The 113,000-nt window shown below is 65.3% G+C and carries 108 protein-coding genes, 2 tRNA genes, 1 pseudogene and 1 riboswitch (2 of these 112 only partly in view); of the genes and pseudogenes, 46 read left to right on the top strand and 65 right to left on the bottom strand.

Translation table 11 applies throughout. The annotated features are described in order from the left end of the window. Positions 1-1,347 carry the 3' portion of a GMC family oxidoreductase gene (locus GN330_RS05805; protein WP_156711666.1) on the top strand. Its footprint begins 264 nt before the window's first position, so 1,347 of the gene's 1,611 nt are visible here — the last part of the coding sequence; its start codon lies beyond the left edge, outside the window; its stop codon occupies positions 1,345-1,347. A 15-nt stretch (positions 1,348-1,362) separates the two neighbouring features. Here GN330_RS05805 and GN330_RS05800 read toward each other — a convergent pair whose 3' ends face one another. After that, complete coding sequence (locus tag GN330_RS05800) at positions 1,363-2,067, bottom strand: sulfate transporter family protein (protein ID WP_156711665.1); 705 nt, start codon at positions 2,065-2,067, stop codon at positions 1,363-1,365. A 148-nt stretch (positions 2,068-2,215) separates the two neighbouring features. Between GN330_RS05800 and GN330_RS05795 the strand changes: the two genes are divergently transcribed. Continuing rightward, a complete protein-coding gene (locus tag GN330_RS05795; RefSeq protein ID WP_343040303.1) occupies positions 2,216-3,217 on the top strand; it encodes an adenosine kinase in 1,002 nt (333 codons plus the stop codon). Positions 3,218-3,233: 16 nt separating this feature from the next. Here the strand turns inward: GN330_RS05795 and GN330_RS05790 are convergent, their stop codons facing one another. From GN330_RS05790 to hrcA, 3 genes are all read right to left on the bottom strand, one after another. Next, positions 3,234-3,869, bottom strand: a complete 636-nt coding sequence (locus GN330_RS05790) for a trimeric intracellular cation channel family protein (protein WP_156711663.1) — start codon at positions 3,867-3,869, stop codon at positions 3,234-3,236. 178 nt (positions 3,870-4,047) lie between these two features. Further along, the gene (gene grpE / locus GN330_RS05785; protein ID WP_197435047.1) at positions 4,048-4,743 is read right to left on the bottom strand and encodes a nucleotide exchange factor GrpE; all 696 of its coding nucleotides are present in this window, start codon (positions 4,741-4,743) and stop codon (positions 4,048-4,050) included. Between the two features lie 128 nt (positions 4,744-4,871). Next, positions 4,872-5,942: a heat-inducible transcriptional repressor HrcA gene (gene hrcA / locus GN330_RS05780; RefSeq protein ID WP_156711662.1), complete on the bottom strand. Its 1,071-nt coding sequence runs from the start codon at positions 5,940-5,942 to the stop codon at positions 4,872-4,874. 183 nt (positions 5,943-6,125) lie between these two features. Here hrcA and rph point away from each other — a divergent pair, with 183 nt between their 5' ends. The 7 genes from rph to GN330_RS05745 all read left to right on the top strand — a co-directional run bounded on the left by rph (position 6,126) and on the right by GN330_RS05745 (position 11,375). Beyond that, positions 6,126-6,842 carry a ribonuclease PH gene (rph, locus tag GN330_RS05775; RefSeq protein WP_156711661.1) on the top strand — a complete coding sequence of 239 codons (717 nt, stop codon included), beginning with the start codon at positions 6,126-6,128 and terminating at the stop codon, positions 6,840-6,842. A 12-nt stretch (positions 6,843-6,854) separates the two neighbouring features. Next, positions 6,855-7,265 carry a VOC family protein gene (locus tag GN330_RS05770; RefSeq protein ID WP_343040302.1) on the top strand — a complete coding sequence of 137 codons (411 nt, stop codon included), beginning with the start codon at positions 6,855-6,857 and terminating at the stop codon, positions 7,263-7,265. Beyond that, positions 7,266-7,919 (top strand): non-canonical purine NTP pyrophosphatase, encoded by a 654-nt coding sequence (locus GN330_RS05765; RefSeq protein ID WP_156711660.1) that lies wholly within the window; start codon positions 7,266-7,268, stop codon positions 7,917-7,919. It abuts the gene before it with no gap. Beyond that, complete coding sequence (gene hemW, locus GN330_RS05760; protein ID WP_156711659.1) at positions 7,916-9,076, top strand: radical SAM family heme chaperone HemW; 1,161 nt, start codon at positions 7,916-7,918, stop codon at positions 9,074-9,076. The genes GN330_RS05765 and hemW overlap by 4 nt, the downstream gene beginning before the upstream one ends. A gap of 79 nt (positions 9,077-9,155) precedes the next feature. Beyond that, positions 9,156-10,067 (top strand): 16S rRNA (cytidine(1402)-2'-O)-methyltransferase, encoded by a 912-nt coding sequence (rsmI, locus tag GN330_RS05755; RefSeq protein WP_156711658.1) that lies wholly within the window; start codon positions 9,156-9,158, stop codon positions 10,065-10,067. Then, positions 10,057-10,434: a YraN family protein gene (locus tag GN330_RS05750; protein ID WP_156711657.1), complete on the top strand. Its 378-nt coding sequence runs from the start codon at positions 10,057-10,059 to the stop codon at positions 10,432-10,434. The genes rsmI and GN330_RS05750 overlap by 11 nt, the downstream gene beginning before the upstream one ends. 113 nt (positions 10,435-10,547) lie before the next feature. Then, entirely contained in the window at positions 10,548-11,375 is an 828-nt protein-coding gene (locus GN330_RS05745) for a cyclase family protein (RefSeq protein ID WP_156711656.1), read from the top strand. 55 nt (positions 11,376-11,430) lie between these two features. Here GN330_RS05745 and GN330_RS05740 read toward each other — a convergent pair whose 3' ends face one another. The 10 genes from GN330_RS05740 to GN330_RS05695 all read right to left on the bottom strand — a co-directional run bounded on the left by GN330_RS05740 (position 11,431) and on the right by GN330_RS05695 (position 23,292). Next, a complete protein-coding gene (locus GN330_RS05740; RefSeq protein WP_156711966.1) occupies positions 11,431-12,804 on the bottom strand; it encodes a cytochrome P450 in 1,374 nt (457 codons plus the stop codon). Positions 12,805-12,906: 102 nt separating this feature from the next. Next, positions 12,907-14,412 carry an FGGY-family carbohydrate kinase gene (locus tag GN330_RS05735; protein WP_197435046.1) on the bottom strand — a complete coding sequence of 502 codons (1,506 nt, stop codon included), beginning with the start codon at positions 14,410-14,412 and terminating at the stop codon, positions 12,907-12,909. Further along, entirely contained in the window at positions 14,405-15,880 is a 1,476-nt protein-coding gene (locus GN330_RS24090) for an FGGY family carbohydrate kinase (RefSeq protein WP_156711654.1), read from the bottom strand. Before GN330_RS24090 ends, GN330_RS05735 begins: the two co-directional genes overlap by 8 nt. Further along, a complete protein-coding gene (locus GN330_RS05725; protein WP_156711653.1) occupies positions 15,873-16,802 on the bottom strand; it encodes an ABC transporter permease in 930 nt (309 codons plus the stop codon). The genes GN330_RS24090 and GN330_RS05725 overlap by 8 nt, the downstream gene beginning before the upstream one ends. Further along, positions 16,799-17,779, bottom strand: a complete 981-nt coding sequence (locus tag GN330_RS05720; RefSeq protein ID WP_156711652.1) for an ABC transporter permease — start codon at positions 17,777-17,779, stop codon at positions 16,799-16,801. Before GN330_RS05720 ends, GN330_RS05725 begins: the two co-directional genes overlap by 4 nt. Continuing rightward, a complete protein-coding gene (locus tag GN330_RS05715; protein ID WP_246188504.1) occupies positions 17,776-19,305 on the bottom strand; it encodes a sugar ABC transporter ATP-binding protein in 1,530 nt (509 codons plus the stop codon). Before GN330_RS05715 ends, GN330_RS05720 begins: the two co-directional genes overlap by 4 nt. 138 nt (positions 19,306-19,443) lie before the next feature. After that, a complete protein-coding gene (locus GN330_RS05710; RefSeq protein ID WP_156711651.1) occupies positions 19,444-20,520 on the bottom strand; it encodes an ABC transporter substrate-binding protein in 1,077 nt (358 codons plus the stop codon). Positions 20,521-20,698: 178 nt separating this feature from the next. Beyond that, positions 20,699-21,565, bottom strand: a complete 867-nt coding sequence (locus GN330_RS05705) for a MurR/RpiR family transcriptional regulator (RefSeq protein WP_156711650.1) — start codon at positions 21,563-21,565, stop codon at positions 20,699-20,701. 48 nt (positions 21,566-21,613) lie between these two features. Further along, complete coding sequence (locus tag GN330_RS05700; protein ID WP_156711649.1) at positions 21,614-22,342, bottom strand: creatininase family protein; 729 nt, start codon at positions 22,340-22,342, stop codon at positions 21,614-21,616. Between the two features lie 35 nt (positions 22,343-22,377). Next, positions 22,378-23,292: a phosphotriesterase family protein gene (locus GN330_RS05695; protein ID WP_156711648.1), complete on the bottom strand. Its 915-nt coding sequence runs from the start codon at positions 23,290-23,292 to the stop codon at positions 22,378-22,380. 160 nt (positions 23,293-23,452) lie between these two features. Here GN330_RS05695 and GN330_RS05690 point away from each other — a divergent pair, with 160 nt between their 5' ends. After that, positions 23,453-24,427 (top strand): phosphotriesterase family protein, encoded by a 975-nt coding sequence (locus tag GN330_RS05690; RefSeq protein WP_156711647.1) that lies wholly within the window; start codon positions 23,453-23,455, stop codon positions 24,425-24,427. Between the two features lie 16 nt (positions 24,428-24,443). Here GN330_RS05690 and GN330_RS05685 read toward each other — a convergent pair whose 3' ends face one another. From GN330_RS05685 to GN330_RS05675, 3 genes are all read right to left on the bottom strand, one after another. Further along, positions 24,444-25,088 (bottom strand): 2-dehydro-3-deoxy-6-phosphogalactonate aldolase, encoded by a 645-nt coding sequence (locus GN330_RS05685; RefSeq protein WP_156711646.1) that lies wholly within the window; start codon positions 25,086-25,088, stop codon positions 24,444-24,446. A gap of 138 nt (positions 25,089-25,226) precedes the next feature. Then, positions 25,227-25,302: transfer RNA gene (locus GN330_RS05680), tRNA-Ala, on the bottom strand. Positions 25,303-25,447: 145 nt separating this feature from the next. Beyond that, positions 25,448-25,852, bottom strand: coding sequence for a TIGR02300 family protein (locus GN330_RS05675; protein ID WP_343040298.1), 405 nt, complete (start codon positions 25,850-25,852; stop codon positions 25,448-25,450). A 259-nt stretch (positions 25,853-26,111) separates the two neighbouring features. Here GN330_RS05675 and aroA point away from each other — a divergent pair, with 259 nt between their 5' ends. The 5 genes from aroA (at position 26,112) to GN330_RS24085 (ending at position 32,781) form a co-directional block, all read left to right on the top strand. After that, positions 26,112-27,452 carry a 3-phosphoshikimate 1-carboxyvinyltransferase gene (aroA, locus tag GN330_RS05670; RefSeq protein ID WP_156711645.1) on the top strand — a complete coding sequence of 447 codons (1,341 nt, stop codon included), beginning with the start codon at positions 26,112-26,114 and terminating at the stop codon, positions 27,450-27,452. Between the two features lie 17 nt (positions 27,453-27,469). Then, complete coding sequence (locus tag GN330_RS05665; RefSeq protein ID WP_156711644.1) at positions 27,470-28,174, top strand: SDR family oxidoreductase; 705 nt, start codon at positions 27,470-27,472, stop codon at positions 28,172-28,174. Beyond that, entirely contained in the window at positions 28,171-28,830 is a 660-nt protein-coding gene (cmk, locus tag GN330_RS05660; RefSeq protein WP_156711643.1) for a (d)CMP kinase, read from the top strand. Before GN330_RS05665 ends, cmk begins: the two co-directional genes overlap by 4 nt. A 210-nt stretch (positions 28,831-29,040) precedes the next feature. After that, a complete protein-coding gene (rpsA, locus tag GN330_RS05655) occupies positions 29,041-30,741 on the top strand; it encodes a 30S ribosomal protein S1 (RefSeq protein ID WP_156711642.1) in 1,701 nt (566 codons plus the stop codon). Between the two features lie 345 nt (positions 30,742-31,086). Next, positions 31,087-32,781 carry an alpha/beta hydrolase gene (locus GN330_RS24085; protein WP_156711641.1) on the top strand — a complete coding sequence of 565 codons (1,695 nt, stop codon included), beginning with the start codon at positions 31,087-31,089 and terminating at the stop codon, positions 32,779-32,781. 82 nt (positions 32,782-32,863) lie between these two features. On the opposite strand, the gene GN330_RS05645 is transcribed toward GN330_RS24085, so the two are convergent. The 3 genes from GN330_RS05645 to GN330_RS05635 form a co-directional block, all read right to left on the bottom strand. Continuing rightward, a complete protein-coding gene (locus tag GN330_RS05645; protein ID WP_156711640.1) occupies positions 32,864-34,078 on the bottom strand; it encodes a beta-ketoacyl-[acyl-carrier-protein] synthase family protein in 1,215 nt (404 codons plus the stop codon). A gap of 1 nt (position 34,079) precedes the next feature. Next, positions 34,080-34,334, bottom strand: coding sequence for an acyl carrier protein (locus GN330_RS05640; protein ID WP_156711639.1), 255 nt, complete (start codon positions 34,332-34,334; stop codon positions 34,080-34,082). Between the two features lie 242 nt (positions 34,335-34,576). Then, complete coding sequence (locus tag GN330_RS05635; protein ID WP_156711638.1) at positions 34,577-35,065, bottom strand: hypothetical protein; 489 nt, start codon at positions 35,063-35,065, stop codon at positions 34,577-34,579. Between the two features lie 297 nt (positions 35,066-35,362). Here GN330_RS05635 and GN330_RS05630 point away from each other — a divergent pair, with 297 nt between their 5' ends. The 5 genes and pseudogenes from GN330_RS05630 to GN330_RS05610 all read left to right on the top strand — a co-directional run bounded on the left by GN330_RS05630 (position 35,363) and on the right by GN330_RS05610 (position 38,567). After that, on the top strand, positions 35,363-35,908 hold the full coding sequence (locus GN330_RS05630) for a peroxiredoxin (protein WP_156711637.1): 546 nt from the start codon (positions 35,363-35,365) through the stop codon (positions 35,906-35,908). Positions 35,909-36,058: 150 nt separating this feature from the next. Then, a pseudogene (locus GN330_RS05625) lies at positions 36,059-36,649 on the top strand (hypothetical protein). Positions 36,650-36,702: 53 nt separating this feature from the next. Continuing rightward, on the top strand, positions 36,703-37,305 hold the full coding sequence (locus tag GN330_RS05620; protein WP_156711636.1) for a glutathione S-transferase family protein: 603 nt from the start codon (positions 36,703-36,705) through the stop codon (positions 37,303-37,305). A gap of 169 nt (positions 37,306-37,474) precedes the next feature. Continuing rightward, positions 37,475-37,756 carry a YrhK family protein gene (locus GN330_RS23950; protein WP_343040294.1) on the top strand — a complete coding sequence of 94 codons (282 nt, stop codon included), beginning with the start codon at positions 37,475-37,477 and terminating at the stop codon, positions 37,754-37,756. A gap of 34 nt (positions 37,757-37,790) precedes the next feature. Next, positions 37,791-38,567, top strand: coding sequence for a class II aldolase and adducin N-terminal domain-containing protein (locus GN330_RS05610; protein WP_156711634.1), 777 nt, complete (start codon positions 37,791-37,793; stop codon positions 38,565-38,567). A gap of 91 nt (positions 38,568-38,658) precedes the next feature. Here GN330_RS05610 and GN330_RS05605 read toward each other — a convergent pair whose 3' ends face one another. The 3 genes from GN330_RS05605 to maiA form a co-directional block, all read right to left on the bottom strand. Further along, positions 38,659-39,279: an alpha-ketoglutarate-dependent dioxygenase AlkB family protein gene (locus GN330_RS05605; RefSeq protein WP_156711633.1), complete on the bottom strand. Its 621-nt coding sequence runs from the start codon at positions 39,277-39,279 to the stop codon at positions 38,659-38,661. A 90-nt stretch (positions 39,280-39,369) separates the two neighbouring features. Further along, positions 39,370-39,885 (bottom strand): peptidoglycan-binding protein LysM, encoded by a 516-nt coding sequence (gene lysM / locus GN330_RS05600; protein ID WP_156711632.1) that lies wholly within the window; start codon positions 39,883-39,885, stop codon positions 39,370-39,372. A gap of 331 nt (positions 39,886-40,216) precedes the next feature. Continuing rightward, complete coding sequence (gene maiA / locus GN330_RS05595; RefSeq protein WP_343040293.1) at positions 40,217-40,861, bottom strand: maleylacetoacetate isomerase; 645 nt, start codon at positions 40,859-40,861, stop codon at positions 40,217-40,219. 175 nt (positions 40,862-41,036) lie between these two features. Between maiA and GN330_RS05590 the strand changes: the two genes are divergently transcribed. Next, a complete protein-coding gene (locus GN330_RS05590) occupies positions 41,037-41,561 on the top strand; it encodes a winged helix-turn-helix transcriptional regulator (protein ID WP_156711631.1) in 525 nt (174 codons plus the stop codon). A gap of 81 nt (positions 41,562-41,642) precedes the next feature. Here the strand turns inward: GN330_RS05590 and GN330_RS05585 are convergent, their stop codons facing one another. The 6 genes from GN330_RS05585 to GN330_RS05560 all read right to left on the bottom strand — a co-directional run bounded on the left by GN330_RS05585 (position 41,643) and on the right by GN330_RS05560 (position 47,391). Continuing rightward, positions 41,643-41,984 (bottom strand): winged helix-turn-helix domain-containing protein, encoded by a 342-nt coding sequence (locus GN330_RS05585; RefSeq protein WP_156711630.1) that lies wholly within the window; start codon positions 41,982-41,984, stop codon positions 41,643-41,645. 32 nt (positions 41,985-42,016) lie between these two features. Beyond that, a complete protein-coding gene (gene modC, locus GN330_RS05580) occupies positions 42,017-43,180 on the bottom strand; it encodes a molybdenum ABC transporter ATP-binding protein (RefSeq protein WP_156711629.1) in 1,164 nt (387 codons plus the stop codon). Beyond that, the gene (gene modB / locus GN330_RS05575; protein WP_156711964.1) at positions 43,177-43,878 is read right to left on the bottom strand and encodes a molybdate ABC transporter permease subunit; all 702 of its coding nucleotides are present in this window, start codon (positions 43,876-43,878) and stop codon (positions 43,177-43,179) included. The genes modC and modB overlap by 4 nt, the downstream gene beginning before the upstream one ends. Before the next feature lie 17 nt (positions 43,879-43,895). Then, positions 43,896-44,705 carry a molybdate ABC transporter substrate-binding protein gene (modA, locus tag GN330_RS05570; RefSeq protein WP_156711628.1) on the bottom strand — a complete coding sequence of 270 codons (810 nt, stop codon included), beginning with the start codon at positions 44,703-44,705 and terminating at the stop codon, positions 43,896-43,898. A 157-nt stretch (positions 44,706-44,862) separates the two neighbouring features. After that, on the bottom strand, positions 44,863-46,917 hold the full coding sequence (locus GN330_RS05565) for a bifunctional aldolase/short-chain dehydrogenase (RefSeq protein WP_156711627.1): 2,055 nt from the start codon (positions 46,915-46,917) through the stop codon (positions 44,863-44,865). 93 nt (positions 46,918-47,010) lie between these two features. Next, positions 47,011-47,391, bottom strand: coding sequence for a cupin domain-containing protein (locus GN330_RS05560; RefSeq protein ID WP_156711626.1), 381 nt, complete (start codon positions 47,389-47,391; stop codon positions 47,011-47,013). Between the two features lie 250 nt (positions 47,392-47,641). Here GN330_RS05560 and GN330_RS05555 point away from each other — a divergent pair, with 250 nt between their 5' ends. Next, positions 47,642-48,970: an amidohydrolase family protein gene (locus GN330_RS05555; protein ID WP_156711625.1), complete on the top strand. Its 1,329-nt coding sequence runs from the start codon at positions 47,642-47,644 to the stop codon at positions 48,968-48,970. A gap of 155 nt (positions 48,971-49,125) precedes the next feature. Here the strand turns inward: GN330_RS05555 and groL are convergent, their stop codons facing one another. Continuing rightward, positions 49,126-50,751: a chaperonin GroEL gene (groL, locus tag GN330_RS05550; RefSeq protein ID WP_156711624.1), complete on the bottom strand. Its 1,626-nt coding sequence runs from the start codon at positions 50,749-50,751 to the stop codon at positions 49,126-49,128. A 41-nt stretch (positions 50,752-50,792) separates the two neighbouring features. Then, positions 50,793-51,107, bottom strand: coding sequence for a co-chaperone GroES (locus GN330_RS05545; RefSeq protein ID WP_156711623.1), 315 nt, complete (start codon positions 51,105-51,107; stop codon positions 50,793-50,795). 293 nt (positions 51,108-51,400) lie between these two features. Here GN330_RS05545 and htpG point away from each other — a divergent pair, with 293 nt between their 5' ends. Then, positions 51,401-53,311, top strand: coding sequence for a molecular chaperone HtpG (gene htpG, locus GN330_RS05540; protein ID WP_156711622.1), 1,911 nt, complete (start codon positions 51,401-51,403; stop codon positions 53,309-53,311). Positions 53,312-53,342: 31 nt separating this feature from the next. Here the strand turns inward: htpG and GN330_RS05535 are convergent, their stop codons facing one another. Both GN330_RS05535 and GN330_RS05530 read right to left on the bottom strand, forming a co-directional pair. Further along, on the bottom strand, positions 53,343-54,374 hold the full coding sequence (locus GN330_RS05535; RefSeq protein WP_156711621.1) for a histone deacetylase family protein: 1,032 nt from the start codon (positions 54,372-54,374) through the stop codon (positions 53,343-53,345). A 94-nt stretch (positions 54,375-54,468) separates the two neighbouring features. After that, positions 54,469-55,368 carry a mechanosensitive ion channel family protein gene (locus tag GN330_RS05530; protein ID WP_156711620.1) on the bottom strand — a complete coding sequence of 300 codons (900 nt, stop codon included), beginning with the start codon at positions 55,366-55,368 and terminating at the stop codon, positions 54,469-54,471. Between the two features lie 399 nt (positions 55,369-55,767). Here GN330_RS05530 and GN330_RS23580 point away from each other — a divergent pair, with 399 nt between their 5' ends. From GN330_RS23580 to GN330_RS05525, 3 genes are all read left to right on the top strand, one after another. Next, positions 55,768-55,920 (top strand): hypothetical protein, encoded by a 153-nt coding sequence (locus GN330_RS23580; protein WP_210252315.1) that lies wholly within the window; start codon positions 55,768-55,770, stop codon positions 55,918-55,920. 205 nt (positions 55,921-56,125) lie between these two features. Next, on the top strand, positions 56,126-56,260 hold the full coding sequence (locus GN330_RS23945) for a hypothetical protein (protein ID WP_281349363.1): 135 nt from the start codon (positions 56,126-56,128) through the stop codon (positions 56,258-56,260). Between the two features lie 918 nt (positions 56,261-57,178). Then, positions 57,179-61,015 carry an Eco57I restriction-modification methylase domain-containing protein gene (locus GN330_RS05525; protein WP_156711619.1) on the top strand — a complete coding sequence of 1,279 codons (3,837 nt, stop codon included), beginning with the start codon at positions 57,179-57,181 and terminating at the stop codon, positions 61,013-61,015. A gap of 192 nt (positions 61,016-61,207) precedes the next feature. On the opposite strand, the gene GN330_RS05520 is transcribed toward GN330_RS05525, so the two are convergent. From GN330_RS05520 to GN330_RS05490, 7 genes are all read right to left on the bottom strand, one after another. After that, positions 61,208-62,317: a tyrosine-type recombinase/integrase gene (locus GN330_RS05520; RefSeq protein WP_156711618.1), complete on the bottom strand. Its 1,110-nt coding sequence runs from the start codon at positions 62,315-62,317 to the stop codon at positions 61,208-61,210. A gap of 40 nt (positions 62,318-62,357) precedes the next feature. After that, positions 62,358-62,798 (bottom strand): excisionase family DNA-binding protein, encoded by a 441-nt coding sequence (locus GN330_RS05515; protein ID WP_197435045.1) that lies wholly within the window; start codon positions 62,796-62,798, stop codon positions 62,358-62,360. A 2-nt stretch (positions 62,799-62,800) separates the two neighbouring features. Beyond that, a complete protein-coding gene (locus GN330_RS05510; RefSeq protein WP_156711616.1) occupies positions 62,801-63,007 on the bottom strand; it encodes a helix-turn-helix transcriptional regulator in 207 nt (68 codons plus the stop codon). A 92-nt stretch (positions 63,008-63,099) separates the two neighbouring features. Beyond that, a complete protein-coding gene (locus GN330_RS05505; RefSeq protein WP_156711615.1) occupies positions 63,100-64,008 on the bottom strand; it encodes a hypothetical protein in 909 nt (302 codons plus the stop codon). Between the two features lie 93 nt (positions 64,009-64,101). Next, positions 64,102-65,295: a tyrosine-type recombinase/integrase gene (locus GN330_RS05500; RefSeq protein ID WP_156711614.1), complete on the bottom strand. Its 1,194-nt coding sequence runs from the start codon at positions 65,293-65,295 to the stop codon at positions 64,102-64,104. A 186-nt stretch (positions 65,296-65,481) separates the two neighbouring features. Continuing rightward, positions 65,482-65,566, bottom strand: a tRNA-Leu gene (locus GN330_RS05495). Between the two features lie 208 nt (positions 65,567-65,774). Continuing rightward, positions 65,775-66,245: a phasin family protein gene (locus GN330_RS05490; RefSeq protein WP_197435044.1), complete on the bottom strand. Its 471-nt coding sequence runs from the start codon at positions 66,243-66,245 to the stop codon at positions 65,775-65,777. Between the two features lie 212 nt (positions 66,246-66,457). Here GN330_RS05490 and GN330_RS05485 point away from each other — a divergent pair, with 212 nt between their 5' ends. The 10 genes from GN330_RS05485 to GN330_RS05440 all read left to right on the top strand — a co-directional run bounded on the left by GN330_RS05485 (position 66,458) and on the right by GN330_RS05440 (position 76,262). Beyond that, a complete protein-coding gene (locus GN330_RS05485; RefSeq protein ID WP_156711612.1) occupies positions 66,458-67,756 on the top strand; it encodes a DUF445 domain-containing protein in 1,299 nt (432 codons plus the stop codon). 72 nt (positions 67,757-67,828) lie between these two features. Then, positions 67,829-68,260: a phasin family protein gene (locus tag GN330_RS05480; RefSeq protein ID WP_156711611.1), complete on the top strand. Its 432-nt coding sequence runs from the start codon at positions 67,829-67,831 to the stop codon at positions 68,258-68,260. A 28-nt stretch (positions 68,261-68,288) separates the two neighbouring features. After that, entirely contained in the window at positions 68,289-69,602 is a 1,314-nt protein-coding gene (locus tag GN330_RS05475) for an alpha-hydroxy-acid oxidizing protein (protein WP_156711610.1), read from the top strand. A 13-nt stretch (positions 69,603-69,615) separates the two neighbouring features. Continuing rightward, positions 69,616-70,095, top strand: a complete 480-nt coding sequence (locus GN330_RS05470) for a MaoC family dehydratase (RefSeq protein ID WP_156711609.1) — start codon at positions 69,616-69,618, stop codon at positions 70,093-70,095. A 321-nt stretch (positions 70,096-70,416) separates the two neighbouring features. Next, positions 70,417-71,694: an imelysin family protein gene (locus GN330_RS05465; RefSeq protein WP_425487153.1), complete on the top strand. Its 1,278-nt coding sequence runs from the start codon at positions 70,417-70,419 to the stop codon at positions 71,692-71,694. Positions 71,695-71,763: 69 nt separating this feature from the next. Beyond that, positions 71,764-72,075 carry a (2Fe-2S)-binding protein gene (locus tag GN330_RS05460; protein WP_156711607.1) on the top strand — a complete coding sequence of 104 codons (312 nt, stop codon included), beginning with the start codon at positions 71,764-71,766 and terminating at the stop codon, positions 72,073-72,075. Continuing rightward, positions 72,041-72,526 (top strand): bacterioferritin, encoded by a 486-nt coding sequence (gene bfr / locus GN330_RS05455; RefSeq protein ID WP_156711606.1) that lies wholly within the window; start codon positions 72,041-72,043, stop codon positions 72,524-72,526. The genes GN330_RS05460 and bfr overlap by 35 nt, the downstream gene beginning before the upstream one ends. A gap of 12 nt (positions 72,527-72,538) precedes the next feature. Then, positions 72,539-74,095, top strand: a complete 1,557-nt coding sequence (locus tag GN330_RS05450; RefSeq protein WP_156711605.1) for a di-heme oxidoreductase family protein — start codon at positions 72,539-72,541, stop codon at positions 74,093-74,095. Then, positions 74,095-75,168 (top strand): imelysin family protein, encoded by a 1,074-nt coding sequence (locus GN330_RS05445; protein ID WP_156711604.1) that lies wholly within the window; start codon positions 74,095-74,097, stop codon positions 75,166-75,168. The genes GN330_RS05450 and GN330_RS05445 overlap by 1 nt, the downstream gene beginning before the upstream one ends. Continuing rightward, on the top strand, positions 75,168-76,262 hold the full coding sequence (locus GN330_RS05440) for a DUF1513 domain-containing protein (RefSeq protein WP_246188503.1): 1,095 nt from the start codon (positions 75,168-75,170) through the stop codon (positions 76,260-76,262). The genes GN330_RS05445 and GN330_RS05440 overlap by 1 nt, the downstream gene beginning before the upstream one ends. Positions 76,263-76,303: 41 nt before the next feature. Here GN330_RS05440 and phnN read toward each other — a convergent pair whose 3' ends face one another. The 7 genes from phnN to phnC form a co-directional block, all read right to left on the bottom strand. Then, positions 76,304-76,936: a phosphonate metabolism protein/1,5-bisphosphokinase (PRPP-forming) PhnN gene (phnN, locus tag GN330_RS05435; protein WP_156711602.1), complete on the bottom strand. Its 633-nt coding sequence runs from the start codon at positions 76,934-76,936 to the stop codon at positions 76,304-76,306. Next, positions 76,933-78,072: an alpha-D-ribose 1-methylphosphonate 5-triphosphate diphosphatase gene (locus GN330_RS05430; protein WP_156711601.1), complete on the bottom strand. Its 1,140-nt coding sequence runs from the start codon at positions 78,070-78,072 to the stop codon at positions 76,933-76,935. Before GN330_RS05430 ends, phnN begins: the two co-directional genes overlap by 4 nt. A 1-nt stretch (position 78,073) precedes the next feature. Next, positions 78,074-78,781, bottom strand: coding sequence for a DUF1045 domain-containing protein (locus GN330_RS05425; protein ID WP_156711600.1), 708 nt, complete (start codon positions 78,779-78,781; stop codon positions 78,074-78,076). 219 nt (positions 78,782-79,000) lie between these two features. Then, entirely contained in the window at positions 79,001-80,338 is a 1,338-nt protein-coding gene (gene phnE, locus GN330_RS05420) for a phosphonate ABC transporter, permease protein PhnE (RefSeq protein WP_156711599.1), read from the bottom strand. Beyond that, entirely contained in the window at positions 80,338-81,195 is an 858-nt protein-coding gene (phnE, locus tag GN330_RS05415; protein WP_156711598.1) for a phosphonate ABC transporter, permease protein PhnE, read from the bottom strand. Before phnE (GN330_RS05415) ends, phnE (GN330_RS05420) begins: the two co-directional genes overlap by 1 nt. A gap of 63 nt (positions 81,196-81,258) precedes the next feature. After that, positions 81,259-82,164, bottom strand: coding sequence for a phosphonate ABC transporter substrate-binding protein (gene phnD / locus GN330_RS05410; protein ID WP_156711597.1), 906 nt, complete (start codon positions 82,162-82,164; stop codon positions 81,259-81,261). Between the two features lie 58 nt (positions 82,165-82,222). Further along, positions 82,223-83,044 (bottom strand): phosphonate ABC transporter ATP-binding protein, encoded by an 822-nt coding sequence (gene phnC / locus GN330_RS05405; protein ID WP_156711596.1) that lies wholly within the window; start codon positions 83,042-83,044, stop codon positions 82,223-82,225. A 321-nt stretch (positions 83,045-83,365) separates the two neighbouring features. Here phnC and GN330_RS05400 point away from each other — a divergent pair, with 321 nt between their 5' ends. After that, positions 83,366-84,424, top strand: coding sequence for a transporter substrate-binding domain-containing protein (locus GN330_RS05400; RefSeq protein ID WP_156711595.1), 1,059 nt, complete (start codon positions 83,366-83,368; stop codon positions 84,422-84,424). 51 nt (positions 84,425-84,475) lie between these two features. On the opposite strand, the gene GN330_RS05395 is transcribed toward GN330_RS05400, so the two are convergent. The 8 genes from GN330_RS05395 to phnG all read right to left on the bottom strand — a co-directional run bounded on the left by GN330_RS05395 (position 84,476) and on the right by phnG (position 91,122). Then, complete coding sequence (locus GN330_RS05395; protein ID WP_156711594.1) at positions 84,476-85,618, bottom strand: GyrI-like domain-containing protein; 1,143 nt, start codon at positions 85,616-85,618, stop codon at positions 84,476-84,478. Between the two features lie 59 nt (positions 85,619-85,677). Further along, entirely contained in the window at positions 85,678-86,292 is a 615-nt protein-coding gene (locus GN330_RS05390) for a DapH/DapD/GlmU-related protein (RefSeq protein ID WP_197435043.1), read from the bottom strand. Next, positions 86,292-86,996 carry a phosphonate C-P lyase system protein PhnL gene (phnL, locus tag GN330_RS05385; RefSeq protein ID WP_156711593.1) on the bottom strand — a complete coding sequence of 235 codons (705 nt, stop codon included), beginning with the start codon at positions 86,994-86,996 and terminating at the stop codon, positions 86,292-86,294. The genes GN330_RS05390 and phnL overlap by 1 nt, the downstream gene beginning before the upstream one ends. Before the next feature lie 64 nt (positions 86,997-87,060). Next, positions 87,061-87,837: a phosphonate C-P lyase system protein PhnK gene (phnK, locus tag GN330_RS05380; RefSeq protein WP_156711962.1), complete on the bottom strand. Its 777-nt coding sequence runs from the start codon at positions 87,835-87,837 to the stop codon at positions 87,061-87,063. Positions 87,838-87,884: 47 nt separating this feature from the next. Next, positions 87,885-88,778 carry an alpha-D-ribose 1-methylphosphonate 5-phosphate C-P-lyase PhnJ gene (locus GN330_RS05375; RefSeq protein ID WP_156711592.1) on the bottom strand — a complete coding sequence of 298 codons (894 nt, stop codon included), beginning with the start codon at positions 88,776-88,778 and terminating at the stop codon, positions 87,885-87,887. A gap of 147 nt (positions 88,779-88,925) precedes the next feature. Then, on the bottom strand, positions 88,926-90,035 hold the full coding sequence (locus GN330_RS05370) for a carbon-phosphorus lyase complex subunit (protein WP_156711591.1): 1,110 nt from the start codon (positions 90,033-90,035) through the stop codon (positions 88,926-88,928). 5 nt (positions 90,036-90,040) lie between these two features. Further along, positions 90,041-90,652: a phosphonate C-P lyase system protein PhnH gene (gene phnH, locus GN330_RS05365; RefSeq protein WP_156711590.1), complete on the bottom strand. Its 612-nt coding sequence runs from the start codon at positions 90,650-90,652 to the stop codon at positions 90,041-90,043. Next, positions 90,652-91,122, bottom strand: coding sequence for a phosphonate C-P lyase system protein PhnG (phnG, locus tag GN330_RS05360; protein ID WP_156711589.1), 471 nt, complete (start codon positions 91,120-91,122; stop codon positions 90,652-90,654). Before phnG ends, phnH begins: the two co-directional genes overlap by 1 nt. A 109-nt stretch (positions 91,123-91,231) precedes the next feature. On the opposite strand from phnG, the gene phnF reads away from it, so the two are divergent. Further along, positions 91,232-91,972 (top strand): phosphonate metabolism transcriptional regulator PhnF, encoded by a 741-nt coding sequence (gene phnF / locus GN330_RS05355; protein ID WP_156711588.1) that lies wholly within the window; start codon positions 91,232-91,234, stop codon positions 91,970-91,972. Between the two features lie 52 nt (positions 91,973-92,024). On the opposite strand, the gene GN330_RS05350 is transcribed toward phnF, so the two are convergent. Both GN330_RS05350 and GN330_RS05345 read right to left on the bottom strand, forming a co-directional pair. After that, positions 92,025-92,249, bottom strand: a complete 225-nt coding sequence (locus tag GN330_RS05350) for a DUF3329 domain-containing protein (protein WP_156711587.1) — start codon at positions 92,247-92,249, stop codon at positions 92,025-92,027. Between the two features lie 131 nt (positions 92,250-92,380). After that, entirely contained in the window at positions 92,381-93,271 is an 891-nt protein-coding gene (locus tag GN330_RS05345; protein WP_197435042.1) for a DMT family transporter, read from the bottom strand. Positions 93,272-93,373: 102 nt separating this feature from the next. After that, positions 93,374-93,526: riboswitch (FMN riboswitch) on the bottom strand. A gap of 176 nt (positions 93,527-93,702) precedes the next feature. Here GN330_RS05345 and hrpB point away from each other — a divergent pair. From hrpB to GN330_RS05320, 5 genes are all read left to right on the top strand, one after another. Beyond that, entirely contained in the window at positions 93,703-96,168 is a 2,466-nt protein-coding gene (hrpB, locus tag GN330_RS05340; RefSeq protein WP_156711586.1) for an ATP-dependent helicase HrpB, read from the top strand. 100 nt (positions 96,169-96,268) lie between these two features. After that, a complete protein-coding gene (locus tag GN330_RS05335; protein WP_156711585.1) occupies positions 96,269-97,591 on the top strand; it encodes an ActS/PrrB/RegB family redox-sensitive histidine kinase in 1,323 nt (440 codons plus the stop codon). A gap of 68 nt (positions 97,592-97,659) precedes the next feature. Then, positions 97,660-98,214 (top strand): ActR/PrrA/RegA family redox response regulator transcription factor, encoded by a 555-nt coding sequence (locus GN330_RS05330; RefSeq protein ID WP_156711584.1) that lies wholly within the window; start codon positions 97,660-97,662, stop codon positions 98,212-98,214. Positions 98,215-98,521: 307 nt separating this feature from the next. Further along, complete coding sequence (locus tag GN330_RS05325; protein ID WP_156711583.1) at positions 98,522-99,607, top strand: PRC-barrel domain-containing protein; 1,086 nt, start codon at positions 98,522-98,524, stop codon at positions 99,605-99,607. Positions 99,608-99,973: 366 nt separating this feature from the next. Next, a complete protein-coding gene (locus GN330_RS05320) occupies positions 99,974-102,421 on the top strand; it encodes a DNA gyrase subunit B (RefSeq protein ID WP_156711582.1) in 2,448 nt (815 codons plus the stop codon). A gap of 72 nt (positions 102,422-102,493) precedes the next feature. On the opposite strand, the gene GN330_RS05315 is transcribed toward GN330_RS05320, so the two are convergent. Beyond that, positions 102,494-104,920 (bottom strand): caspase family protein, encoded by a 2,427-nt coding sequence (locus GN330_RS05315; RefSeq protein ID WP_343040365.1) that lies wholly within the window; start codon positions 104,918-104,920, stop codon positions 102,494-102,496. Positions 104,921-105,093: 173 nt separating this feature from the next. Here GN330_RS05315 and GN330_RS23940 point away from each other — a divergent pair, with 173 nt between their 5' ends. The 3 genes from GN330_RS23940 to GN330_RS05305 are packed head-to-tail and all read left to right on the top strand — an operon-like array spanning position 105,094 to position 107,060. Beyond that, the gene (locus GN330_RS23940) at positions 105,094-105,228 is read left to right on the top strand and encodes a hypothetical protein (RefSeq protein ID WP_281349383.1); all 135 of its coding nucleotides are present in this window, start codon (positions 105,094-105,096) and stop codon (positions 105,226-105,228) included. 45 nt (positions 105,229-105,273) lie between these two features. Then, positions 105,274-105,681: a very short patch repair endonuclease gene (locus GN330_RS05310; RefSeq protein WP_156711580.1), complete on the top strand. Its 408-nt coding sequence runs from the start codon at positions 105,274-105,276 to the stop codon at positions 105,679-105,681. Further along, positions 105,678-107,060: a DNA cytosine methyltransferase gene (locus tag GN330_RS05305; RefSeq protein WP_246188500.1), complete on the top strand. Its 1,383-nt coding sequence runs from the start codon at positions 105,678-105,680 to the stop codon at positions 107,058-107,060. Before GN330_RS05310 ends, GN330_RS05305 begins: the two co-directional genes overlap by 4 nt. On the opposite strand, the gene GN330_RS05300 is transcribed toward GN330_RS05305, so the two are convergent. From GN330_RS05300 to hisH, 7 genes are all read right to left on the bottom strand, one after another. Continuing rightward, on the bottom strand, positions 107,010-107,861 hold the full coding sequence (locus tag GN330_RS05300) for a hypothetical protein (protein ID WP_197435040.1): 852 nt from the start codon (positions 107,859-107,861) through the stop codon (positions 107,010-107,012). The two genes, GN330_RS05305 and GN330_RS05300, sit on opposite strands and share 51 nt — an antisense overlap. A 403-nt stretch (positions 107,862-108,264) precedes the next feature. Further along, positions 108,265-109,323 (bottom strand): MBL fold metallo-hydrolase, encoded by a 1,059-nt coding sequence (locus tag GN330_RS05295; protein ID WP_156711579.1) that lies wholly within the window; start codon positions 109,321-109,323, stop codon positions 108,265-108,267. A gap of 169 nt (positions 109,324-109,492) precedes the next feature. Then, positions 109,493-110,452: a type I pantothenate kinase gene (coaA, locus tag GN330_RS05290; protein WP_156711578.1), complete on the bottom strand. Its 960-nt coding sequence runs from the start codon at positions 110,450-110,452 to the stop codon at positions 109,493-109,495. 22 nt (positions 110,453-110,474) lie between these two features. Next, entirely contained in the window at positions 110,475-110,795 is a 321-nt protein-coding gene (locus GN330_RS05285) for a phosphoribosyl-ATP diphosphatase (protein ID WP_156711577.1), read from the bottom strand. Further along, positions 110,792-111,595, bottom strand: a complete 804-nt coding sequence (gene hisF / locus GN330_RS05280; RefSeq protein WP_156711576.1) for an imidazole glycerol phosphate synthase subunit HisF — start codon at positions 111,593-111,595, stop codon at positions 110,792-110,794. The genes GN330_RS05285 and hisF overlap by 4 nt, the downstream gene beginning before the upstream one ends. Beyond that, on the bottom strand, positions 111,592-112,353 hold the full coding sequence (gene hisA, locus GN330_RS05275; protein ID WP_156711575.1) for a 1-(5-phosphoribosyl)-5-[(5-phosphoribosylamino)methylideneamino]imidazole-4-carboxamide isomerase: 762 nt from the start codon (positions 112,351-112,353) through the stop codon (positions 111,592-111,594). The genes hisF and hisA overlap by 4 nt, the downstream gene beginning before the upstream one ends. A 52-nt stretch (positions 112,354-112,405) precedes the next feature. Next, positions 112,406-113,000, bottom strand: partial view of an imidazole glycerol phosphate synthase subunit HisH gene (hisH, locus tag GN330_RS05270; RefSeq protein ID WP_156711574.1) — the 3' portion only. It continues 56 nt past the right edge of the window; only the last 595 of its 651 coding nucleotides appear in the window; its start codon lies beyond the right edge, outside the window — the gene reads right to left on this strand; the stop codon is at positions 112,406-112,408.

The following is a 113,000-nucleotide window of genomic DNA, read 5'->3' as shown; positions in this document are numbered from 1 at the left end:
AGCGCGATCAACGCCATGCTTTACGTGCGCGGCCACCCCGGCGACTATGACGACTGGGCCGAGGCGGGCTGCGCGGGCTGGTCGTGGGACGAGGTGCTGCCCTATTTCCGGCGGGCGGAGGGCAATCAGCGCGGCGGCGACGCCCTGCATGGCGGCGACGGCCCGCTGAAGGTCGGCGAACAGCGGGAACCGCGTGCGATCAGCCACGCTTTCGTCGAGGCCTGCGCCCAGACCCAGATCCGCCGCAACGACGATTTCAACGGCCCCGAGCAGGAAGGCGCCGGGCTCTACCAGGTCACCCAGTTCTGGGACGGGCCGCGCACGGGCGAGCGCTGCTCGGCGGCGGCGGCCTATCTGCACCCGGCGATGGAGCGGGCGAACCTGACCGTGATCACCAAGGCGCACGCGACGGGGATCGTCTTCGACGGCAAGCGGGCGACCGGCCTGCGCTACCGTCGAAAGGGCCGCGACGAGCTGGTCGAGGCCAGGCGCGAGGTCGTGCTGTGCGGCGGGGCGTTCGGGTCGCCGCATTTGCTGCTTCTGTCGGGAATAGGACCGAGGGACGAACTTTCCCGGCACGGCGTTGCGACGCTGCACGAATTGCCCGGCGTCGGGAAAAACCTGCAGGACCATCTCGACTTCATCCAATCCTGGAAATCGGACGACACCGACCTGTTCGGCATCGGTCTGCGCGGAACGGCGCAGCTGGTGCGCCACATCCTGCGCTGGCGGCGCGACGGGTCGGGCATGATCGCGACCCCGTTCGCCGAAGCCGGCGCCTTCATCAAATCCGACCCGGCGCTCGCCAGGCCCGACCTACAGCTTCATTTCGTCATCTCGGTCGTCGACGACCATGCCCGTAAACTGCATCTGGGATACGGATTTTCCTGCCATGTCTGCGTGCTGCGGCCGCATTCGCGCGGCACCGTCAGCCTGGCGAGCGCCGATCCGCTGGCGCCGCCGGCGATCGACCCGGCCTATCTCGCCGACGACCGCGACGCGGCCTTGCTCTTGAAAGGCGCCAAGATGATGCGCGCCATCCTGGACGCGCCGGCGCTGGCGCGCTATCGGCGCAAGCAGCTTTATCTCACCGGCGGCGAAACCGACGCCGAACTGATGCAGCATATCCGCGCCCGCGCCGACACCATCTATCACCCGGTCGGCACCTGCCGCATGGGCGCCGACGCGATGGCGGTGGTGGATCCGCAATTGCGCGTCCACGGCGTCGACGGTCTCAGAGTGGTCGACGCCTCGGTGATGCCGACCCTGATCGGCGGCAACACCAATGCGCCGACGATCATGATCGCGGAACGGGCGGCCGAGATGATGCAGGCCGCGCGCGGCTGACTGCGGGCCCGCGCCTCATGGCGCGGATTGTGCCGACAGGGCCTTGTGCAGGTGGACCATCATCGCCGCCGCAAACAGCGGCGTCAGAAGATTGAGGAGCGGCACCGCGAGGAATGCCGCAATCACCAAACCGGCCATGAACACCGTACCGGCATGGCGCCGGCGCAGGGCGCGCGCGTCCTCTTCGGAGCGGAAGCGCAAGGCGGCGAATTCGAAGAATTCGCGGCCGAGCAGATAGCCGTTGACCAGGAAGAACGCGGCGATGTTGACGCCGGGAACAAGCAGCAGCAAGAGCGCGACCAGATTGGCCAGGATCACGACGGCGAAGAATTTCAGCGACAGCCACAGCGCGCGCATCGCCGGCAGCGGCTGACCGGGCGGATCGCCCGGATAGTCTTCGGCCTCGACGATCTCTGCGACGTCGTCGAGGAAAAGCGCGGCGATAAGCGCGGTGACCGGGGCGACCAGAAGCGCAAGCCCGATCGCCAGCCCGAGGCCGAACAGCAGCGCGGTCACGAAGCCGAGCCAGCCGGCCCATGCCGGGAATCCGGGCAGCAGCTCGTCGATCCACGGCATGGCGAACGTGTCGAAAAGGCCGCTCAGGCCGAACCACAACGCCACCAGTGCCAGAAGCGTCAGGCCGAGCGACTTCAGGAAAACCTGCCGGAATTCGGCGGTGAACAGTTGCGCCGCCGCCGCGCGCGCCGCGTCAAGGATCATGGTCTGCTCCGTCGTGCCCGGCGCAGATAAGAACCCCCGCGCCGATTGGCAAGCACTGGCGATGCAACCCGGCGGGGGGCTTGTCACGCCCGGCAGATGCTTTAAACCGGCAACGAATCCTCCCCGAAACAATCCAGCGGAACCTAAGGTGACCTCAGCCAAGCCATTCGACGTGTTGTGTATCGGCAATGCCATTGTGGACGTGTTCGCACGCTGCGATGACGATTTCCTTGTCGACAACGGCATCGTCAAGGGAGCCATGAACCTGATCGATGCCGAACGCGCCGAGCTGCTCTACAGCCGCATGGGACCGGCGATCGAGGCATCGGGCGGAAGCGCCGGCAACACGGCCGCCGGCATTGCGAGCTTCGGCGCGGCCGCGGCGTTTTTCGGAAAGGTGGCCGACGACCATCTCGGCAAGGTCTACGCCCACGACATCCGCGCCCAGGGCGTGGCCTTCGACACGCAGCCGCTCAATGGCCAGACGCCGACCGCCCGGTCGATGATCTTCGTCACACCGGACGGCGAGCGCTCGATGAACACCTATCTGGGCGCCTGCGTCGAGCTTGGCCCCGACGATGTCGAGCGCGACAAGGCCGAACGGAGCAAGCTCGTCTATTTCGAGGGCTATCTGTGGGATCCCCCGCTGGCCAAGGACGCAATCCGCCTGACCGCACAGCATGCCCACGCGGCGGGCGGCGAGGTGTCGATGACCCTGTCGGATCCGTTCTGCGTCGACCGCTATCGTGACGAGTTCCTGGAACTGATGCGCTCGGGTACGGTCGACATCGTGTTCGCCAATGAGAGCGAGTTGAAATCGCTCTACCAGACCGCCTCGTTCGAGACGGCGCTTGAGGCGATCGGCAAGGATTGCAAGCTCGCGGCCGTGACCCGTTCCGAGCACGGCTCGGTGATCGTGCGCGGGGCGGAAACCATTGCGATCGACGCGGTTGAGATTAACGAGCTGGTCGACACGACCGGCGCCGGCGACCTTTATGCGGCGGGCTTCCTTTACGGCTACGTGACCGGGCGCGATCTGGTCGATTGCGGCCGTCTGGGATCGCTCGCCGCCGGCATCGTCATCCAGCAGATCGGCCCGCGCCCGCAGAAGAACCTGCGCGAGGCCGCCCAGCAGTCCGGTCTGCTCTAGCGCGATCGGTCGTACGCTACGGAATGTCCTCCGGGCGGCGCCCCGGGCGGCTGCGGTAGCGCGGAAACGCCCAGCCGAAGCGCAGCGCCCCGCCGCGCACGGCGAAGGCCACGGCAAAGGCGGCGAACGCCGCCGAAGCCGGGTCGAGCCCGGCAAGGTCGAGGGCTACATAAGCAGCCGCGCCACCCAGCGCGGCGGTGACGTAGATTTCGGGACGCAGCAGAACCGACGGCTCGCCGGCAAGCAGGTCGCGCAGAATGCCGCCGAAGGTCGCCGTCATGATGCCGGTGACGATGGCGACCAGCGGCGAAGCGGCGACCGCCAGGCCCTTGGCCGCACCCATGACGCAATAGGCCGAAAGGCCGAGCGCATCGAACCATAGAAGCAGCCTGTAGCGCGATTCGACCAGCGGCGCGGTGAAGAAGCCGATCACGGCGACGACACCGCAGACCAGAAGATAGGCCGGGTTTACCACCCAGAAGACCGGCAGCTCGCCCAGCACGAGGTCGCGCAGCGTGCCGCCGCCGACGCCGGTCACGCCGGCGAGAAACAGGAAACCGATAATGTCGAGCTCCTTGCGCGACGCCGCCAGGGCGCCGGTGGCGGCAAACACCGCCACGCCGGCATAATCGAGCAATAGAAGCGGGTTCATCGCAGCGTCCCAGCAATCCGGCCATGATCCCGAAGACCGGAGGTCGGTCTTCTGCAAAGGTCATGCCCCGACGGGACGATAGACCATGAAGGCGGCGCGGCGAACCGTCTTCACGACCCAGGCCGGGCCGGCGTCATATCCGGGCCGCCTCCGGGAGCGCGGGATGCCGCCCGGCGGCTCAGGCGTCCTTTTCGGCCTGCTCGTTGACCGGACCCGGTTCGGCGGCCTCGTCCCTGGCGGCAGTTTTGGGGCCGCCTTTGGCCACCCCCACCATAGCCGGGCGCAGGACGCGCTCGCCGATCACGTAACCGCTCTGCACCACCTGCACGACAGTGCTGGCGGGAACCTCCGGGTTCGGCACCTCGAACATGGCCTGATGAAAATTCGGATCGAATTTCTCGCCGTCGGGGTCGATCTTCTTCACGCCATGGCGCTCGAGCGCGGCATGCATGGAGCGCTCCGTCATCTCGACGCCGTCGATCAGCGCGACGAGACCCGCCTCGCCCCGCTCGCGCGCCTCGGCAGGCACGGCATCGATCGCCCGACGCAGATCGTCACAAACCGTCAGCATGTCGCGGGCGAAATTGGCGATCGCATAAGCGCGGGCGTCCTGGACGTCGCGCGCCGTGCGCCGGCGCAGATTTTCCATCTCGGCGGCGAGACGCAGGGCGCGGTCTTTCAGCTCATCGTTCTCCTTCGCGAGCCGCAGAAACGCCTCGCGCTCGGCCTCGAACCCGCCGTCCTGACCGTCCTGACCGGTTTCGGCGGCATCCGCCTCACCGCCCATTTCGGCATAGTGGCCTTTCGCCGTTTCCATGTCGGGCATGGCGACCTTGTCGTCGTTGCCGCGTTCGTTCTTCGGATGGTCGTTCATCGACTGATCCCGTGTGTCACAAAGTTTCCGGAGTTGCGTCCGATATCGATGCTCGGGACCGGAAAATCAAGAGGCACGATTGTCGGGAGCGTGCAGGCGCGGTTCGGGGCGTGGCGCCGACGGACCGGTCACTGCATCAGGCGCGACAATACCTGGGCGGTGTAATCGACCATCGGCACGATGCGGGCATAGTTGAGCCGGGTGGGTCCGATCACGCCGAGCGCGCCCACCACGCGCGCATCCTTATCGCGATAGGGGGCAACGACCAGCGAGGAACCGGACAGGGAAAACAACTTGTTTTCGGAACCGATGAAGATGCGCACGCCGGAGCCTTCCTCGGCCAGGTTGAGGAGCTGGACCAGCCCTTCCTTGGTCTCAAGGTCGTCGAACAGATGCTTGAGCATCTCGATATCGTCAGGCGCCGACAGGTTTTCCAGCAGATTGGCGCGCCCGCGCACGATCAGCCGCGCCGGCAGGCCGGCATCGGCGCCGGCCCATACGGCCAGACCCTTTTCAACCAGGTCCTGAGACAAGGTGTCGAGCGCGGCGCGAGTCTCCTCGAGCAGGCGGGCGATGTCGGAGCGCGCCTCGGCCAGGGTCTTGCCGCGAATATGGGCGTTGAGGAAGTTGGACGCCTCGTGCAACTGCGCAGCCGTCACGCCCGCCGGCAGGTCGACGATGCGGTTTTCGACGTCGCCGGATTGCGATACCAGCACCGCCAGCGCCTTGGTCGGCTCGAGCTGGATGAATTCGATATGTTTGAGCGCGGTTTCGTGCTTGGCGGCCAGCACCAGCCCGGCGCCGCGCGACATGCCCGAAAGCATCTGGCTTGCCTCGGTGAGCATGTGTTCGAGCGAGGCGTCGCTGCCCGAGGCCTTGACCTGGGCCTCGATCACGCGCCGCTCCTCCTCCGAGAGGTCGCCGATTTCCATGAACGCGTCGACGAAGAAGCGCAGCCCTTTCTGGGTGGGGAGCCGCCCGGCCGAAACATGCGGCGCATAGACCAGGCCGAGATGTTCCAGGTCGCTCATGACGTTGCGTACGGTCGCCGGCGACAGCGAGGACGGCAGCATGCGCGACAGATTGCGCGAGCCGACCGGCTCGCCGTCGCGCAGATAGGTGTCGACGATCAGCCGGAAAATGTCGCGCGAGCGCGCGTCGAGATTTTGCAAGGTCCGGTCGATCAAGGGTTTGGTCATCTCCGCAGCACGTTCCGCCATGCCCATGAGGCCTGTCAACATATATAGTCGCGCCCGCCGCCAGGACAAAGTGTGGGCGGCGTGTCGCCGACAAAACCCGGCCGAAGCCGGATTTTCTTTGCGTCGCGGGTTTGGGCTCGCTACAAGCCCACTTCTTGCATGAAAAAAGCGGAAAACAGAGTGATGCGTCCTTCCAAGCGGAAGCCCGACGAAATGCGTGCCGTCAGCTTCGAGCGCGGCATTTCGAAACATGCCGAAGGCTCCTGCCTGGTCAAGTTCGGCGACACCCATGTGCTGTGCACGGCGAGCCTGGAGGAAAGGGTTCCGCCATGGCTGCGCAATGCGGGCCGGGGCTGGGTCACCGCCGAATACGGCATGCTGCCGCGGTCAACCGGCGAGCGCATGCGCCGCGAATCGACGGCCGGCAAGCAGGGCGGGCGCACGCTGGAGATCCAGCGTCTGATCGGGCGATCGCTGCGCGCGGTTGTCGATCTGGAAGCGCTCGGCGAAGTCCAGATCACCGTCGATTGCGACGTGCTGCAAGCCGACGGCGGTACTCGCACGGCGTCCATCACCGGCGGATTCATCGCACTGCACGACTGCCTTTCCTGGATGGAGGCGCGCAGCATGGTGTCGGTGGCCAAGGTGCTGAAGGATCAGGTCGCGGCGATTTCCTGCGGCATTCACGACGGGCAACCGGTGCTCGATCTCGACTATATCGAGGATTCGGCCGCCGGCACCGACGCCAATTTCGTCATGACCGGCAAGGGCGGCATCGTCGAGATCCAGGGCACGGCCGAGGGGGAACCGTTCTCCGACGACCAGTTCCAGGAACTGATGCGGCTTGCCCGCAAGGGAATCGGCCGGCTTGTCGAGTTGCAGAAGATGGCGATCGGATAGATAGGACGGACAGTGCGACCGGCGGCGATTCTTGAATCCGCGCTCTATGTCGACGACCTCGATGCCGCCGAGGCGTTTTACGGCGGCATACTGGGCCTCGAGCGCATCGCCAAGGATGAGGGCCGGCACGTCTTTTTCCGCTGCGGCAGTGGCGTCGTGCTGCTTTTCGACGCCAGGGTCACCGAAGTGCCGCGCGCGCCGGGCGCCGGGCTGCCGGTGCCGCCGCACGGCGCGCATGGTCCGGGCCATCTCTGCTTTTCGGCGTCGGCGGCCGAGATCGAGCGTTGGAAGACGCATCTTGAGGCCGCCGGCGTGACGATCGAGGCCGATTTCGAATGGCCGCAGGGCGGCCGGTCGATCTATTTCCGCGATCCGGGCGGCAATTCGCTGGAATTCGCGGAACCGAGAATCTGGGGGCTGTGAATGAGACGACTGGACGGCAGAAAACTCGTCGTGGCGACCCACAACAAAGGCAAGCTGGCCGAAATTTCGGAGCTAATCGCGCCTTATGGGCTGGAAGCGCGTTCGGCCGGTGACTATGGCCTGCCGGAACCGCCGGAAACCGGAACCAGTTTCGAGGAAAACGCCCTGACCAAGGCGTTCGCCGCCGCCTCCGCGACGGGCCTGCCGGCGCTGTCGGACGATTCGGGGCTGGTGGTCGACGCGCTCGACGGCCAACCCGGCGTTTACACCGCCGACTGGGCGGAAAGACCCGACGGCTCGGGCCGCGACTTCCTGATGGCGATGCAAAAGGTCGAAACGCTGCTGCAGGACAGGGGTGCGACCACGCCGGACCGGCGCACCGGCCGCTTCGTCGCCGTTCTGTGCCTGGCCTGGCCGGACGGCCATGCGGAATATTTCCGCGGCGAGGTCGAGGGCACGCTTGTGTGGCCACCGCGCGGCGACAGGGGGTTCGGCTACGATCCCGTGTTCAAGCCCGACGGGTACGAGCAGACCTTCGGCGAGATGACGGCGGGCGAGAAACATGCCTGGGAGGCCGGGCGCGGCGATCTCGGCCTGTCGCACCGGGCACGCGCTTTCGCGCGCTTCGCCACCGCGATGCTGGAGACCGCATGAGCGATATCGACCGCTCGCCAGGTTTCGGGGTCTATGTCCATTGGCCGTTCTGCGCGGCCAAATGCCCGTATTGCGACTTCAACAGCCATGTCCGCCACCAGCCCGTCGACCAGCAGCGCTTCGTGCGCGCCTTCGCAGCCGAGATGGCGCTTATGCGCGCCCGCACCGGTCCGCGCGCCGTCACCAGCATCTTTTTCGGCGGCGGTACGCCGTCACTGATGGAGCCGGCAACCGTCGGTGCGATACTCGAATCGATCAATCGAAATTGGAGCGTCGACGACAGAGCCGAGATCACGCTCGAGGCCAATCCTTCGTCGGTCGAGGCGGAGCGCTTTCGCGGCTATCGCGACGCGGGCGTCAACCGGGTCTCGCTCGGCGTGCAGGCCCTCAACGATCAAGATCTGCGCTTTCTCGGCCGGCTGCACGATGTCGCCGAGGCCCGCCGGGCGATCGAGATCGCGCGCTCGACCTTCGCGCGGCTGTCCTTCGACCTGATCTATGCAAGGCCCGGCCAGACGCCGGAGGCGTGGGGCGCTGAGCTTGACGAGGCAATCGGGCTCGCCGCCGACCATCTGTCGCTCTATCAGCTGACCATCGAGCAGGGCACGCCGTTCTTTGCGCTGCATCAGGCGGGAAAGTTCGCGGTGCCGGACCCGGGTCACGCGGCCGAGCTCTATCGGCTGACGCAGGAGGTGACGGCGGCGCGCGGCCTGCCGGCCTACGAGATTTCCAATCATGCCAGGCCCGGCGCCGAAAGCCGCCACAATCTCATCTATTGGCGCTACGGCGAATATGTCGGGGTGGGACCGGGCGCGCATGGCCGTTTCCTCGAAAACGACGCGCGCACGGTCACCATCGCCGAGCGCCTACCGGAAAAATGGTGCGCCCTGGTCGAGGAAAATGGTCACGGCATCGTCGACGGAGAGGTGCTTTCCCGATCGCAGGAGGCGGACGAATTCCTGCTGATGGGGTTGCGACTGGCCGAAGGCATCGACCTTGCCCGCTATGAGGCGCTCGCCGGCAGGCCGCTTTCGCAGGCGCGCATATCCGTCCTGCAAGGCGAACACCTCGTCGCCCCGATCGGCAATTCCAGGCTGCGCGCGACGCAGGCGGGCATGATCGTGCTCGACGCGGTGGTCGCCGATCTGGCACGGTAGGGTCGGCCCTGGACGGTCGGGGTCACGCCGCCGAGGCTTGGTATCCAGCGCCCGGCCGGATGGACAATCGGGAACGACGATGAGCGATCGACCATTGCCGGAGCGCACATTCGTGATCGGCCAGGCCACGCTGACGGCCCGTGCGCCGGAGCCGGCGCTTTATCTCGTCGCCACGCCGATCGGCAATCTCGCCGACATAACCATCAGGGCGCTGGAAACGCTGGCGGCGGCCGATCTCGTCGCCTGCGAGGACACGCGCATAACCCGCCGCCTGCTCGAACGCTATGCGATCCGGCGCAAACCGGTCGCCTATCACGAACACAATGCCGCCGAGGCCGGCCCGAAGCTGCTTGCCGCGCTCAAGGAAGGCCGCTCGGTAGCGCTGGTCTCCGACGCCGGCACGCCGCTGGTGTCGGATCCGGGCTTTCGCCTCGCGCGCCAGGCCCTCGGCGAAGGCTGCAAGGTCGTGCCGATCCCCGGCGCCTCGGCCCCGCTGGCCGCGCTAGTCGCCTCGGGACTGCCGTCGGATTCGTTCTTCTTCGCCGGTTTTTTGCCGACTAAGTCCAGCCAACGCCGCACCCGGCTCGTCGGGCTCGCCCCGGTTCCAGCGACGCTGATCTTTTTCGAATCGCCGCGCCGCCTCGCCGACACGCTGGCCGCGATGGCCGAGATGCTGGGCGGGTCGCGGCAGGCGGCCGTCTGCCGCGAGCTCACCAAGGCTTACGAGGAAGTGCGGCGCGGCACCCTGGCCGAGCTTGGCCAACACTACGCCGAAGCCGGAGCGCCGAAGGGCGAGGTGGTGGTGTGCGTTGCGCCACCCGAGGACGCCGCGCCACATGCGCCGGAGGATGTCGACGCGCTGTTGCTCGAGCTCGCCGCCGAGATGCCGGCAGCGAAGGCCGCCGGCGAAGCCGCGCGCATGACCGGCGGCACGAAGACCGACCTCTATCGCCGGCTGATTGCACTCAAGGCCGAAGCCGATGGCCGATGAGTCCTCCTCGCGTCGGCGCGCCTATCGCCGGGGTCACCGCAGCGAGTGGCTGGCGGCGCTCGCCCTGACGCTCAAGGGTTACCGGATCGTCGCGCGCCGCTATCGGACGCGGCTCGGCGAGATCGACCTGATCGCCCGGCGCGGCGATCTCGTCGCCATCGTCGAGGTCAAGGCACGGCCGACGCTCGCCGCGGCGATGGAGGCGGTGGGCCCGCTTGCGCAACGACGCATCGAGGCCGCCGCCGACATATGGCTGTCGCGGCAGACCGATTTCGCCCGGCTGTCGATCCGCTTCGACCTGGTCGCGGTACTGCCCCGGCGCTGGCCGGTGCATGTCGAAAACGCGTTTTTCGGGCGTGGCCGGTAGGTCGCGCTCCCGTAAACGCCAGACGGGACGGCAGAAGCTTGCCTTGCGTCATCCCGCGCGCCGGATCATTCTTGAGAGAATGCGGCGACTTCATTCTCAAGGGAGGAATGACCATGTGCCACCATTGCGTGATCGACAGCGTCAAGGACCGCATGCTTTCCCGGCGCGACTTTTTCAAGGGCGGCGCGGTCGCCGGCGCGGCCGCGGCCGCCTCGCTCGCGGCGCCGGCGCCGCTATTTGCACAAAAGGCGATGCCGACCAAGGCCGAGGATCTGACCCACGAACTGTTCGAGGCGTTCCCGACCTTCTTCAACGAGCAGCAATTGTTCAAGAAGGCCCTGTTCAACTACGCCGAGCACAAATTCAATATCAACGAATGGCGCTTCAACGAGCACACCGGCACGCATCTGGACGCGCCGCTGCATTTTTCCGCCGACGGCAAATCGGTGGCCGAAATCCCGGTGGCGGACCTGGTCTGCCCGCTCGCCATCATCGATATCCGCCAGAAGGCGGCCGACAATGCCGACGCCCAGGTGACGCCGGACGACATCACGGCCTGGACGGACGCCAATGGCGATCTGCCCGAAGGGGCGTGCGTGGCGATGCTGTCGGGCTGGGGCGCGCATCTGGAGACGGGTAAATTCCGCAATGTCGGCGAGGACGGCAAGACCATGCATTTCCCCGGCTTCCACATCGAGGCCGCGCAGATGCTGATGGAAGCGCCGTCGGTCAAGGGCATCGCGGTCGACACGCTGTCGCTCGATCACGGACCCTCCCCCGATTTCGCCGTGCATTATGCCTGGCTTCCGTCGGGGCGCTGGGGGCTGGAATGCGTCGCCAATCTGGAGAGCCTGCCGGCGAGCGGCGCGACCCTGGTGGTCGGCGCACCGAAGCTGCGCGGCGGCACGGGCGGCCCTTCGCGCGTCATCGCCATGGTGTAGCCGGCCGCCGATTCGATCAGCCCGGCCCTGGCGCCCGCGGTCCCCCGGTGCGGCGTCAGCGCCGGGAAACTCGCATCGGCAGCCCACCCTCGGGCTGGGTGGTGAGTTTTTGCACGGGCCACGGCCTGGTTCCGGCGACCGTATCGAAGCGGTAGCGCGACAACAGCACGCCGAGCGCGATCACCGCCTCCTGCATGGCGAAGCTGGCGCCGATGCACACCCGTGGCCCGGCGCCGAAGGGCAGATATTGATAACGGTCGATGCGCTCGCGGTTCTGCGGCAGGAACCGCTCCGGCAAAAAGGCCTCGGGCTGGTCCCACAGCTTGCGGTGGCGGTGGATCGTCCACGGCATGACCTGGATCTGCGCGCCCTTGACGATCTCCAGATCCTCGAAGCGGTCCGGCTCGACCGCCTCGCGGCTGATCGAGGCGGCCGGCGGGTAGAGCCGCATCGCCTCCTCGAAGGCGGCGCGGGTCGCCGGCATCTTGTCGAGCCACGCGGCCGGATCCGGCTCGGCGGCAAGAACCGCATCGATCTCCGCCTCGACCCTGTCGCGTTCCCAGGTCGCTTCGGCGAGGCAATAAAGCGTCCAGCCCAGCGCCCGGGCGGTGGTCTCGTGGCCGGCGCCGATGAAGGTGATGATGTTATCCTCGATCTCGGCCGCGCCGAGACCGTCCGGCCCCTCGGCGCGCAGCAGCAAGGTCAGGAAATCGTTCGGCACGCCATCGGGATCGTCGGCCATGCGCTGCTTGCGCATCGCCATCGTCTCGGCGACGATCTGGCGGAAAAAGGCCATCGTCTTGCGGCCGCGAATGCGGGTGAAGCGCGGCAGCCAGTCGGGCGCGCCCAGAAGGTCGAGCGGATCGACCCGGCCCATGGTCTCGAACAGATGGTCGACCTGGCGCGCGAAATTGTCGGGTTCGCCGGCGATCTCGCCGGAAAACAGCGTCTCGGCCAGAATGTCGTAGGTCAGCATCGTCATGTCGCGGGCGATGTCGACCGGCCCGGCGTTGTCCTCGTAGCGGGTGGCGAAGGCCTCGCTCCTGGCCAGCATCGGCGCGGCGAAGCCATGGATGTGGCGCGGCGTGAAGACCGGCGCCATCGCCTTGCGCGAACGCCGCCAGACCTGGCCCTCGGCCGTCAGCAGGCCGTCGCGCAGGATCGGGCGCAGGATTTTCTGGCGCACCCGCGCCATCTTGTAGTTCCTGGCGTTGTCGACCAGCACATGGCGAATGAGGCGCGGGTCGTTGGCGATCACCAGCGGCCCGCCGATACCGGTGGAAATCGAAATCCACTTTTCGTTGTAGGAGGGCTCGCCCCACAGTTCGAGCGGGTTCTTATAGACGATCCGCATCATCTGCAGCGTCGAGGGCGGCTTGGTCCGCGGCTTCGGCGCGGGCGGGATGAAGGGAGCCGGCTTGGCATCCATGGTCTGGTGTCCGGTGAGCACGCTGCGCATTTCTACGAGATCCAGCGCAGAGTAGACCAAAGTCAGGTCGATTCACATCGATTCCGGGCCGCGGGCGCCGGCTTAGGCTCCGGACGCCCGCAACAGCCTGTCGCGCGCGGCGCGATAGCGCTCCAGAGCCGGCATCAGCGCCGCGCGCCGGGCCGGCTCGGGCTCGAAGCGGCGGGCAAGGCCGGAAAAGGCGGCGGACGCGGCGTGGACGGTGGTGAACTCTCCGGCGGCGGTGGCGGCAAGCAGCGCCGCGCCGCGCGCGCCGAACTGCGATCCCCGCGGAACCTCGACCGGCCGCGCGACGAGATCGCAGATCATCTGTGCCCACAGCGGATTCTTGGCCCCGCCGCCGGTCAGAACCAGCCGTTCCCCGTCGAAGGACAGCGCCTCCAGAAGGTCGAGCATGGCGAAGGCCACACCCTCGACGACGGCGCGGAACAGGCAGGCGCGGTCATGGCGCGGGGTCAGACCGCTGAACTGGGCGCGCGCGGCGGGATCGACGCGCGGCGCGATGATGCCGCTGTCGGACAGATAAGGAAGATAGGTCAGGCCGTGCGCGCCGGGCGGCGTCGTCTCCAACATGCGGTCGAGCGCGGCGAAACGGTCCGGGCGCGAAGCAAGCTCGGGCGCGAGCGTGGCAAAGGCCCAGTCGAGATTGAGCGTGCCGGCGACGTTGAGCATCGCCCGGTACCATCGATCGCCGGGCAGGGTGAACAACAGCCCGATATCGGCCGGCTCGAACACCGGGCGATCATGGGTGACGCCGACCATGCAGGCAGTGCCGAGCACGGCGGTGGCGGTGCCGGCGGCAAGCCCGCCCGCGCCGATCACGGTCGCCGCGACATCGCCGGCGCCGATGGCGACCGGCAGCCCCGGGCGCAGACCGGTCAGGGCGGCGGCCTCGGCCGTCAGCCCGCCGAGAAAGGTCTCCGAATCAGCGACCGGCGGCAGCAAATGCGCGTGGTCGGCAAGGCCGAAAAGGGCGATCATCGCCTCGGAACGGTTTCGCTCGCGTGCCGAGCCCGGCACCACCGCCGCCTCGCTGCGGTCGGTGGCGATCCGGCCCGTCATGCGCAGCCTGAGATAGTCCTTGAAGCTCAGCACATGGGCGGCGCGCGCCAGCACGGCCGGCTCGTGGCGGGCAAGCCAGGCCATCACCGGCAGGGTGCAGCCCTGCTGCATGACCGAGCCGGAGGAGGCGAAGATGCGGCTGAGAAAGGCCGAGTCGGCGGCGACGTGCTCGTCGATCAGCGCCTGCGCGCGGCTGTCTTCCCAGGTGATCGCGGGCCGCAGCGGCCGGCCGTGCCGGTCCAGCACCCAGGCGCCGACCATGGCGGCCGAAAGCCCGATGCCGCCGATCGAGCCGGGGTCGACGCCGCTGTCGCGCACGACGCCGGCGATGACCTCGACAGCCGCGGCCCAGGCCTCGCCGGGATCGATCTCGCTCCAGCCCGGCCGCGGCCGCTGTACGGCGGTCGGTTTCTCCGCGACCGCCAGCTCGCGACCGTCCAGATCGAAGATGGCGGCCTTGGTCAGCGAGGTGCCCGCGTCGAGGCCGATATAGAGCCGGCTATTCAACCGCCCCTCCCGCATGACGGCAAAAACGCCGCCAGGCCGCGTCCATCGCCGCGCGATGGGCGGGCTCGGGCCGGTGGACGCGCTCGATACGCACCGACCGCGCCACGATCGCCGCGAGATCGGCCTTCTCGATCGCCGCCCGCGCCAGGATCGCGGCGCCGACCGCCGAAGTGTCGCGCTCGGCCACGACATGGACATCACGGTCGAGCGCGTCGGCGATGATCTGGCACCAGGCGGGCGAACTGGCGCCGCCCTCGGCGAGATGGATACGCGAGAGGCCGACGCCCGCCGCCTCGAAGGCGTCGAGACAGGCGCGGATATTGAAGGCGACACCTTCATAGACGGCGCGCACCAGCTCGGCCGCGCCATGGGTGACGTTGAGATTGGCGAAGCCGGCCAGACGCTGGGGATCGTTCCATGGCGTGCCGGCGCCTTCCAGGAAAGGCAGGAATGTCGCACCGGCCGACCCCGCTTGCGCGGCGGCAAGCAGGCGCTCCAGCGCCTCGAAACCCGTCGCCGCGCCGCCGAAACCGGCGGCCAGGTTGCGCAGCCAGGCGATCGACAGGCCACCGGCCGGGATCAGTCCGAGCCAGAGCTCGCGGTCGGCGCTGACATGGGCCATGCGCCAGAGCCCGTTGACAGCGCCCGGCCCGCGATTGGGTGCCGCGGCCACGACATGGCCGGCAGTGCCCAGCGTGACGGCGGCGACGCCGGCCTCGTAGGCGCCGCAGCCAACGGCGAGTGCGCCGGTGTCGCCGGAGCCCGGCACGACCGGCACGCCCGCCGGCAGGCCGGTTGCGGACGCCGCGGCGTCGTGGACATGGCCGGCGACGGCGGCGGAAGGACGGATCGGCGGAAGCTGGGCCGGCGCAAGCCCGGCCAGGTCGACCAGATCGTCCACCCAGGCACGGCGGCCGAGATCCATCAGCAGCGTGGCCGAGGCCTCGTTGGCCTCGGTCGCGGCCACGCCGGTCAGCCGCCACAAGATGTAATCCTTGACCTGGAAAACCCGCGCCGTCCGCCGCATGGTCTTGGGCTCGTGGCGGGCAAGCCATTGCAGCTTGGGCAGCACTGCGATCGGCGAGATCGGCGAGGACGCGGTCTCGGCGAGCCGGCCGGCGTGACGCGTCTCGAGCTCCGCCGTCTCCTCGGCGCAGCGCTGGTCGAGCCAGATCAGGCTCGGGCGCAGCACCGCGCCTGATCTATCGACGAGCACGATGCCGTTCAACTGGCCCGACAGGCCGATCGCGCCGATCCCGGCGGTGCCGATCGCGGCCATGACGGTGCGGGAGACCTCGCCGAGCCCCCGCCACCAGTCCTGCGGGTCCTGCTCGGCGCGGTCGGGCGCCGGCTTGTCCGTCTGGTAGGCGGCGCTGGCGAGCGCGCGGACGCCGCCTGCGGCGTCGAGCGCGACCGCCTTGACGGCGGAGGTGCCGAAATCGATCCCGAGCGTGAGTGTTTCAGCCACCGCGGCGGCCCTGCTGGTAGATCACGGCGGCGACGGCGATCACCAAGCCCTGCACGATAAGCTTGCCCGGCTGGTCGACGCCGAAGACGGTCAGCAGGTTGAGCACCATCACCAGGAGCGCGGTGCCGAGCATGGTGCCGATGGCGCCGCCGGCGCCGCCGCCGAAGACCGCGCCGCCGAGAATCACCGCTGCGATCGAGCTCAAGATGTAATCGGCGCCGAGATTGAGCGAGCCGACGCCGACGAGGCCGGACAGGAGCAGCCCGCCGCTGGCGGCGAACAGTCCGCTCAACACATGCGAAATCAGCAGCGTGGTGTTGACCGGGATGCCGGAATAGGTGGCGGCGGAGGGATTGTCGCCGGCGGCGAAGATGTAACGGCCGAGGGTCAGCCGGCGCAGCAGGACGAAGGCGACGATACCGAAGGCGGCCCAGACCAGACCGGAGACCGGAACCATGCCGATGCGGCCGCGACCGAGCCATTTGATTATGTCCGGCATGGCGTTGCCCGGCGCCCCGCCCGAATAGATGAAGCCGATGCCGGTGATGATCGCCGCCGTGCCGAGCGTGACCACCACCGCGGAGGCGCGCAGGACCGTGACGAGCACGCCGTTGACCAGCCCGATGACCAGGCCGGCCGACAAGGCGATCGCGATGACCAGCGCCGGCGGGTAGCCGTTCCACATGGCGTGGGCGACGATCAGGTTGACGAAGGCGATGGTGGCCCCGACCGACAGGTCGAGCGAACGGTTGGCGACGACGAAGGTCTGGCCGAGCGCGACGATGCCGAGCGGCGCCGCCTGGCGCAACAGGATCATCAGGAAGGGCAGCGACAGGAATTGCGGCTGGGTGAAGGCCGCGAAGACGCAGACCGCGGCCAGGCCCCACAGGGCCGGCGGAAGGGCGGTGAGGATGCGTTTCAAAGCCCGGCCTCCTTGCGGCGGAACAGGCTGACGGCGAGCACCAGCATCGATCCTTTCACCACGAACTGGTAATAGGGCGACACGCCCGCGAGATTGAGACCGTTGTTGAGCACGCCGATAATGAGCACGCCCGCGATGGTGCCGATCGGCCCGCCGACGCCGCCCGAAAGCAGCGTGCCGCCGAGCGCGGCGCCCAAGACGCTGTCGAGGCCGAGCGCGCTGCCGACATTGGGATCGCCGGAGGCGAGCCGGCCGGTGAGGTAGGCGCCGGCAAGCGCGGCCATCAGCGACGAGATGACATAGGTCAGGATGCGGATCCGCGGCGCCTCGATGCCGCTCATCCACGCCGCCTGGGGGTTCTGGCCGGTCGCGTAAAGACGCACGCCATAGGTCGTGCCGTGGACGAGCCAGATCGCGGCGGCCGTGCCGGCGACGATCCAGTAGAAGCCGGCCGGCAGGCCCATGAACGTGCCGGAGGCCAGCTGGACGAGCAGGCCGGGCGCGGCGCCGCCGGGGGTCGGCAGCAGGATCAGCGCCAGCCCCTGGACAATCGAGCTGGTCGCCAGCGTCATGATGATCGGATGGACGCGCAGATGAACGCAGCCCCAGCCATTGACGAGGCCGACCGTGGCGGCGGCGGCGAAGGCGAGCGGGATCTTGACCGGATCGGCAAGGTCGAGCGTCAGGATCGCCGAGGACAGCGAGATTACCGCGCCGACCGACAGGTCGAACCCGGCGCCCAGCAGCACGAAGGTCTGGCCGAGAGAAACCAGAAACAGCGGCGCGAGCTGGCCGGCGAGATTGGACAGGTTGGTCGCGGAATAGAAGGTTCCCGGAACGACGGCCGCCACGAGCGCCAGCATCGCGGCCAGCACGGCAAAGGACAGCACCGCGCCGCGCTGGCGATACCAGAAGGCGTCCTGGCGGAACCGCGCGAGCAGGCCGGCGCGGACGGGTTCGGCGGGCAGCGCGCTCATGCCGCCTCGCTTTCGGCAACCGGCAGCGCGCTGCGCAGCAAGTCGTCCTCGCTTGCCTCGTGCGCCATCGTCTCGGCCACAAGTTCGCCGTCGCGAATGACGAGAAGCCGGTCGCACAAGCCGATCAACTCCGGCAATTCGCGCGAGGTGACGAGCACGCCGCGGCCCTGGCCGGCGAAATTGCGCAACTGGCGATAGATCTCGCGCTTGGCGCCGACATCGACGCCGCGGGTCGGCTCCTCGCACAGAAGCACGCGGGCACCGGCCATCAGCCAGCGACCGAGCACGACCTTCTGCTGGTTTCCGCCGGAGAGATCGACGACCGGCGTGCGGGCGTCGGGCGCCTTGACGGCAAGCTGGCGCATGATCTCGGCGGTGCGCGCGCCCATCCCCGGCACCCAGCCGAACAGCCGGCGCCGCGCGATCTCGGCCGTGGCCATGTTGGCGCCGATGTCGAGCGACAAAAACAGGCCGTCATCCTTGCGGTTTTCCGGCACGAAACCGATGCCGGCTGCCATCCGGCGCCGGGCGGACAGGCCTTCGATACGCCTGTCGGCGAGCGTCAGGACGCCGGCGCGCGCCGGGGCGAAGCCTGCGATCAGCCGCATCAGCTCCTGCTGGCCCTGGCCCTCGAGACCGGCGATGCCGACGATCTCGCCCGCCCGGATTTCGAGCGAAAGCGGCTTCGGCGCCGCCTCCCCGACCAGAGCTTCGGCCTTAAGCAGCACCGGACCGAGGGTTTCGGCGCGCGGCTCGAACAGTTCCTCGATCGGCCGGCCGACCATACCCTGGATGACTTCGTCGACATCGGTTTCGACGGTCGCGACGGTGCGTACGAAGCGACCGTCCTTCATGATGGTGATGTCGTCGCAAATGGCGAAGATCTCGCTCAGGCGATGCGAGATGTAGAAGATGACTTTGCCGTTGCCGGCAAGGCGGCGGATCAGCGCGAACAGCGTCTCGACCTCATGCGAGGCGAGTGCCGCCGTCGGCTCGTCGAAGATGAAGACCGATGCATCGGCGAGCACGCCCTTGGCGATTTCCACCATCTGCTGGTGACCGACACTCAGCGAGCCGACGCGCCGGTCCGGATCGATGCGCAGGTCGAGCGCGGCGAGCGCCTCGCGCGTGCGGCGGCGGATCTCGGCGGCGCCAAGCCTGCGTCCGCCCTCGCGTTCCCGCCCCAGGAAGAGATTTTCCGCGACCGACAGGTTGGGCAGCAGGGAAAATTCCTGAAAGATCGTCGAGATCCCCGCCTTTTGGGCGTCACGCGGATGATGAAAGGCCATTTCGGCGCCACGCAGTCTGATCGAGCCGGAATCGGGTCGGAACACGCCGGACAGCAATTTCATCAGCGTCGACTTGCCGGCGCCGTTCTCGCCCATGACAGCATGGACCTTGCCGGCATGACCGGCGAGCGCCATGTCCTGAAGCGCGCGCACGGCCCCGAAAGACTTGCTGAGAGACTCGACCTCGATCAGGGGTGCGGTGGCCGCCATGACGTCTTTCACGCATCCTCGCTGCATCGCCATTTCCCTGCCGGGGAATTGCGATCGACTTTCGGGACCATAGCCCGTTTGCACCGCCCGCACATCCGGCCGCGCCGGACAGGATACGGGCCGGGCGGTCGAGCGACCGTCCGGCCCGGTGACACGTTGCGCGGCTCAGTTGCCGTAAAGCTGCTTGAGCTTGTCGTCGGGCAGGATCGAGCCGACCCAGTAGGAATCGTTCAGGTCCGGACGGTAGAGCGTGTCCAGGTCCTTGGAGGTGTAGGGCTCGGCGACCACTTTGTATTCGGCATAGATCTCCTGGCCGTTCAACACCGCCACCGCCGCAGCGACGCCCTCGGCGACCATCCAGGTCGGGTTCTGCGGGGCGATCGAATCGAAGCCGGCGTCCTGGTTCTTTTTCCAGGCTCCGAAGAAGCCGTTATTGGCTTCGCCGGTCATGGGCACGAGGTCGCGACCGAGTTCGCTGAAGACTTCGATGCAGGCCTGGGTCATGGCGCCGCCCGAAGACCACACGCCGTCGATCTGCGGATGGGCGAGCGCGAGGCTCTCGCAGGCCTGACGACCCTGATCGTAGGCCCATTGCGCATAGACCTCGCCGACAACCTCGATGCCGGGATGCTTGGCGAAGACTTCCTCCGCACCGGCCCAGCGATCGGTATCGACGGATATGCCGGCAATGCCGCGCAGCGCGATCACCTTGCCTTCGTTGCCCATCGCCTCGGCGAGGAATTCACCGCCGTCGCGGCCGAACTTGACCTGATCGGCCAGAATGCGAACGGTCGCCTTGTCGGTCTCGGCGTCGGCGGCCACGATGATCACGGCGACGCCGGCATCATAGGCCTTTTCCAGCACCGGAACGATCGCCACCGGCGATGTCGGATTGATGACGATCGCGTCGACGCCCTGGGCGAGCATATCCTCAACGTCGGCCACCTGTTTGGAGGGGTCGAAATTGGCGTCGGTCACGATGTAGCGCTCGATTTCCGGGAACTGCTCGGCGCGCCAGGCGGCCTCTTCCAGCAGCTGCACCACCCAGCTGTTGCCGGTGAAAACGTTGGAAAAGCCGATCGTGTAGGCGCCGTCGCGGCGCGCTTCGTATTTCGACACGTCGACGAGCGTTGCGCCCTCGGCCGGCCCCAGGCCCGAATGCAGCGTCACCTCTGTCTCGGCCTGCGCGGTCGAGGCGAGAAGAAGCGCCGTGAAGGCTGTGCAGATACCCGAAATTCTCATTGCCGTTCCCCTGTGCGTTGGTCGGCCCCGCTGTGCCTGGATCGTTCAGGACATAGCCGCGACCGGTTTCCATCGCGGCCGACTCTAACATCACCTCCAGAAATGTAAAGATTTTCCTACAGACATGTGAAACTGCTAATTCGTTGATTTTATTGTTTAAAGAAACTTGCAAATATTTTCATTGTGCAGGTTCCGCGCTTTGCCCCGGCGCGAGTCCCGCCTTGATCTTGGCCAGCAGCGCATCCCTGTCGAGATCCGACGACTGCCCGATATGAAACGCCAGCAGGCCGATGACGTAGTGATAGGCGAAGTGCGAGATCGACGGCGTGTAGATGTCGATCTCCTCGAAAACGGAGAGTTCGAGCAAAATGTCGGCCTTGCGCGACAGCGGCGTGTGGGGTGCGGTGAGCCCGACGACCTGGGCGCCTTGCCGGCGCGCCATGTCGGCGGCCTCGAGCACCTCCTGCGAGCGGCCGGTATGCGATATGCAGATCGCGACATCGCCGGCGCCGAGCAGGCTTGAGGCGATACGCATGAAATGGGCGTCGCCGACATAACTCGCCTCCAGTCCCAGCCGCATGAACCGCATCGCCGTCTCGGACGCGATCAGGCCGGAGACGGCCACCCCGAAGGTGCGGATGCGGCGCGCCGAACGGATCGCGCGGATCGCGTCAACCAGCGCCTCGGCGTCCAGCCGGGTGAAGGTCGAGTTGAGCGCGGCGACGATCTGCTGGAGATAGAGATATTCAAGACGCCCCTCGGCGATCTCGATCTCGTTCAACGCCTGTACCGACTGGTGGTAATAGGGGCTCTGCGCGCTCTTGGCCTGCGCGACCGAGAGCTTGAGCTCGCGGAACCCCTCGACCTCGAGATGGCGGCTGAAGCGGGTCAGCGACGAGGCGGACACGCCGGCCGCCTGCGCGACCTCGGTGATCGAGCCGCGCAGGAAGAAATCCGCGTCGGCCAGAATGAGGTCGGCGATGCGCCGTTCCGCCTTCTTCAGGCTGGGATAGATCTTGCTGATGCGGCTGAAGACGTCATTCATGGTCCATCCCGGCGACTTCGTTTGGCGGTGGAACCGGTATGAAGCAGGTCAGCCGCCCGCGCAAATCTCGCGTACGGCTGTGGCCATGTTCTCAACGAAGATCGACAGCATCGCATCGCCCTTCTCGGCCGTGGCGAGCGTGGCGTCGCCGAACACGCCACTGCGGCTGAGCTCGCCCATCGGACGTCCGCCCTGGAAGTAGCCGCGATCGCGCTCGGGATATTCGCGCACCGCCTTGGTCATGTCGACGAGCTCGGGCGCGACGGCCAGCATCAGCGACGTCTCGAACTCGCAGGCATGAACGATGCCCTGCCAGGTCGGGCTTTCGCAATGTTCGGCCATCACGGCGGCGAGATCGGGATAAAACAGCCGCCAGACCTTGACGTCGGCGTGGTCCCAAAGCCGGCGCGAGGCATATTTCATCGTCGCGCCGTTGGCTTCGTGGCCGTTGACGAGGAAGACGTGGCGCACGCCGTGGCGGGCGAGGCTTTCGGCCACCTGGCAGATCACGTCCTCGAGCGTGCGCGATTCGACGCTGACCGAGCCCGGATCGTCGCGCCACACCCAGGAATAGCCGAACGGCATGGCCGGCATCACCGTGGCGCCGGTCGCCTCGGCAATCCGTTTGGACAGCGCATCGGCCAGGATGATGTCGACCCCGAGCGGCAGGTGGTGGCCATGCTGCTCGGTCGCGCCCAGCGGCAGGATGACCGCGGGAACTTTGGCAATGCGCTCGGCAAAGGCATCGCGGCTCAGATATTTCGCTTCGACGGTCATGGGGTCTCGCGCTTCGATGTTTCGGGGCCGATCGGTCAGAACCGCGCGAGCCAGCGCACGGGGTTCGCCTTGAAGATCGCGTCGATGACCGTATCGTCTATGCCTTCGCCACGCATGCGCGGAATGAATTTCGTGGCGATGAAGGCAAAACCCGGTCCGCCGCCATAACCGGCCAGGTAGGACGCGCGGCCCATGTCTCCCGAAATCATCAGGCGCGACGCATGCCCGGCCTCGATCAGCGTCTTGGCGCAGGCGATGCGCGTGCTGTCGGGATGATATTTCACCTTGGCGACGCCGTCGAACTGGACGGTGGCGCCGCGATTGGCGATCGCGGCGTGGTAATAGGGGTCGGGATTGCGGTCGGAATGGCCGACCACGACCGCCTCCAGATCGACGCCTTCATCCTCGAGCAGGTCAAGCATTTCCAGGCCCATCGTGCCGGCTTCGGTATGCAGCCAGATCGGCGCGCCAGTTTCCTTGTGCGCGCGCCCGACCGCGCGGGTGGTCTTTTCCTCGAGCGCATGAATGAAATTGTAGGAACCGCCGGATTTCAGATGGCCGGCCTTGTGCGGGCCGCCATCCATGCCCTCCACCACGTCGCGCACGAGCTTGTCGGCGATCTGGTTGAGCGGCGTCGTCTCTACCCAGAGCGGGAAATAGGCCGCCTTGTTGAAGCCGCTGACCGCCACGACCGGCACAGAAGCCTCGGCCGACATGCGCGCCATGGCGGCCGGATCGCGGCCATAATCCAGCGTCGTCGCCTCGACCAGAAGCGTGCCGCCGCATTGCTTGAAGATCGTCAGTTCGCGCAGCGAGCACTCATAGCTCGACAGCTCGAGATCACGATCCTTCTGGACGGCGGGCGGACAGGTGATGAGATGCTCGTGGGTATAGATCAATCCGAGACCTTCGGCCTCGATATCTCCAAGCACCGTGCGGATCAAAGCCATGCGTGCCTCTTGACGAAATGCGCCCGAAGCGGCGCGTCGCGCCTAAGGTAGCAAATGCGCGGACTATTGCAATTATTTTCGTCAAACTTTTTCTGACGTGCTTATGCGTGATTTTCTTGATATAATCACCATGAAAATCATTTTCATACGGAGCGACGAGATGGGTTTTGTGCGAACCGTGGACGGCGATATCGATCCGGCCGAGATGGGCGTGACCTACGCCCACGACCATATTTACTGCATTCCGGCGCTGTGGAAGGAAAAGGGCGACGTCGACCTGTTGCTCGACAGTCCGGAAGCGTCGCAGGCCGAACTGGCGCTGTTTGCCAAGGCGGGCGGGCGCACGATCTACGACGCGACCGCGATCGATTACGGCCGCGACGTCGGCACGGTCAAGCGCATCGCCAAGGCGGCCGGCGTGCAGGTGATCGCCACGGCCGGCTTCAACAAGGCGATCATGTGGCCGGGTACGATGCCCGGCACCGGCATGACCTTCGCGCAGTGGATCGGAGCAAAGAGCCGCGCCGAACTCGCCCGCCACGTCGTCGCCGAGGTCACCGAGGGCATGGACGGCACCGACATCAAGGGCGGTGTGGTCAAGTTCGGCACGGGCTACAACACGATGAGCGAGGCCGAGATCAAGGTGCTGCTTGCCGTTCTCGACGCGCACAAGCAGACCGGCGCGCCGATCCATTCGCACACCGAACTCGGCACGATGGCGCTCGAGCAGCTCGAACTCGTCAGGCAGGAAGGCGTCGATCCGGCCCGGCTGACGATCGCCCATCTCGACCGCAATCCCGACGGCTGGCTACACCGCAAGGTCGCCGATAGCGGCGCCTTTTTCTCCTTCGACGGCATCACCCGGGTCAAATATTATCCCGAGGACGTGCGCACGCGCTGCATTCTCGATCTCGTCCGCCACGGCCACGAGGACCAGGTGCTGGTCGGCGGCGACATCGCCCGGCGCACCATGTTCGCCAGCTACGGCGAAGGCGGCCTCGGCATGGGCTATATCCTGGAAAAATGGGTGCCGCGTTTTATCGAGGAGGCCGGCGAGGCCGGTTTCGACGGCCCGGCGTTGGTGCACAAATTCCTGGTCGAGAATCCGCAGCGCGCCTTCGCGTTCAGCAGCTGAGGGTCAACGTAGCCGTTCAGTTCCGGGCATAGACCGCGTCATAGGCGGCCACGGCCCGCCTGGCGCGGTCGCGCACCGTGTCCGCTCCGTCGCCCGGCCTGTAGAGGCCGGTGCCAAGGCCGAAGGCGCGCACGCCGATCCGGGCATAATCGGCGAAACTCGCCTCCGAAACGCCGCCGACGGCGGCGACCAGCGCGTCGGCGGGCAGGATGGCCTTGATCGCGGCAATGCCCGACGGTCCGAGCGCGCCGGCGGGGAAGAATTTCAGGCCGGACGCGCCGGCGGCAAGCGCCTGCAGCGCCTCGGTCGGCGTAAATACGCCCGGCATGGTAACCATGCCGCGGGCCCGCGCCGCGCCGATGACGACCGGATCGACATTCGGGCTCACCATCAGCCGACCGCCGGCGTCTGCCACGCGGCCGCAATCGGCCTTTGTCAGCACCGTGCCGGCGCCGATCAGGCAGCGCGCGCCGTGACGCGCAGCAAGCGTTTCGATCGAACGCAAGGGGTCGGGGGAATTGAGCGGCACCTCGATCGCCTCGAAGCCCTCCTCGACCAGCGCGTCGCCGATCGCCTCGATCTCGCCCGGGTCGACGCCGCGCAGGATGGCGACCAGATCGCGGTCAAGTTTCGGCCAGCTCGTTTCGGGAAGCGTGCTCAAACCGGGTCCACCTTCATAGAATCGTCGCCGCCCGGATAGCACCGATGATCCCCCCGACGCGATAGGCAAAATTCCAGATCGGGTCAGCCCGGCCGCGGGATGTCGGCGGCCGCGAAAAATTCAGCGAGAGCGAAAAATTGGTGGAGCCAAGGGGAGTCGAACCCCTGACCTCTTGAATGCCATTCAAGCGCTCTCCCAACTGAGCTATGGCCCCACACTCCGGCCGAAGCCGGCGCCGTTTCCGGCGAAGAGGTCGGCGCACCAGTTTCGCCGGTGCGCAAGTGCTGGCGGCTTCTATCCCCGCCAGACGCGAAGATCAAGCCCGCATGGACGCGATCCGCGCGTGAATTTTCGGGCGGTCAGGTTTCCTCGTCGTCCTCGCCGCCGACGCCGATGATCCCGGTGACGTCATCGTCGTCATCCTCGTCCTCGCTTGCCAGGAAAGTATCGTCGTCGTCATCGTCGCCCAGATCGACGTCGTCGTCATCGCCGTCGACATCGGGAAGATCGCTGTTCTTGCCGGTTTCCTCCTCCTCGGCCTCTTCGAGGGAGACGATTTCCGCGCCCGCCTCCTCGGTATCGGCTTCGGTATCGGCTTGCTCGATCTCCTCCTCTTCCTTCTCCACGGCCGTGCCGGCCTCGAAGTAGGACAGCGGATAGGTGGTGCCGGTATAGGGGGAAACGATCGGGTCCTTGCCCAGATCGTAGAATTTGCGACCCGTTTCGGGGCAAATGCGTTTGGTGCCTAGTTCGGATTTAGCCACGGCAGCGCCTCGTCACGATGTGGCCCGCTCCGGCCGGCCGCATCGCCTGACGCCTCGGTAACGGGCATTTCATTGCTGAAAAAAGATCGGTCCCCATAAACACAGTTTGGCGTGCTGTCAAAGCCAAATGCGGCCTTAGCGTCCGCTGTCTTTCCAAGCCCAGCCCGGCGGGGATGACCAGGGCGGAAAGCCATGATAGGACACCGCCGCCCTTGCCGCCGACGCTTGGCCGAACATTCCGCTTCAGGACCGACAGACGATGAACGCTCCCGCCACGCAGTCGCCCGCCACCGCCCGCCGGACCGGCGTGCTCGCCGGGCACGTCCGAGTGCCCGGCGACAAATCGATTTCCCACCGCGCATTTATGCTCGGCGGCCTGGCTTCCGGCGAAACGCGCATATCGGGCCTGCTGGAAGGCGAGGACGTGCTGCGCACCGGCGAGGCGATGAAAGCGATGGGCGCGCGCATTGAGCGCGACGGCGCCGACTGGGTGGTTGCCGGCACGGGCAATGGCTGCCTGCTCGAGCCCGAGGCGCCGCTCGATTTCGGCAATGCCGGCACGGGGTCGCGGCTGACCATGGGGCTGGTCGGCCCGTACGATATGCGCGTGCGCTTTGTCGGCGACGCGTCGCTGTCGAAGCGGCCGATGGGCCGGGTGCTCGATCCGTTGCGACAAATGGGCGTCCAGGTGCTGGAGGCGGCGGTCGGCGACCGCATGCCGCTCACCCTCCAGGGTCCCAAACATGCCGCGCCGATCAGCTATCGTGTCCCGGTCGCCTCCGCCCAGGTCAAGTCGGCGGTACTTCTGGCCGGACTCAACGCCAAGGGCGTGACGACGGTGATCGAGCCGGTGATGACCCGTGACCACACCGAAAAGATGCTTGCCGGCTTCGGCGCCGCGATAGAGGTCGAGACCGACGCCGACGGTACGCGCCATATCCGCGTGGAAGGCCACGGCCGGCTCGCCGGCCAGGTGATCGCGGTACCGGGCGACCCGTCGTCGGCCGCCTTCCCGCTGGTGGCCGCGCTGGTCGTGCCCGGGTCCGACATCACGATCGAAAACGTGCTCATGAACCCGACCCGCACCGGGCTGATCACCACATTGATCGAAATGGGCGGCTCGATCGAGCTGCTTAACCGACGCATGGCCGGCGGCGAGGACGTCGCCGATCTGCGCGTGCGTGCATCTGAGCTGAAAGGCGTTACCGTGCCGGCCGAGCGGGCGCCGTCGATGATCGACGAATATCCGGTGCTGGCGGTGGCAGCCGCCTTTGCCGAGGGCGCAACGCTGATGCAGGGGCTCGACGAGCTGCGCGTGAAGGAAAGCGACCGGCTCGCCGCCGTCGCGCGCGGGCTGGAAGTCAATGGCGTCGCCTGCGAGGAAGGCACCGACACGCTCTTGGTGCGCGGACGCCCGGATGGCAAGGGGCTCGGCGGCGGCCTCGTCGAAACCCATCTCGACCACCGCATCGCCATGAGTTTCCTGATTCTGGGGCTTGCGAGCGAGAAACCGGTGGCGGTGGACGACCGGACGATGATCGCGACCAGTTTTCCGGAGTTTATGGACCTGATGACAGGCCTCGGAGCGGATTTCACTTGACGCAAAGGGAGGTTACAATGGGTGATCAAAAAGTCGCGATGATCGTCGGCGGCGGCTCCGGTATGGGCGCGGCAGCCGCGCGCAAGCTGGCCACGGCTGGCTTTGCCGTGGCGGTGATGTCGTCGTCAGGCAAGGGCGAGGCGCTGGGGCGCGAACTCGGCGGGCTCGGCTTCACCGGCTCCAACCTCAAACCCCAGGATCTCAAGCGTTTCGTCGATCTGACGATGGAGCGCTACGGCCGCGTGGACGCGGTGGTGAACGGCGCCGGCCACGGTCCCAAGGGCGACGTGCTCTCGATCTCCGACGAGGACTGGCACCATGGCATGGAGTTTTATCTGCTCAACGTCGTGCGCATCGCCCGTCTCGTCACGCCGCTGATGCAGGCGCAAAAGAGCGGCGCGATCGTCAACATCTCCACCTATGCCACTTTCGAGCCGGAAGCGACCTTTCCGACCTCTGGCGTGTTCCGGGCCGGGCTCGCCGCCTTCACCAAGCTGTTTGCCGATAAATACGCCGCCGACAATATCCGCATGAACAACGTGCTGCCGGGCTTCATCGATTCGCTGCCCGAGAAGGAAGACCGCCGCGCGCGCATTCCCGCCGGCCGCTACGGCACGGTCGACGAGGTCGGCGAGCTGATCGTCTTCCTCGCCTCGGACAAATCATCCTATATCACCGGCCAGAATCTGCGCATCGACGGCGGCATCACCAGGTCGGTATGAGCAGCGCTGCCGCACCGCTCGTCATCGCCATCGACGGTCCGGCCGCGTCCGGCAAGGGCACGCTGGCGCGCCGGCTGGCCGCGCATTACGGGCTGCGCCATCTCGATACCGGCCTGACCTACCGCGCCGTGGCGCAGCGCATGCTGGCCTACGGCCTGCCGCTCGACAATGTGTCGGCGGCCGAGACGGCGGCCGGGCAGCTCGACCTAGCGCAACTCGACCGCGATCTGCTGTCGACCCACGTCATCGGCGAGGCGGCCTCCAAGGTGGCGGTGATGGCAAGCGTACGCGCCATCCTGGTCGAGGCCCAGCGCGCCTTCGCATCGGCGCTTCCCGGCGCGGTGCTCGACGGGCGCGATATCGGCACGGTGGTGTGCCCCGACGCGGCGGTGAAGCTCTACGCCACCGCATCGGCCGACGTGCGCGCGACAAGGCGCCTGCACGAGATCCTCGATCGCGGCGGCGCCGCGGACTACGCCACGATCCTCGCCGACATCGAGCGCCGCGACGCCCGCGACATGGGGCGGGCCGATTCGCCGCTGCGGCCGGCGGCCGATGCGCACTTGCTCGATACGTCCGAAATGGATATAGAAACCGCGTTCCAGACAGCAAAAGCGATCATTGACGACGCGATTGCCGGCCGGAACGGGAGCTGAAGCGAGGCGGCGCGCTGCTCGTCCCCATTCGGGGAAGGCAGGCGGACCGCTTTTTTGCTTTCGATCCAATCATTGTCCGTCCGCGTCCCGATGCACCGGACCGCCGCCCAAAGCGGCGATTTGCTCGCAAGAGCGGGGCGCGCCGACAGGCGAAACGCAACACGAACCGCCGGTGCCGCCCGCGAGACAGCCGGGCACCCAGGAGCTTCAATGTCACAATCCAATCCCACCCGCGATGATTTCGCGAGCCTTCTCGAAGAATCCTTCCAGGAAACCAATGCCGGCGAAGGTCAGGTCGTCAAGGGGACGGTCACGGCCATCGAGAAGGACATGGCCATCATCGATGTCGGCCTCAAGGTCGAAGGCCGCGTGCCGCTGAAGGAATTCGGCGCCAAGGCCAAGGACGGCCAGCTCAATGTCGGCGACACGGTCGAGGTCTATGTCGAGCGGATCGAAAACGCGCTCGGCGAAGCCATGCTCAGCCGCGACAAGGCGCGCCGCGAGGAAAGCTGGACGCGCCTGGAAGAGAAATTCTCCAAGGGCGAACGCGTCGAAGGCATCATCTTCAACCAGGTCAAGGGTGGCTTCACGGTCGATCTCGACGGCGCCGTCGCCTTCCTGCCGCGCAGCCAGGTCGACATCCGGCCGATCCGCGACGTCACCCCGCTGATGCACAATCCGCAGCCCTTCGAGATCCTGAAGATGGATCGCCGCCGCGGCAACATCGTCGTCTCGCGCCGCACCGTGCTCGAGGAGAGCCGTGCCGAGCAGCGTTCGGAGATCGTGCAGAATCTCGAGGAAGGCCAGGTCGTGGAAGGTGTTGTCAAGAACATCACCGATTACGGCGCCTTCGTCGATCTCGGCGGCATCGACGGCCTGCTGCATGTCACCGACATGGCGTGGCGCCGGGTCAACCACCCGACCGAGATCCTGTCGATCGGCCAGACGGTCAAGGTGCAGATCATCCGCATCAACCAGGAAACCCACCGTATCTCGCTGGGCATGAAGCAGCTCGAGGCGGATCCGTGGGAAGATATCGGCACCAAATATCCGCTCGGCAAGAAGATCACCGGCACGGTCACCAACATCACCGATTACGGCGCCTTCGTGGAGCTGGAACCGGGGATCGAGGGTCTTATCCACGTCTCCGAGATGTCGTGGACCAAGAAGAACGTGCATCCGGGCAAGATCCTGTCGACCACGCAGCAGGTCGACGTCGTGGTGCTCGAGGTCGACCCGCAGAAGCGCCGCATTTCGCTCGGCCTCAAGCAGACCCTGGAAAATCCGTGGGATGCATTCGCCAGCAGCCATCCGGTCGGCGCGATCGTCGAGGGCGAGGTCAAGAACAAGACCGAGTTCGGCCTGTTCATCGGCCTGGAAGGCGACGTCGACGGCATGGTGCATCTGTCGGATCTCGACTGGGTGCGTCCGGGCGAGCAGGTGATCGAGGAGTACAATCGCGGCGACATGGTCAAGGCGCAGGTGCTCGACGTCGATACCGACAAGGAGCGCATCTCGCTCGGCATCAAGCAGCTTTCGCGTGACGCCGTCGGCGAGGCGGCCGCCTCCGGCGATCTGCGCAAGAACGCGATCGTCACCTGCGAGGTCATCGCGATCAAGGATGGCGGCATCGAGGTCAAGCTGGTCGATCACGACCTGGAGGCCTTCATCCGCCGCTCCGACCTGTCGCGCGACCGCGACGAGCAGCGCCCCGAGCGTTTTGCGGTCGGCCAGAAGGTCGACGGCCGCGTGACCATGTTCGACAAGAAGACGCGCAAGATCAACGTGTCGATCAAGGCGCTGGAAATCGCCGAGGAGAAGCAGGCGGTGGCCCAGTTCGGGTCGACCGATTCCGGCGCCTCGCTCGGCGACATTCTCGGCGCCGCGCTCAAGAAGCAGGGCGACAACTAGTCCCTGCCCGAGCAGGCTCGAAACCAGGCCCCGCCGGATCGTTCCGGCGGGGTTTTTTCATGCCCGCTCCATCCGGCGAGGCCGTGGACTTTGCTGCCGCGATACGACGAACCGCAAATATTCCACATTCGCCGGCCAGTATCGGCTGTGCCGCGGCCGGGAACAGGCCGATCAAGTCCCCGTTTATTGGACTGTCGCGCGAAGCCGGGATAGTCGCTAGAACGACAGGCACGGCAACAGGATTTCGATACGCGCGGGTGGGTTATGTTTGGCAGGTTTTTGACGTCCCCCGTCTTTCCGATAGGAGGCGGACTTCGCGCCATCGGGCTGGCGGCGGCATTGGGTGTGAGCACACTTGGCCCGGCGGGCGCGGCCGATCCGCTGCTCGGCGTCAGGATCGAACAGGCGGTTGTCGAGGGCGATCTCGACGCGGCGATCGCGTTGCTGGAAACAGCCCGTGCTGACGAAACCGATCCGCGCACCATCCGCGACCTGCTTTCACGCCTGGCCGAACTACAGGAGCTTAAGGGCGACCGGGCGGCGGCTGCACGGGCCCGCGCGGGTCTTGCCGCGCAGATCGGCGCCAGCGCCGGACAGACCGCTCCCGAACTCGTTCCCGTACTGCGCGCGCTGGCGAGCGATCAGCGCGCGCTGGGCGATCTTGCGGCCGCGGTCGCGACGCTCGAACAGGCGCTCGCGATCGCCCGCACGGCCGCATTGGCCGAGGCGATCCCACCCCTGCTGCGGGAACTCGCTGCGATCGCCGAGGCGGCGAACGACAGTGCCGTCGCCGAGGCGGCCAACCGCGTGGTCGCCAGCCATGAGGAAAGCGCACGCCGGCTCGAGGAAACCAGCCGCGCCTTCGATCCCGACCCCGAAAAGGAATTCACCAGGGTCAAGATATACTACGCCACGGACCGGGCGCGCTCGGGCAGCGCGGTGCCGAACGAGTTTTACGGCGGGCAGCGCGGCGAGCTGGAACTGGGCACGGCGACGGTGAGCATTCCCGAGCAGCATCGCCCCGGTCAGATCGAGAAACCGTCCTGGTGGACCTTTCAGTTCCGCGAAGACCCGGAACGGCACGTGGTGCTGCAGTCGGTCACTCCGGGCTCGCCCGAGACGGTGTTCGGCGAGATGCGCCAGCAGGCCACCGCCTCCGGCTCGCCGGAGGCCTTCGTCTTCGTGCACGGCTTCAATGTGCCGTTCCACGAGGCGGCGCAGCGCACCGCCCAGATGGCCTACGACATGAATTTCGACGGCCTGCCGGTGCTTTATTCCTGGCCTTCGCGCGCTTCGGTGATGAGTTATATCGCCGACACAGCCGTGGTGAACCTGTCAGGCCGGCGCCTCAGCCGCTTTCTGGAGGATCTGGTCGCCAAATCGGGCGCGACGCGCATTCACCTGATCGCCCATTCGATGGGCAACCGTGCCATGACCGACGCGCTGGAACTGTTTGCGCTGCGCTACCGGGGCAAGAACCCTGCTTTCGACCAGGTGTTGTTCACCGCGCCCGATCTCGACGCCGGGCTGTTCGCCGAGATGATGAAGACCATCCGCCCGATCGCCAACCGCATCACACTCTACGCGTCAAACAAGGATTGGGCGCTGGCCGTGTCGCGGCAACTTCATGGCGATGCGCCGCGCGCCGGCCAGGGCGGCCGCAGCATCCTGCACACGGCCGAGGTCGACAGCATAGACATGACCGGGATTGGCGAGGACATGCTCAAGCACAGCTACTACGCCAACAACCCCTCGGCGCTGACCGACATCCTGTCCCTGTTCTGGCGCGACGCGCCGCCCGACAAGCGTTGCGGCATGCAGGAGGCGGAAGGCGAGAACGGGTCCTATTGGATCTATTCACCGGCGGCCTGCGGCGACGACAATGTCTTGTTGTCGACGCTGTCCTATCTGCGCCGCGGCAGCGTGGCGAGCGTCAAGGATGCGCGACTTTTTCTGAACCGCTTCATCATGCCGGCGACTGCCGATCCCGAGGAACGCTCGAAGCTCGAAAAGGCGCTCGGCAAGCTTTTCGGAAATTGAACGGCGGCAGCGGCGAGAGGCGTCGGCCGCAAACCAGCCGATCAGCCGACCGCCCAATTATCAGAAAACCGTCGCGCCGACATCAGACCCGTTTGACCGCGACCACGGCGTTTGTACCGCCGAAGGCAAAGGCGTTGCTGATCGCCACGCGCACGTCGCGCTGTCGGGCCTGGTTGGGCGTCACGTCAAGTGGGCAGTCGGGATCGACCTCGCGATATCCGATGGTCGGCGGCACGATGCCCTCGCGCACCGCCATGACGCAGGCGATCATTTCCAGCGCGCCGGACGCCCCGAGGCAATGCGCATGCATCGACTTGGTCGAGGACACCGACAGATCGCCGGCGTGATCGCCGAACACACGCCCGAGCGCCTCGGTCTCGATCTTGTCGTTGGCCTTGGTCCCCGTGCCGTGGGCGTTGACATAGTCGACCTCGTTGGCGGCGAGCCCGGCATCGGCGAGACAGGCCCGCATGGCGGCCGCCGGGCCCTCGACGCTCGGTGCGACGATGTCGGAAGCGTCGGCCGACATGCCAACGCCGACAAGCTCGGCAAGGATCGGAGCCCCGCGGCGGCGGGCATGGTCATAGGTCTCCAACACCGCCACGCCCGCGCCTTCGCCAAGCACGAGGCCGTCGCGATCGGCCGAGAACGGGCGGCAAGCCTGCTTCGCCAGAACGCGCAGCGATTCCCATGCCTTCAGTACACCATAGACCAGCGGCGCGTCGGCACCGCCCGCCACCATCACGTCGGCGCGCCCGGCCCGCAATTGGTCGAGGGCGGCGGCAAAGGCGTGATTGGAGGACGAACAGGCCGAGGTCACGCCGAAGACCGGTCCGCGCAGGCCGTTCACCATGCTGACCTGGCCGGCGGCGGCACCCGGCATGACGCGCGGCACGGTGAAGACGTTGGCACGCTTCTTTCCCTCAAGAAAGACCGTACGATAGCTTTCCTCGATCGCCTCCCAGCCGCATATGCCGGTTCCGATCACTGAGCCGATGCGATGTTCGTTTTCGGGCGTGACCTTAATCTTGGCATGGTGCAGGGCCTCGCGCGAGGCGATCGCGGCCAGCAGGCTGAAGCGGTCCATCGTGACAAGCTGGCGCCGCTCGAGCCCGTGGTCCGGCAATTCCGCAATCTCGCCGCCGATCGTCACCTTCAAATCGTGCAGCGGGACCGTCGTGAGCGGGGCGATCCCCTGCCGGCCGGCGATCATCGATTGCCAGATCGCGCCGGCGTCGGTACCCAGCGCACAGATGCCTCCCAGCCCCGTTATGACGATCCGGCCCCGATCCGGCATGTCAGGACTTGGCTTCGATCAGGTCGCGCACGGCCTTGACGACATCGCCGACATTCTTGAGCCGGCTCCAGGCCTCCGACGTGTTCATCTCCACCTCGATGTCGTATTTTTCCTCGATGTCGAAGATGATCTCCGTCAGTTCCAGGGAATGGATCCCGAGTTCCATCAGCTCGGTATCAGCGGTGATCTCGGCCTTGTCGAGACCGGCATGGTCAGCGATCTTGTCAAGAATGTCGTCAGTAAGCCGATCGCTCATCAATCCCCGGATCCCTCTGCAAGGCGGACCTGCGTCCTCGTTCGGTGTTCTAGACGCTTAAACTCCCGGCCACAATAAGGGAGGGGAAGGCTTAGCCTCGGCCATTTACCGCCCGCTCGACACTCCGCGACGATACGCCAAGCGCGGCCGCGACGACCGGCGGATCAACGGGTTCCGGCAGATGACGATGGGAAATTTATGAGATGGCGGGCCCGACGGTCCATCCACGGACCGCGCCGCTGCTATCGGACGGGTTTGGCGGCGGCGAAGACGGTTGCGCCATTCTGGCCGTCGAACTCGACCGCGAGCACGTCCTTGACCATCACGGAACGGGAATCGATCGCGTGGTAAAGCATGGCATTGCCTTCGATCTCGCGGCGCAGATCGGCGATCTCCTCGGCGTATTCCTTCAGCTTGCCGTCGATCTCGCTCGGCGCCCTGTTCTCGGCGGCATCGGGAAGAAAGACAATGTCGATCCGTTCGAGGTTGAACTTTCGGCGCACTTCCCTGGCGTTCTGCGCGGTGTTTTCGATCGCCTTGACGATCCGTTCCGGCTCGGCTGCGGCCTGTTGTTCCTCCTCCACGACATCCGACCCGACGATCGTATCGATCGCCTTCTCGCTGTCGAGGCCCTGGGCGGCCAGTGGCGTCACGGACAAGGCGGCCGCAAACAGCAGCGCGCCGACCGTCATGTGAAGTACTCCGGTTTCGCCGTCCATCGTATCGAACATCCGCCGCTCTCTCCTTGCCGCTTCTATCAGGCCCGCGTTCGCCAGCATACCGAAACGCGCCGCGCGTCATTGTCGTTCCCAATCCGTCGAGAATGTGATGTCAAGCGCGCTTTTTGCCGATTGCGGTGTTTTGTGGATCAAGCCCGGCTGGAAGCATCGACCGCGACGCGATGCCACGCACGCATCTCTGGACAGGTCAAAGCCAAAGACTATGTTCGCGCCGAGCGCGTTTAGCGCCGGCCAGCCACTTCCTCCCCTCGGCGCGGCCGTTCCTTCTTGACGTAAATGGAGTTGTACATGACCGTCAGAAAAGTACCCGATGTCACCTTCCGCACCCGCGTGCGCGACGAGACGATCGAGGGTTCCAACCCTTTCCGCTGGGAAGACAAGACCAGCGCCGACTATTTCGCCGGCAAGCGCGTCGTCCTGTTCTCGCTGCCGGGCGCCTTCACGCCGACCTGCTCGACCTATCAGCTTCCCGATTTCGAGAAGCTCTATGACGAGTTCAAGGCTGCAGGCATCGACGCGATCTACTGCATCTCGGTCAACGACGCCTTCGTCATGAACGCCTGGGGCAAGGCGCAGGGCCTGAAGAATGTCGAGCTCATTCCAGACGGCTCGGGCGAGTTCACGCGCAAGATGGGCATGCTGGTCGCCAAGGACAATCTCGGCTTCGGGATGCGCTCCTGGCGCTACGGCGCCGTCGTCAACGATGGCGTGGTCGAAAAATGGTTCGAGGAGGAGGGTTTCTCCGACAATTGCGACAGCGATCCCTATGGCGTGTCCTCGCCACAGACCATCCTTGAGGCGCTGAAGAAAGACAAGGTGGCCGAAGCGGCCTGACCCCGGGCCCTGCGCCGACGATCGAACAAACCCCGGCCGCATGCGCGCCGGGGTTTGTTTTTGGGCGACAGATTCCCGCATAGTAGTGTGATCCGCCTCCCGTCACCTGCGGCGATATGGGCGCCGCATTGACGAACCGACGTGATGACGATGGAAACGGACACGATCTCTTCAACCCAGATCTATCCGCATATCCGCATCGTGATGGGCATGGTGGTGGGCCTGGCGGTCGCGCGGCTTTTGTCGGGCGTGGCACGTATCGTCCAGCATCCGCGCCAATAGCTTTATCCGGTCCATCTCGGCTGGGTGGCATCGCTGATGCTGATGCTGGTGCATTTCTGGTGGTGGGAGTTCGGGCTGTTCAAGGTCGAGAGTTGGACCTTCGGGGTCTATCTCTTCATCATATCCTACGCGATTGCGCTGTTCCTGCTCTGCGCGCTGCTGTTTCCCGATTCGATGTGGGATTATCGGAGCTACGAGGAGTTTTTCCTTGCCCGCCGGGCCTGGTTCTTCGGCTTGCTGGCGACGACCTATCTGTTCGAAGTGGTCGACACGCTGTTGAAGGGCGAAGCCCATTTCGAACGCTTCGGCAAGGAATATATGGTGCGCACGGTGCTGTTCGTGACGTTATGCGTAGTAGCCATGGCGACGCGAAATCGCGTCTTTCACGCCGCCTTCGTTGCCTTTGCGCTGATCTACCAGATATCGTGGATCTGGCGCCTGTTCGACACGCCTGGATAGGGTGTGCACCTGAAATCGGAACGCGGCCGGGCCGCGGTGGAGGACGACAGATCATGTACAAGGCCGTCGGGTCGCGCGGATCGCGGGTCAGCCGCGTATTGTGGATGCTGGAGGAACTCGGCGAGCCCTACGAATTCGTCGAGGTCAAGATCCGGTCGCCCGAGGCTTTCGCGCTCAACCCGTCCGGCAAGGTGCCGATGCTGGTCGACGGCGAGACGGTGGTGACGGATTCGGCGGCGATCTGCTGCTATCTCGCCGAAAAGCATGCCGACAAGGGCATGGGTCCGGAGCCCGGTCTCGCCGGGAGAGCCGAAATGGACGGCTGGATGTTCTTTCTGCAATCGGAGCTGGAGGCGCCGTTGTGGAACAAATTGCGCCACCGTTTCCTGCTGCCGCAGGAACTGCGTGCCGAGGTCGGACCGGCGACGGCGCATGATTTCGCCAACGAGATCAAGGGACTCGACCGGCGTCTCGCAGACCGCGACTACGCGCTTGGCAAGCGCTTTTCCGCCGTCGACGTGATGCTGGGCGACATTGGCGCCTGGGCACGCGGCGGCAAGTTCGCGATCGCCTCAGAGCGGGTCAACACCTATCTGGACCGCGTTCTGGCGCGCCCGGCCCGAGAGCGCGCGCAGGCGGCGGGCGGCGGGTTTTGATGCGTCGGACCAAGCCCTTGCGCGGCACCTGTTGCGAACGCGGCCATACGCATGAGCCGACCCGGCTTCGCCATAACCAAGCCAGCCACGGCTGGGCGCCGCGCCCAGGTCTCGCCCCGGCGACCGCAACGAAGAGGTGCGAAGAGCGCGACAGGGAGAACCGGACACCGTGACCCTTTTCGATCCAGCCAACAAAAACCGCTCCGAACGCCACCGCCGGATCTACGCCGCCTACGAACTCGGCTACACGCTCGTCGACTTTTCGGCGGCGCTGCTTTTCCTCGTCGGCTCGGTGCTGTTCTTCTACCCATCGGTCGAGACCACCGCGATCTGGTTCTTCGTCATCGGCTCGGCGGCTTTCGGCCTGAAGCCGACGATCCGGCTCATCCGAGAATTGCACTATGTCAGGATCGGCGACCTCGACGATCTGGAAGCCGCGTCGAAGCGGTGACGCTGCACGATCGGAACCAAACAGGAGCCTTGCCATGAACGTCGTTGCAGCCCCGGCCCGTCAACCGCGCGGCACCAATCTGCCCTTCGCCGAAGAGCGTGCCGATCTGGCCGCCGCCTTCCGCTGGACGGCGCGGCTCGGCATGCACGAGGCGGTCGCCAACCATTTCTCGCTGGCGCTCGACCAGGCCGGCAGGCGTTTCCTGATCAATCCGAACATGATGCATTTTTCCCGTATCAAAGCGAGCGACCTGATCGAACTCGACGCCGAAGACCCCGACACGATGAACCGCCCCGACGCGCCCGACCCGACGGCCTGGGGCCTGCACGGCGCACTGCATCGCGACTGCCCGCACGCGCGCTGCATCATGCACGTGCATTCCGTCCATGCCACCGTGCTCGCCTCGCTCGCCGACTCCACCCTGCCGCCGATCGACCAGACCTCGGCCACCTTCTTCGAGCGCGTCGTGGTGGACGAGCACTATGGCGGGCTCGCCTTCGCGGAGGAGGGCGCGCGCTGCGCCGCGCTCCTGACCGACCCCAGGGTCAAAGTGATGGTGATGGGTAATCACGGCGTGCTGGTGATCGGCGACACCGTGGCGGAAACCTTCGACCGGCTCTATTATTTCGAACGCGCCTGCGAAACCTACGTCAAGGCGCTGTGGACCGGAAAGACATTGCGTCGCCTGTCCGACACGGTGGCACGCACGGTGGCCGAGCAGATGGACGCCTATCCGGTCGCCGCCGCCCGGCGCCATCTCGACGAGCTGAAGGCGATTCTCGACGAGGAAGGCTCGACCTACCGCAACTGAGCAGATCAGGTTACCGACGGCGCCGACCGCCGCCGTTCCGGCCATGCGCGGCTGTCGATCCCGAAGGCGCCGGCATAGAGGACATACGGGGCTATGCGTCCGGTTTGGTCACGCGGCGCAGGGTCAAATTGATGCGGCCGGACGTCTTCAGCAGATCCGATGTGCCGGGATAGATGCGGTCGACGCCGTGATAGCAAAGCCGTCCCTCGCCGCCGAGCACGACGAGGTCGCCGCTTTCCAGCCTGATCGAGACGGTGCGCCCGCCGCGCCTTGTGTCGCCGACACGGAACAGGCAGGCATCGCCGAGCGAGATCGACAGGACCGGCGCGGCGAATTCGTTCTCGTCGCGATCCTGATGCAGGCCCATCCTGGCGGCGGGCGTATAAAAATTCACCAGGCAGGCCTCGGGCGGATACGGGTAACCGGAAAGATCGCCCCAGATCGCGCGCAGGCTGTGGGGGATCGCCGGCCATGGCCGGCCCGTTTCGGGATGGGTCGGCTGGTAGCGGTACCCGCCGTCGCGGTCGGTCACCCAGCCGAGCGATCCGCAATTGGTCATGCGCACGCTCATCGGCTTGCCGGTCCTCGGCATTTCGGGCGTGTAGAGCGGCGCATCGGCGACGACGGCACGGATGTCCGCCACCAGCGCGGCCTGGGCGGCCGGCGTCAGATAGCTGGCGATGTGGCGCACCCCGGGCGGCAGTTCCGTCATATCGACCTTCTCGGGTTCTCTCGAATGCAAAACGGCGGAACCTGTGTTCCGCCGCTTCTTCGTTGGCAACCCGAAACCGGATCCGGCGGCTCAGGCCGCGGCCAGATCCGGAATCCGCAGGACCTGACCGGGATAGATCTTGTCGGGGTCCGACAACATCGGCCGGTTGGCCTCGAAGATCACCGTATATTTGGCGCCCTTGCCCTTGCCGTAATGCGCCTCGGCGATCTTCCACAGATTCTGGCCCTTCTCGACAGTGTGGAAAACCGGGTCCTTGGCCGGCGCGGCCGCGGCGACCAGCTCGGTCATGTCGACGCTATCGAGCTTCAGCCCGGATTCCGGCGCGACCACCTTGAGCTCGCTCGCCTCGACCTTGGAGATGCCGAGCGTGTTGCCGACCGCGATCACCGCCTTTTCGAAGGCGGACTGGTCGGAAACCACACCCTTCAGCACCACCTTGTCGCCCTTCACCTCGACATCGACCTTGTCGGTGCCGAGCTTGTGGGAATCGAGTTCCTTTTTCACCGATCCGGCGTCAGGCGCCTCGTCGTCGCCTCCGATACCGATTTTCTTACCGACCGATTTGACGAAGTCGAAGATTCCCATGGCAGCTCAGCTCCAATCTGATGATCCTGCCGGAAATCTTGCATTTGCCTGCGACAAATGGAAGTCCGCATCAGTAAGTTGGGCGCGCCGGTCCATTTCCTGGTGTCAGACTACGACCGTTGGATCGTCGGCAAGGCTCCTGACGAGGTCGTTCCATGACCGAGATCGCCCACCTCGCCGCCACCCTGTTTCGGCGCGCGCGGGATTGTCGCGCCTCATGGTGGCGATGGCGGGCCCGCCCGGCGCCGGCAAATCGACCCTTGCCGAAACCCCGCTGCCCCTTTTGCCCGAGAGCGAGACGGCGACCGTGCCGATGGACGGCGGCGGCTCCTCAGGCGGCGTCGCCCTGCGCCTCCGGACGGGCGGCGTGAAAGGCGTCGAGCGCTTCGCAGGCATCGGCGATGCGCGTGATCGTGGGATAGGCGTCGAGCGGGCAGTCGAAGCGCCGCGCATTGTAGACCTGCGGCACGAGGAAGGCGTCGGCGAGCGTCGGGGTGTCGCCAAAGGCAAAACGCCCGGCAACGCCCGAGGCGACGAGTTGCGATTCCAGCGCCTCGAAACCGACGGCGATCCAGTGCTTATACCAGCCGAGCCGGACGTCGTCGCTAAGCTGCAGCGGGCCGGTCAAATGGTTGAGGACGCGCAGATTGTTGAGCGGATGGATGTCGCAGGCAACCGCTGCCATGAGCGCGCGCACATAGGCACGGTCCGCGTGCGTTGCCGGCAGCAGGGCCGGATCGGGATATTTTTCCTCAAGATATTCGCAGATCGCGATCGATTGGGAAACGACGGCACCATCGTCCTCGAGCGCGGGCACCAGCCCTTGTGGATTGACCGCACGGTAGCTCGAGGAGCGGTGTTCGCCGCCATTCTTGACGAGATGGACGTAGACGGGTTTGAACGACAGTCCCTTGAGGGCAAGCGCGATCCGCACCCGGTAGGCGGCGGAGGAACGGAAATAAGTATAGAGTTTCACGGTCGATCGATCCTGAAGACGAAGTGATCCGATCTGGGTCGGTCATTTGCGCGCCGGGGTCAAGCCTTCCGACCCACACAAGGCGAATGGATGCAACCGGACGTTCGATTGCAATATGCAACCGGTTTGCCTAGAACGGGCGATCTCGGATTGCAACCGGACTTGCGAGCGTATCATGAACGAGGAACACCGATCAGGCTGCCCGATCAATCTGTCGCTGGAAGTGTTCGGGGACAAATGGTCCCTTTTGATCATTCGCGACATGATCTTCGGCGGCAAACGGCATTTCCGCGAGCTGTTGCGCTCGCAGGAAGGCATTTCCTCCAACATCCTCGCCGACCGACTGAAAATGCTCGTCCAGATCGGCATGCTGACCAAGGCGGACGATCCAAGCCATAAGCAAAAGGCGATCTACAGTCTGACGGAAATGGCGATCTCGCTGGTGCCGGTGCTGGCGCAACTCGGCGCCTGGGGCCGGGTCTGGCTGCCGGTAAGCGAAGAGCTGAGCATTCGCGCCAAGCTGTTGGAGGAGGGCGGGCCGGCGATGTGGGAGGCCTTCATGAACGAGCTGCGCGAAGAGCATCTGCGGATCGTTGCGGATACGAAACGAGACGCGCCGGGCGTACGGGCTCATTTGCAAACGGCCTACGAAGCGGTTGTCGCGCGTAAGCAGGCGGAAGCGGGCGCGCCGACGACGTGAGCCGACCAGCCGTTTCGAGAAGACGCGCTATCGATCCGCGCCCGGGGCGGCCGGACGGCTTTTGCGCCATCGTCGCCGGTTTCACGCCGCGTCGATTGCGGCCTGCAGCGCGCTAATGTGATGGGCGGTGGCCGCGCTCGCGGCCTCCTCGATAGCGCGAAAGCGTTTCACCACCGCCAGCCCGACCGGCGTCAATTCGGCGCCGCCGCCGCGCTTGCCGCCGGTGCGGGCGGCGACGAGCGGCTTGCCGAAGATGCGGTTCATCTCCTCGACCAGATCCCAGGCGCGCTTGTAGGACATGGCCATGTAGCGCGCGGCGGCCGAGATCGAGCCGCACGCGGCGATGTTTTCGAGAAGCGCGATCTTGCCCGGGCCGATGCGGCCTTCGGGGTCGAGGTCGATCCGCAAACTCAGGGTTGGCATGGGGGCCTCGCGAAACCGGCGTTCACCCGGTCCTAATCCATGGAGCCGGGCGGGGCAATCCATGCGTCTTTCGCTGGGGCGGGCGACGGGGCCTCTCCGGCGGCGCGGAACGTCGCCAGACCGCCGCGATCGAAGCTGATCGACTTGACGACGGCGAAGACCGGGCGGCCGGGCCGGAGATCGAGCAGGCGTTCGGACTGGCGGGTGATGCGCGCCACCAGCGTGTGGCCGCCGCAATCGATAAAGGCGTCGACGGCAGCGCCGGCGCGCGGCTCCAGCGCCCTGATCGTGCCCTCGATCACGTTGAGCGCCGACAGGCCGCGCGGCCGTTCGGTCGCCACCATCACGTCGCGGGCGCGAATCCGGATCCTGACGCGCTTTCCCGGCTCGGCATCGAGACGCGGCAGGCGCAGCGCGCCGGCGCCCGTGTCGATGACCGTCAGCTCGAACGTCTCGTCGTGGCTGGCCACCACGCCGTCGAGCACCGCGCCGCCTTCACCCTGCTCGTCTTCCGGCAACAGGTCGAGGCGCTGCATGATGGCGTCGGTGGGACCGGCCGCGCGCACCGCGCCGCCGGCCAGCACCACCATGTCGGTGGCCAGGCGCGACACTTCCGCCAGCGCGTGGCTGACATAGAGGATCGGCACCGCCGCCTCGTCGCGCAGCCGCTCGACATAGGGCAGGATTTCCTCCTTGCGCGCCTCGTCGAGCGCGGCCAGCGGCTCGTCCATCAGCAACAGCCGGGGGCTGGCCAGCAGCGCCCGGCCGATTGCCACGCGCTGTTTTTCGCCACCCGACAACGCCTCGGGGCGGCGCGCCAGAAGATGGCCGATGCCGAGCAGGTCGACGACGTGGTCGAACCGCGCATAGCGCTCGGCCTGCGGGATGTGGCGCTCGCCGTAACGCAGATTCTGGGCGACGCTCATATGCGGAAACAATCGCGCGTCCTGGAACACGTAGCCGATGCGGCGGCGGTGAACGGGCAGGGCGAGGCGGCGCGCAGTATCGACAAGCACGCGCTCGCCGACCGCGACGCGGCCGCGGTCGGGACGGATCAGCCCGGCGACGATGTTGACCAGCGTCGTCTTGCCGGAGCCGGAAGAACCGAACAGCGCCGTCAGGCGGCCGGCGCTCTCGAAGCGGCAATCGAGCGTGAAGGCGCCCTGGCGATGGGTGACGTCGAGCGAGAACATCAACCCGCACCCGCGCCACGCCCGGCCCGCCGGGCCAGGAATTCGGAGGCGACCAGCGCCGCCATGGCGATCGCCACCGACACCGCGGTGAGCCGCAGCGCGCCGCCCTCGCCGCCCGGCACCTGCAGGAAGGTGTAGATCGCCGACGGCAGCGTCTGGGTCTCGCCGGGAATGTTGGAGACGAAGGTGATGGTGGCGCCGAATTCGCCCATCGCCTTGGCGAAGGCGAGCACCGTGCCGGCGAGAATGCCCGGCAGGATCAGCGGCAGGGTCACGGTCAAAAACACCTGCAGCGGGTTGGCGCCCAGCGTTCCGGCCGCCTGCTCGAGCCGTCGGTCGACGGATTCGATCGACAGGCGGATCGCCCTGACCATCAGCGGAAACCCCATCACCGCTGCGGCCAGCGCCGCGCCCGTCCAGCGAAAGGCGAAGACGATGCCGAACTGCTCGGCGAGAAAGGAGCCGAGCGGGCCCTGTCGGCCGAAGCCCAGCAGGAGCGCATAGCCAGTGACGACCGGCGGCAGGATCAGCGGCAGGTGCACCGCGCCGTTGAGCAGCGCCTTGCCCCAGAAGCGGCCGCGCGCCAGAAGCAGCGCCACAGCGATCCCGAAGGGCAGGCTCGCCGCCACGGCCCACAGCGCCACCTTGAGCGAGAGGCGCACGGCCGTCCATTCCTGCGGGCCGAGGCCGAGCCAATCCATCGTCAGCGCGGCGGCGTTCAATCGGTCGTCGCGACGGCGAGCGGCACAAAGCCGTGATCGGCGAAGATCGCCGAGGCCGCCGGCGACCGCAGGAAGGCGAGGAAGGCGCGCGCCTCGTCCTTGTCGACCCCGGCCATCAGCGCGGCGGCGTAGACGATCGGCGGGTGGGTCTCTTCCGGGAAAAGTCCGACGACGCGCACGTCGGCATCGGCGGCGGCGTCGGTCTGGTAGACGATGCCGAGCGGCGCCTCGCCGATCGAGACCAGGGCCAGCGCGGCGCGCACGTTCTCCGCCTGCGCGACGCGCGGCTCGACCGCGTCCCAGGCTTTGAGCGACTGCAGCGCGGCCTTGCCGTAGCGGCCGGCCGGCACCACGTCGGTGTTGGCCATGGCGAGACGTCCGTCATCGCCGAGCGCGGCGAGAAGATCGACGCCGGGCGCGATGGCGAGCTCAACCTCCGAGTCCTTCGGCGCGATCAGCACCAGCCGGTTCGACAACAGCTCACGTTCGCTCGCCGCGTCGGTCAGGCCACGCTCGGACAGATAGTCCATCCAGTCGAGATTGGCCGAGACAAACAGGTCGGCCGGCGCGCCCTGCTCGATCTGGCGCGCGAGCGCCGAGCTGCCGGCATAGGAGACCACCAGCGTCGCGCCGGTCTTCTCCCCCCAGGCCGCGCCGATCTCGTCGAGCGCGTTGCGCAGACTGGCGGCGGCAAAGACCAGTACCCTGTCGCCGGCATTGGCCGGCGCCGGGACCGCCGACAGGCTCGCAATCGCCAGGATGAGAAAGGTCCGAACGGCAACGGGAAAACGCAACAAGCCCGACATAAATCCCTCCACCGACCGCCAGTATGATCAGAACGACCGCTGATCGCTCACGTTTCGATATATTTCATTGAATATAACGAATGCGCCGTCAAGAGATTTGTGATCGCGCGGTCGTGACGCGATGGCCGGGCCGGCGCCCTGCGGCGGTCCGGGATCGCTAGCGCAGCGCGGCGGCGATGTTGCCGCCGTCGACCGTGGTCACGCCGGCGGTGGTGCGGTCGGCGAGCGCCTGGTCGAGAAAGGCCCGGGCGACGTCGCGGGCGGTGACCTCCTGGCCGAGCAGATTGCCCGACAGATAATCCTTTTCCGAAAGCTGGCGCGCCTCGGCGCGACTGGCGATCATCTGGTCGGTCAGCAGGCCTGAGCGGATGCGGTCGGCGTTGACCGCGTTGGAGCGAATACCGATCGCGCCATATTCGAGCGCGTATTGGCGCGACAAAAACAGCGTCGCCGCCTTCGGCAGGCCGTAAGCGCCGAATCTGGCGCCGGGATTCACCGCCTGCTTGGAGGCGTTGAACAAAAGCACGCCGCCGGTCTGTTGCTGTTTCATCACCCGCACCGCTTGCTGCGCAACGCTTTGATGGGCGAAGAAATTGAGTTCGAAACTGTCGCGCAGGGCCTTTTCGGCCAGGGTGCCGATCTCGCCCTCCATCGCCGCTCCCGCATTGGAGACGAGAATGTCGACGCCGCCGAAACGCGCCACCGCCGTTTTAAACAACGCCGCCACGCTGTCGGCGTCCGTCACGTCGCAGGCAAGGCCGATCGCGGCATTGCCGGCCGCCTGGGCGGCGGACTCGGCGCGGGCCGCGTCGAGATCGGCGACCACGACATGGGCGCCGTTTTCGGCGAAGAGCTTGGCGGTTGCCGCCCCGATCGCGCCACCGCCGCCGGTCACCACCGCGACCTGGCCGGTCAACGGCAGATATTTCGCGCCGGCGAGCTTGGCCTGTTCCAGCGACCAATATTCGAGCCGGAACAGCTCGTCCTCAGGCAGCGGCGTGAAACGGCCGAGCCGTTCGGCCCCGGTGACGGCCTCGATCCAGATCTCGCCGACATCGGCCGAAATGCTTGCGTCCCTGGCGGTGCGGCCGAAGCCGAACAGGCCGAGACCCGGCACCAGCGCCAGGCGCGGCATCGGGTCTAGCATGGTGCGCGCGACGTCGTCGAGGGCATCGCAACGGGCGAAATAGGCCGAATAATAACCGACGAACTCGGCAACGCGGGCGCGGGCCCGGTCGGCCCAGCCATCGAGGTCGGCGCGGTCCGGAGCCGGCAGGATCACCGGCCGGTTCTTGATGCGGATGGTGATATCGGGCGTGGACACGCCGCGCGTGCCGTAATCCTCCAGATCGGCTCCGTCGACGAAGGCGCGCACGGCTTGCGAACCACGGAAATCGGCAACGAAGCGGGTGAAGCGGCCCTCGCCGAGAGCCTGCGCCACCGCGCCACGCAGCACCGGCGCAATCTCCGCGGCGTCGGCCACGTTACCAGGAAGTTTAGCCGGCGCAAAAACCACTTTCCCGTTTGCCTCGACATGTGCCTCGGCCAGGCTGACAAAGTGGATCATACGCTCATAGGCCTGCCTGGCCGTGTCGCCGAAGGTGAAGATGCCATGCTTGTCGAGGATCAGGCCCTCCACCGACGGGTCGGCCTCGTAGACCTCCGCCGCGACCTTGGCGAGTTCGAAGCCCGGCATGATATAGGGCACGAAGCCGAGCTTGTTGCCAAATACAGCGTCGCAGATCGCGCGGCTTTGGACCTGGTCGACCAGCGCCAGGATAGCGGTTGAATGGGTATGGTCGACGAAACGATGCGGCAGAAATGCATGCAATAGCGTCTCGACGGAAGGATTGGGCGATTTCGGGTCGAGCAGGTTGAGGCGCTGCAGCGCCACCATGTCCTCGTCGGCGAGCGCGTCGAGGGCGCGGGCGCGCAGAAGCGGCGCGAGTTTCACCGCCGGCAGGCCGGCTGGCTCGATCACCGCCATGTCCCAGCCCGAACCCTTCACGCACAGCACCTCGTGCGTGTCGCCGATCAGGTCGGTGCGGCGGGTCTTGTAGGACGTGTTGCCGCCGCCATGCAGCACAAGGCTGGGATCGCCGCCCAGCAGCCGGGTGGTGTAGACGCGCAGCGCCATCTCCTCCTCCACCCCTTTGGCGGTATAGTCGGCGACGATCTTTTCGGCGTCGGCGTCGTTCCAGCGGCTTTGCATGACTAACCTCGGTCTGCTCGGCGCGCGCGGCACGGCGGGCACCATTCGGAAAGGAGGGGGTTCGAGTACGACGCGGTCGGTGCGGCCATCGTGTCAGCCTTCACCGCCGTCTTCCAGATCGACATAGCAGGCCGGCGTGAAGCGCGGCGTGCACAAACAATAAAACTCCAGGTCGTCGGGCCCGTCATTGGCGATGCGCTGCGCCGCGCCGGCGGCGATCAGCACCTGGTCGCCCGGACCGAGCCGCTGGCGGCGACCATCGATCTCGACCGTGCCGCGGCCCTTGCGCACAATGTAGCGCTCCGCCACCCCGTCGAGCCGGTGAAGCTGCGTCGTCACGCCCGGCGCCACGCGGGCGAGCGCCAGCGAGACGTCGGGCGACTTTTCCGAATTCAGCAATTCGGTGATGAAGCAGCGCTCGCCGGTGAAGACTTCCGATCCCGTCTCGCCCGCGATGAACCATTCCGGCCGCATGCCGTATCCTCGCACCGTTGCCGCTCCCGCTCGCTGTCTAGCATTTCTTTGACAATTGTCAATTTGATTGCTTTTTGTCAGGAACCGCTTCGCACGGATCGAAGCCGCGCTGCAGGACGCCGGCGAACCGCAGCCGCGCGGACACGTTCTTGCCGGCGGTTGACAGGCCGGGCCGCAGCCGGCTCTTGATTGGGGCGCCGCCGCATACTTGCCACGAGGTCGCGGGACGGGACGGATCAAGGGGGATCGGATGATCAAGGACGCCGTCGAGCTCGTAATCCGCAACGCGATCGTCATCACCGCCGACCGGGATCGCCGCGTGATTACGGATGGCGGTGTCGCGGTGTCGCAAGGCCGCATCGTCGCCGTGGGCACGGCGGCCGAGCTGGCGCCGTGGGAAAGCGGCGCGGCGCGGGTGCTCGACGCCTCCGGCATGATCCTGATGCCCGGCCTGATCAACACCCATTGCCATGCCGGCGACAGCCTGTTTCGCGGCCTGGTCGAGGATCTGCCGCTGGAAGCCTGGCTGCAAACGGTGTGGAAGGCCGAGGGCGCGATCCTCAATGCCGAAACATCCTATCTGGGCACGGTGCTCGGCTTTGCCGAACAGCTCCTGACCGGGGTCACCACGGTGATGGACATGTTCTGGTATCCGCACGAAACGGTGCGCGCGGCACGCGCGCTCGGCATGCGGGTGTCGACCGGCGGGATCTTCTTCGACCCGCCCGGCGTCAACGGCCACACGCCGGAGCGACGCATTGCCGAAGCCGAGCGGTTCTTCGCCGATTTTTCCGGGGCCGACGACGTATTTGCGGCAGTGATGCCGCACGGCGCCTACACGGTTTCGCCCGACACGCTCAAAGGCGCGCGCCGCATTACCGACAGCCATGGCGGGCTCTATTCCATCCATGCCGCCGAGACCCGGGCCGAGCAGGCCGACATTCAGGCGCGCTACGGGCGCTCCGTCATCCGTCATCTCGACGCGCACGGACTGCTCGACCAGCGCACCGTGCTGGCGCATTGCGTCCACCTCGACGACGAGGAGATCGCCATCGTGGCGCGCACCCGCGCCGTCGTCTCGCACAATCCGGTCTCCAACCTGAAGCTCGGCTCCGGCATTGCCCGCATTCCCGACATGCTGGCGGCCGGCGTGCGCGTCACGCTCGGCACCGACGGCGCGATCAGCGGCAACGATCTCGACATGTGGCTGGCGCTGCGGCTGGCGGCCATGCTGCACAAGGGCGCCAACGAAAAGGCCGATGCCGTCGCCACGCACCAGGCGCTCGACATGCTGACGCGCGACGCCGCCGACGCGCTCGGCGCGGGCGCGACGATCGGAAGTCTGGAAACGGGCAAGCTCGCCGACATGGTGCTGGTCGACGCCAGCCGCGCCCACGCCGTGCCGATGTTCGACCCCGTCACCCATCTGGTCTATTCGGCCGGCAAGTCGGATGTGCGCCACGTCTTTCTGGCCGGCGAGCAGGTCGTGGCCGACGGACGGCTGACCCGCGTCGATCTCGACGAGACGCTGGCTGCGGTGCGGGCGCTGACCCCGAAGATCGCGGCGAGCATCGCCTGATAGGCCGCGGGCCGTCAGCCGGCCGAGATGGCGCCACCGCCGTCACCTTTCGGCACCGTGCCGGACAGCCTTTTGCAGCCGCCGAACCGCGGCGTGGCTACAAAAGAGCCCGCCTCACACGCGGAGGCGGGCCCTGTCATAGCGAGAAAGCCGGATCAGAAATCCATGCCGCCGGGCATGGCCGGCGCGGCAGGCTCCTTTTTCGGCCTTTCGGCCACCATCGCCTCGGTGGTGACCAGCAGGCCGGCGACGGAGGCCGCATCCTGCAACGCGGTGCGCACCACCTTGACCGGGTCGATCACGCCCATCTTGAACATGTCGCCATACTCGCCGGTCTGGGCGTTCCAGCCATAGGAAAAGTCCGACTTCTCGCGCAGCTTGCCGACGATGATCGAGCCTTCCGCGCCGGCATTTTCGGCGATCTGGCGCACCGGCGTCTCGATCGCCCGACGGACGATGTCGATGCCGAAATTCTGGTCGGCATTGTCGCCGGAAAGCGCGTCGAGCGCCGATACCGCCCGCAGCAGCGCGACCCCGCCACCGGGCAGAACACCTTCCTCGACGGCCGCGCGGGTCGCGTGCATGGCGTCGTCGACGCGGTCCTTCTTCTCCTTGACCTCGACCTCTGTCGCACCGCCGACGCGAATGACGGCAACGCCGCCGGCGAGCTTGGCCAGGCGCTCCTGCAGCTTCTCGCGGTCGTAGTCCGAAGACGTCTCATCGATCTGCTGCTTGATCTGGGCGACGCGGGCCTGAATGTCGTCCTTCCTGCCGGAACCGTCGACAACCGTGGTGTTTTCCTTTTCCACCACCACCTTCTTGGCACGGCCGAGCATGTCGAGGGTCACGTTTTCGAGCTTGATGCCGAGATCTTCGGAGATCACCTGGCCGCCGGTGAGGATGGCGATGTCCTCGAGCATCGCCTTGCGGCGATCGCCGAAGCCCGGCGCCTTGACGGCCGCGACCTTCAGGCCGCCGCGCAGCTTGTTGACCACCAGGGTCGCCAGCGCCTCGCCTTCCACGTCCTCGGCAATAATCAGCAGCGGCTTCGACGACTGCACCACCGATTCCAGCACCGGAAGCATGGCCTGCAGGTTGCCAAGCTTCTTTTCGTGCAGGAGGATATAGGGCTCCTCAAGCTCGACGCGCATCTTGTCCTGGTTGGTGACGAAGTAGGGCGAGAGATAGCCGCGGTCGAACTGCATGCCTTCGACGACTTCGAGCTCGGTCTCGGCGGTCTTGGCTTCCTCGACCGTGATCACGCCCTCGTTGCCGACCTTCTGCATCGCCTCGGCCAGGAACCTGCCGATCTCGCTGTCGCCATTGGCCGAGATGGTGCCGACCTGGGCGATCTCGTCATTGTTGCCGATCTTGCGGGCCTTGGTCTTCAACCCGGCGACCAAGGCGTCGACGGCCTTGTCGATGCCGCGCTTGAGGTCCATCGGGTTCATGCCGGCGGCCACCGCCTTGGCGCCCTCGCGCACGATCGACTGGGCGAGAACCGTCGCGGTGGTGGTGCCGTCGCCGGCGATGTCGTTGGTCTTGGAGGCGACTTCGCGCACCATCTGCGCGCCCATATTCTCGAACTTGTCTTCAAGCTCGATTTCCTTGGCGACGGTGACGCCGTCCTTGGTGATGCGCGGCGCGCCGAACGACTTGTCGATGACGACGTTGCGGCCCTTGGGGCCGAGTGTCACCTTGACGGCATCGGCCAGAATATCGACGCCGCGCAGCATGCGTTCGCGCGCGTCGCGGGAAAACTTCACATCCTTGGCAGCCATTTCACGACTCCTTCAATAGTCTGATCTTCGACGCAACCGGTTCAGGCGGCCTTGCGGGCGGCCTGACCGGCCTCCAGCACGCCCATCACGTCGCTTTCCTTCATGATCAGGAGATCCTCGCCATCGAGCTTGATCTCCGTGCCGGACCACTTTCCGAACAGGATGCGGTCGCCGGCCCCAACGTCGAGCGGAACCAGTTTTCCGCTGTCGTCGCGCGCGCCGGGACCGACGGCGATCACCTCGCCTTCCTGCGGTTTTTCCCTGGCGTTGTCGGGGATGATGATGCCGCCTTTGGTCTTTTCATCGGCCTCCACGCGGCGGACCAGGATACGATCATGCAGGGGACGGAACGTCATGTGTTTTCCTCCATGGGACAAACAGATTTCGAGAGGTTCCTCAGCGGCGATTCTCTCGTATCGCCGTGGGAGCGACTCGGATTTCGGCATCGCCGGCGACGATTTGGTTGTCTGATTTTCCGCTTTCAAGAGCCCGCGGGAAAAAATTTGGCGCTCTTTCCCTCAGAGTGCTAAAGGCTTGCAGGAAAGCGGCAATTCACCAATATCCAGGCTCGGGCAGACCGGGCGCGATAGTCATGCGGCGTCGCGGCTTGCCGGTGACCGCCACGAGAAACCATCCGATGGACAGGACCATGACCGATACTTCTTCCGCACCCGTCGAACACCACGTCTTTGAGGCCGATGTCGCGCGTCTGCTCACGCTGATGGTGCATTCGGTCTATTCCGAGCGCGATGTGTTCCTGCGCGAGCTGATCTCCAACGCCGCCGATGCCTGCGAGAAGCTGCGCTACGAGGCGATTGCGGAACCGGCCCTGCTCGGCGACGACCCGCAGGCCCGCATCACGCTGGCGGCCGACCACGAAGGCGGCACGCTCAGCGTCAGCGACAACGGCATCGGCATGAGCCGGGACGATCTGGCCGAATCGCTGGGCACCATCGCCCGCTCCGGCACCAAGGCGTTCCTGGAACGCGTCACGGCGCAAGGCGGCGACAAAGGCCTCGACGGCGACCGTCTGATCGGCCAGTTCGGCATCGGCTTCTACTCGGCCTTCATGGTCGCCGACAGGGTCGAGGTGTTCTCGCGCCGCGCCGGCTCCGACGAGGCCTGGCGCTGGTCGTCGGACGGCAGCGGCAGTTACGAGATCGCGCCGGCCGCGCTCGAGGACGCACCCGCCCGCGGCACGCGGGTCGTGCTGACCCTCAAGGACGATGCCAAGAGCTTTGCCGAACGCGCCAAGCTGGAGCGGATCGTCAAGGCCCAGTCCGGCCACGTGCCGGTGCCGATCCTGATCGCGGAAAAGCCCGGCGCGGAGCCGGAAGCCATGACCGACGGCTCGGCGCTGTGGGCGAAGCCGAAAGCCGAGATCACGCCGGAGGACTATGCCGATTTCTATCGCGGCCTGTCGGGCCAGTATGACGAGCCGGCGCTGACGGTGCATTTCCGCGCCGAGGGCCGGCACGAATATTCGGCGCTCGCCTTCGTGCCGGGCGCGCGGCCGTTCGACCTGTTCGATCCCGACCGCAAGGGCCGCGTCAAGCTCTACGTCAAGCGTGTCTTCATCACCGACGATGCCGAGCTTTTACCGCGCTATCTGCGTTTCGTGCGCGGACTGGTCGACACGGCCGACCTGCCGCTCAACGTTTCGCGCGAAATGATCCAGGAAAGCCCGATCCTGGCCGCGATCCGCAAGGGCCTGACCAACAGGGTCCTGACCGGGCTGGAAAAGCTGGCCGAAAGCGAGCCGGACAAATTCGCCGCCGTGTGGCGCGATTTCGGCGGCGTCTTGAAGGAAGGCATCTACGAGGATTTCGAACGCCAGGAGCAATTGCTCGGCCTGGCGCGGTTCCGCACGACTGAAGCCGGCACCGACGACTGGCGCACGCTGAAGGACTATGTCGCGTCCATGAAGGACACCCAGCAGGCGATCTATTTCCTGGCCGGCGACGATCTGGACCGGCTCAGGACCTCGCCGCAGCTCGAGGGGTTCCGCGCCCGCGGTCTGGAGGTGCTGTTGCTGTGCGATCCGGTCGACAGTTTCTGGGCCGCCACCGCGCAGGGTTTTCAGGGCAAGCCGTTCCGCTCCGTCACCCAGGGCGCGGCGGATCTGGCCGATATCCCGCGCCTCGACGCCGCCGACGAAAACGACGCGGCGCCGGAAGCCGATGCCGCCACCGCCACGCTGATCGCCTTTGCCAAGACGGTGCTGGAAGAGGCCGTCTCCGACGTACGCGCCTCCGAGCGCCTGACCGAAAGCGCGGTCTGCCTGGTCGCGCCCGAGGGTGGGCCCGATCGCCAGCTCGAGCGTATCCTCAAGGGCGCCGGCCAGGCCGGCCAGGCGGCCAAGCCGGTGCTGGAAATCAATCCGCGCCACGCGCTGGTGAAGGCTCTCGCGGCTGCGTCAGCCGACACGGCGCTGCGCGAGGACGCCGTCAGGCTGCTTTACGACGAGGCGCTGATTCTCGACGGCGAGCGGGTCGGCGACGCGCGCGGCTTTTCCGAACGATTGGCGCGTGTGCTGCAACAGGCGCTCGGCGGCGCGTAGAAGATGCGCTCGCCGGAGAGCGCCTGCCCGCCTATGCGCCCTCGAAGCCGGTCAGAACGCCGACGGCGTTGACGCCGATCTCGGCAACCGCGTAGCCGCCCTCCATCACGAACAAGGTCGGCAGGCCGAGCCCGGCGATGCGCGCGCCAATTTGGGGATAATCGCCGGAGGTCAGCCTGAAAGCGCTGATCGGGTCGTTTTCGAACGTGTCGACGCCGAGCGACACGACCAGAATGTCGGGCGCGTAGGCGGCGACCTGAACGAGCGCGTCGTCGAGCGCGGCACTCCAGCCCTCCCAGCCGGTGCCGGCCGGTAGCGGATAGTTGAGGTTGAAGCCCTCGCCCGGTCCCGCGCCGCGCTCGTCGCGATGGCCGAGGAAATGGGGATATTCGGTCAGCGGATCGCCGTGCAGATTGACCATTTGCACGTCGGCGCGGACATAGAAGATCTCCTGCGTGCCGTTGCCGTGATGATAGTCGATGTCAAGGATCGTGACGCGCCCCGCGCCGCGATCGCGGAACCATTGCGCGGCGACGGCGGCGTTGTTGATGTAGCAGTAACCGCCCATCGTGGCGGTTCCGGCGTGATGGCCGGGCGGGCGGCAAAGCGCGAAGGCGGCCCGCTCGCCCGCCTCGACGAGACCGGCCGCCGTCAGCGCGGTGTCGAACGAGGACTTGATCGCCTCCCAGCTTCCCTCGACGAAGGTCGCGCCGCCGTCGAAGGAATAATACCCGAGCAGCGCCTCGACCGTCTTCGGCGGCACGTCGGCGCGCAAGCCGCGCACCGGCCACACGAACGGCATCGCCGGCGTCTCGTGCCCGGCATCGCGCCACATCGGCCAGGCCCGCGGCAGAAAATCGATATAGTCGGCATCGTGCACGCGCTTGGCGGTAGCGATGTCGTGCGCGACGGGTTCGAGCACCGGCCCGAGCGCCACCGCCTCGATGCGCTCGCGGATATGCCTGGCGCGCATCGGGTTTTCGAAGCCGGGCACGATCGCGCCGCCGACGAGCTCGGTTTGGCCCGCATGGCCGGCATGGCGCGGCGAAAAGACGGTTTTCATGAGCCCTCCGCAAACGATTCCGGCACCGACGCCGAAAACGCCGACTTGACCATGGAAGCCGGCGCCGGGGCAAGGCCGGGCGATGGCCGCTCCGTCAGTGCGGCGCGGGCGCGGCGGTCCGGCCCCGGCTGTCGGCGCTCACGCGCAGCCGGGTCTGCGGCGGACGCAGGCCGTTTTCGCGGATGGCGATATCGATCGAAGAAAGCACGGCGTCTCGACAATCGATGTCCTCGGCGAAACTGGGCACCCAGAACCGCACGGCGTAGCGAATGCCCTCGGCTTCGTAGGAGACGACACGGACATCGGGCGCGGGGGTCGTCTGGATGATTGAGGGTTTCGCCGCCGCCCGGGCGAGCATGGTTTTGGCGAGCGCGACCGGAACCTCGTGGTCAAGCAGGATTTGAACGTTCGTCCGGTAGTGCCGGCGCGGCGCGCTGTAGTTGGTCAGACGCTGGCGGGCGATCCGGCTGTTGGGCAGGATGGTGTAGGTATCGTCGCGGGTCAAAAGCCGCGTCGTACGCCAGCCGATCTCGACGATACGCCCGCGGATAGCGTCGTCGACCTCAACCCAGTCGCCAATCCGGTACGGCGCTTCGAGGCCGAGCGCTATGCCCGACAAGACGTCCGCCAGCACGTTGCGGATCGCGAAGCCGAGAACCGCCAGAACCAGGCCCGAGCCCGCCAACGCCCCACTCAGCGACTGGCCGAAAACAAGGATGATCGTCGCGATCGTCGCGGCGATAAAAAGCGCGACCGAAACCAGTTCGACCAGCAACTTGGGCACACGGCGCCGGCGCGAGCCGACATGTTCGAGCGCCAAGCCGATCAGGCGGCCGCCGAGCCAAGCGGCAGCGAAATAGCTCGCGGCGCCGGCAATCAGGCCGAGCGCCGCGGCGTCGATCTCAAGTTGCGCGACCTCGATCACCCGCCAATGCACGAGATAAACGACAACGCTGGCGATCAGGGCAAGGGCTGGCCAGGCGGCGCGGCGCATGCCGCCGCTCGCGATCACAACGGTTCCGTCCGGCGCGTTGTCGTGCGCGAATGGGCGCTCGCGCCGCCGATGCGATGCCAGCCGGCTTGCCCGCCTGCCCGATTGGCGCCCGACGATGAACGAAGAGGCCTGAAACACCAGGTGCAGCGAATGGCTGCACGTGGTGCGGCGCGATTGCAATGATCGCAGAATAACGTCCCGAAACGCATGGTCACGGTCCAACTCCCTATGCGCGCAGGTCAGCGCGCCAACACGGCAACGATGGTTAGCGTGGAAGACCCGGAAGGGACGCGATCGCGATCTTGATCAGGCCGACGCGAACCCATTCCGGGCTAAGACATGCGTCTTCCGGAATGGCCTGGGTTGGAGGTGGCGGGTTCGCTTGGACATGCTCCCTAGATGGCTATCAATTGGGGCAAATACAAGGAAGCGGGTATCCGGCACGGGCGGTTTGACTTTCCCGACGGGGCGGCCGATGCTGGCTCCGTCATGACTGGAATTCTTCTCCCCGCCGGGGTCTTTCGCACCGCCTACCGGCTCTCACGCCGGTAGCCCTGGTTCGCCACGCGCCTGAGGCTCGCCACGAGCCTCCGCGATCGGGCCAGGGTTTGTCTCGGCGCCCGAACGGCCCGGCCGATCCGGTTATGCCTCGGGCACTCGATCTCCCTATCATATCCGTCCGTCCGTCGGGCCGCGGCGTGTCCTTCGCGCAGCGTGGCGCGATGCGGACGCGGCATGCAGTGCAAAGGAACCGCACATGTCCAAGAAGAACCGCAGGGGCAACCGGGAAGCCAGAAAGCCCAAGCAGCCGAAACAGGCAACTGAGGCCGCGTCCTCGGTGGCCGAACTGGGCAGGGGGCACCAGCCCGGCAGGAGGCAGGCCGGCAAATAGCGCCGCGCCAGCTCCAGGCCCGCGCCACGCGGGCCTGGATCACCCTGCGCGCATCAACCATCGCCACGCGGCCACTCGTGTAAAGTCGGCGCGATCCCCCTGATGGGTTCCTACAGGGTGCGGGTACGATTTTCCTGGCAGGTGGAAGCCACTCGTCCTGCGATCGACGCCGCTCGAACAAACGGATTGTGCGGTCCGGCAGGGAAGAAGCGGCGGCGCGACGGGACTATCGGACGGGAACCGCAAGGCTGCGGCCCGATTCAGCGCGCTGTGGCCAGAAACATTGGGCGAAAAACCGTCCGGAAGGGATCGCGATGGATTATTGACCTGATCGACGAGCTGCGGGCTCCTGCCTGCACCCGTTTAAACAATTTCGAACAGGCTTGCGACTTCGCCGATGCGACGGTCGAACCCCGGCTCTAGAGAGCCTTGGTGCCAGGAGAGGCGTCAAACTAGCAGACTAATATTATGATATTTAAGGCAATTTGATCGTGTGATTTTCAGAATACCAACAAAAATACCAACAAACTGAGATCCACGCGGCAGGGACTACCTGCGCAAAAGAGCTGCGGCTTGGGCGCGGATTTTCAAGTTCGAAACACCGGTCTGCGCGGCGGCAGTGGCGAAACCGGCGCGGAGGCTGTTCGTGATTGACGAAACGGTTGAGGGCATCAAGGATGGAACCATTGCCGAATACTGATACGACCCCAAAACCGGCCACGCAAGCGACGAGATGCTGAACCGCGATGTGCGGGAAGGTGAGTTGTTCGCCCGAAACGCGGCGGGGACGTTGTTGTAGTTGGTCAACTGCTGACTGCCTTGCGTTAGGAAGGCATGACAGAAATAGTGCGGCGTGAGAGTAAGGAGGCTTTCTGTGCAGCTCCAAGTCGATGATTGTTTTTTCGGAGTTCATCGCCAATGAGCGATATTCATAATTCCTTTATTTCGAAATCCTTTTTGCGTTCCATATGGGCGCACGAATACGAGACCTTCAAGGACAGTCCAGAAGAAACTGACCTTATTGAACGGCTCCGGCGTTGGGCCGCGCGGGGAACTCAAAAAGAAACCACGGCACAGGCCGCGCTGCTAGAAGAATTTTTCCGCGCGACATGGGGTTACGTCCAGGCTGGTCAAGCAGGTGGTGAAGCGAACTACAACCTTTATCCTGCATTCCCGGTCGCAGGTGCCGGACAGCGGGGCGGTATGGGTGAGGCCGATGCTGCCCTCGGCTTCTTTACCTCGGAAGAAGCCTCGCCAGTCCCGCAGGTGCTTGTCGAATTCAAAGACATCAAGAGCGCCCTCGATGCCCCGCAGAAACGAAAAGGCAATTCCAGATCGCCGGTAAAGCAGGGCCTCGACTACTTATATGCCAGCAGAAGAGGAATGTTCGGCTATGAGCCTATCATTCCGACCTGGGCGATTGTCACCGACATGAATGAATTCCGCCTCTATTGGGCGGATCGGGGCGAGCGACAATTCATCAGCTTCGCAATCGAAAAGAAAGACCTGCTCCAACACGCTACCTTGTTGGATGACACCGACGAGGGCCGCTTCGACCGGTTCCTGTTCTCGCGCCTGTTCCACCGCGACACTTTGATCGTCAGCGGCACCAGTGGACGCGCTCAGCTGCTCTCTCTCATCCAGCAACAGCGGTTTCGCCAAAGCGAGCTGGAGAACCGCTTCTACGCTGAGTATCGCAGTTTCCGGGAACACCTCTACCGCACCCTGCTGGAGCACAACAGTCCGGACACGGACCGCTTCCCCGGCACCAATGGGCGGCTGGTTCGGATGGCTCAGAAAATCCTCGACCGGGCGATTTTTGTTTTCTTCTGCGAAGACATGGGCCGCGCCCTGGGCTTCCCGCCCCAACTGCTGCGCGACTACCTGATCCGGCAGGCTGACGATCAGTATTTCGATCCCAAAGGCGGGGAAATCTGGCAATGGCTGCGCCGCCTCTTTACGGCGATGAACGATGGACGCGCCTTTGGCGACCACCAGATTAACCAGTTCAACGGTGGCCTGTTCGCGCCCGATCCCAACCTCGAAAAGCTGCACATCCCCAACAGCATCTTCTGCGAGCGCGGGCAGGGCCAGAACGAGGCGAGCCTTGCCGCCAACAAGCTGACGCTGCTCTACCTGTCCGCGAACTACAACTATGCCTCCAGCTGGGGCGAGGGCGTGGTCAATGACGAACATGCCCCCTCTGCCAAGCGCGATCCGGACCGCAGCATCGGCCTATACACGCTCGGACGCATCTTCGAGCAGTCGATCACCGAGCTGGAAATCCTCGAAGCCGAGGAAGAAGGCCGTAAATCGGTCAACAAGGAAAGCAAGCGCAAGCGCGATGGCGTCTACTACACGCCCGAATGGGTGGTGGAACGCATCGTGGATGAAACTGTGGGCCGCCGCCTTGCCGATCTCAAGGCCGCCTGTGGCTGGCCTTCCGAGAAGCGGAACAAGCTGCCCACGCTTGAGGCCATTGACGCCTACGAGGCAGAGCTGCGCGACATCCGCATCGTCGATCCCGCCTGCGGTTCCGGTGCGTTCCTGATCACGACGCTCGTCTACCTGCTGGACGAGTGGAAGGCGCTCCGCGATCTGCGCCGTCAGCTTGGCCAGAAAATGGCCGAGGAAGACTGGACGGATGCCGCCGTGCGCGAAATCCTGCGCCGCAATCTCTACGGCGTGGACATCAACCCGGCCTCGGTCGAGATCACCAAGCTAGCGCTCTGGCTTCACACAGCGCGATCCGACAAACCGCTGTCGTCGCTCGACGACCACATCCGCGACGGCAACAGCCTGATCGGGCCGGAGTTCTTCAACGGCCTCGCGCCCTACAGCGAGGACGAGAAAGAGCGGATCAACGCCTTTGACTGGCAGGCCGCATTTCCCGGTGTGTTCGAGCGCGGCGGGTTCGACGCGGTGGTCGGTAACCCGCCCTATGTGAAACTCCAGAATTTCCGCAAGGTCCACGCCGACATGGCCGCGTTCCTGAAACGCGACCCGGAAGAGGGCGGAATCTATCACAGCACCCGGACCGGCAATTTCGACCTCTACCTGCCCTTCATCGAAAAGGGCATCCAGCTTCTGAATGACGATGGCCGTTTGGGCTACATCGCCCCGTCGGTCTGGCAGATGAACGAATACGGCGCGGGGCTGCGCGGGGTGGTTGAGGCTGGCCGTTACCTTTGGGGTTGGATCGACTTCGGCTCTCACCAGATTTTCGATGAGGCGACGGTCTACACCGCGCTCATGTTCTTCTCGAAGCGCCCCAATGACGAAGTGGCCGTGGTGCAGGCTCCGAACGGGGTTGTGGCCGAAAGCCCGTGGGAGGCCGACGACATCCGTTTGCCCTATGGCCAGCTCACCTTCGGCGACCGCTGGCTGCTGGTGACAGGGGGCGAGCGCGACCTGATCGACAAGCTGACGGGCAACGGAGTGCGGCTGGATGATCCGAGTGTAACGGCTGGCATTCATCAAGGATTGATCACGAGCGCGGATCACATCTACCACCTGAAGCGGCTGGGACCCAACCGCTACGAAGAGAAGCCGCCGAAGGGTTCAAAACGTGGGCGCGTGGTCGAAATCGAAGACGAGATCATGAAGCCGCTGGTTTCTGGAACAGAGGCGAGCCGCTATCTGACGCCGCAGACCGATACCTACCTGCTGTTCCCCTACAGTCTGAGCGGAAATCGCCCGAGTCTTATCCCGGCCAGCACCATGCGGACCCAATATCCGAATGCCTGGGCCTATCTCTCGGGACATGAAGAAGAGCTTCGTGCCCGTGAGAGTGGAAAATTCGATAGCGAGGAGTGGTATCAGTTCGGTCGCAGCCAGAATATCGGCAAACAGAATGTAGAGAAACTGATCGTGCCGAGATTGGTAACGCACATCAGCGCAACCGTCGATCCGACCGGAGAATATTACCTCGACAATGTCGATGTAGGCGGGGTGGGTGCGGCCCGCGACGTATCGCCTTGGTTCTTGGCGGCAGCAATCAACGCTTTGCCCGCGGACTTCGTATTTCGCCGGATATCCAAACCGTTCCGTGGCGAATTTCGGTCTGCCAACAAGCAATTTATCGCGCCGCTTCCCATCCCTGATTCCCCAGCCGATGATCGCGCCTCACTCGCGCAGGATGCCGAGCGGCTTCAGAATTTGTATGGTCAAAGACGGCAGGCTGTGGACGACATCGACCGCCGCATGGGGTCCGTCCGCATCCGGCCTCGCCCGGACGACTGGCTGTTCCCGGATCTGTCCGACCTGGACGAGTTGAAAGACGCAGCCCCCAAGCGCCTGATCGGCACCGACCGCCGCAAATGGGCCAAGGACCGTCTCGCCCGCGAGGTCGAAGCCCGCCAAGCCGCGCTGGAAGAGCACCTCAAACCCGGCGTGCCGCTATCCGCAGAACTGGAACGCGGCGAGCTGCGCTTCCTGATCGACGGTATCCCCGTCGTCACAGGGATCTTCCCGCCGCCCGAGCAGGCCCCGTTCATCCTCGCCCAATGGAAGGTTATGGCCAGCCGAACCGAGGTAACAGCCAACATGGCGGGCAAGAAGCTCGCGAGCGAGTTGAAGAAGGTGGCCCTGAGCGCGGACGATCACATCATGGCCGATGTGATCCGCCTGCAAGAAGAGATCGCCGCCGCCGAGACCGAGGTCGCAACGCTTGAAGCCCGGATCAACCAGACGATCTACCGCCTGCATCATCTAACCCCCGAAGAGATCGCCATGATCGATCCGGCGGTGCGGTAGGGAGGTGGCGATGCCGCGTCGCTCAATAACGGATGAAGAAATCGGCCTGATCAAGGCGATGCTGCGTCATAGGATGCGCAATCGCGATATGGGTTCTTTAACCTCGACGGCGTTCATGAGTTCTTTGGCTACCGCCAACAAGGAACACGTCGTGGCTACCGCTGACAATGAATGGTCTGCTTCCGGGCCAGATCAGACAGGATTTCCCGTAAGCAGCGCTACAGCCTTTGCCACGCTTTCGGGATCAATTGCAACTTTGACGCTGGAATCTCCGCCAACCTGCCGGGTGCGGAGCTGGTCGAAGATTTCCGCCTGGCGGTGGCTGGCCACCGCGCCGTAGCTGGTGAAGGTTGTCAGCACATGCTCATGACCAAGGTTCTGGCTCCAAGCCTTGAAGGCTTCCGGCGTGGAGCACAGCTTTTCGCCCAGCATGGCCAGCGTGTTGCGGAAGCTGTGGGGATTGGCATAGGGCAGGCCGGCGTGCGCGAAAGCCGCCTTGAAAATCCGCCGGATCGTGGCAGCGCCCTTCCAATGTTTCTGGTCCAGCCCGCCGGCCTCGAAGCCATTTTCGCCCAACGCGATCTTGGTCGCCGGGAAAAGCGGATCGTCTGGACCGAAGCCGCGCTCTTTTGTCAGGAAAGCAATCCAGTCGGCGACGATTTTCTCTATGTCGGCGCCCACCGGGAAGAACCAGGTCGTGAACGTCTTGCGGTTCTTGGTGCGGACCTCGCGCGCGTCCTGAAATACGGTGCGCCGGCCGAGATCGACGTGCTTCAACGACATTGAGGCAATGGCGTTGTCGCGCGCGCCGGAAAGCAACGCGAAACCGATCAAGGCCCGGTCGCGCCTTTCGATGTCGGTTGCGTCCGGCATGGCGGCAAGCACCTGACGGATATCCTCGACGCTGGCCACCGGCTTTTCCCGCACCGCCCTGGCGATGCGCTCGTCATTGGCAGACGGCCGGAAATACTCGGCGTCCGAATAGGTGAGTTTCGAGCGAAAGCCCGGTTGCCCAGCCAGCCACTCGAAGAAACCTTTAAGCGCCATCAGCCGCGACGAGACGGTCGCCTTGGCCAGCGGTTTGCCGGTTTTCGGGTTCGCGCGCTCGGCAAGGCTACGCTTGTATTTCTGCGCCTGCTCTATGCGGAATTTCCTGAAATCGCGCCAGCCGTTCGCCGCCTCGAACTCCGCAATAGCCGCAAGCGCCTGGTCGATGCTGGTGTCGGAGAGCTGCTTCGCATGCTTCAGAAATTCGACATAGCGGCGCTTGGTGCGCTCGTTCTCGGGATGGTGCTTTCGCATGGGTAACCAGGTCCTTTCTCAAGTGCTCATTGGTGGAGGGTTATCCGCCATCGTTTAGGCGTGGCTGGCGCTCCATGACTGCAACGTCGAGAATGCCCCGGATCGCCTCAAGCTGGCTGAACGACGTACGCCGGTGCATGAGATAGCCGCAGTCCGGGCAAAGCGCGCGGAGATTGCCTGAATGCGCGTTGATGGGCACAAATTCCGCTATGTTGCCGGCAGGCTGCCGTGCCTGGTGGCATTTGACGCAGTAGCAAGTGCCAGGCGGGCAGGCGATTTTCGGCCGCGCCCTGCGGGCCATGTAGTTGGCAAGATCTTCACCCAGGATCAGAAACGGCCTGCGGTCGCGGATTGCCGGCAAGTCGTTGTCAAGCCAGCGCCGCACCGTGCCCCTGGTCGCGCCGATGGTCCGCGCGGCCTCGTCCACGGTGTAGCTGTGGTGTCGCTTGATCCTGCGCGGGTCGAACCGGCGGACGGCCATATTCAGGTCGTCCCCGTTTCGATCAGCGCGCGAATGTCCTCGACGCGCCATGCCGTGATACGCGGGCCAAGCTTGACCGGTTTGGGGAAACGTCCGTCCTTGATGCCTGCCCACCAAGTCGACTTGCTAACCGGGATCGGGCCGTGGGGCGCAAGGATGGAAGCAAGCCGGATGAAGCCAGTTGCGGGAAGTTCGGTGAAGTTCGACATGATGCCGCCTCGTCGTGTTGGGTGTGAGGCGGTTCTAGCTAAGCCGATAGAGCTTTTGGCCGAGTTCGGTTTCGGCTTGACCGAATTCGGTTTCAGCGATCTTGTTCGGTTTCGTCTCCGGACAATAATTCCTTTGCCTCGGCGAGGTACTTGCGCACGGTGTCCTCGTCGAGCCGCAGGCCGATCAGGGAGAGATCGCTAGCGACTTCCTTCGCGGTAGGGTTGCGGCTTGCCTTTGGGTCGTAACTATAGCCCTTGATTGCCATCCCAAGGACAATCTTGAGGAGGCTGTCCCGTTCGCGGATGCCAAGATCAGCTGTTGTCGGTTCCGGTTTGGTTTCCGCAACTTCCAGCTTTGCAATTTTTGCCTTGAGATCAGCGACTATTGCCGCTTGCTGGTCATAGGCTGTTTTCCAATCTGCTACTTGATGCCCGTGCTCGCGAACTGCGGCCTCCAGCGCTTTCGGTACGGGAATGCGATTTCGTTTTGCCCACGCGATTGCAAACCCCGGTCGCGTCGCGCGTGATAGCTGCTTTTTCAGAACAGCTCTTGATACAAGCTCCCGCAAATCCAAGAACTCATTTGCGAATGTCGATAAATTTTTTGCCCTTTTAATCGATTCCATAGTTACTACTTTTGGATTTCGGGCAAGCAATAGAGCTGTAAATTCATCACCATACCAAGCGGCGGCCTTGCACCAATAGCTATATATCTTTTCATCGGCCATTGCGTGCGGTTTATTGAACGAAAATTGGCGCTCGTTTTCTTCCACCTTTTCCCGATCCGCTTTCGCTTGCCTTTCCGATAATTCATCATCGGACAGGGCTTTTAATTCCTCAAAATATCGAACTGCGGCCTCTTCTTGAATTGCCGTCTCTGGATTGTGGGTTAATAGCAGGGGCTGCTTTGTCTCAACCCAAGTACGTGTACCAACGGTTTGCGCTGGGTACTTTTCTCCCAACAACCGCCAAATAATATTTTCACGATCAAAGGCGTCCATGAGTGGACGTTAGCGAGATTCAAGCGAAACGCAAAAAACCGTTAACGTCGACCAACAGCTTGGTGAAACGAATTGTCACAACAGCATAGCATTCTAATCGATGGGATGGCGCATGGCTTCGATGTTGTCTGCCCACCATGCGGCCATTTTCATGCGCTCATCCCAATACGCCGCCCGATGATAGGCGCGACGAACTTCGTCCGCGCCGACATGTGCCAGTTCGGCCTCGATGGCGTCAGGAAGCCATTTGCCGCTTTCGTTCAATAGCGTTGAGGCGGTAGCTCGGAAGCCGTGCGCGGTGGCTTCGGCACTGGTGAAGCCCATTCGCCGCAACGCCGCGTTCAGCGTGTTTTCGCTCATCGGTCGTAGAGGCGATTGAATGGATGGAAGGATAAGTCTGCCATAACCGGTAAGTTTGTGCAGGTCGCCAAGAATGTCGACCGCTGGCGCCGGCAGAGGTTTTCTGTGCTCGCGCCGCATTTTCGTGCGTGTGACCGGTATCGTCCATACGCCGCCGTCGAGATCGAACTCGTTCCACTCGGCCTGCCGGAGTTCACCGGGGCGCGGGTAAAGCAACGCCATCAGTTGCAGAGCTGCGCGCGTTTCCGGCTTGCCTTCATAGCCCCAGATGGCACGCAGCAAACCGCCGAACGCCTTCTTTTCGGTCAGCGCAGCACGATGTGTAACGGTGGGCGCAGTCAGCGCGCCTTTCAGTCCGAATGTCGGATCATTCTCAGCCCTTGCGGTGGCAATGGCGTAACGAAACACCTGTCCGATGACTGCGCGTAACCGCCGCGCGGTTTCATAGTTTCCTTGCGCCTCGACCTTGCGCAGCGGCACCAAAATTTCTGCCGCGTTGATTTCGCTGATTGGGCGTCGGCCCAATTCGGCCTTAGCCATTCCCAGAAGCCACCGCTTCTTGGTCAACGTTGCAGCGGCTTTCCCTTCGCGTTCTGTCTTGGCGAGAAATTCGTCGGCGATGGCCGCGAAGGTGTTGGTACTCGCAATAAGCTTGTTGGTCTTTTCGACTTTCGCCTGTTGTGCCGGGTCTATGCCGCTTTCCAGCAGCTTTTTCGCGTCGGCTCTCTTCAGGCGCGCGTCGGCCAGCGACACGGCAGGATAGGCGCCAAGCGCCAGCGTCTTCTGTTTCCCGTCATACCGGTACGAAAGCCGCCACAATTTACCGCCGGCCGGGGACACGAACAGATGAAGCCCGCCGCCGTCGCTGCGCTTCACTGGGCTTGACGCCGGTCGCAGCCCTTTAATTTGGGTATCTGTCAGAGGCATTTGTTGGTATCTCGACCGAGCGAACGTTGGTCGTTTCGCCCAAGTACCAACAAAGATACCAACAAAATTGTCGGATGCCAACAAACGGCGTCGGACACGGTCGGGCTACAAGGCAACAAAAAAGCCCGGAAATCCGGGCTCTATTTGATGCTTCTGGATTTTGTCGGACGGCCTGAAACAGCAGTTTGGTGCCCAGGAGAGGACTCGAACCTCCACGCCTTGCGGCACACGGACCTGAACCGTGCGCGTCTACCAATTCCGCCACCTGGGCAGGTGCGCCGCCCCGTTTATGCGGGCGGCCTTGCCGTGTCAATCGGATATCGGCGCGTCATGGCGCGGTTTTTACCGCACTAGGCCGACGTCGCGATCGGCGCATGGCGTGCCGCGCGTTCATGCCGACAAAAAACCCCGCCGTGACAGCGGGGTTCGTCGTTGGCGCGACCCGGATCAAGGCCGGGCACGGCCAAATTCGATCAGTGTCAAGCGGCAACCTTGGCAATGCCGGCGCGGAACTGGGCCGCACTGTCGGACGCCGCCTTGCCGGCCGCTTCGCCGGCGGCGCGGAACCGCTCTACATTCGCCTTGGTGTTCTCGCGCAGGAACTCGGCCTGGATTTCCAAGGTCTCGCCGACGCTCTTGGCGCCGGTCAGCTTCTCGGCCGTGGCCAACGCATGCTGGAGATTGGCGAAACCGGCCTCGACAACGTCGCGGGCGGCGTTGACGGAGTGGCCGACAAAGGTCTCGGCCAGCTTTTCAGCCGAGGCGACGGCATCGCGGGCGCCAAGATGCGCCTGCTCGGCGTGCTCCTTGACCGAAACCGCGCCACGCTGCGCGAAGTCGCGCGCGGCGGCCGGAACGTCCATCTTGCCGTAAAGGCCTTCGAAGGCCTGGCGGAACTGGTCGAAATAGGCGGCGGTCTGGGTCTGGGCGGCGTTGGTCTTGCGGGTCATTTCTGTCTCCATTCTTTGCAAAAGCCATGGGCGCCCCGTCCCTCAGGCCCGGGGCATGGGCCTCATATAGGCCTGCTTATTGTGCATTGCAACATATTTTGTGCATTGCACAATAATCCGTTCACGACCCAGGCCCGTCCCGGCGGCGGTGGCAATGCGCCCGGCGGAAACCGATATGGATAAAGCCGCCCATGCCCGCCGAAGGACCTTCGATGGCCGATACCAGCTCATCCCCAACCGCCCCTCCCGCAGCGCCGGACCACGACGCCGAAAAGGAACGCGCGCTGAAACGGGTCAAGCGCGCGGCGACGCTGACGCTGTTAATGTGCATCGCACTTTTTCTCGGCGCGCGCCTGCTGGAGCCGCAAGCGCCGGGTCTGGTCTGGCTTGCCGCCTTCGCGGAAGCCGCCGCGATCGGCGGCATTGCCGACTGGTATGCGGTGGTCGCCCTGTTCCGCCGCCCGCTCGGGCTGCCGATCCCGCACACCGCAATCATACCGGCCAACCAGACCCGCATCGCCGACAATCTGGGCCGTTTCATCGAGGCGAATTTTTTGGCGCCGGCGCCGGTGCGCGCCAGGCTCGGCTCAGTCGATTTCGCCGCGCATGTGGCCGACTGGCTCTCCGACCGCAAGCGGGCGGACGGGCTGGCGCGGTTCATGACGCGCATGGTGCCGCAGACGCTGGACGCGCTCGAGGATTCCGGCCTGCCGCGTTTTCTCGCCAAGCGGGCGCGCGAGCGGATCGAAACGGTCGAGGTCGCGCCGCTGGCGGCGGGATTGCTGTCGGCTTTCGTCGCCGACCGGCGCCACCAAAAACTGTTCGACGAGCTGATCACCGCGCTCGGCCGGTTCCTGAACGACGAGGCCGCGCTGGCGGCGTTGCGCGACAAGATCCGCGCCGAACTGCCGACGCTGGCCCGTTATTTCCGCGCCGACGCCTATCTGCTGCACAAGATCGTCGCCGCCGCCGGTACGCTGCTCGACGAGGTGCGCGACGACCCTGACCACAAGCTCCGGCACGAATTCGACCGTTTCGCCGCCGACTTCGTCACCCAACTCGCCACGTCGCCGGCCTATGCCGCCCAGGCGGAGCGGCTGAAGCGGGAATTGCTGGCGCGGCCGGAATTGCGCAACCTCGCCGCCGATCTGTGGGCGGGCCTGCGCCGCTTCATGCTTACTGATGCCGGGGCGACGGACTCCGCCACCCGCCGGCATTTGACCCGGCTTTTGACCGATATCGGGCGCCAGCTCGCGCGCGACGAGGCGATCCGGGCCGACATGAACCAGGGTTTCGTCACCATGCTGGCCGGATTCATCGAGACGCAGAAAAGCGGCGTTTCGGCCTTCATCGCCGACCAGGTCAAGCGCTGGGACCTGGCCCAGCTCACCCGGCTGGTCGAGCTCAATATCGGCCGCGACCTGCAATATATCCGTTTCAACGGCATGATCGTCGGCGGCCTGGCCGGTCTGCTGCTTCACCTCGGCGAGCTGTTCGTGTTCGGCAATTGACGGCGCTGGCACATCGCCTAATCTGAAACGTGACGGGATCGCCGTCGCCAACGCCCGAGACGGGAGGAATTCATGGCGAAGAAACCGCAATCGGATTCGATCATCGACCTTTTCGCGAAATTCGGCGAAGATCTGAAGATGCCGAACATGGATATCGAACGGGTCATCGAGCACCACCGGAAAAACCTCGAAGCTTTCGAAAAGGCGACCAGAACCGCGGCCGCCGGCGCCGGCGACGTCTTCGGCAGGCAGCGCGCCGCGCTGGAGGAGACACTGCGCGAGGCCAGCGAGATGGCGCGCAGCTTCCAGGCGCCGGGAAACCCGCAGGACCTGCTTGCCAAACAGGCCGATTTCGCCCGGCGTTCCTTCGAGGCCGCGGTCCGCAACGCCAGCGAGATCGGCGAGGTGATGCGCAAATCCTCCGGCGAATCGGTCGAAATCCTGCGCGAACGAATTCGCGAGGTGATGGCGGACATGCGCGACGATAGCGGGGCGCGGAAATGACCGCGCCGATCATGGCACGCAAAAACGCATGACGCGAGACACCGGCGCGGTGGCTCCGGGGCGCCAGCGCCAGATGGAGATTTACGTCACTGGCGCGGGCGGCGCGCGTCCGACCGTTCCCGTTTCGGCGACACGGCTGGAGGCGGAGGCCGCACGCGCCATGACGCAGGAGGCGGCCGCCTATGTGATCGGCAGCGCCGGTCTCGAGGCCTCGATGGCGGCCAACCGCGCCGCATTCGGGCGCCATCGTTTCGTACCCCGCGTGCTGCGCGACGTCTCCGCGCGCGATCTCGGCGTCGATCTTTTCGGGCGCCGTCACCGCGCGCCGTTGCTTCTGGCGCCGATCGGCGTTCTGGAACTGGTTCACCGCCAGGCCGATCTCGCCGTGGCGCGCGCCGCCGCGGCCACGCAGATCGGCATGGTGTTTTCCAACCAGGCCTCGGTCGCGATGGAGGACTGTGCCGCTGCGCTTGGAACCGCGCCGCGATGGTTCCAGCTCTACTGGTCGAGCGATGACGATGTCGTGCGCTCTCTGCTGGCACGCGCCGAGAAAGCCGGCTGCGAAGCGATCGTGGTCACGCTCGACACCACGCTTCTGGGCTGGCGGCCGCGGGATCTCGATCTCGGCTATCTGCCGTTTTTGCGCGGCATGGGGCTAGCGCAATATCTCTCCGATCCCGTCTTCCGCTCAAAAATCCCGGCCAGACCGCCCGAGACCGGTATCCGGCCACGCGGCGCGAAGCTGCTCGCCACCGCATACGGCCTGCACCGCAAGGGGCGCGAGTTCGGGCTTTCCATGACGGCGATGCGCGCCGCCGCGGCCTATTTCACCGCGACCTATTCCCGGCCCGATCTCAACTGGACCGACATTGGGCGGCTGCGCGCCATGACCAGCCTGCCGATCATCCTGAAAGGCATTCGCCACGCCGTCGATGCCAGGCTGGCGCGCGAACACGGCGTCGACGGCATCGTGGTGTCCAACCATGGCGGCCGCCAGGTCGATGGCGAGACGGCCACGCTCGACGCCCTGCCCGGCGTGGCGGCGGCGGCGGGAGACCTGCCGGTGCTGCTCGATTCGGGCATCCGTACCGGCGCCGACATCGCAAAGGCGCTCGCGCTCGGCGCGCGGGCGGTGCTTTTGGGCCGGCCCTATGTCTACGGCCTGGCGCTTGCGGGCGAAACCGGGGTTCGCGAGGTGATCGGCAACATCCTCGCCGAGCTCGACCTGACGCTGGCGCTGTGCGGCCTCGACAGTATCGCAGCCCTCGGGCCCGGCTGTCTTGCCGCGGACGGGCCGCCGGGCCGCACCGAACCGATAGACGGAGGAAAAGATCAGGTATGAGGACAGGAGCGTGATGGCGGGACAAAAGCCGAGCTTCGACGACTTGACGCGCATGGCCGGCACCGAGCTCGGCGTGTCGTCGTGGATTTGCGTCGACCAATCCATGATCGACCAGTTTGCCGAGACCACGCGCGACCGGCAGTGGATCCATATCGATGTCGAACGGGCACGGCGCGAAAGCCCGTATAAGGCACCGGTCGCGCACGGTTATCTGACGCTCTCGCTGGTCGCGGCGATGAGCTACGAGATCGGCGCGGCGCCGGACGGCACGGTGGCGGCGGTCAATTACGGGCTCGACAGGGTGCGCTTCCTGGCGCCGGTACGGGCTGGCGCGAACATACGCATGCGCTCCAAGCTGATCTCGTTCGAAAGCAAGGGCGAACGACGCTATCTGATGAAATGCCACAACGTGGTCGAGATCGAGGGCGAGGAACAGGCCGCGCTGGTCGCCGACACGCTGGCGCTGCTGGTGGCCGCGCCGGACGGCGCGTGATGTATGCGGATCGACCGCCGCGCTGTGACAGGAAAACATGACTATAACTGTCAAGTCAGTTTAGAATCATTCTAAACTATTGATTTTTCATCCTTTTTAATGCGAATCCGTTTGACATCCGGTTTTCTGGGAGTCATGTCTTCGGCCGAAAGCTGAAGCGACTTTCGACTGTCGGGCCTTGAACCTGTCCGTTTGGAGACGATCGTACCGGCCGCAATGGCTATTGCGCCCTTGCCGCCCGGGCCGCGCCCGTCTCCGACAGCCAGGCTCCGACCGGCCCCATGCGGTTTTGCGCTGCAGTTCGAGCCGAAGGACAGAGCCTTGCCGAAGATTTTTTTAACCGTAGCCGCCACGACGGCGCTGATCGCAACGGCGCTGACAGGCCAGGCGATTGCCTCGACCGATACGCGTGCGGTGCTCAAAACCTATGCCGACATCGCGCACGCCACCTACGAGGACGCTCTGTCGACCGCCATGCGCCTCGACGAGGCCGTCGACTCGCTGATTGCCGCGCCCTCGGCCGAAACCATGGCGGCGGCGAAAGCCGCCTGGCGGGCGGCGCGCATCCCCTACCAGCAGACCGAAGCCTATCGTTTCGGCAATCCGATCGTCGACGAATGGGAGGGTCGGGTGAATGCCTGGCCGCTGGACGAGGGGCTGATCGACTACGTCGATGCGGGCTACGGCGTGGAGTCTGACGATAACGGGCTCTACACCGCGAATGTCGTCGCCAATACGAGCTTGATGATCAACGGCAGCGAAGTCGACGCGTCCGACATCACGCCGGAATTCCTGTCCGGCACGCTGCACGAAGCCGGCGAGATCGAGGCCAACGTCGCCACCGGCTATCACGCGATCGAGTTCCTGCTGTGGGGACAGGATCTGAACGGCACCGGGCCGGGCGCCGGCGCGCGCGCCTACACGGATTACGATCCGCAAAACTGTACCGGCGGCAATTGCGAGCGCCGGGCGCTTTATCTGGCTGCCGCCGCCGATCTGCTGGTTTCTGACTTGGAGGAGATGGTCGCCAACTGGGCCGAAGACGGCGCCGCGCGCCAGGCATTGGCCAACGGGCCGGCGAAAACCGGACTGGCCGCGATGCTGACCGGCATCGGCTCGCTGTCTTATGGCGAGTTGGCCGGCGAGCGCATGAAGCTCGGACTGCTGCTGCACGACCCCGAGGAGGAGCATGACTGTTTTTCCGACAATACCCACATCTCGCATCTTTACGACGCCGTCGGCATTCGCAACGTCTATGCCGGCCGCTACGCGCGGATCGACGGCTCGGTGGTGGAAGGCCCGTCGCTGTCGGCACTGGTGCGCGAGACGGATGCGGCCCTGGACGCGGAGTTGACAGCCAAGCTCGACACGACCGTCGGCGCCATGCAGGCGATTGCGGAAAAGGCGGCAGCCGGCGAGGCCTACGACCAGTTGATCGGCGAAGGAAACACCGCCGGCAACGCCCTGGTGCAGGCCGCGATCGATGCGCTGGTTGACCAGACACGGTCCATCGAACGGGTCGTCGCCGGGCTCGAACTCGACGTGATCGCGTTCGAGGGGTCCGACAGTCTCGACGATCCCGACGCGGTGTTTCAGTGAGCCGCGCGGCAAGCTGAATGTGCTAGAATAAGCCAGCGGCCACAGCGCCGCGAGCCTGGAAGAACGACAATGCTGGTTTGTCACTGCAATTTGATCACGCAGAGGGAAATCGAGGATACGATTACCGGCCTGCTGGATGCCGATCCCTGGCAGCTCGTCGTGCCGGCGAAGGTCTATCACGCCATGGCCAAACGCGGGCGCTGTTGCGGCTGCTTTCCAAATGTGGTGGAAACGATCATCCGGGTCACGGAAGCGTATCACGCCCGTTCGGCCGCGGCCGAGCCGGATATCGTTTCACACCTCGACCGCGTCCGCGGACTGCGTGGTCAATTTGGGAGCAGGCGCCATGAAGGGCGAAAAACAAGTCATCGAGCGGCTTAACGAGGCGCTGTTTCTGGAGCTCGGAGCGGTCAACCAGTACTGGCTGCACTACCGGCTTCTTCAGGATTGGGGTTACGCCAAGCTCGCCCAGAAGGAGCGCGAGGAATCGATCGAGGAGATGCACCACGCCGACAAGCTGGTGGAACGCATCATCTTCCTCGAGGGCCATCCCAACCTGCAGTCGGTGTCGCCGCTCAAGATCGGCCAGAACGTCAAGGAAGTGCTGGAAGCCGACCTGGCCGGCGAACACGAAGCACGCAGTTCCTACAAGAAATCGCGCGACATCTGCCACGAGCACGGCGACTACGTGTCGATGGCGCTGTTTGAGGAACTGCTTGCCGACGAGGAAGGCCATATCGACTTCCTCGAAACCCAGCTCGAACTGCTGAACACGATCGGCGAGAAGAATTACGGCCTGCTCAACGCGGCGTCCGCCGACAAGGAGGAATAGGATCATGGACGCATGCGACCGCTGACCCTTCTGTCCCGTCGCATGCGTCCAATCCGCCCGGCGCTCATTGTTGCCGCGCTCGGCGCGGCCGCGCTTCCGGGCCTGGCTGCCGGCGAGACCGGCCTGGCCACGAGCCGCGACGACCTCACGGCAGCCGACATCGAGCGCGTCGAGGCCGTTACCCGGCCGACGACGGATTTTTCCGCGGCCGAGAAATACGAGGCGCTGCCCGGCGGGGCGGCGACCTCGCGCAAGCGTGTCAATCAGGACGCGTTTTCCCACGCCTCGGCCAATCTCAGCTTCGAGGAAGAGGGCACGTTCAAGCTCGGCAACGCGCTGTTTCGCAAATTGTGGGTGTCGTCGCCCTCCTCCACCCAGGCCTCCGACGGTCTCGGACCGTTGTTCAACGCGCGCGCCTGCCAGAGCTGCCATCTGAAGGACGGGCGCGGCCATCCGCCGGAGGGAGACCGCGACGCGACCTCGATGTTCCTGCGTCTGTCGCGCGCGCCGCGCACGCCCGACGAACAGGCGCTGCTAAAAAACAAGTCCCTGCTCAACCTGCCCGATCCAGTCTATGGCGGCCAGCTCCAGGACCTGGCCGTGCCGGGCCTCAAGGGCGAAGGCCGCATGGTCGTCACCTATGAGGAGTTCACCGTCACGCTTGCCGACGGCACTGATGTCGCGATGCGCCGGCCCGACTACGCGGTGAGCGATCTTGCCTATGGGCCGATGGACGTCAGCACCACCTTGTCGCCGCGGGTGACGCCGCCGATGATCGGCCTCGGCCTGATCGAGCAAATCCACCCGGCCGACATTCTCGGTCTTGCCGATCCCGACGATGCCGACGGCGACGGGATATCGGGGAAACCCAATATCGTGCGCGATCCGGCAAGCGGCGCGCTGGTGCTCGGCCGCTTCGGCTGGAAGGCGCAGACGCCGTCGATCCGCCGCCAGTCGGCGGAAGCGTTTGCCGGCGATATCGGCATTTCCTCGCCCGACCTGCCCAACCATTGGGGCGACTGCACCCCCAGCCAGGCCGACTGCCTGGCTGCCGCGACCGGCGTTCAGCCGCGCCTCGGCGACAGCGAGGCGCCCGATCCGGTGCTCGACCTGGTGACGTTTTATTCGCAGAATCTCGCCGTGCCGGCGCGCCGCGATGTCGACGACCCGCAGGTACTGAACGGCAAGCAGGTCTTCTACGACCTCGGCTGCGCCTCCTGCCACCGGCCGAAATTCGTCACCCGGCGCGACGCACCCAATAAGGCGCACGCCTTCCAGCTGATCTGGCCCTATTCGGATTTCCTGCTGCACGACATGGGACCGCGTATGGCGGACTGGCAGGTCGTCGGCGACGCGCGCGGCGGCGAATGGCGCACCCCGCCGCTATGGGGGATCGGGCTGACGGAGACCGTCAACGGCCACACCTTCTTTTTGCATGACGGGCGCGCCCGCAACCTGACCGAGGCGATCCTGTGGCACGGCGGCGAGGGCGAGGCCGCCCGCGACGGCTTCGCCGCCCTTAATGCCGACGACCGCGCCGCGCTGATCCGGTTTTTGGAAACGCTGTGATGATACGTCCGCTTGTCCTCGCGCTCTGCCTCGGTCTGGCGCTGCCGGCCACTGCCTTCGGCGAACCCGCGCCGGCCGTGGCGATCGCACGCGCGGCGATCGACGCGGTGATCCGCCCGGGCTACGCGCGTTTGCAGACTGCGGCCGAGACGCTGGAAAAAGACGTGCGGGCATTGTGCGACGCACCCGGTCCGGCGCAACTGGAAACGGCTCGCGCGGCCTTTCGGGACACCGCGCTCGCCTGGGCATCGATCGAAATGGTCGGGTTCGGCCCGGTGCGGGCGCAAAACCGGCTGGAGCGCATCCTGTTCTGGCCCGACCGGCGCGGCATCGGGCTGAGGCAGGTCCAGGCGATCCTGGCGACCCGCGACGACACGGCGACCGACGCCGCCGCGCTGGCGCAAAAGAGCGTGGCCGTTCAGGGGCTCGGCGCGCTCGACTACGTGCTTTATGGAACCGGCGCCGAAGAGCTTGCTGGGGCGGACGGTTTTCGCTGCCGGTACGGTGCCGCGATCGGCGCGAACCTGGCGAAAATCGCGGCCGACATCACCGCCGGCTGGGCCGACAATGACGGTATTGCCGGCCAACTGGCCGAACCGGGTCCCGACAACGCGCTGTTTCGCGACCAGAGCGAGGCGCTCGGCGAAGTGACCGATATGCTGATCCATGGCTTGGAACAGTTGCGCGACGTGCGCCTGAACGGGTTTCTGGGCGAGACGCCGGACAAGGACCGGCCAAAGCGGGCGTTGCTGTGGCGCGCCGGTCTGACGGTCGCGACCATCAGGGCCAATCTCGACGGGCTTCGGGACCTGTTCGACAAGGCCGGTTTCGCCGACCATTTGGCAGCGGAGGATCGGTGGATAGCTGCTTCGATCCGGTTCGAGTTCGCGCAGGCCGACGGCGCGCTGTCGGACGTGCCCGAACGCATCGCCGATACGCTGGCCGACGCGCAAGCCCGTGAGAAGCTCGCCTTCGTGCGCGTCGTTTCCTCCAGCCTGTCGCAGCTCGTCAGCGAGCATCTGACCGCCGCCTACGGGCTGACGGCCGGCTTTTCCTCGCTCGACGGCGACTGATGGCGCCCCTGCTCGACCGCCGCGACCTGCTTGCGGCGACCGGAGCCTGGCTCCTGGCCTGGATCGGCACGCCGCGCGCGTTGGCCAGGCCGGAACAACAGGCCGCCTTCGCGGCGGCCTACAAGGACAGCGACGGACGCTTCGGCGTAGCGCTGCTAGCCGACGACGGCACGATCTGTGCGCGCGTCGCCTTGCCCGACCGCGGCCACGACATCGCCTGCGACAGAGCCGCACGGCGCGCGGTCGCCTTTGCGCGGCGGCCGGGTTACTTCGCCGTGATCTTCGATCTTAATCGTCGCGCCGAACCGGTGACGATCCAGGCCGCGCCCGGGCGGCATTTCTTCGGCCATGGCGTCTTTTCCCCGGACGGGCGGTTGCTCTACGCGACCGAAAACGATTTCGAGGCCGCGCGTGGTCTGATCGGCGTCTATGACGCGACCGACGGGTTCCGTCGTGTCGGCGAATTCGACACGCACGGCATGGATCCTCACGAACTGCTCCTGATGCCGGACGGGCGCACGCTGGCGGTCGCCAATGGCGGTATCGAGACCCATCCCGATTTCGGCCGCGCCAAGCTCAATCTGGCGACCATGCGACCCTCGCTGGTTTTCCTGGACCGCATCCACGGCACGCTGGTCGAAAAACACCGGCTTGCCGCGGACCTGCATCAGCTTTCGATCCGCCACATGGCGATCGACGGCGCCGGACGGTGCTGGTTCGGCTGCCAGTATGAAGGCGCCACCGGCGACGCCCCGCCGCTGGTCGGCCTTGCCAGGCCGGGCGATGCGATCAGGTTGCTCGATCTGCCGGGCAAGGCCTGGGCGGGATTCGGCAATTATGTCGGCTCGGTCGCCTGCAATCGCGTCACCGACAGGGTCGCCGTCACCTCACCACGCGGCAATCTGCTGGCGACATTCGACGCGGCGAGCGGCCGGCTCGTTGGCCGAAAGCGTCTCAACGAGGTGTGCGGTCTCGCCGCGCAGGCCGGCGGGTTTTTCGCCACGACCGGTACCGGCGACATCCGCCCGGCGCGCGGCGCGCCGGGCCATGTCAACCTCGTCTGGGACAATCACGTCCTTCGGCTCGACGGTTGAGATTTTCGCAATGCCCAGGACCGCGCGCGCGTGGCGGCGGCTTACAGATCCAGCGGCGCCCGGGCCAGCTCGCCGGCCATGCGGATCGCTGCCAAAAGCGCCTCGCCGCCGGCTTCGAGCGTGTCGTCGTTGCGGATGACGTTCACCGGTGCAGGGATTTCGTCCTCGCCGGCGGCTGCGCGTGCCAGGCGGGCCAGGATCTCTTCCTGTGTCTCGCGGCCACGCGCCGCCAGCCTGGCGGCCCGGATCGCCGGCGCGGCGGTGACGAAGGCGACGGCGACGTTGCGATAGCGTGCCCTCAGCGCGGGGATTGCGGTTCGCGACAGATTGGCAACGACGGTGGCGCCGGCGGCGATCTTGTCGTCGACGACGGCCGGCAGGCCGTAATGCAGGCCATGCGCGACCCAGGACAGGGCGAAGGCGCCGTTGGCCTCGGCCTCCACAAAGGCCTGCGCAGACAGCGTGTCGTGGTCCTCCGTGCCGCCGTCCGGCGCACGGGTGATCACCCGGCGCGCGAAATGGACCGCATGCCCGTCCGCGCCGGACAAACGGCCGCGCGCATAGGACATCAGCGTGTCCTTGCCGGCGCCGCTCGGCCCAACCACGGCAACGAAGGCGCCCTGGCGCGCGCGCGGATCGAGACGGGCACGAAGTACGGTCGAGGCGTCGGTCATGCCACGCGGCGGCCTTCGCGCCACACCGAGCGGACGACGGGAATGTGCTCGTCGACGCGCACGCGCACCAGGTCGGCGCGTTTGCCGACGGCGATCTCGCCGCGGTCGGTCAGACCGGTGGCGTCGGCCGGATTTTTCGACACCATGGCGACGGCGCGCGGCAGCGAGATGGCGTCGACGACCTCGCCAAGGAAAAAGGCCGACTGGATCAGGCTGAACGGGATGTAATCGGACGACAGGATGTCGAGACAGTCGTTTTCGGCCAACTCGCGCGCCGAGACGTTGCCCGAATGCGAGCCGCCGCGCACGACGTTGGGCGCGCCCATCAGCACACCCATTCCCGCTTTTTTCGACGCGGCGGCGGCCGTCATCGTGGTGGGAAACTCGGCGACGCGGATGCCTTGCTCGATCGCCTCTCCGACATGGACGTCGGTCGCGTCGTCATGACTGGCGAGCACGATGCCGCGCGCGCGGCAGGCGGCAGCGATCGCCTCGCGCTGGCGGCGCGAATTGCGCCGCGACTGCTCCATGCGTTTTTCGCAGAATTCGCGGAACGCCTCGTCGGTCAGGTTGAGCTTGCGCTTGTAATAGCTGGCATAGGTCTCCAGGTCGACGAACTGACGCTGACCCGGCGCGTGGTCCATCAACGAAACCAGCCGCACGCGCTCATCGTCGTCGTAAAGGCCGAAACTGTCGACGCAATCGTCGGACGAGACCTCGCAGCGCAGATGGATGAAATGGTCGGCGCGCAGCCGGTCGCCGCGTACCCCGTCCTCGATCGCGTCGGCCAGTTTGCGCATATCCTTGGCCACGATGTCGGAATCCTCGTCGAGCCCGATCCGCAACGCGTCAAAGACCGTGGTGATGCCCGAAGTCGCGACCTGTGCGTCATGCGCCAGCACGGCGGCGAGCGGGTTCCAGCGCACTTTCGGCCGCGGCGCGTAATGGCCTTCGAGATGGTCGGTGTGAAGCTCGACCAGGCCGGGAATGAGATAGTCGTCGCCGAAATCCTCGCCGACCGCCGCGCCGCCGGGCTGGATGTCGGCGATCTTGCCGTCGCGTATCGCCACCGCGCCGTGGACGATCTCGTCGGCCAGCACGATGCGGGCATTGGAGAAAATGGTTTCGGCACTCATCTCAGGCGGTCTTTCTCTGGTCGTAGCGGCCTATCGGGTGGAAGGCGCGCACGCTGAAGGGCGCGCCGGGCTCGGGCTCGACAAACAGCGCAATCGAGGCGATTTCGAGGGGTGCGGATAAAAACGGCGCAAAATGCTCGTCGATCGCCGATGCCAGGCGCTCGGCCTCGTGACCCGAGGCGCGGCCGGTCAGCGTCATGTGAAAGCGGAATTCCTCGAACACGTAGGGATAACCCCATTGGTGCAGGTTCTTGACCTGCGCCGGCGTCATGGCGGCCGGATTGCGCCTGGCGATGTCCTTGCCCGCCAACGGCGCGCGGAACGGCTCGAAGGCACGCACGACGGCGCCGGCCAGCGCGTCGAGCGGCGGGTGACGTTCGGCCGGCACGAGGGCGAAAAACCCGTCGAGCTGGCGCGCGACCAGGCGCGGCAACCGTACCAGCGCGCATTGGCCGGCAAAGGCGGCAACGGCATCGACGAGTTCGGCCTCTGTCTTGCCCGACGCGAGCGTGAACGGCGCCTTCAGCGTGGCGTGGAAACCGTAACGGCGCGCGGAGGCGGTGTGAAAGGCCAATTCGACCGCCGACAGATCGCCGGCGCGGGCGGGCGCGACCGGCGCGCCGGAAAAGGCGTCACGTCCCAGCCAGGACGACGCCGCGCGGGTCAGCGCCGCGTCCTGCGGCGGCGTGAAATAAACAGCGTAACGCATGCATCAATCCTTGCCAGGCGCGATCCATTAGGTGATTTGCATGACAGTTTGACGAAGGGCCGGGTTCTGCCGACGATACAAAACGCGGTCGACGCCGAGCCGGAACCTAGCCCGCTGCGCCGGACGCGATCAAGTGTCGGCGCGCGATATCGCTCGGCAACGACCGGCCAAACTCCACGACCATGACGGGGTTTGGCCGATCGTCTTCGGTTGAACGACCTAACGTGCGCCAATCAGTTTCGAGCGAAGCCAGCCGGACAGGATATCGGTTGCCGAAACCATCAGCAGGGTAAGCACGATATAATAGGTGACCTCTTCCCAGTCCTTCTGCGTCTGGATCGCCTGGGTCAACAACAGTCCGATGCCGCCGCCGACGATAGCCCCGATCACCGTGGCGCTGCGCATATTGGATTCGAGATAATAGAGGACCTGGCTGACAATCACCGGGGCAAGCTGCGGGATGACGCCAAACCGATTGCGCTGCACCACGTTCGCGCCCGTCGAGCGCAGGCCGTCGATTTGCTTTTGATCCACGTTCTCGAGCGCCTCGGAGAAAAGCTTTCCGAACGTTCCGGTATCGGTAAACAGGATCGCCAGCGAACCCGTCAGCGGCCCAGGTCCGAATGCGCGTGACAGGATAATCGTCCAGATCAACCCGTCGACGCCACGCAGAAAGTCGAAAACACGCCGCATGCCGAAGCGGACCAAAAGAGCGGGCGCGAAATTCTTCGCTGCGGCGAAAGCGAGCGGTACCGCCACGATCGCCGCGCCCATCGTGCCCAGAAACGCCATGAGCACGGTCTCGAAAATCGCCCAGGCGACGTCCTTGTGGCGCCACATCGCGTTGTTCCAGACGTCGGACGCCATCGCGGCAAGGTTCGATTCGCCCGCGCGCACCCGCTCACCGGACACGGCGAGAGCGGCGAGTTCTCCCCAACTCCTGCCGTGAAACGGGCTGTCCAAGGTGAAAAAGAACAGCTCCCAGCCGCCGAAATAGCGGAACACTTCCGCCCTCGTCTTGGTGACGGTAAGGCGTCCCTCGGGTCGTGTGACGGTAACGCGCGAGGAGGAGGCATTGATCCATTCGGGGGTCGCGCCCGCAGGCGTTTTCATCGCGATACCCGATCGATCCTGGACTATTTCCAACAACCCGTAATCAGGAATGTCGAAGCGGACCGCGTCCGGGTCGAAACGGACCACGTTGCCGGCCTCAAGCGCGACGGCGGTCGAAGCCCCCTCGCGCACAACCCAGGCCGGCCATTGATCGTCGGCAAAGGTTCCCTTGTTCTCGCCCTCGATGGCCACCGTCGTCTTGTCGAAACGGTTGTCGCGCGTCACGTGGACCTTGTGGCTGACCATGTCGGCAAGCAGAATTCGGGCATTGTCCATGCGCGCGCGACCCGCCAGCCCGGCAATGTCGAAGGCAATGGCGACATAGACGAGATAGGCGAGCACCGCCGCGGGAATCCCGAAGGTGAGCATGCGCTTGCGGAAGGCGCGTCGCACCGCGTCGCGCTTGGCGAGCGCCAGATCGAAACCGGCATCCAGCGTGGTCATCAATGCCCCCCGACGAGACGGTTGCGGACATGGCTCGAGAGCTGGTCGATGGCGACGATGGTCAGAAACAGGAGCAGGAAGATCGCCGCGGCCGCATCGTAGCGGCCGGTGCCCCAGGATATCGCCACACGAAGCTCGGCACCGATGCCGCCGGCGCCGACGAAGCCGAGGATGGCGGAGGCACGCACATTTATCTCGAACCGCAACAGCGCATAGGAGAGATAGTTGGGCATGACCTGCGGCAGGACGCCCAGCCATATGCGCTGAAACCACGACGCGCCGACCGACGACAGGCCTTCGATCGGCTTGAGGTCGGCGTTTTCGTTGACTTCCGAAAACAGTTTGCCGAGCGCGCCGGCAGTGTGGAAGGCGATAGCGATCATGGCCGGCACCGGGCCGCCGCCCAGAACGAAGATCAGCACCAACGCAATCACGATTTCGGGAATCGCGCGCATCGTGTCCATCACACGTCGGAACAGCGGCATGAGCCGCGGCCAGCGCGCCAGGCCGCGTGTCGAAAGCAGCGAAAGAAAAACCGCCAGAACAGCGCCAAGCAGGGTCGAAACCGCGGCGATGTTGATCGTCTCGATCATCGCCGGCAGGTAACGCCACAGATTGGCCGGCAGCGCGGCGCCCTTGTCTATCGCCTCTCGCATCAGTTCGACGGGAAAGTCGAAGATCTGCGTCAGGCCGCCCCAGAAGCCTCCGGCGTTGCGGCTGTCGGCGAGACCGAAGCCGCCGGCAAGCAGCGCAACGAATAAGACGAGCAGAAGACCGGAATACATGCGGCGGCGACGCACGAGCGCCAAATAATCCACCTTGAGGCCGTCAACGCCGCGTAGCGCGATGTCGGTCATCACTGAAATCTTTCAAAAAAAACGGGCGGGCCCTGGCAGGGCCCGTCCCGAAACCTTGGACAATCAGTTTGTCTTGGCGCGGCGAACGGCGATGATCGATTCGTAGGCGTCATGCCCGATGGGTTCGAAACCCGCGGTTTCGCCCGCAGCCATGTTGTAGGCGCACTGTTCGTCCTTGGCGTGGAGGCCGTTCAGGAACGCCGTGACCTTCTCCTTGACGTCGGCCGGCAGGGCCCTGCGCAGCACGATCGGTCCTTCCGGGATCGGCTTCGACTTCCAGATTTCCACGATGTCGTTCATGTCGACGATGCCCGAATCGGCGGCCTTGCGCAAAGCGCCCGAATTGTAGCCGTCTTCCCAGGCGCCCTGGCCGTCGGCCCAGGTCACGCCCGCATCGACGTCGCCGTTGACGACCGCGACGATCGTCTGCTCATGACCGCCGGTGAACACCACCTCGTCGAAATAGACGCCATCGTCCATCGTTGCGCCGATTGCATCAGGAATTTCGATCGACGGGATCAGATAGCCGGAGGTCGAGTTCGGATCGCCGAAGCCGAATTTTTTGCCTTTCATGTCGGCGAGCGAAGCGATGCCGGAATCCTTCCGCGCAAAGCCTACCGAGTGGTAGGAGAACGAACCGTCGAGATTGGTCTTCACCAGCACCGGCTCAACCGCCTCTGGGTCGGTCAGATAGGTTTTGGCGTAGGCCGAGGCGCCAAGCCAGGCCATGTCGATCGTGCCGCCAAGCAGGCCCTGGATGACGCCGTCATAGTCGGCCGGGGTGAAAACCTTGGTCTCGACGCCGAGCAGTTCCTCGACATAGGCACGGACGCATTCGTTCGACGTCATACGGTCCTGCGCGTTTTCACCGCCGAGAACCCCGATGCGGAACTCGGAGACCTGGTCCTGGGCAAGCGCCGGCGCCGCAAGGGCGGCCGAGGTAAGCAGGGCTGCGATAAGTTTTTTCATGCTCGTTACTCCTGATGTTCGCTGGAAATCTGCACGATCTTTCGCGCAGGGGTTCAGATCAGACTGCGTAGGCTGGCTCGCGAACCGGCTCGCGAATCGGTTCAAGCACCTCGATCGACGTCGAGGTGGACGCCTCCGAGAAGCTTTCACCGGCACCGTAAATCTGTCGTGCGACGGAAGTGGTCAGCTCGTCCGGAACGCCGTCGAACACAATCGCGCCGTCACGCATCCCGACAACGCGGTCGCAATAGCGACGGGCGGTATCGAGCGTGTGCAGATTGCACACGATCATGCGGCCGTCCTCGTCGTGGATCCGGCGCAGCGTGTCCATGACGATCTGGGCGTTCATCGGATCGAGCGAGGCGATCGGCTCGTCGGCGAGGATGACCTTCGGATCCTGCATCAGGGCCCGCGCGATCGCCACGCGCTGCTGCTGACCGCCGGAGAGCGCCTCGACGCGCTTTGCCGCGTGATCGGCGATGCCGAGCCGGTCGAGAATATCGATCGCGGTGTGAATATCCTCGGTCGGGTAGAGACTGAAAACCGTCGACAGCGTCGAGCGGCGATTGAGCACGCCGTGCAGGACGTTGGAAACCACGTCGAGCCTGGGCACGAGATTGAACTGCTGGAAGATCATCGCGCAGTCGCGCTGCCAGGCCCGCAAGGCGGCCCCGCGCAAGGCGGAAACCTCGCGATCGGCGTACGAGATCGCCCCCTCTGTCGGGTCGATCAGCCGGTTGATCATGCGCAGCAGGGTCGATTTTCCCGCCCCGGAACGGCCGATGATGCCGACCATCTGGCCGTCACCAATCTCGATATCGACACCGTCAACGGCGATCTTTTTGCCGAAGCGCCGCGTGACCTTTAGGATCTTCAGCATGCTTGCTTTCCCGCGTGGCGGTTTTCGCCTTTTGTGGGAATTCCGCTAGCGAAGCCGCGTGAATATGGAATGTCAGGATGATGACAGTTCTGTAACGCCGCACAGGGATGGGCGGCTCCCCGTCATCGCTTGTTGCCATAGCCGGTCCGAGAAAATTTTAGCCGACTAGCTGTCCGATGATGAAAGAGTTGAGATGCCGATTCGGTTCGTTTATAGCACCGCGTCATGGCTCTCCTGTCGACATCACAACCCTGCCGCGGATACGCGGAGAGACGTAAAACCACGATCCTTCGCGTACTTCTCGGGCGTGGGATGCTGGCCATGCTGCTTCTGCTTGGCGCGGTCACGACAGCTTCCGTGCAGGAGGGGACCGCGCCGGCAGACCGGCTCAGCGTCGGGGTCTATGCCAGTCCGCCATTCGTCATCGCCGCAGAGAACGGTTACGAAGGCATGGCGATAGATCTGTGGGAAGAGATCGCCGAACAGCTGGAGCTGGACTTCAGCTACAAACCCTTCCCGTCCATTCGCACTCTCGTCGACGCGATCGCGGACGGGTCCGTCGATGTGGCGGTCACCAACCTCACCATAACGCGCAAGCGCGCGGAGCGCATAGACTTCACCCATCCCTGGTTCGACGCCGGGCTGCGGATCATGGTCGCCGAAAACCGAAGCGCCGGATTCGGCGACGTGGTCGCCGGGCTGCGCGATTCGGGCCATCTGCGCGCCTATGGATGGTTGGCGCTGGTCATCGTCGCGGCCACCATCCTTCTGACGTTTTTCGACCGGCGCTTCGACGCGAACTTTCCACGCCGGTGGCGCGACGGTCTGGCCGAAAGTTTCCATTCGGTCATGTCAGTGGCGACGTCGGGGAAAATGCCGTCACGCAAGAACCTGTTCGGTTGGATCGGCCGCATGTGGCAGGCGCTGTGGCTGGTGTGTGGCATTGCAGTGCTTGCCTATGTCACCTCCTCGGTGACGAGCGTGATGACCACGCTTTCGCTCACCAGCCAGATCAACAGCCTTGAGGATCTTCCCGGCAAGCGCGTCGGAGTTTTCACCGGCAGCGTGGCCGAGGAATTCGTGCGCGAAACCGCGATCGCTCACAGTTCGTTCGACGATTTGGACGCCGCGGCGGAAGCTTTGCGAGACGATCGGGTCGCCGCTATCGTCGGTGACGCGCCGGTGCTTGAATATTTCACGCATAGCCACCCGAAGGAGGCTTTCGATGTGGTGGGGCCAATCTTCGAACCGGACAAATACGGTTTCGGGCTCGCCCATGGCAGCGCGTTGACGCGCCCGGTAACCATCCAGCTTCTCGGCATGCATGAAAACGGTCGGGTCGAGGCGTTGCGCGAACAATATTTCGGCGCGGCGCAATAGTCGGTCCGCAGCGGTTGCGGAAACTCTTCGCAAGCAGGCGGCGGGAACGCGTCAGGCCTGCCGTACCGGCTGGCGCAGGATCGTCTTCAACTTCGACGGTTCGACCTTTCGCGGATCGCCGAGATAGATCTCGTGGTGCGGACCGGAAAATTCGTAGCCGCGCGACGGCATCAGCTCGCCATGAAGCCGGGCCAGCGCCGGCCCTTCGTCATCGTAAGAGCCGATATGCAACGTCTGCAAGCAAAGCCCCTCTTCCAAAGGCGCCAGCCTCAGGCTTTCCGGGCGCGCGCCGAACTTTCGCGACGCCTTGGCGACCGCGCCCTCGAACAGTCCCTTGTCGACGAAGTCCGGCGCCATGATCATCATCGTCCAGCGCCATTCCTCCTTGCGGCGGTCGATGAAGCTTCGCGGATCGTCCGCCCACCACAGCCCTTCGAGCGGCGGCACGACATAATCCTTGCCGAGGCTGGTCTTGGCGGCGAATTTCGCGGCATAGCTGACCGCGTAAAGCCATTCCACGGCGCGTCGATAATCGCCCGAGCTGTTCGGGTCGCCGACGCCGTCGATCATGACGTAGCACAGGCGCGGCACGTCGACCTCCACCCATTCGCCGGCCGGCGGCCGGTACAGCGCCTTCAGCGTTCTCTTGAAATCGATCTTGTCCATCGCCGTCTCCATGCGTGATACCGTTCCACGCAGCCACGCCATTTCCGCCTCGATTTGGCCGATCGCGTAGTCGAACATCGCGTCGACGAAAACAGGACGGGGTTGTTGGCCGTCACGGATCGCGGCAAGCCGCCGCGCCTCCGCCTGCAGTGCCTCGCCGCGAGCGGCCAGCGCGGCGGTCCCTTGCGCCATCCCGATCGCCGGCCAGTTCGCCAGGCCGAGCAGCAGGCGCGGATAGTGCCGCTGCGGTTCGGCGAGCGTTCGTCGGGTCTCGTTCACGAGCACACGCTCGCCGCCGCCTGTGAGACGGAAGGGCCGCTTCGACTTGCCGCCGCCATGTCCGGCAAGCGGCTCGACCAGCCCGGACTTTCGCAGCTTGTCGAGCAGGAAGTAGATCGACGAGAAACCGATTTCTGTCCACTCGCGCAATCCCCGCTCCTCGATCAGCCGCTCGAGCTCGTAGCCGTGGCACGGCGCCTCGCCGAGCAGGCTCAGCACGGCGAATTCGGCGCTGGTCAAATTCTTCATATTCTAGCACTAGAATAATGAAATGAAGCCTGTCAATACGCACGCGGGCAGGCTTCGGATCAGGCTTGGTATTTTTCCAGGAAGGCGGCGGCGTCGAGCGTACGGAAATCGTCGAGCGCGGCGCGCAGGCGCCGGTGGTTCCAGTCCCACCAGGCCAGTTCCTGAAACCGAGCCGCGGTCGCGCGGTCGAAACGCTCGCGGATCGGTTTGGCCGGAACACCGCCGACGATGGTGTAGGGTGCGACATCCTTGGACACCACGGCGCCGGCCCCGATGACGGCGCCGTCGCCGATGCTGACGCCGGGCAGGACGGTCGAGCCGTGGCCGAACCAGGTGTCGTGACCGATGGTGACCTTGTTCTGGCGGCGCCAGTCGAAAAACGCCTCCTCGTGCTCGGCATCCTCCCAGTAGTCGGACGCGCGATAGGTGAAATGGTGCAGCGTCGGCCGCCAGGTCGGATGGTTGGTGGCGTTGATGCGCACGGCGGCCGCTATATTGGCGAACTTGCCGATATCGGCGCACCACACGCCGCAATCCTGCATCACGTAGGAATAATCGCCCAGGACCGAATCGTGGAAGCGGGTGCGCTCGGCGATTTCGGTATAACGGGCGAGCGTCGAGCCACTGACCTCGGCGGTCGGATGAACGGACGGGTTTTCTGAAAGTTTCGGCATCAGGCGGCCTTTGCGGGGGCGAAATCGGTCACGTCGATGATCTGGTCGGCGACGGCCTCGCGCACGTCCTGATCGTGAAAAATGCCGAGCAGGGCGACGCCGGCCGCCTTTTTCTCGGCGATCATGTCGATCACCACGGCGCGGTTGGTGGCGTCGAGCGAGGCGGTCGGCTCGTCGAGCAAGAGGATCGGATGGCGGGTGATGAAACCGCGCGCGATGTTGACGCGCTGCTGCTCGCCGCCGGAGAAGGTCGCCGGCGGCAGGTCCCATAATCTCTCCGGCAAATTGAGCCGGCTCAACAGATCGCGGCTGCGCGCCAGAGCCTCCGCCCTGTCGCGGCCGCGCGCCAGAAGCGGCTCGGCGACGATGTCGAGCGCCGACACGCGCGGCACCACACGCAGGAACTGGCTGACATAACCGAGCGTGTCGCGGCGGATCGCCAGCACGTCGCGGGGGCTGGCGGCGGCCATGTCGGTCAGCGTGCCGTGATGATCGATGATGATCTGGCCGGAATCGACGGCGTAGTTGCCGTAGAGCATTTTCAGGATCGAGCTCTTGCCGGCACCGGACGGCCCGCCGAGCACGGCGCATTCGCCGGCCTGGAGCGCAAAGCGCGCCTTGTCGACCACCGGCAGACGGATACCGTCGCGCAGATGCATGGTGAAACTTTTGCAGAGCTCGGAAACGACAAGCGGCGTTGCCATTCGGTTTTCTCCCTTTCGCACGGTCGTGCCCGGATCTTGGCCCGCTCGGTTCGCGTTCATGTCCTCACACCTGCAGGATCGAGGAGACGAGAAGCTGGGTGTAGGGCGCCTGCGGGTCGTCGAGCACCCGGTCGGTCAGGCCGTGCTCGACGACGTGGCCGTCCTTCATCACCATCATGCGATGCGACAGCAGCCGGGCGACGGCGAGGTCGTGCGTGACCACGATCGCGGCCAGGCCGAGCTCGCTGACCAGGCCGCGCACAAGGTCGAGCAGGCGCGCCTGCACCGACACGTCGAGCCCGCCGGTCGGTTCGTCCATGAAGATCAGCCGCGGATGGGTGACGAGGTTGCGGGCAATCTGCAGGCGCTGGCGCATGCCGCCGGAAAAGGCGCGCGGCTGGTCGTCGACGCGGTCCTCGGCGATCTCGACGCGGCCCAGCCAGTCGACGGCGGTGGCGCGAATATTGCCGTAGTGGCGATCGCCGACCGCCATCAGGCGCTCCCCGACATTGGCGCCGGCCGAGACCGTCATCCTGAGCCCGTCGGCCGGGTTCTGGTGGACGAACCCCCAATCGGTGCGCATCAGGAAACGGCGCTCGGCCTCGCCCATGCGGTAGAGCTCGCGCCAGCTGTCGTCGCGCATGCGGTAGCTGACCGCGCCGGAGGTCGGCAACAGTCGGGTCGACACGCAATTGAGCAGCGTGGTCTTGCCCGAGCCCGATTCGCCGACGACGGCCAGCACCTCGCCCGGCCACAAATCGAACGAGACGTCGTCGCAGCCGACGCGCGCGCCGTAGGATTTTGACAGGCCGGCGACACGCAGTAGCGGCTCGTCGGACATGGTCTGGCCGGTCATGGCGTCACCTTTCGCAGCGGAATACGGGCTGGTCATTCGGCGGCCTCGGTCATCTCGCCGACATGGCCGGCATCGCGCCGCTTTTCGCAAAAATCGGTGTCGGAGCAGACGAACATGTGGCCGCCGCGATCGTCCAGGATCACCTCGTCGAGATAGACGTTTTCGGCCCCGCACAGCGCGCAGGGCTTGTCGAACGCCTGCACCTTGAAGGGATGGTCCTCGAAATCGAGGCTGACCACGTCGCAATAGGGCGGAATGGCGTAGATGCGCTTCTCGCGCCCGGCGCCGAACAATTGCAGGGCCGGCGAGCGGTGCATCTTCGGATTGTCGAATTTCGGCGTCGGCGAGGGGTCCATCACGTAGCGCCCCTCGACCTTGACCGGATAGGCGTAGGTGGTGGCGATATGGCCGTGCCGGGCGATGTCCTCGTAGAGCTTGACATGCATGAGGCCATATTCCTCGAGCGCGTGCATCTTGCGGGTCTCGGTCTCGCGCGGCTCGAGAAAGCGCAACGGCTCGGGGATCGGCACCTGATAGACCAGCACCTGGCCCTCCGTCAGCGGATGCTCGGGAATGCGGTGTCGGGTCTGGATGATGGTCGCGCGCGCCGTTTCGGTCGTCACCGCGACGCGCGCAACCTTCTGGAAGAAGGCGCGGATCGACACCGCATTGGTGGTGTCGTCGGCGCCCTGGTCGATGACCTTCAGGACGTCGTCGGGGCCGATCACCGACGCCGTCACCTGCACGCCGCCCGTGCCCCAGCCGTACGGCATCGGCATCTCGCGGCTGGCGAACGGCACCTGATAGCCCGGAATGGCGATGCCCTTGAGGATCGCGCGCCGGATCATGCGTTTGGTCTGCTCGTCCAGATAGGCGAAATTGTAGGACGGCGCTTCGGCAAGCGACGCTGCAACACTATCGGACATGACGCGTTTCCTTCGAAAGGAGACCGACATGGACTTTCTCATCCTGCCGATCATTCTGGCGCTGGTGCTGACCGCCTATCTGATTTATCGCGGCTACCGGGCGCGCGCGCTGGGCCGCAGGACGCCCGACCAGGACAACTAGCCGGTTCATTCGGCTGCCTTTCCCGCCACCTTGACGGGGGTGGCCGTATGCGCCTCGGCTTCCGCGCGCATGCGTCGGACCAGGTCGAGTTCGGCCTGAAAGTCGACGTAATGCGGCAGCTTCAGGTGCTCGACGAAGCCGGTCGCCTGGACGTTGTCGGCATGCGCGATCACGAATTCCTCGTCCTGGGCCGGCGCGGTGACGTCTTCGCCGAATTCGCCGGCGCGCAACGCCCGGTCGCACAGCGCCATCGCCATCGCCTTGCGCTCAGACTGACCGAAGACCAGGCCGTAGCCGCGGGTGAATTGCGGCGGCGCCTTGGCCGAACCCTGAAACTGGTTGACCATCTGGCATTCGGTGACGCGGATACGCCCGAGCGGCACCGGGAAGGGAAGCTCGGGCACGTCGAGTTCGATATCGAGTTCGCCGATCCTGATCTCGCCGACGAAGGGGTGCGAGCGGGCATAGCCGCGCTGGGTCGAATAGGCGAGCGCCAGCAGGAATCCTTCGTCGCCGCGCGCCAGCGACTGCAGGCGCAGGTCGCGCTCCATCGGAAATTCCGGCGCTTCGCGGGTGATGTCGCCGGGCTCGCGATCGTCAGGCAGCGCCCCGTCGCCCTCGATCAGGCCCTCGCGGGTCAGGATCTCCGAGACGCGCGGCATGGCCCGCGTGTCGGCCTCGCGCGTTGCCGGCGCGGCGACCGGCGCGTCTCCGGCCAGTTGGGGATCGAGCAAGCGGTGGGTGTAGTCGAAGGTCGGGCCCAGTAGCTGGCCGCCGGGCAGGTCCTTGTAGGTGGCCGACACCCGACGCTCGATCAGCATCGCACCGGTATCGGCCGGCCTCGCATAGCCGAACCGCGGCAGGGTGGTGCGGTAGGCGCGCACCAAAAAGATCGCCTCGATCATGTCGCCCCGCGCCTGACGGATGGCGAGCGCAGCGAGTTCCCGGTCGTAAAGCGAGCCTTCGGCCATCACCCGATCGACGGCGAGCGCAAGCTGTTCGACGATCTGGTCGAGGCCGAGGGCCGGCACGTCGCGGTCGCCGCGGCGCCGGTCGGCGAGCAGGCGGTGCGCGTTGTCGATGGCGGCCTCGCCGCCCTTCACGGCAACATACATGGCTTCTAGCCCTCCGTTTCGACGATGCGGGTGGTGCGCGGCAGGCAGGCGATCGCGCCGGGCGCGGTCAGGACGAGGTCGACGCCGCGCGGGAAGCGGGCGTTGTTTTGACGCCATTGCGTCGCCAGATGGCGCGGCAGCGGCGCTGGCGCCAGCCGCGCGCGGGTCTCGATGCCCGGCCCTTCCAGCACCAGCGGCGCGCCCGCCGCAAGCGTGTCGAGCTGCAGGATTATCGTCGCCGAGCGGTCCGGATAGTCCTGCGAACCCTGGGCGAAATTTTCCAGCGCGATCAGCTCGCCGGGGCGTGAGACGAGGGCGAAATGGGCCTCCGCCGGCGTGAACGCGAACGGCGCGCCGGTGTGGAAGCCGATCCAGTCACGGATTTCGGCCGAGCCCTGCAGTTCGGGGTCGAGCCAGACCGGCGTGTCGTGATCGCACAAGGTCAACGCGACGGCGCCGGCCTCGGCCGTCAGCGGCGCGGGCGGGGCGGCCAGCGGCGGCAGGGCGTGGACGGTGCCCGGCCGGGCCATGGCCTCCATCAGGGCGCGGAACACGCCTTGCGCGGCGATCACCGGCTCGGCGAAACCGCCATCGATCGAACGAGTGGAAAATTCCATCAATCCTCTCCGCGCACCATGGTGAAAAAGTCGACCTTGGTGGCCGCCGTCTCGCGCCGGCGCTCGTCGTCGGCGGCCGCGCCGGCCGCACGCAGCGGCGCAACAATCCTGTCTTCGACCCGGTCGCGGCTTTGCGGACGCTGCCACAGCGCGTCGACCGTGGCCGCGATCCGCACCTTGTCGCGATCGCGGCCGAGCGCGTAGGCATGGCCGACCTCGCCGGTCGCCAGCCGCACGGTGGCGCGCGTCACCGTCGCCTCGCCGAGATTGAAGGCCGCACCGCCGCCGCCCATGCGCCCGCGCAGCATCACCAGCCCGGTTTCGGGGCCACGCACCAATTCGGCCAGCTCCTCGAAGCCGGCTTCGGCCCAGAGCCGCCGCAGCGCATCGCCGTCGGCGCGCGCGATCACGGCCATGGCGTCCCGACGCGCCGGTGGGCTTGCCTCGTCCTGCCTGTCTTGCGTTTTCATCCGATCCGACCGTTGCTGTGAATATTCGTCTATTGATATAGACAACCATACAAATTATACCGTGTTCTAGCGTGTGTCCATGACGTTGCCGTGACAGGGCGAAACGACAATGAAAAACCCCGACAGGACGATGGAACGGCGCAGCGGGATTTCGCTATGGCGCCAGATCGCCGATCAGATCCGGCGCGACATCGTCCAGGGCAGGCTGGGCGCGAACGGGCGACTGCCGCCGGAAACCACGCTCGCCGCGCATTTCGGTGTCAACCGCCACACTGTGCGCGGCGCGATCGCCGCGCTGGTCGAGGAAGGCGTTTTACGGGCCGAGCAGGGGCGCGGCACCTTCGTCGAGCAGCGCCGGCGCCTGACCTATCCGATCGGCGCCCGCACCCGGTTTTCCGAAGGATTGCGCGACCAGGCCCGCGACAGGCGCGGCCACCTGCTCGACCATCGCGAGGAGGCCGCCGACCGGCGCACGGCCGAGGCGCTCGCTCTGGCGTCCGACGCGCGGGTGATTCGCATGGACACGGTTTCGGAAGCCGACGGCCGCCCGGTGTCGCGCGCGACAAGCTGGTTCGACGCCGACCGCTTCGCCGGCTTCGCGGAAACCTATCGCGAACTCGGCTCGGTCACGCTGGCGTTCCGGCGCTACGGCGTCGCCGACTATTTCCGCTCCTCGACGCTGGTGTCGGCCCGCCACGCCGACGACGGCGATCTCGACGACCTCAGGCTTTCACCGGGTGCGATCGTTCTGGTCGCGATCGCCGTCAATGTCGACCCGGAGGGCCGGCCGATCCAGTTCGCCGAAACGCGTTTCGCCGCCGACAGGGTAGAATTGTCGGTGACGGCCTGAGGCGGGCAGTCGGTCCTTTCCAACAGCGACCGCCAAGCCGCGCATTGGGCGACTACTCACCTTTCCCGTCCCGCTCGCCCGGAGCGACAGGTCCCTCCGATGGCGGAGTCCAGGCAATCAGCAGGCTCCAGGTCCCGTAGACGGTGGCGGCGGTGGCAAGCAGCGCCCAGGCGGTCTGGCCGTTCAGCCATTCCAGCACCGTCCAGCCGGCACAAACGGCGATGATCGCCAGCCGCCGCCACAAGGGATCGAACACCGAGGCGGACTGGCCGCTCATGCCGCCCGCCCCGGCTCGATGAAAACGTTCCGTGATATTCGAGCCATCGCCTGTCTCCCGTTTCGCGACGAAGATGCACCATCCCGGCCGGGGATCAAGCGCGTCTCACGCGGCATTGAGAAATAGCGGGCTCAGGCCGCGACGGTCCGTTCGCACCGCATCAGATAGAGCGAGGCCGCAACGATCAGCGCCGCGCCCGGCCAGAATCCCGATGTCGGCGCGGCGCCGAACACCAGCCAGCCGGCGACGATGTTGAAGGGCAGCTTCAGATCGTCGAAAGGCTGCAGATAGGCGGCGTCGGCGCTGGCATAGGCCCAGGTCAGAAGATATTGCGCGAGCCCGGTCAGGGCGCCGGCGACGAGCAGTGCGCCCCAGGCGGCCTGCGGCGGGATCTCGAAACCCGAGCCGAGCCAGATCGCGGCGTTGATCGGGGTCAGCAGCAAAAGCAGATAGACGGTGATGCCGGCCGTGGGCTCCAGCCGGGTCAGATATTTGGTGATCAGCGACGTGCCGGCCCAGCACGCCGCCGCCAGCACCGGCAGGAAAGCGTGATGGGTAAAACTTTCCGACCAGGGCGCGATGATGATCATGGCGCCGGCGAAGCCGGCCGCCGTGGCGGCGATGCGGGCGAAATCGACCCGCTCGCGCAGGATCAGGCCCGCCCCCGCCACGACGAAGAACGGCGAGGTCATGGCAAGCGCGATCGCCTGCCAGATCGGCACGACGGACAGACTATGGATCCATAGCTGCACGCCGGCCGCGGCCAAAAGCACCCGCGCCAGATGCAGAAAAATATGGCGTGTATGCAGGATATGCACGCCGCCGCGCCAGACCAGCGGCGCGGCGAGCGCCAGCGCGATGGCATATTGCCAGAACGCGATCGCCGGCGCGGTGGCGCCGGCGGTGACGCTCGCCCATTGCACGGCGACATTGAGGCCGGCAAAGGCGAGGCCGGTCGCCACCATGATCGCGGCACCGCGCAGCGCGGCCGGGGTGGTTTCGATCGAGGCAGTCTGGCTCATTCGGTCCGATCCTTTCGCATTGACCCAGAAACCTCAGGGATGCGGGATCGGACACCGCGCGCGGCCTTGGGCGACGAGCCAAAGGACGCGTTCGGTTATCTGACCCGTTCTCTTCCATCCGGACTGTGACCGTCGGCTTCGGATTCGCACCGAATCTGCTGACCCGGACCGGCCTGTGACCGCTCCGGCGCTCGCGGGCTTGGGGGAGACCCCCTTACCGCCGGTGGGGACTTCCACCCCGCCCTGAGAACGTCGGCGACGTTTTCACGCCGCCAGGTGAAAGCTAGGCTCCCGCGAGGTGGGGATCAAGACCGCATCCGAGGCAATTCACCGACGCCCTTGCCGGCGCCGGCTCCTTTGCGCATTGCCAGCGCAATGCCGGCGCTGATATGCCGACCCGGCCCGGTCCAAACGTATCGGTTGAACCCGCCATGACCCTGCCCGACCTTCCCGTCAGCCGAATCCTGCCCGACCTGCGCGCCGCGCTCGCGGGACCGGGAAACGCCGTCCTGGTCGCGCCGCCGGGCGCCGGCAAGACCACGCTGGTGCCGCTCGCGCTTTTGGGCGAGGACTGGCGCAGCGACGGCACGATCCTGATCCTGGAACCGCGCCGGCTGGCCGCGCGCGCCGCCGCGCGGCGCATGGCCGCCCTCCTCGGCGAAGAGGTCGGCGCCACGGTCGGCTACGCCATGCGCATGGACAGAAAAATCTCGGCGGCAACGCGCATTCTCGTCGTCACCGAAGGCGTGCTGGCGCGCATGATCCTCGATGATCCGGAGCTTGCCGGTATTGCGTGTGTCGTTTTCGACGAGTTCCACGAGCGCTCGCTCGACGGCGATTTCGGCCTGGCGCTGGCGCTCGACGTCAGGCAGGGGTTGCGGCCGGATCTGCGGCTGGTGGTGATGTCGGCAACCCTCGACGGCGCGCGCGTCGCCCGGCTGCTTGGCGACGCGCCGGCGATCGAAAGCCATGGCCGAAGCTTTCCGGTCGACATCCGTTACCGCGAGCGCCCCGGCGGCGAAACGCTCGAGGACGCCGTGGCGGCCGCCGTGCGCGCGGCGCTTTCCGAGGAGGACGGCAGCATCCTCGTCTTCCTGCCGGGCCAGCGCGAAATCGAGCGCACCGCCGAACGGCTCGCCGGCCGGCTGCCGGCAAATGCGGATCTGATCGCGCTTTTCGGCGCCATGGACGGCAAGGCCCAGGATGCGGCGATCCGCCCGGCGCCCGAAGGCCGCCGCAAGATCGTGCTGGCCACCGCGATCGCCGAGACCTCGATCACCATCGACGGCGTTCGGGTGGTGATCGATTCAGGCTATCAGCGTCTGCCGAAATTCGAGCCGGCCACCGGGCTGACCCGGCTCGAAACCGTACGGGTGTCTCGTGCGTCGGCCGAACAGCGCGCAGGACGCGCAGGACGCACGGCGCCGGGCGTCGCGGTCCGGTTGTGGCGCGCCGAACAGACCGCGTCGCTACCCGCCTTCACGCCGCCGGAAATCGCGGCGGCGGACCTCGCAGGCCTGGTGCTCGACTGCGCCGCCTTCGGGGTCGTCGACCCGACAAGCCTCGCCTTTCTCGATCCGCCGCCCGCCGCCGCGCTCGCCGCGGCGCGCGCGCTACTGCGCGACCTCGACGCCATCGACGAAACCGGACGCCTGACCGCCGACGGCGTGGCGATGCGCCGTCTCGCTCTGCCGGCGCGCCTCGCCCATATGGTCGCCAGGGCCGCGCGGGACGGAGCGGCCGTCCAGGCCGCGGAACTGGCCGTGCTTTTGACCGAACGCGGCCTTGGCGGCCAGCAGATCGACCTCGACGCCCGGCTCGCGCGGTTTCGCCGCGATCGCGGTCCTCGGGCCGGCAATGCGCGGGCGCTGGCCAAGCGGCTCGCCACAGCGGCAGGCGCCGGTATCCGCACGGGCGCGAACGCAGGAGCAACCGGCGCGGGCAGGCTGCTGTTGCATGCCTGGCCCGACCGGGTGGCGATGGCGCGCGGCGGACCGGGCCGCTACGTCCTCGCCAATGGCCGAGGTGGCGAGATCGACCCGGCCGATCCGCTGGCCGGACACGATTTTCTGGTCGTCGCCGACCTGCAGGGCAAGGCGCGCAACGCCCGCATCGTCGCCGCCGCGGCGGTCGAGGAGGACGATCTGCGCGCCGTGCTTGCCGGCCGCATCGAGACCGGGACGGAAACCGGATTCGACAGCGACAGCGGCACCGTGCGGGCGCGCGAAAAAAGCCGCCTCGGCGCGATCACGCTTGCCGAGCGCCCGCTGCCGCCGCCGACCGGGGCCGACGCCGACCGTGCCATCCTCGCCGCCGTCAGCGCACGCGGCATCGCCATCCTGCGCTGGGGCAAGAAGTCGACCGGCCTCAGGCGCAGGCTCGCCTGGTTGCGACGCGGACTCGGCGATCCATGGCCGGAAATGAGCGATACGGCGCTGCGCGAGACGGCTGGCGACTGGCTGGCGCCGTTTCTGACCGGCAGCGCGGCCATCGCCGACATAGCGGACCACACGCTGGCGGAGGCCCTTTTGGCGCGGGTCGATCACAACGACCAGAGGCGGGTCGAAGCGCTGGCGCCGACCCATTTCGAAGTGCCGTCGGGCAATCATATCCCGATCGACTATCGCGACGACGCGCCGGTGCTTGCCGTGCGCGTGCAGGAATTGTTCGGCCTCGACCGCCACCCCGCCATCGCGGCTGGAACCGTACCGCTGACGCTCGAATTGCTGTCGCCGGCGCACCGCCCGATCCAGACCACGCGCGACCTGCCCGGCTTCTGGCGCGGGTCGTGGGCCGAGGTACGCGCGGCCATGCGCGGGCGCTATCCCAAACATCCCTGGCCGGAGGAGCCGCTGCGGGCCGAGCCGACCGCGCGCGCCAAGTCGCGCGGGCGCTAACCAGGCGCCCGGCCGCGCATCGCATCGGCCAGGCAAAGACGGAGCGGCCCGACCCCAGATTCCCTTTGGCGCGAGCGGCCGCGCGGCCTATAGGAGGGCGATGCTGCAGGATCTTCGCACGCCCGACCATCAGCAAAGCCGGCAATTGCGGCTCAACACGCTCATCCGCCTGCGCTGGCTCGCCATCATCGGCCAGAGCGCGGCCGTGCTGGTCGTGGCCTACTGGTTCACGTTTCCGCTGCCGGTCGGACTTTGCTTCGCGCTGATCGCCTGTTCGGCCTGGGTGAATCTGTTTCTGGCCTTCCGTTACCCCGCTACCCACAGGCTGAAGCCGGGGGCCGCCTTCTGCGTCCTGTTCCTCGATGTCCTGCAACTCGCCGGACTGCTCTACCTGACCGGTGGACTGACCAACCCGTTTGCGATCCTGATGTCTGTTCCGGTGATCGTCTCGGCGACCTCGCTGCCGTTGGTGCTGACCGCCGTGCTCGGCCTGGTGGTCGCGGTCACCGCCTCGCTGCTGGTGAGTTTCCATCTGCCGTTGCCCTGGTATGGCGGCAGCAATCTGGCGATGCCGTTCCTCTATGTCATCGGCATGTGGATGGCGATCCTGTCGACCACCGCCTTTACCGCGATCTATGCCTGGCGGGTGGCCGAGGAGGCACGCCAGCTCGCCACCGCGTTGGCCGCCACCGAGCTGGTTTTGCAACGCGAGCAACATCTGTCGGCCCTCGACGGACTGGCGGCGGCGGCGGCCCACGAACTCGGCACACCGCTTGCCACCATCGCCCTGGTGGCGCGCGAGATGGAACGGGCCCTGGAGAGCGATCCGCGCTTTCGCGAGGACGTCACCCTGCTCAGGTCGCAGAGCGAGCGCTGCAAGGAGATCCTGCAGCGGCTGACCAGCCTGTCCTCGCAGGGCGAGGAACATATGGCGCGGATGACGCTGACGGCGATGATTGAGGACGTGATCGCGCCGCACCGGGATTTCGGCATCGACATCCGCCTCGAACCGGGCGCGGTCGAAGGCCGCGAGCCGGCGGGGCGGCGTAATCCCGGCGTCATTTACGGGCTCGGCAATCTGGTCGAAAATGCCGTCGATTTTGCGCGCGAAAGCGTGACCGTGCGCTGGAGCTGGGACACGGCCCATGTCTCGATCGAGGTCACCGACGACGGGTCTGGCTTTCCGCCGGAGGTGATCGACCGTATCGGCGAACCCTACATGACCACGCGCTCGGGCCGGCAGGACGAGGGCGGCGGCGGGCTCGGGCTCGGGCTGTTCATCGCCAAAACCCTGCTTGAGCGCTCCGGCGCGGCGGTTGCCTTCGGCAATGCAAGCGGTCCCGGACAGGGCGCCATCGCCCGGGTGAGCTGGCCACGCGACCTCTTCCTGCGCGATCCGGTCAGCGAGCATGCGATCGGCTGAACCGGCGAAATTGGACTTGGCGAGTTTTTTGAATAAATAGGGGCCAGACAGCGTTCGGAACCGAATTCATGACCACCGAAAATCAAGACCCGCTCGGCGAGGACCGCTCGCTGCTCATCGTCGACGACGACCGCCCCTTCCTGACCCGCCTGGCGCGGGCGATGGAGCTACGGGGGTTTTCGGTCGAAACCGCGGAGAGCGTGGAGGAAGCCCTCGCCAAGGCGAGGGCGGCACCGCCCGCCTATGCCGTGGTCGATATGCGGCTCGGCGACGGCAACGGCCTCGACGTCGTGTCGGCAATCCGCGAAAAGCGGGCGGAAGCACGCGCCGTCATTCTCACCGGCTACGGCAACATCGCGACCGCGGTGACGGCGGTCAAACTCGGAGCGATCGACTATCTCGCCAAGCCGGCCGATGCCGACGACGTCTATGCCGCATTGACGAGCACGACGGGTGAAAAAGTCGTGCCGCCGGAAAATCCGATGTCGGCCGACCGGGTCCGCTGGGAACATATCCAACGTGTCTACGAGATGTGTGACCGCAATGTCTCTGAAACCGCGCGCCGGCTGAACATGCACCGCCGGACCCTGCAGCGCATCCTCGCCAAACGCGCGCCGCGCTAGCGCGGCCGTCCGGCTCCCGGAACCGTCCCCGCACAGATCGCCGCGCCGGATCGTGTCCCGGCGGCCGGCGCAAAACGCGTCTCCGGCTCGCGTCCGGGTCACGCCAGGCGTCGGGCCGTTGCGGACTCCGGAGGCGACACGCCACGTTGTCGATCATCGCGGAAAGAATGCGTTTGATTGTCCGCTTGCGGGAACAAGTCTCGACATGTCGCGTTTAGTGCCTGTCGAGCGGCCGCGCCTCAGCCTCTCTGCCACGATCGGAAAAGGCGCGGCCGTGCATACGAATGATGCACAAGGAGGTTTTATCATGATCCGCAAGCTTATGGCGACATCCGCCCTTGCTTTGCTGGTATCCAGCGGCGCAATCGCCCAGACCAGCACCACCGTCCCGGCCGATCCCGCGCAACAGACCCAGCCGACCGCCGAGGTTCCCATGGTCGTCAAGGCCGACGGCCAGCTCGCCAGCAACATTATCGGCCAGTCGGTCTATAATGGCGCCGGCGACGATGCCGAGAATATCGGTGACGTGAACGACATTGTCATCGACGCCGACGGCAACATCCAGGCCGTGGTGATCGGCGTCGGCGGCTTTCTCGGCCTCGGCGAGAAGCATGTCGCGATCGAATACGATCTGGTGAAATGGGCCGAACGCAACGGCGATCGCTGGTTGGTCGTTGAAACGACCGCCGATGCGCTGAAGGCACAGCCCGAATTCGACCGGATGGCCTATCAGCCGGTTCCGGCCGATACCGAGGTGACGGAAACCAAGCCGGCCACCGCCGACGATCTGGCCAAGGCCGACACCGCCGAGACCACGGAGGAGTTACCTGTCGAGGACAAGGCGGCGGAGGCGCCGGCCAATCAGGACATGGAAGCGGCACCGAAAGACGAGATGACCGCCGAGGCGCCGGCTGACGAAAAGGCCGCGACGGAAACCCAGGACACGGCCAAGACCGAGGAGCGGGTTGCCGACAACGAAAACACGGCAGCATCGCCGCTCGAGGATCCGGCGAAGGCGACCGACAAGACCGAGACCGCAGCGATCGACCGGTCTAGTCTGGAACCGCTCGCCAGCGACCAGATCAGCGCCGAGGAATTGATCGGCACCACCGTCTACGGCGTCGATGACGAGAACATCGGCGAGATCGGTGACGTCGTGCTGTCGCAGGATGGCGACGTCGACGCGATCATCGTCGACGTTGGCGGCTTCCTCGGGATCGGCGAAAAAGAAGTCGCCATCGGCATGGACAATCTCGAATTCATGACCGACGGCAACGGCAACCGCTACCTCTACACCGCCTTCACGCAGGAAGAGCTCGAGGCGCAGCCCGCCTACGAGGAGGCAAGCTACGCCGAGCGCCGCGACGACATGCGCTTGGTCGTGCCGCAGTAATCCGGCTTCAAGCGTATCGAAGGCCCGTGCCGCCATGCGGCGCGGGCCTTTTTCGTCCGCCGGCGCGGCCGGATCCCCGTTTGACGAGGCCGCTGCGCGCGCGCCGTCATCACGCCAGCTTACCCCTTGAGATAAAACGACTAAATCCATCATTTTTCGCCACACCGGCGGACGGTTTGCCGCATTCGAAATGCCCGGCGCCGGCGAAGCGACAGGTCCGGCCCTCCACGTACCAAACGGCGGCCCGAATCACGGCACCGGATTTGGTTTTTCGGCCCGGAACCCCTATATCTCACCTGTCCAGCGGCGCGTGATTCGGGGTGGCGAAAGCGCGTCTTTCCAGCGGCAAAAGAACAGCGGTATTTCATGAGCGACTCGTCCGAAAATGAGCCCGGCGGCACGCCCGAATATGGCGCGGAATCGATCAAGGTCCTGAAGGGCCTCGACGCCGTGCGCAAGCGGCCCGGCATGTATATCGGCGATACCGATGACGGTTCCGGCCTGCACCATATGGTCTACGAAGTGGTCGACAACGCCATCGACGAGGCGCTGGCCGGTCATGCCGACCTGGTGACGGTGACGCTCAATCCGGACGGCTCGTGCACCGTAACCGACAATGGCCGCGGCATCCCCACCGATATCCACCACGGCGAAGGCATCTCCGCCGCCGAGGTGATCATGACCCAGCTCCACGCCGGCGGGAAATTCGATCAGAACTCCTACAAAGTGTCCGGCGGGCTGCACGGGGTCGGCGTGTCGGTCGTCAACGCGCTGTCGACCTCGCTAAAGCTCAAGATCCGCCGAAGCGGCAGGATCCACGAGATGAGCTTCACCCACGGCGTGGCCGACGCGCCGCTGGCGGCGACCGGCGAGGCCGGCGCCGAAACGGGCACGGAGGTCACCTTCCTGCCTTCGCCCGGAACCTTCACCATGACCGAGTTCGACTATGCGACGCTGGAGCACCGGCTGCGCGAACTCGCCTTCCTGAATTCGGGTGTGCGCATCGTGCTGACCGACCGGCGCCATGCCGACGTGGTCAGCAACGAACTGCTCTACGATGGCGGGCTTGTCGAATTCGTGCGCTATCTCGACCGCGCGCGCAAATCGCTCATTCCCAGCCCGATCTCGATTCGCGCCGAACGCGACGACATCGTCGTGGAAGTGGCGATGTGGTGGAACGACAGCTACCACGAAAACGTGCTGTGCTTCACCAACAACATCCCCCAGCGCGACGGCGGCACGCATCTCGCCGGCTTTCGCGGCGCGCTCACGCGTCAGGTCACGAGCTATGCCGAAGCAACCGGGATCGCCAAGAAGGAAAAGGTCTCGCTCACCGGTGACGATAGCCGTGAGGGGCTGACCGCTGTCTTGTCGGTCAAGGTGCCCGATCCCAAATTCTCGTCCCAGACCAAGGACAAGCTGGTCTCCTCGGAGGTCCGGCCGGTGGTCGAGAGCCTCGTCAACGAGGCGCTGAGCACCTGGTTTGAAGAGCATCCGGGGGAAGCCAAGATCCTGATCAGCAAGGTGATCGAGGCCGCCGCCGCGCGCGAGGCCGCACGCAGGGCCCGCGAGCTGACGCGCCGCAAGGGCGCACTCGACATCAGCTCGCTGCCCGGCAAGCTCGCCGATTGCCAGGAGCGTGATCCGGCAAAGTCGGAGCTGTTCATCGTCGAGGGCGATTCGGCCGGCGGTTCGGCCAAGGGCGGCCGCTCGCGCAAGAACCAGGCCATTTTGCCGCTGCGCGGCAAGATCCTCAACGTCGAGCGGGCGCGCTTCGACCGGATGCTGTCGTCGGACATGATCGGAACGCTGATCACCGCGCTCGGCACCGGGATCGGCAAGGACGAGTTCAATCCCGAGAAGCTGCGTTACCACAAGATCATCATCATGACGGACGCCGACGTCGACGGCGCCCATATCCGCACCCTGCTGTTGACCTTCTTCTTCCGCCAGATGCCGGAGCTGATCGAACGCGGCCACCTCTATATCGCGCAGCCGCCGCTCTACAAGGTGACCCGCGGCAAGAGCGTGCAATATCTCAAGGACGAGCAGGCGTTCGAGGAATATCTGATCGAGGGCGGTCTGGAAGATTGCGCGCTGGAGCTCGCCAGCGGCGAGGTCCGGGCCGGCCCCGATCTGCGCGCGGCGATCGATGACGCGCTGGCGGTGCGCACGCTGATCAACGGGCTGCATACGCGCTACGACCGCGCCGTCGTCGAGCAGGCGGCGATCGCCGGCGCGCTCAATCCGGAAGTCGTGATCGATCTCGGCCGCGCCAACGAAATGGCCGGCCGGATCGCCGAGCGGCTCGACCTGATCTCGGAAGAAACCGAGCGCGGCTGGGAAGGGCGCATGGCGACCTCGAACGAGGGCCCGGGCGGCTTCATCTTCGAGCGCACCGTGCGCGGCGTCAAGGATGTCGTCCATCTCGACATGGCGCTGATCGGCTCGGCCGACGCGCGCGCGCTGCACCGCTATGCGGGCCGGCTCGAGGAGGTCTACGGCACCCAGCCGGTGCTGCGCCGCAAGGATGTCAGAGAAACGATCTCCGGCCCGCTCAAGCTGCTCGACGGCGTGTTCGCGGTCGGCCGCAAGGGCCTGACCATGCAGCGCTACAAGGGTCTGGGCGAGATGAACGCCGAACAATTGTGGGAAACGACGCTCGATCCCGAGGCGCGCTCGCTGCTGCAGGTCAAGGTCGCCGACGCCACCGACGCCGACGCGCTTTTCGCCCGGCTGATGGGCGACGAGGTCGAACCGCGCCGCGAATTCATCCAGGACAACGCGCTCTCGGTCGCCAATCTGGATATCTGAGCGAGGCGAGGGGCGCTGGACCTAGGCTGGCTGCGTGGTCAACCGCTTTGGTCATTCATGGCGAGCGGGAGCTCATTCGGCCGCTTCGAGCGTGTCCAGAGCTTCCAGCTTGCTGCGCAACAGATCGGGAGAGAGATCGTCCGATGGCGTGCGCATGCCGCGCCGTGCCATCGACTCCAGAACGCTCAGAGCTTTTCGGTAGTTCGCTCGTGGATCACCGCCAACTTCGGCTAGCTTGAAATAAAACGCCGACAGAAAGCCTTGCCACTGGCCATTGTCCGGATCAGCCTTTGCCAGGCGTTCGGCGATGACAAGTCCGGCCTGATAGGCGGCAACCGCGCCAGCGATATCGCCCTGCTTCGCACGGGTATTGCCGATTTTTCCGTGGGCGAGCGACAGGTCGTGCAGTGAAAGGGAGTTGTTCGGATCGTTTTTCGCCAGACGTTCGGCGATGGCAAGTCCAGACACGTAGGCGGCAAGCGCGCCAGAGACATCGCCTTGTTCCATGCGCAAATTACCGGTTCTTTGGTGCAGAACCAGCAGGTTGCGCTGAAAAATTACGTTGCCCGGGTCGGCTCTCGCCAAGCGGTCCGCTATTGCAAAGAACGCATCATAGGCGGCAATCGCGCCCGCCACATCGCCCTGTTCCAAACGGACATCACCGATCCTGGTCAGAACAGCCGTCAGGCCATGCTGCAGCAAGCTGTCGGCGGGATTGGCGGCGGCCAGACGTTCGCCGATCGCGAGGCCAGCCTCGTAGGCGGCAAGCGCATCGGCGAAATCGCGCTGCAACACCTGTACATCACCGATCCAGTTATGGCCGAACATCAGGCCATACTGCCAAGTGCGGTTGCCCGGATCGGCTTTCAAGAGTGTCTTGCGGATTGCAAGGCTGGCCTCGTAGGCGGCGAGCGCTCCGGCAAGATCGCGTTGCGCCATACGAACGTGGCCGACCCTTTCGTGAGATACCGACAGGCCGTACTGCAATTCCGTGTCGGCGGAGTCCGTCGTCGACAAACGCTCGCGAATTGCAAGGCCAGCCTCATATGCGGCAAGCGCACTGACGAGATCACCTTCTGCTTTCCGGGCATCGCCGACATTGTTGTAGGCAATCGACAGGCCAAGCTGCCAGCCGGTATTGGCCGGATCGGAACTGGCCCGTCGTTTTGCCACCATCAACTGCGCCTGGAACGCACCCGAAGAGGCACCAACATTTCCGGAGGTCATGTAGACACTGCCGAGCGCCCCAAGCGCCAAGATCTCCTGGTGCATGTCTTCAGCTGGCACATCCTTGTCTTCGAGCTCCGCATAAAGTGCCGCCGCCTTCTCGTAGTCGGCGATGGCGAGCTGGTACTTCAGTTCCGCCGCCGCCGCACCGCCGTTCAGGTAGTGGGTCGCCGCTTCCGACAGGGTCCGTTCGACATAGTTCGCCTTCAGCGTTTCGCGCGAGGTCGCGTCGATATTCGCCGCCTCGCTCAGCTTCGCCCGCGCGCCGTCAAAGGCGCCGAGCGCCAGTTGCTCTTCCGCCGCGCGGCGCAGCGCGGTCACCCGCTCGTCTCCGGAACGAAGCGTGCGAAGCTCGTCGCGCACCTTGGCGAACGAAGCCGCCGCCTCGCGCAGCTTCTCGGTCCGCTCCTCGCGGTTGAGGCCGGCGATATCGCCGCCGATCAGCGCGCCATAGAGCGGCGCCAACGGCATGCCGGCGTCCGATGCGATGCGTTCCACGTCTTCCCGCATCTGCGGGCTGACATCGGCCATGGCGAGCAGCAGCCGCTCGCGCTCGGGCAGTTCGCCGGAAGCCTGCGAGGCGAAGAACAGCGCCGGCAGGCCGCTTTCCACATAGGGCAGTTGCGCGCCGCGCGAGCGCTCGTAGACCTCCTGCTGCACCAGCGTCAGCACCGAGCGGATTTCCAGCCCGTCGGTGCCGAGATATTTGGCCAGCGCCGTCGTGAACGGCGAATTGTTTCCCTTGCCGTCGGCCGCCGTTTCGCCCGGTGCGGCGGAAAAGGCAAACAGCGTGTTCTCGGCGCGGCCGAGGCGCCCCAAACCGGGCTTGACCGTCGCCGGCAGCCTCAACGCCTTCGCGCCGCGCCCTTGTGGGTCCGAGGATACCCCGAAGGGATCGTTGCGGCAGGCGTCGAGCACGATCAGCGCGATGTCTGCCACCTCGGCCGCCGTCCGGCGCAGTTCCTCCAGCGGCAGTGAACTGGCCTCCAGTGCCTCCAGCGACGAGGCGTCGGCATCGGTCGGCAGCAGGCGGTTCTCGCCGGCGATTTCGACGCCGTGGCCGGCGAAGAAGATCAGGGCGACGTCGGCGCCCGCCGCATCCTCGGCAAAATCCTCCAGCGCCCGGCGCATGCGGCGCAAATCGCGGTTGGCCTCTGAAAACACCTCGAAACCGAGTGCGTCGAGCGCCTCCTCGACCGCGCGCGCATCGTTGACGGCATTGGCGAGCGGACGGATCGCCTCATAGCGATCGGCGCCAAAGACAAGCGCCACGCGCCGTTCCGCGAAGGCCGCGCTTGCCGTGACGACAACAAGTATCGCCGCAAAGACGATCCGCACCGGCAATCTCCCAAACCCCAGGGTCGGAAAACATACTCAAACAGCAATATGGCGCAGGCAAGGATGTTCTTCAGGGGTGGGGTGCGCGTTTCCGGTCTTTTTCTCCTGTGCGAGGAGCGCTGCCCGTTGGAAAGTTCCGCTCGGCCGACGCGCTGTTCGCCCGGCTGATGGGCGACGAGGTCGAGCCGCGGCGCGAATTCATCCAGGACAACGCGCTCTCGGTGGCCAATCTCGATATTTGAGCTCTCGAAGTGACATAACTTCTTTCAGCTGGTAGCCACGTTTGTATGGATACCCGAAGTCCCGAGCAGCGGAAGCGCATAATGCGCGCGGTCAAGAGTAAGAACACAGGTCCCGAGATTACCGTGCGCCGTCTGCTGCATGCGATGGGCTATCGGTTTCGACTCCACAGAAAAGATTTGCCCGGCAAGCCCGACATCGTTTTTCCGAGCCGAACTAAGGTCATCTTTGTACATGGTTGTTTTTGGCATGGACATGGTTGTTCCAAGGGGCGCCCTCCGAAAAGTAGGCTCGATTACTGGTTGCCGAAGCTTGAGCAGAATGCTAGAAGAGATAGAACAAAAACAGAACAATTGGCGGCGGCAGGTTGGGATGTCTTGGTCGTGTGGCAGTGCGAACTGAAGGAATTGGAGGAGCTGGCCACACGGCTTCAGGATTTTGTGGATGGAAATTGAGTGAAGATAAAAGCTTGGGGCGGAATCGCCACTCCTGCGTTAAAGATCGTACGAAAGAGGGATTCGGCATGAGACCTATTGGGGTAGATCTTTTTTCAGGTGTAGGCGGTTTGAGCCTCGGGTTTGAGCAGGCTGGGTTTGACGTAGTCGCTTCTGTTGAGATCGATCCCGTCCATGCGGCCGTCCATAAATACAACTTTCCCAACTGTGTCGTCATACCAAGTTCCATAACCAACTTGACTGGCTGTGACATTAGAGAAGCTGCAGGGATTGGCAATCGAACTGTAGATGTGGTGTTTGGTGGCGCACCCTGTCAAGGTTTCTCGCTTATAGGCCAACGAGTTCTCGACGATCCCCGCAACGCACTTGCCCAGGATTTTGTGCGCATCGTTGAGGAGCTTGATACCACCTACTTTGTTTTCGAGAACGTAAAGGGGCTTACAGTAGGTAAGCACCGACGGTTTCTGTTCGAGTTGATCGAAAAGTTTGAGGCTTTGGGCTACGAGGTTCGGAAGGAGTGGCGCGTTCTCAACGCCGCCGATTACGGAGTGCCGCAGGATCGCCAACGTCTGATCCTGATGGGCTGCAAGAAGGGCTATGATTTACCAACTTATCCAGACCCTTACTCGAAACGACCGACGTGCGTAGATGCGCTCGGTGACCTGCCGGACGCTGAGGCTTTCGAGGAATTACGTTTTTCGGACGTTGTTAATACAAGCGATTATGGTGAATTGAGCAAATATGCGGAGCCGTTGCGGGGTATTGGCAACGATGCTTGGGGTTACGGACACCCCCGCAAGTGGAATCCAAATCTCCTTACGTCCAGCGCAAGGACGGAGCACACAGAGATTTCCCGACGCCGTTTCCGCGAGACAGAGCCAGGACGCGTTGAACCAATCTCCAGGTTTTTCAAATTACCTGCCGATGGATTGTGCAATACATTGCGCGCCGGAACAGATTCCGCCCGCGGCGCATTTACGAGCCCACGACCGATTCATTACGCCTATGCGCGATGTATTACTGTCCGCGAAATGGCTCGACTGCACGGTTTCCCCGATTGGTTTCGTTTCAACGCAACGAAATGGCATGGTGCGCGGCAAATCGGAAATGCTGTTCCGCCTCCGCTGGCCCGTGCTGTTGCAGCCTCGGTGATCGAAGCTCTTGGTGTCAAGGCTACACGTCCGACAGAGGCGCTCGATCTCGGCGATGATACTCTTTTAACAATGAATAGTACCGAGGCTGCAGCGTACTTTGGTGTCGAAAATCCAATCGGGCGACGCGACAAGAAGAGCGGTGCCAAGAAACGCAAGCAAGAGGAGATCGAGGCGCTAAATACCCTTTACAGGCGGATGCAGTTTGTAGATGGCATCGCTGGCTAAGGTAAGCTCTTCAAGCTTCGACGCGTCGGCTCGCTTTATTGCCTCGAATTCGGTCAGATAGAAACCGACACCCTTCACCGTCCGGAGCCCAATAGGAACTACGGTTTCGACATCGGCCTCTGCGAAAGCGGCCTGAACCTGATTGATAATTTGGCTCGAAATCAGCGGATCCTTGGCCTGTTTGGCCTCGCAAGTTATCAAGACGGACTCGGGATCTTGCTCGCTACCGGTCTTACCTAGAAACAACGCATCGATTTCGGTCGAGCGCAATTTAATTCCCATCTGTAGATGAGTAAGTTCGAGCAACGGGAATGCGGGTGCAATCGCAAAGTGGGTTTCAACCACTCTCAGATTGACTGCGGTTTGGATAAGCCAATTTTCGTCCGACCGACCTAGCGTCTTTGTGACTAGCGGTATACTTATAGATTGAACTGGGTATGTTTCTGAATCTAAACGTACCTTGAAATAATCGGGGAACGGTTCGCTCTGACCGACATGAAATGGCACAAACTCAAAACACTCACCTGCACCCGTTCTTTGTACACCGGTGTAACGTTTGGCTGCAACTGAGACGGGCCAATTTTTCGACGCATTCGCACCGCGAAGCAAATCCTTCATAAAATTGGCTGGGTTGCGAGCACTTAACGTCAAGCCGTAGGCGTCGTTGCATTCACGAATAGCCGCGGCCACCTCTTCTAGGCTCATCAGGGACTTGGTTAGAGACGCTGACTTCTTATCCCAGTATTTGTTGAACAGATGTTCGACGACAGCGGTTTTCTGAGATGGCATCGTGCGGTTCACGCCTCTTTTTCGTCGGCTGCATATGAGTAATCATCTCGCCATGGTGCATAGGGCAACTTTCGATCAAGTAAACGGTCCACGTGAAACTAAAATGCCGCTATCGCGCCGTCTAACCTATTGTCCCTACTGACTACCCACGACCCACTTTTCAATCCAAGCCCCCTCGACCTCCTTTTACCCTTCGCTCATCTCCTGCCAGGGACACATGTCATGAACCGGATGAGCGTGGCAGGGACTGTCCCGGATTGGGGAAGCCGGCAGTCCGGTCGCGCTGGGGCTTTTGTTGCCGGCCAGGCTTTCGATCCATCGCGGCGGCGTCCTGCGGGGGGGAGCGGTATCTAGAGGCGAAATTCGACCCGCCATATCGCGACGCCAACGCCCGCGTCCGGCGCTGGCTGTGGCCTCAGGCCAGCCGGTAGCGGTGCACGTCTTCGTCTTTTGCGTCGCGCACCAGCCTGCCCTGCCGCTTCATGCGGTTGACGTGGGCGTGGACCTCGCTGAAGGCGAAACCCATCTGGTGCGGATCGAGCGCGCGGGGGAAGACGAAAGGCAGCAGATCGGCCACCGAACGCGGCTTTGCGCTGCAGGCCTCGGCGATCGCCGCGCAGCGCTCGTCGTGATGGGCGGCCAGCTCGCGGCAGCGCTGGTGCAGCCCGACAAAGGGAAGCTGGTGGCCGGGCAGCACCAGCGCGTCGGCCGGAATGGTGGCGCGCAGCGCGGCGAGCGAGCGCAGGTAGAGCCCGAGCGGGTCGCCCTCCGGCTCGACCGCCCACACGCCGATATTGGGCGATATCCTGGCCAGCACCTGGTCGGCGGCCAAGAACACGTTGCCGTCGCGCCAGTAGAGCATCAATTGCTCCGGCGCGTGGCCGTCGCCGGCCAGCACCTCAAAATCGCGCCCGCCGAGCGTCAGCGTGTCGCCGGCGACCAGCCGCGAAAAAACCGGCGGCAGCGGCGCCACCATGCGCAGATAATTGTGGCCCTGGGTGCTGACCAGGCGCGCGGTGTCGTCCGCCATGCCGTGGCGGCGGTAATGGTCGCGATAGGGCTCGGCATCGAGCGCGCCCGGGCTGAGCGAGATGTTGAGACAGCCGAGATAGGCCGAATGGCTGGTCAGAAGCGGTAGGTCGAACCGGTCGCACAGCCAGCCGGCCAGGCCGATATGGTCGGGATGATAATGGCTGACGATCAGCCGCGTCAGGCGCCGGCCGGCCAGCGGCCCGGCAACCAGCGCCTGCCAGATTTCGCGGGTCTTCCCGTTGGCGATGCCGGTGTCGAGCACGGCCCAGCCGTCGCCGTCCTCGATCAGGTAGATGTTGACGTGGTCGAGGCGGAAGGGCAGCGGGATGCGCGCCCACAAGATGCCGGGCGCGACCTCGCCGACCGTGCCGGTTTCGGGACTGTCGGGAAACGGAAAGCGCAGCTCCCGCGGCCCGGCGGGCAAAACCGTCGTCGTCGTCATCTGCCCTGCTCCTTGGCTCGCGAACCCGTTCGCGGGCTCGACCTAGCCCACATCCGGCGGCCCCACAAGCGCGATGGGCCAGGCCGGATTGCGACTGCCCGCCGGCTGCGAAGGCGGGCGTCGGATCGTCCCGCGCGGCGGCATCTTTCCTGTCAAAACGGCATGGCGCCTAGAGCTTGCGCAGCGCGACCTCCTCGACCAGATGGTCGGCGCCCTTGCGCAGGATCAGGTCGGCGCGCGGCCTGGTCGGCACGATATTCTCGCGCAGATTCTTCAGGTTGATATTGGCCCACAGGCTTTCGCCGATGGCGCGCGCGGCGTCCTCGGAAAGCTGCGAATAGCGGTGGAAGAAGGATTGCGGGTTGCGGAAGGCGGTTTCGCGCAGGCGCATGAAACGGTCGATATACCAGGTGTGGATCAGGTCTTCGTCGGCGTCGATATAGATCGAGAAGTCGAAAAAGTCCGACACCACCGGCACCGCGCGCCCGTCCGGGGGCAGGTCGCGGGTCTGCAGAACGTTGATGCCCTCGAAGATCAGGATGTCGGGCCGGTCGATCAGCACGTATTCGCCGGGCACCACGTCGTAGGTCAGATGGGAATAGACCGGCGCGCGCACGTCCGGCTCGCCGGATTTGATCGCCGACAGGAACCGCAACAGCTGGCCGACATCGTAGCTCTGCGGAAAGCCCTTGCGATCCATGATGTTCTCGCCGCGCAGCACCTCGTTGGGGTACAAAAACCCGTCGGTGGTGACCAGATCGACCTTGGGGCTCGACGGCCAGCGCCCCAGAAGTTCCTGGAGAATGCGCGCCGTCGTCGATTTGCCGACCGCGACCGAACCGGCGATGCCGATGATGAAGGGAGTCTTGACCACGTCGCCGGTGTTGAAGAACACCTTGCGCTGGTGAAACAGAAGCTGGCTCGCCTCGACATGGGCCGACAAAAGCCGCGACAGCGACAGGTAGATGCGGCGCACCTCGTCGAGATCGACCGGATCGTTGAGCGAACTCAGCCGGCTGACCTCGTCCTCGGTCAGGGTGAGCGGGGTGTCGGCGCGAAAGCCGGCCCAGCGCTCCGCGCTGAAAAAGCGGTAGGGCGAATATTTCAGGTCCGGAGCAAGCTGGTCCATCAGCTTTCCTTTCGCGCCCGCCTCACTCGTCGCGCGCCGCCTTTTCGGCAATGCCGGAGCGCGCCGTGCGGCGCTCGAGTTCGGCCAGCACATCGGCAACCGGCACATCGGCGAGCGCCAGCACCACCAGCCAATGATAGACAAGATCGGCGCTTTCAGAAACCAGCCCGTCGCGATCGCCGCGCACCGCCGCGATCACCGTTTCCACGGCCTCCTCGCCGAGCTTCTGCGCCGCCTTGTCGGTGCCGCTTGCAAACAGCTTCGCCGTCCAGGACTGCGGATCGCCGGAGCGGCCGCGCTCGGCGATGATCTTTTCCAGATCGGTCAGGGAAAATCCGCTCATGGTCGCGCTCCGGCCGGTGCCGCCGGGTCGAGGCGCACGGCAATGCCGGCCGCTTCCATATGGTGCTTGGCCTCGGTGATGGAATGGGTGCCGAAATGAAAGATCGAGGCGGCAAGCACGGCGGCGGCGTGACCGTCGCGGACGCCGTCGACCAGATGGTCGAGCGTGCCGACGCCGCCCGACGCGATCACCGGCACAGGCACGGCATCGGCGACCGCCCGCGTCAGCGGCAAATCGTAGCCGGCCTTGGTGCCGTCGCGATCCATCGAGGTCAGCAGGATCTCGCCGGCGCCGCGTTCGACCATTTTTTGTGCGAACCCGACCGCCTCGATGCCGGTCTTCTCGCGTCCGCCATGGGTAAAGATCTCCCAGCGCGCGGGCTCGCCCGGGGCCGACACCTTTTTGGCGTCGATCGCCACGACGATGCATTGGTTCCCGAACTTGTCGGCCGCCTCGGCGACGAAATCGGGATTTTTCACCGCCGCGGTGTTGATCGACACCTTGTCGGCGCCGGCAAGCAGCAGCTTGCGGATATCGGCGACCGCGCGCACGCCGCCGCCGACGGTCAGCGGCATGAAACACTGCTCGGCCGTGCGCGCCACCACGTCGAAAATCGTCTCGCGATTGTCCGACGAGGCGGTGATGTCGAGGAAACACAATTCGTCGGCGCCGGCCGCGTCATAGGCCTTGGCGGCCTCGACGGGATCGCCGGCGTCGATCAGGTCGACGAAGTTGACGCCCTTGACGACGCGGCCGTCCTTGACGTCGAGGCAGGGGATAACGCGGGCTTTCAGGGTCATGCGGGGTCCTCGAACAGCCCGGCCGGCGGTTTGGCGCCGTTGAGCACGGCCAGCGCCTCGGCCGGGTCGATGCGCCCGTCATAAAGCGCGCGGCCGGAGATCGCGCCGTCGAGCCGTTTGGCGTCGGGCATGGTCATGCGCACGATATCGGCGATCGAGGCGAGCCCGCCCGAGGCGATGACGGGGATCGAGACCGCGTTGGCCAGATCGATGGTCGCCTCCCAGTTGATGCCCGAAAGCACGCCGTCGCGGTCGATGTCGGTATAGATGATGGCGGCCACACCGGCGCCCTCGAAACGCTCGGCCAGCTCGATCACGCCGAGTTTGGAGGCCTCGGCCCAGCCTTCCACGGCGACCTTGCCGCCCTTGGCGTCGATGCCGACCGCGATCTTGCCGGGAAAAAGCCGGCAGGCCTCTCTGACCAGATCGGGATCGCGCACCGCCACCGTGCCCAAAATGACGCGCGCCAGCCCCTTGTCGAGCCAGGCCTCGATATCGGCGAGCGTGCGAATGCCGCCGCCGAGCTGGACCGGGTTGCGCGTTGCCTTCAGGATCGCCTCGACAGCTGCGCCGTTGACGCTTTGACCGGCGAAGGCACCGTTCAGGTCGACGACGTGCAGCCAGTCGAACCCCTGTGCCTCGAAGTCCCTGGCCTGGGCGGCCGGATCGGCGTTGTAGACCGTGGCGGTCGCCATGTCGCCGAGCTTCAGGCGCACGCACTGGCCGTCCTTGAGATCGATGGCGGGGAACAGGATCATGCCTTGGCCCCTGTTGTGATATCGACCATCGCGATCCAACACCGTTTGCGGTTCATGGCCTCCACCTCAGAAAATTGGCGATCAGGGCCAGGCCGAGCGCCTGGCTCTTTTCGGGATGGAACTGGGTGCCGGCGAGGTTGTCGCGGCCGACCGCCGCCGTGACCTGGCCGCCATAGTCGGTGACGGCGACCAACTCGTCGGCCTTGCGGGTTTGCAGATGGTAGGAATGGACAAAATAGGCGTGCAGCCCGCTTTCGCCGGTCGCAATGCCCTCAAACAACGGATGCGGCCGCACGAGGGTGATCGTGTTCCAGCCGATCTGGGGAACCTTCAAGGCGGGCTCGGCCGGCTTGATGCGGACCACGTCGCCGGCGATCCAGCCGAAACCCTCGGTCGTCGTCTTTTCCAGGCCGCGCTGCGCCATCAGCTGCATGCCGACGCAGATGCCGAGAAAGGGCCGCCCCCTGGCGATCGCGGCCTCGTCGATCGCCTCGACCATGCCGGGCACGGCATCGAGGCCGGCGCGACAATCGGCGTAGGCGCCCACGCCCGGCAGCACGACGCGGTCGGCCGTGCGCACCCGTTCGGCATTTGATGTCAGCTCGATCTCGGCTACGATGCCGGCCTGGCGCGCGGCGCGCTCGAAG

Source organism: Nitratireductor arenosus, assembly GCF_009742725.1.
GTDB lineage: Bacteria > Pseudomonadota > Alphaproteobacteria > Rhizobiales > Rhizobiaceae > Mangrovimarina > Mangrovimarina arenosa.
The sequence above is the reverse complement of the archived record's forward strand: the minus strand, read 5'-3'. Positions and strand labels throughout refer to the sequence as shown.

Excerpts from the sequence above, each read along its gene's own strand:
- hisF (WP_156711576.1), bottom strand. The coding sequence starts at position 111,595 with ATGACCCTGAAAGCCCGCGTTATCCCCTGCCTCGACGTCAAGGACGGC.
- hemW (WP_156711659.1), top strand. The coding sequence starts at position 7,916 with ATGAGCGATATCGACCGCTCGCCAGGTTTCGGGGTCTATGTCCATTGG.
- htpG (WP_156711622.1), top strand. The coding sequence starts at position 51,401 with ATGACCGATACTTCTTCCGCACCCGTCGAACACCACGTCTTTGAGGCC.
- GN330_RS05545 (WP_156711623.1), bottom strand. The coding sequence starts at position 51,107 with ATGACGTTCCGTCCCCTGCATGATCGTATCCTGGTCCGCCGCGTGGAG.
- GN330_RS05665 (WP_156711644.1), top strand. The coding sequence starts at position 27,470 with ATGGGTGATCAAAAAGTCGCGATGATCGTCGGCGGCGGCTCCGGTATG.
- GN330_RS05480 (WP_156711611.1), top strand. The coding sequence starts at position 67,829 with ATGGCGAAGAAACCGCAATCGGATTCGATCATCGACCTTTTCGCGAAA.
- GN330_RS05325 (WP_156711583.1), top strand. The coding sequence starts at position 98,522 with ATGATCCGCAAGCTTATGGCGACATCCGCCCTTGCTTTGCTGGTATCC.
- GN330_RS05350 (WP_156711587.1), bottom strand. The coding sequence starts at position 92,249 with ATGAGCGGCCAGTCCGCCTCGGTGTTCGATCCCTTGTGGCGGCGGCTG.
- GN330_RS05700 (WP_156711649.1), bottom strand. The coding sequence starts at position 22,342 with ATGACCGTCGAAGCGAAATATCTGAGCCGCGATGCCTTTGCCGAGCGC.
- modA (WP_156711628.1), bottom strand. The coding sequence starts at position 44,705 with ATGTCGGGCTTGTTGCGTTTTCCCGTTGCCGTTCGGACCTTTCTCATC.
- rph (WP_156711661.1), top strand. The coding sequence starts at position 6,126 with ATGCGTCCTTCCAAGCGGAAGCCCGACGAAATGCGTGCCGTCAGCTTC.
- GN330_RS23945 (WP_281349363.1), top strand. The coding sequence starts at position 56,126 with ATGTCCAAGAAGAACCGCAGGGGCAACCGGGAAGCCAGAAAGCCCAAG.
- GN330_RS05530 (WP_156711620.1), bottom strand. The coding sequence starts at position 55,368 with ATGCGCCGCGCCGCCTGGCCAGCCCTTGCCCTGATCGCCAGCGTTGTC.
- GN330_RS05475 (WP_156711610.1), top strand. The coding sequence starts at position 68,289 with ATGACGCGAGACACCGGCGCGGTGGCTCCGGGGCGCCAGCGCCAGATG.
- cmk (WP_156711643.1), top strand. The coding sequence starts at position 28,171 with ATGAGCAGCGCTGCCGCACCGCTCGTCATCGCCATCGACGGTCCGGCC.
- GN330_RS05285 (WP_156711577.1), bottom strand. The coding sequence starts at position 110,795 with ATGAGCGGATTTTCCCTGACCGATCTGGAAAAGATCATCGCCGAGCGC.
- GN330_RS05705 (WP_156711650.1), bottom strand. The coding sequence starts at position 21,565 with ATGAATGACGTCTTCAGCCGCATCAGCAAGATCTATCCCAGCCTGAAG.
- GN330_RS05490 (WP_197435044.1), bottom strand. The coding sequence starts at position 66,245 with ATGACCCGCAAGACCAACGCCGCCCAGACCCAGACCGCCGCCTATTTC.
- phnE (WP_156711598.1), bottom strand. The coding sequence starts at position 81,195 with ATGACCGACATCGCGCTACGCGGCGTTGACGGCCTCAAGGTGGATTAT.
- GN330_RS05460 (WP_156711607.1), top strand. The coding sequence starts at position 71,764 with ATGCTGGTTTGTCACTGCAATTTGATCACGCAGAGGGAAATCGAGGAT.
- GN330_RS05640 (WP_156711639.1), bottom strand. The coding sequence starts at position 34,334 with ATGAGCGATCGGCTTACTGACGACATTCTTGACAAGATCGCTGACCAT.
- GN330_RS05765 (WP_156711660.1), top strand. The coding sequence starts at position 7,266 with ATGAGACGACTGGACGGCAGAAAACTCGTCGTGGCGACCCACAACAAA.
- GN330_RS05375 (WP_156711592.1), bottom strand. The coding sequence starts at position 88,778 with ATGTCCGATAGTGTTGCAGCGTCGCTTGCCGAAGCGCCGTCCTACAAT.
- GN330_RS05485 (WP_156711612.1), top strand. The coding sequence starts at position 66,458 with ATGGCCGATACCAGCTCATCCCCAACCGCCCCTCCCGCAGCGCCGGAC.
- GN330_RS05310 (WP_156711580.1), top strand. The coding sequence starts at position 105,274 with ATGGATACCCGAAGTCCCGAGCAGCGGAAGCGCATAATGCGCGCGGTC.
- GN330_RS05715 (WP_246188504.1), bottom strand. The coding sequence starts at position 19,305 with ATGCAGCGAGGATGCGTGAAAGACGTCATGGCGGCCACCGCACCCCTG.
- GN330_RS05560 (WP_156711626.1), bottom strand. The coding sequence starts at position 47,391 with ATGCGGCCGGAATGGTTCATCGCGGGCGAGACGGGATCGGAAGTCTTC.
- bfr (WP_156711606.1), top strand. The coding sequence starts at position 72,041 with ATGAAGGGCGAAAAACAAGTCATCGAGCGGCTTAACGAGGCGCTGTTT.
- GN330_RS05500 (WP_156711614.1), bottom strand. The coding sequence starts at position 65,295 with ATGCCTCTGACAGATACCCAAATTAAAGGGCTGCGACCGGCGTCAAGC.
- GN330_RS05400 (WP_156711595.1), top strand. The coding sequence starts at position 83,366 with ATGCTGCTTCTGCTTGGCGCGGTCACGACAGCTTCCGTGCAGGAGGGG.
- GN330_RS05610 (WP_156711634.1), top strand. The coding sequence starts at position 37,791 with ATGAACGTCGTTGCAGCCCCGGCCCGTCAACCGCGCGGCACCAATCTG.
- GN330_RS05695 (WP_156711648.1), bottom strand. The coding sequence starts at position 23,292 with ATGGCTTTGATCCGCACGGTGCTTGGAGATATCGAGGCCGAAGGTCTC.
- GN330_RS05430 (WP_156711601.1), bottom strand. The coding sequence starts at position 78,072 with ATGAGTGCCGAAACCATTTTCTCCAATGCCCGCATCGTGCTGGCCGAC.
- GN330_RS05510 (WP_156711616.1), bottom strand. The coding sequence starts at position 63,007 with ATGTCGAACTTCACCGAACTTCCCGCAACTGGCTTCATCCGGCTTGCT.
- GN330_RS05790 (WP_156711663.1), bottom strand. The coding sequence starts at position 3,869 with ATGAACCCGCTTCTATTGCTCGATTATGCCGGCGTGGCGGTGTTTGCC.
- GN330_RS05520 (WP_156711618.1), bottom strand. The coding sequence starts at position 62,317 with ATGCGAAAGCACCATCCCGAGAACGAGCGCACCAAGCGCCGCTATGTC.
- GN330_RS05555 (WP_156711625.1), top strand. The coding sequence starts at position 47,642 with ATGATCAAGGACGCCGTCGAGCTCGTAATCCGCAACGCGATCGTCATC.
- modB (WP_156711964.1), bottom strand. The coding sequence starts at position 43,878 with ATGGATTGGCTCGGCCTCGGCCCGCAGGAATGGACGGCCGTGCGCCTC.
- GN330_RS05445 (WP_156711604.1), top strand. The coding sequence starts at position 74,095 with ATGATACGTCCGCTTGTCCTCGCGCTCTGCCTCGGTCTGGCGCTGCCG.
- GN330_RS05525 (WP_156711619.1), top strand. The coding sequence starts at position 57,179 with ATGAGCGATATTCATAATTCCTTTATTTCGAAATCCTTTTTGCGTTCC.
- GN330_RS05535 (WP_156711621.1), bottom strand. The coding sequence starts at position 54,374 with ATGAAAACCGTCTTTTCGCCGCGCCATGCCGGCCATGCGGGCCAAACC.
- GN330_RS05395 (WP_156711594.1), bottom strand. The coding sequence starts at position 85,618 with ATGAAGAATTTGACCAGCGCCGAATTCGCCGTGCTGAGCCTGCTCGGC.
- hrpB (WP_156711586.1), top strand. The coding sequence starts at position 93,703 with ATGACCCTGCCCGACCTTCCCGTCAGCCGAATCCTGCCCGACCTGCGC.
- groL (WP_156711624.1), bottom strand. The coding sequence starts at position 50,751 with ATGGCTGCCAAGGATGTGAAGTTTTCCCGCGACGCGCGCGAACGCATG.
- GN330_RS05620 (WP_156711636.1), top strand. The coding sequence starts at position 36,703 with ATGTACAAGGCCGTCGGGTCGCGCGGATCGCGGGTCAGCCGCGTATTG.
- GN330_RS05345 (WP_197435042.1), bottom strand. The coding sequence starts at position 93,271 with ATGAGCCAGACTGCCTCGATCGAAACCACCCCGGCCGCGCTGCGCGGT.
- GN330_RS05585 (WP_156711630.1), bottom strand. The coding sequence starts at position 41,984 with ATGCCAACCCTGAGTTTGCGGATCGACCTCGACCCCGAAGGCCGCATC.
- GN330_RS23580 (WP_210252315.1), top strand. The coding sequence starts at position 55,768 with ATGGCTATCAATTGGGGCAAATACAAGGAAGCGGGTATCCGGCACGGG.
- GN330_RS05515 (WP_197435045.1), bottom strand. The coding sequence starts at position 62,798 with ATGGCCGTCCGCCGGTTCGACCCGCGCAGGATCAAGCGACACCACAGC.
- GN330_RS05295 (WP_156711579.1), bottom strand. The coding sequence starts at position 109,323 with ATGACGACGACGACGGTTTTGCCCGCCGGGCCGCGGGAGCTGCGCTTT.
- phnC (WP_156711596.1), bottom strand. The coding sequence starts at position 83,044 with ATGCTGAAGATCCTAAAGGTCACGCGGCGCTTCGGCAAAAAGATCGCC.
- GN330_RS05425 (WP_156711600.1), bottom strand. The coding sequence starts at position 78,781 with ATGCGTTACGCTGTTTATTTCACGCCGCCGCAGGACGCGGCGCTGACC.
- GN330_RS05390 (WP_197435043.1), bottom strand. The coding sequence starts at position 86,292 with ATGCCGAAACTTTCAGAAAACCCGTCCGTTCATCCGACCGCCGAGGTC.
- GN330_RS05370 (WP_156711591.1), bottom strand. The coding sequence starts at position 90,035 with ATGTATGTTGCCGTGAAGGGCGGCGAGGCCGCCATCGACAACGCGCAC.
- coaA (WP_156711578.1), bottom strand. The coding sequence starts at position 110,452 with ATGGACCAGCTTGCTCCGGACCTGAAATATTCGCCCTACCGCTTTTTC.
- GN330_RS05720 (WP_156711652.1), bottom strand. The coding sequence starts at position 17,779 with ATGAGCGCGCTGCCCGCCGAACCCGTCCGCGCCGGCCTGCTCGCGCGG.
- GN330_RS05470 (WP_156711609.1), top strand. The coding sequence starts at position 69,616 with ATGGCGGGACAAAAGCCGAGCTTCGACGACTTGACGCGCATGGCCGGC.
- phnD (WP_156711597.1), bottom strand. The coding sequence starts at position 82,164 with ATGAAAAAACTTATCGCAGCCCTGCTTACCTCGGCCGCCCTTGCGGCG.
- GN330_RS05440 (WP_246188503.1), top strand. The coding sequence starts at position 75,168 with ATGGCGCCCCTGCTCGACCGCCGCGACCTGCTTGCGGCGACCGGAGCC.
- hisA (WP_156711575.1), bottom strand. The coding sequence starts at position 112,353 with ATGATCCTGTTCCCCGCCATCGATCTCAAGGACGGCCAGTGCGTGCGC.
- GN330_RS05645 (WP_156711640.1), bottom strand. The coding sequence starts at position 34,078 with ATGCCGGATCGGGGCCGGATCGTCATAACGGGGCTGGGAGGCATCTGT.
- GN330_RS05565 (WP_156711627.1), bottom strand. The coding sequence starts at position 46,917 with ATGCAAAGCCGCTGGAACGACGCCGACGCCGAAAAGATCGTCGCCGAC.
- GN330_RS05330 (WP_156711584.1), top strand. The coding sequence starts at position 97,660 with ATGACCACCGAAAATCAAGACCCGCTCGGCGAGGACCGCTCGCTGCTC.
- grpE (WP_197435047.1), bottom strand. The coding sequence starts at position 4,743 with ATGAACGACCATCCGAAGAACGAACGCGGCAACGACGACAAGGTCGCC.
- GN330_RS05750 (WP_156711657.1), top strand. The coding sequence starts at position 10,057 with ATGGCCGATGAGTCCTCCTCGCGTCGGCGCGCCTATCGCCGGGGTCAC.
- phnF (WP_156711588.1), top strand. The coding sequence starts at position 91,232 with ATGAAAAACCCCGACAGGACGATGGAACGGCGCAGCGGGATTTCGCTA.
- rpsA (WP_156711642.1), top strand. The coding sequence starts at position 29,041 with ATGTCACAATCCAATCCCACCCGCGATGATTTCGCGAGCCTTCTCGAA.
- phnE (WP_156711599.1), bottom strand. The coding sequence starts at position 80,338 with ATGACCACGCTGGATGCCGGTTTCGATCTGGCGCTCGCCAAGCGCGAC.
- GN330_RS05630 (WP_156711637.1), top strand. The coding sequence starts at position 35,363 with ATGACCGTCAGAAAAGTACCCGATGTCACCTTCCGCACCCGCGTGCGC.
- GN330_RS05320 (WP_156711582.1), top strand. The coding sequence starts at position 99,974 with ATGAGCGACTCGTCCGAAAATGAGCCCGGCGGCACGCCCGAATATGGC.
- aroA (WP_156711645.1), top strand. The coding sequence starts at position 26,112 with ATGAACGCTCCCGCCACGCAGTCGCCCGCCACCGCCCGCCGGACCGGC.
- GN330_RS05710 (WP_156711651.1), bottom strand. The coding sequence starts at position 20,520 with ATGAGAATTTCGGGTATCTGCACAGCCTTCACGGCGCTTCTTCTCGCC.
- phnG (WP_156711589.1), bottom strand. The coding sequence starts at position 91,122 with ATGAAAACGCAAGACAGGCAGGACGAGGCAAGCCCACCGGCGCGTCGG.
- GN330_RS05590 (WP_156711631.1), top strand. The coding sequence starts at position 41,037 with ATGAACGAGGAACACCGATCAGGCTGCCCGATCAATCTGTCGCTGGAA.
- phnL (WP_156711593.1), bottom strand. The coding sequence starts at position 86,996 with ATGGCAACGCCGCTTGTCGTTTCCGAGCTCTGCAAAAGTTTCACCATG.
- GN330_RS05335 (WP_156711585.1), top strand. The coding sequence starts at position 96,269 with ATGCTGCAGGATCTTCGCACGCCCGACCATCAGCAAAGCCGGCAATTG.
- GN330_RS05690 (WP_156711647.1), top strand. The coding sequence starts at position 23,453 with ATGGGTTTTGTGCGAACCGTGGACGGCGATATCGATCCGGCCGAGATG.
- GN330_RS05740 (WP_156711966.1), bottom strand. The coding sequence starts at position 12,804 with ATGGATGCCAAGCCGGCTCCCTTCATCCCGCCCGCGCCGAAGCCGCGG.
- GN330_RS05800 (WP_156711665.1), bottom strand. The coding sequence starts at position 2,067 with ATGATCCTTGACGCGGCGCGCGCGGCGGCGGCGCAACTGTTCACCGCC.
- GN330_RS05505 (WP_156711615.1), bottom strand. The coding sequence starts at position 64,008 with ATGGACGCCTTTGATCGTGAAAATATTATTTGGCGGTTGTTGGGAGAA.
- phnH (WP_156711590.1), bottom strand. The coding sequence starts at position 90,652 with ATGGAATTTTCCACTCGTTCGATCGATGGCGGTTTCGCCGAGCCGGTG.
- phnK (WP_156711962.1), bottom strand. The coding sequence starts at position 87,837 with ATGTCCGACGAGCCGCTACTGCGTGTCGCCGGCCTGTCAAAATCCTAC.
- GN330_RS05635 (WP_156711638.1), bottom strand. The coding sequence starts at position 35,065 with ATGTTCGATACGATGGACGGCGAAACCGGAGTACTTCACATGACGGTC.
- GN330_RS05450 (WP_156711605.1), top strand. The coding sequence starts at position 72,539 with ATGCGACCGCTGACCCTTCTGTCCCGTCGCATGCGTCCAATCCGCCCG.
- GN330_RS05745 (WP_156711656.1), top strand. The coding sequence starts at position 10,548 with ATGTGCCACCATTGCGTGATCGACAGCGTCAAGGACCGCATGCTTTCC.
- GN330_RS05605 (WP_156711633.1), bottom strand. The coding sequence starts at position 39,279 with ATGACGGAACTGCCGCCCGGGGTGCGCCACATCGCCAGCTATCTGACG.
- phnN (WP_156711602.1), bottom strand. The coding sequence starts at position 76,936 with ATGACCGACGCCTCGACCGTACTTCGTGCCCGTCTCGATCCGCGCGCG.
- lysM (WP_156711632.1), bottom strand. The coding sequence starts at position 39,885 with ATGGGAATCTTCGACTTCGTCAAATCGGTCGGTAAGAAAATCGGTATC.
- hrcA (WP_156711662.1), bottom strand. The coding sequence starts at position 5,942 with ATGACCAAACCCTTGATCGACCGGACCTTGCAAAATCTCGACGCGCGC.
- rsmI (WP_156711658.1), top strand. The coding sequence starts at position 9,156 with ATGAGCGATCGACCATTGCCGGAGCGCACATTCGTGATCGGCCAGGCC.